Here is a 112924-nt window from a genome sequence, read left to right as displayed (position 1 = left end):
ATCTTTGCCGCGGGTGTAGCGATCGAACAGATCCTTGTAAGCCAGCGGGAAACGCTCTTCGAGATGATCCCACAGCTTACCGGCGATCGTCGCCTGCACGCTCAGATCCCACCAGTGGTTATCAAACGCATAGCGGGCAAGCTGAGCTTTTTCATCGGTGGTGCGGCTGGTCACCAGATTCGCCCACTCGCTGCGCGCGGTGTTGTCCATATTCCAGTACATCAGCTCGCGAACGCGCGCCATTTCTGGCCCCTGGGTCAGCGCCGGATTCGCGTTAGCGGGCGCTTTATCGATGCGGAAGGTGTACTCCTCGCCCAGGCGCTGCGCGGCCGCCATCGGGTAGAACCCGCGCTGCTGCATCAGCGTATGAAGAATTTCTTTGGCCTCGTCATCACGACCGCGCTCCAGCAGCAAATCGGCCTGCCAGTAACGCCATTCATCTTTCTCTTTGGCCTCCATAGGCAACCGGGCGAGCCAGGTATTGAGCCCACAACGGTCGCCCGTACCCAGCGCCATTCGCACGCGGCGCTCCACCAGCGACGTGGAGTTCGAACGCATAATCGCATCGTCTCGCCAGCGCGCCTGCTCGTCGGTCACATCGGTGCCCATCAGTCGCCACGCCACGATATCGCGCAGCTCCTGCGTTTGCTCCTCATTAAGCTGCTGCGCCTGCACCAGCTGCGGGATCATCAGCCGCGCGTTTTCCACATCGTCACGCGCCACGCTGGCAAAAGCCACCGCCGCCATCTGGCGGGTAAAATCGGTCGCGCCCGTACTGCGGGCAAAGGTCAGGACGCTGTTGGGATCGTTTGCCAGCGAGATAACTGCCGTGGAGATCGTCTGGTAATCGGACGGCATCTGCCCCGCCAGCGCAGTCACCAGACGCGTATTACCGGCTTTCATCGCCAGGCGGATACGCTCAAGGTAGGACAGCGGATCCTGCTTGCCGGAAGCTCGCCACGCGCCGAACAGGGAATCACAGGCGTTCGGCTGGTTTTTCCCGGTCAGCCAGAGCTCTTTCGCCCCGGCCCAGGCCTCTTCCTGCTGGCCGGTCGCCCATTTTGCGTAGTAGTAGTTACACTGCGCTTCGGTGGTATTCGGCTTTTCAGGGCTAAACGCCAGCAGTCCGCGCCAGTCTTCGCGTCGCGCCAGTTCGTTCACAAATCGAGACTGGAGATTTCGGGCAGGCGGCAGGGTCGGGTTCGCCTGAATGAAGTTATTCACAGTAACGGTGGGCTGGTTCATGAGATCGTCCGTAATTTGACGATACTCCAGATACGGATACAGCGGATAATCCTTTAGCGTCGGCATCAGCGCCTGCACGGTATCCATCTGCTTGTTGTCCCATGCCTGCTTAATCTGGGCATACCGGCTACGTTGTTCATCCAGTGAATCGGCATGCACCGCCTGGCTTACCGCCATTACGCATACGCTGGCAGCCAGCAGACGCCAGACCACCCGTTTGGCTTTTTCCACAAGCTCTTCCTCATTGTTTTTTCGTCAATTGCAGCGTCTTGCCACGTCAAAGTCTCATTAACTTATGCTAACCAGGCATCCTGCAACGCGCCACGTCATGGACACTTTTTTACCTTTCTTGCGCGTTTTAACACTCCCGACGTTCCTGGCTGGGATTAGGGCGGGAAAAAGGCTACACTTCGAGGCTGAAATTCCTTCTCATTACGATAAAAGAGGCGAAGTCCAACGTGGCTCAATTCGTTTATACCATGCATCGTGTCGGCAAAGTTGTCCCGCCGAAACGTCATATTCTTAAAAATATCTCGCTGAGCTTCTTCCCGGGCGCAAAAATCGGTGTTCTGGGTCTCAACGGTGCCGGTAAGTCCACCCTGCTGCGCATCATGGCCGGCATTGATACAGACATCGAAGGTGAAGCCCGTCCGCAGCCTGGCATCAAGATTGGCTACCTGCCGCAGGAACCTCAGCTGAACCCGGAACACACCGTTCGCGAATCCGTTGAAGAAGCGGTGTCCGAAGTGGTTAACGCTCTGAAAGGTCTGGATGAAGTGTATGCCAAATATGCCGAACCGGATGCGGACTTCGACAAGCTGGCCGCACAGCAGGGCAAGTATGAAGAGATCATCCAGGCGCACGACGGTCACAACCTGAACGTGCAGCTGGAGCGCGCGGCGGATGCCCTGCGTCTGCCGGACTGGGATGCAAAAATCGCGAACCTCTCCGGGGGTGAACGCCGCCGCGTGGCGCTGTGCCGCCTGCTGCTGGAAAAACCAGACATGCTGCTGCTCGACGAACCGACTAACCACCTGGATGCGGAATCCGTGGCGTGGCTGGAGCGCTTCCTGCACGACTTCGAAGGCACCGTTGTGGCGATTACCCACGACCGTTACTTCCTCGACAACGTCGCCGGCTGGATCCTGGAGCTGGACCGCGGTGAAGGCATTCCGTGGGAAGGCAACTACTCCTCCTGGCTGGAGCAGAAAGATCAGCGTCTGGCTCAGGAAGCGTCTCAGGAAGCGGCGCGCCGTAAGTCTATCGAGAAAGAGCTGGAGTGGGTGCGTCAGGGCGCGAAAGGCCGTCAGTCTAAGGGCAAAGCCCGTCTGGCACGCTTCGAAGAGCTGAACAATACCGAATACCAGAAACGTAACGAAACCAACGAACTGTTTATTCCACCTGGAGCGCGTCTGGGGGATAAAGTGGTTGAAGTGACCAACCTGCGTAAGTCCTACGGCGACCGCGTGCTGATCGACGATCTGATCTTCTCCGTACCGAAAGGCGCTATCGTGGGCATCATCGGTCCGAACGGCGCGGGTAAATCGACCCTGTTCCGCATGATGTCCGGTCAGGAACAGCCAGACAGCGGCTCTATCACCCTGGGTGAGACCGTGAAGCTGGCCTCCGTTGACCAGTTCCGCGACGCGATGGATAACAGCAAAACCGTGTGGGAAGAAGTCTCCGGCGGTCTGGATATCATGCGTATCGGCAACACCGAGATGCCAAGCCGCGCCTACGTTGGCCGCTTTAACTTCAAAGGCACCGACCAGGGCAAACGCGTGGGCGAGCTGTCCGGCGGTGAGCGCGGTCGTCTGCACCTGGCGAAGCTGCTGCAGGTGGGCGGTAACGTTCTGCTGCTCGATGAACCAACAAACGACCTGGATATCGAAACCCTGCGCGCGCTGGAAAACGCCCTGCTGGAGTTCCCGGGCTGTGCAATGGTTATCTCGCACGACCGCTGGTTCCTTGACCGTATCGCGACCCACATTCTGGACTACCAGGATGAAGGTAAGGTGGAGTTCTTCGAAGGTAACTTCACCGAATACGAAGAGTACAAGAAACGCACGCTGGGCGCCGACGCGCTGGAGCCGAAGCGTATTAAGTACAAGCGTATTTCTAAGTAAGTGCCCAAAAGCCGGGTGGCGCTCACGCTTACCCGGCCTACGGTTCTGCGCTGTTTGTAGGCCGGGTAAGGCGAAGCCGCCACCCGGCTTTTTTATTTACCCACGTAATACCGCTTCACCTCGTCAAACTGCATCGCAAAGTCGATATAGCTCATCAGCGCGGGTGAGTTGAGCTTACGGCTCGGATAGGCCAGCCACAGGTCGTTTCCTTCAACGTTCCACTCCGGCAGTACCTGCACCAGCGCCCCTTTCTCGACCTTATCTTCCAGCAAAAAAGCCGGAAGGAGCGTAATCCCCGCACCGGCAATCGCACATTCGCGGGCGTATACCAGGTTATCGGTCATGTGCGCGTTATCCGGCAGGTAGCGGTAATCCTCGCTCTCGCTTCGCAGAAGCCACTCCGACCAGGCTCTGTGCGTAATGCTGCGGTGCTCCACCAGCTGACGGGGATGCGTTAGCGGCCCACGGCGCACCAGATAGTCCGGCGAGGCCAGCATGTAGCGCGGGCAGTGCCCGATCATGCGGCCAATCAGGGAGGAGTCCTGCGGCTTGCCGGTACGCAGCGCCACGTCAAAGCCGGCCTCAACCAGATCCACCACGTCATCAGAGATCGACACGTCCAGCGAAACCTCGGGATAGCGAAGCTGGAACTCGGCATTCATATGCGCCAGCAGCGTCGCGCCAATCCCCGCCGGGCAGGTGATGCGCAGCCGCCCGCTGGGGTTTTCGCGCAGGCGCTGGATGGCGTACTCCGCCCGCTCGCTGGCTGCCAGCATTTCGCGACAGTGCACCAGATAGTGCTCGCCCGCAAACGTCAGGTTCAGCCTGCGCGTGGTTCGGTTAAGCAGGCGAATGCCTACCTGCTGCTCCAGCTGGCTAATCCGCTGGCTCACGCTGGATTTTGGCAGCTCCGCCTTCTGGGCTGCCGCGGTAAAGCTGCCCATCTCGGCCACCAGCGCGAATAGCGCCATATCCTGCAGCTGTTTAAACATGATTGTTCATCCTGTACGAACGCTGAGTTCTTGATTGTCCATCTTATCACGCAGATGGCCACTTAATAGACTAGCCTCAACAAAACGCATGCCATTGAGGAGCACACCATGTCAGTTAAAGCCATCGCCGTTAACCCTGAAAATCCCTCTACTTTCATTGAAATCACTCCACCGATGCCGCAGCCCGGCGAGCACGATCTTCTGGTGGAGGTGAAAGCCGTCTCCGTTAACCCGGTCGATACCAAAGCCCACGCGGGCATTGCTAAGAACGGGCTGAACGAGCCGCGTATTCTCGGATGGGATGCCAGCGGGATCGTCAAAGCCGTTGGGGCTGGCGTCACCGGATTCAAACCGGGAGATGAAGTGTGGTACGCAGGCGACATCACCCGTCCGGGCAGCAACACCACACATCAGCTGATCGATGCGCGCATTGTCGGGCACAAACCGTCAAGCCTCGGCTGGGCGGCTGCCGCCGCGCTGCCGTTGACCGCGCTCACCGCGTGGGAAGGCCTGTTTGAACGGCTGAATATTCAGGATGCCGGTACGGACAAAACCCTGCTGATCATCGGCGGTGCGGGCGGGGTGGGATCGCTGGCGATCCCGTTTGCGAAGCACAACAGCAAGGTAAAGGTGATCGCAACCGCGTCCCGAGAAGATTCCGCCCGGTGGTGCCGCGATCGCGGTGCAGATGTGGTGGTGAACTACCGCGATCTGAAAGGCGAACTGGCGAAGCACGGGCTGACCTTTGTGGATTACATTTTCATCCTCAACGACACCGACGGGCACTGGGATGCGGTCAGCGACCTGATTGCACCGCAGGGGCATATCTGTTCTATCGTGGAGAATGAACACCCGCTGAACCAGGACAAGCTGAAGTCCAAATCCGCCGCGCTGCACTGGGAATTTATGTACACCCGCAGCATGTACCAGACCGCTGATATGGCGCGTCAGGGTGAGATCCTCAATGAGGTGGCGAAGCTGGTGGATAACGGCGTGGTGGAAAGCTCACTGAGTGAAACGCTGCACGGGCTGAGTGTGGAGAGCATTACCGAGGCGCACCGTAAGGTGCTGGACGGGCATATGCGCGGAAAAGTGGTGGTGGAGTTCTGAGTGGCTTGATGCCCTCACCCTGGCCCTCTCCCACAGGGAGAGGGCGGTTAACGCTTACCCCTGCTCCCCCATCATCTCCTTCACCAGCTCGACGCAGCGCAGGAAACGGGAGTCGTAGTCCGACTCTTCCACGTGCACAAACTCAACGTTGTTTTCGTTGAGCATCTCCACCAGCATGGACTGGAATTCCCGCCTGTCCACCGAGCTGCCGAGGCTGCGCATGCCGTCGGCCACCCACGGGGTGTTGTTTTCCAGCAGGATCACCAGGTCAAAGCGGTATTCGTCAATCAGCGCCTGCACGAACGGGTGCTCGCGCCCCTCGTACTTTTTGCAGAACGCCTGGGTGGTGACAAAATCGGTATCGATGAACGCCACCTTGTTGGCGTATTTCACCGCGAAATCAATGTACTGAGCGTGACCGAGCGCGATTTTGTCGTAGTCGGAATACTGCAGCGCCATCTCATCGCCGCCCAGATGGGAAAAGACATAGTCGCGGCCATACTCCCACGCGCTGGTGGTGTTGAAGATGTTCGCCAGCTTGTTGACCAGCGTCGATTTACCGCTCGACTCACCGCCCAGGATCGCGACGGTGCGCACAAAGAACGGCTTCACTTCGGTCGGAATGTAATCCCAGTAGCGGAACGGGTTTTCGCGGATCTGCGCCCCGCTGATGTTCATAAAGGTGCGTTTCGGGTCGATCAGCACCGTCTCGATGCCCAGATGCTCGCGGAACTGCGGCGCATCGGACTCTTCAGAGGTGTAGATCCAGTTAGGCGCAATGCCCTTCTCTTCCATAAACGCTTTGATGCCGTTGCTCCACACGTCCCAGCCGTGCGGGTACGGCTCCATACCCTCTTCGTTAAAGGCATGAATGCGAATGTTTTTCTGGTACTTGAAGGTCTGAAGCAGCCAGCGCAGACGGTCCGGCACGGTCGGCTGCTGCGACATGGCGCTGTCTTCAAACAGCTGACGATCGCGGGTTTCGTCGTACCCCATGATGATGTGCAGCTCGTCCACCTGGCTACAGGCGCGCTGGATCAGATAGATATGCCCGGTATGCAGCGGGTAAAACTTGCCAAACACCACGCCGATGTTCTTTTGCATACGCGGGAATTCCAGCCCCAGAAAGCGGTGCAGCGCTTCCAGCTTCTGCGCGCTGGGGCTTTTGATTTTGGCGTTCAGCAGTTGGCTCAGGTAGCCTTTGGTCATGCCGCTGGCGTCTGCCACCTGCTGCAACGTGCAGCCTTTCTGGCGGATAGCGGTCTTGATGTAGTCAAATGATGACATAAATTACGGTGCCTCCTGCAAAATCGAATACGTAATTATAAGTCGTCAAAGACATTTAACGCATCTGCGAGTTTCTTCACGCCAAAGACCTGCATCCCTTCCGGGATTTTTTTCGGCACGTTGGCGGCGGGAACGATAGCCCGACGGAAACCGTGTTTTGCCGCCTCGGAGATACGCTCCTGGCCGCTCGGCACCGGACGGATTTCCCCGGCGAGGCCCACTTCGCCAAAGACGACCAGATCCTGCGGCAGCGGTCTGTCGCGCAGGCTGGAGACCATCGCCAGCAGCAGCGCCAGGTCTGCGCTGGTCTCGGTGACTTTGACGCCGCCGACCACGTTCACGAAGACGTCCTGATCCGCCATCTGCAGCCCGCCGTGACGGTGCAGCACCGCCAGCAGGATTGCCAGGCGGTTCTGTTCCAGACCGACCGCCACGCGCCGCGGGTTGCCCATCATCGAGTGATCCACCAGTGCCTGAATTTCGACGAGCAGCGGGCGCGTCCCTTCCCACAGCACCATCACCGAGCTGCCGGAGGTGATTTCATCTCCCCGGCTCAGGAAGATGGCCGACGGGTTGCTGACTTCGCGCAGCCCCTGTTCGGTCATGGCAAACACGCCCAGTTCGTTAACCGCCCCAAAGCGGTTTTTATGGCTGCGCAGGGTACGGAAGCGAGAGTCTGCGTCGCCGTCGAGCATTACCGAGCAGTCGATACAGTGTTCGAGCACCTTCGGTCCCGCCAGCGAGCCGTCTTTGGTCACGTGACCCACCATCACAATCGCCACGCCGCGCGTTTTGGCAAAGCGCGTCAGGTAGGCCGCGGTTTCACGCACCTGCGCGACGCTGCCCGGCGAGGACTGGATGTCCGCCATGTGCATCACCTGGATGGAGTCGATCACCATCAGCTTCGGCTGCTCTTCTTCGGCGATCATGCAGATCTGCTCGATGCTGGTTTCCGACAGCATATTCAGGTTGCCGGTCGGCAGGCCGAGACGGTGCGCGCGCATTGCCACCTGCTGGAGTGATTCTTCGCCCGTGACGTACAGGGTTTTCATCTGTTCGGCGAGCTTGCAAAGCGTTTGCAGCAGCAGAGTCGATTTACCCGCCCCCGGGTTACCGCCGATCAGGATCGCGCTGCCCGGCACCACGCCGCCGCCGAGCACGCGGTCAAATTCCTTGAAGCCGGTGGAGAAGCGCGGCAGCGCCTCCAGGCTGATGTCTGAAAGTTTTTGTACCTTCGACACGCCTGCATTGCCCGCATAGCCACTCAGGCGTTCATTGCGCGCCACGCTCGGCGAAGCCGCCACACCACGCACTTCGGTGATGGTGTTCCAGGCATGGCAGGCGCTACATTGCCCCTGCCAGCGCGGATAATCCGCACCACATTCATTACAGACAAATGCGCGTTTTGGAGCTTTCGCCACGGTTTACCTCGTTATTTCTCTGCGGCCTGCGAGCCGGGGGGCGCTTACGCTTACCCGGCCTACAAAGCAGACCGTTATTTCTGATTAAGGCTGCCGGAGAGAATGCAGAACACCCCCATCAGGTCAGCGTGACGGATAGTCACTTCCGTCTTTTCATTCACTTTTGGCTTGGCATGGTAGGCAATGCCCAGGCCGGCCGCTTTGATCATCGGCAGGTCGTTCGCGCCGTCACCGATGGCGACGGTCTGGACAACCGGAATTTCATATTTTTCCGCGAGGCGCGTCAGCGTATTGGCTTTGTACTGGGCATCCACAATATCGCCGATCACCTGACCGGTCAGCTTGCCGTCCATGATCTCCAGCTCGTTGGCCACCACCGTGGTCAGATGCAGTTTTTCCCGCAGATAATCCGCGAAGAAGGTGAAGCCACCGGAGGCGATCGCCACCTTCCAGCCGAGGGACTGCAGCTTCAGCACCAGCTGCGTCAGCCCTGGCATCAGGGGCAGTTCATCGCGCACCTGACGCAGAATGTTGGCATCGGCCCCTTTCAGGGTCGCCACGCGCTGTCGTAGGCTGGCGGTGAAATCCAGCTCGCCGCGCATCGCACGCTCGGTTACTTCCGCCACCAGCTCGCCGCTGCCCGCCAGCTTCGCAATTTCGTCGATACACTCGATCTGAATGGCGGTAGAGTCCATGTCCATGACCAGCAGGCCAGGCGTTTTCAGGTGCGGAATTTTACCCAGCGGTGCGACATCCAGCCCGGCGTCATGCGCCAGGCGCGTGGCGCGCTGGGTCAGAGAGCCCGCCAGGCGAATGACCTGGTAGTCTTCCACGCACCAGGCGGCGACGATGACCATCGCGGCCCCCAGTTTGGTTTGATACTGGGTCAGGCGTTGCTTATCCAGACCGCGTCCATACAGCAGCCAGCCGCTACGACCGGCGTGGTAATCCAGAGGCATCACCTCATCGCCACTTAAAGAGAGCGGCAATCCTGGCCATAAAGAGACATCCGTTGGCAGGTCACACCAGGTAATGTTCGGCATTAAAGCTCCTGTAATTTCGTTCGCGCCGGAAGGTTGCAGAGGGAAAATAACGCATGAGGCTACCCTGTAACCATCACTTCTGGCAACATTAAGCCGTAAATTTTCAGCAGGTGGAATATGGCTCGCGCAAAACTGAAATTCCGGCTCCATCGCGCCGTGATTGTCCTTTCCTGTCTCGCACTCTTAGTGGTGCTGATGCAAGGGGCATCGTGGTTTAGCCAGAACCATCAACGGCAACGCAACCCGCAGTTTGAAGAGCTGGCCCGCACGCTGGCACGCCAGGTCACGCTCAACGTCGCGCCGTCCATGCGTAACGAAACGCCTGACGAGAAGCGGATAGGCCAGGTTTTACGCCTGCTCACGGAGAACAGCCGCATTCTTGATGCCGGTGTCTATGATGAGCAAGGCAACCTCATTGCCCGTGCGGGCGAGCACGTCGACGTGCGAGACAGGCTGGCGCTGGACGGCAAAAAAGCCGGCGGCTACTTCAACCAGCAGCTTGTTGAACCTATTCAGGGGAAGAATGGCCCGCTGGGCTATCTGCGCCTCACCCTTGATACCCACACCCTGCCCACTGAAGCCAAACAGGTCGATAATACCACCAATATTCTGCGCCTGATGCTGCTGCTTTCACTCGCCATCGGCGTTGTGCTGGCACGCACTCTGCTTCGGGGCAAGCGCACGCGCTGGCAGCAATCCCCGTTCCTGCTGACCGCCAGCCGGTCAGTCCCCGAAGACGAAGAGAGCGAGAAGAAAGAATAGTGATAAAGTAGGCGGATGATTCGGAAAAGGAACTCTGCCATGTCGACGTTACGCCTGCTTATCTCTGACTCTTACGATCCCTGGTTTAACCTGGCGGTGGAGGAGTGCATCTTCCGCCAGATGCCTGCCACCCAGCGCGTACTGTTTCTCTGGCGCAATGCCGATACGGTGGTTATTGGTCGTGCGCAAAACCCGTGGAAAGAATGCAACACCCGCCGTATGGAAGAGGACAACGTCCGTCTGGCGCGCCGCAGCAGCGGCGGCGGCGCGGTATTCCACGATCTGGGCAATACCTGCTTTACCTTTATGGCGGGCAAACCGGAATACGACAAAACCATCTCAACGTCCATCGTCCTCAACGCGCTCAATTCGCTCGGCGTGACGGCGGAAGCCTCCGGACGTAACGATCTGGTGGTCAAAACGCCCGATGGCGACCGCAAGGTATCCGGCTCTGCCTATCGCGAAACGATGGAACGCGGATTCCACCACGGCACCCTGCTGCTGAACGCCGATCTCAGCCGTCTGGCTAACTACCTTAATCCAGATAAGAAAAAGCTACAGGCTAAGGGCATCACCTCCGTGCGCGGGCGCGTGGCGAATCTGGTGGAACTGCTGCCCGGGATTACTCACGAGCAGATTTGCGATGCGATTCGTGAAGCCTTCTTCGAACATTACGGCGAGCGGGTAGAAGCTGAAGCGATCTCCCCTGACAAAACACCGGACCTGCCCAACTTCGCGGAAACCTTTGCGCGCCAGAGCAGCTGGGAGTGGAACTTCGGTCAGGCCCCTGCCTTTTCCCATCTGCTGGACGAACGGTTTACCTGGGGCGGCGTGGAGCTGCACTTCGACGTGGAGAAAGGCCATATCACCCGCACGCAGGTCTTTACGGATAGTCTCAATCCGGCACCGTTAGAGGCGTTAGCCGCTCGTCTGCAAGGCTGTCTGTATCGGGCGGATATGTTGCAGCAGGAGTGTGATGCGCTGATCGGCGATTTTCCGGAGCAGGAAAAAGAGTTAAGGGATTTGTCAGCATGGGTTGCACAGGCCGTGCGCTAGTAAAAAAGCCCGCTGGCGCTGCGCTTAGCGGGCTTACAAAACCGTAGGCCGGGTCAGGCGAGGCCGCCACCCGGCACAACAGCGCTTACTCTTTATCGCCCAGCAGAACGGATTCCAGCGCGATTTTGATCATGTCGTTGAAGGTGGTCTGACGCTCGGCAGCGGTAGTCTGCTCGTGGGTACGGATATGGTCAGATACGGTGCAGATGGTCAGCGCTTTCGCACCGAATTCAGCCGCTACGCCGTAGATACCGGCCGCTTCCATTTCCACGCCCAGGATGCCGTATTTTTCCATCACGTCGAACATGTCGCCTTCTGGCGAGTAGAACAGATCGGCAGAGAACAGGTTGCCCACGCGCGCGTCAACGCCCAGCGCTTTTGCCGCGTCAACCGCGTTACGCACCATGTCAAAGTCAGCGATGGCTGCAAAGTCATGATCCTTAAAACGGATGCGGTTGACTTTAGAGTCGGTACACGCGCCCATGCCGATCACCACGTCACGCAGCTTAACGTCCATACGCACCGCACCGCAGGAGCCTACGCGGATGATTTTCTTCACACCGAAATCGGTGATCAGCTCTTTGGTGTAGATGGAGCAGGATGGGATACCCATGCCGTGGCCCATAACGGAGATTTTGCGGCCTTTATAAGTACCCGTGAAGCCCAGCATGCCGCGAACGTTGTTCACTTCACGCACGTCTTCCAGGAAGGTTTCTGCAATGTGCTTCGCGCGCAGCGGGTCGCCCGGCATCAATACGACGTCAGCGAAATCACCCATTTCTGCATTAATGTGAGGAGTTGCCATCTTCAGTTCCTTTTAACTTGTTGTTTTTGCCGGGTGGCGGCTACGCCTTACCCGGCCTACAAAACCGTAGGCCCGGTAAGCGAAGCGCCACCGGGCAATGACATCAGAACATGGCCTTGCCATATTCCATGTCAGACGTACCAAAGTATTTCGCCAGGGTCTGGCCAATGTCCGCGAAGGTTTCACGGTGACCCAGCGAACCCGGCTTCACTTTCGGGCCGTACACCAGCACCGGAATGTGCTCACGGGTGTGGTCGGTACCGGTCCAGGTCGGATCGCAGCCGTGGTCCGCGGTCAGGATCAGAATGTCATCTTCACCCACCAGCTCCATCAGCTCCGGCAGGCGGCGGTCGAACAGCTCAAGACCCGCAGCATAACCCGCTACGTCGCGACGGTGACCCCAGGAGGAGTCGAAGTCGACGAAGTTGGTGAAGACAATGGTCTTGTCGCCCGCTTCTTTCATCTCTTTGATGGTGGCATCGAACAGCGCATCGAGTCCGGTCGCTTTGACCTTTTTGGTGATGCCGCAGTTAGCGTAGATATCCGCGATTTTGCCCACGGACACCACGTGGCCGTCTTTCTCATCGACCAGCTTCTGCAGCACGGTTGGCGCCGGCGGCTCAACGGCCAGATCGTGACGGTTACCGGTACGCTGGAAGTTACCCGCTTTGTCGCCGATAAACGGACGCGCGATCACGCGGCCAATGTTGTAGCCGCCTTCGGTCAGCTCTTCACGGGCGATTTCGCACAGCTCGTAGAGTTTATCCAGGCCAAAGGTCTCTTCGTGGCAGGCAATCTGGAACACGGAGTCAGCAGAGGTGTAGAAAATCGGCTTGCCGGTTTTCATGTGCTCTTCGCCGAGCTGGTCCAGAATCACGGTACCGGAGGAGTGGCAGTTGCCGAGGTAGCCCGGCAGGTTGGCACGCTTCACCAGCTTATCGAGCAGCTCCTGCGGGAAGCTGTTCTCGTGATCGGAGAAGTAACCCCAGTCGAACAGCACCGGTACACCGGCGATTTCCCAGTGGCCAGACGGGGTGTCTTTACCGGAGGAGAGCTCGTGCGCCCAGGCATAGGCGCCCACGACTTCCGCATTGCCGTCCATACCGGCTGCGATTTTACCGGTAGAACCTTCATGTGCTTTCACCAGCCCGAGGCGGGTCAGGTTGGGTAGAGTCAGAGGGCCTTTACGACCGTTATCCGCTTCGCCTTTCGCACAGGCTTCCGCGATGTGACCCATGGTATCGGAACCCACGTCACCAAAACGTTCCGCATCTTCGGTTGCGCCGATGCCGAATGAGTCCAGCACCATAATAAATGCACGTTTCATAATTGTTCTCCGTACGTAGTGCTTCAAAAATTATCGATCAGATCAGTATACCGCTATTCGGTGATACGGCGATAGACAGTCGGTGTGGTTTCCGGCGCTTTATTGTCAAGCGTAATAGCCGCCTTCACCGCTTTCGCCGCTTCCTGCCAGCTGGCTTCATCTTTGGCGTGGATCACCGCCAGCGGACGTTGGCCGTCAACGCTGTCGCCCAGACGGGCCATATCGGTGAAGCCGACGCTGTAATCAATGGTATCTGACGCCTGACGACGGCCGCCGCCCATAGACACGACCGCCATACCCAGCGCGCGGGTATCCATTGCCGAGACAAACCCTTCGCTGTCGGCATACACCGCTTTGCTGAGCGTCGCGGTCGGCAGGTACTTCGCATAGTTTTCGACGAAGTCGGTTGGGCCTTTCTGCGCCGCAACCATGCGGCCAAAGATCTCCGCCGCTTTGCCGTTGTCCAGTACCGCCTGTAGCTTCGCGCGGGCGTCGGCGTCGTCTTTGGCAAGCTTGCCGGAGATTAACATCTCCACGCACAGCGCCATGGTGACGTCGAACAGACGCGGGTTGCGGTATTCGCCCGTCAGGAACTGGACGGCTTCACGCACTTCGACGGCGTTACCGGCGCTGGAAGCCAGCACCTGGTTCATGTCGGTGAGCAGTGCGGTAGTGCGCACGCCCGCGCCGTTGGAGACGCCAACGATCGCTTCGGCCAGCGCCTCAGAGAGTTCATAGGTTGGCATAAACGCGCCGCTGCCTACCTTCACGTCCATCACCAGCGCGTCCAGCCCTTCTGCCAGCTTCTTCGCCAGGATAGAGGCGGTGATCAGCGGGATGGAGTCTACGGTCGCGGTAATGTCGCGGGTCGCGTAGAAACGCTTGTCTGCCGGAGCAAGAGAGCTGGTCTGGCCGATAATCGCCACACCAACGTCTTTAATAATGTCGCGGAAGCGGTTGTCATCCGGGAAGATATCGAAGCCCGGAATGGCTTCCAGTTTGTCGAGCGTACCGCCGGTGTGGCCCAGGCCGCGCCCGGAGATCATCGGAACGTAACCGCCGCAGGCGGCCACCATGGGGCCAAGCATCAGGGAGGTCACGTCGCCCACGCCGCCGGTGGAGTGTTTATCCACAATCGGGCCGTTAAGGTTGAGGCTTTTCCAGTCCAGAACGGTTCCTGAATCTCGCATCGCCATGGTCAGCGACACGCGCTCAGGCATCGACATATCGTGGAAGAAAATGGTCATCGCCAGAGCCGCAATCTGCCCTTCTGAGACGGTGTTATCACGAATGCCGTTGATGAAGAAGCGGATCTCTTCGTCGCTTAATGCATGACCATCACGTTTTTTACGAATAATTTCTTGTGCGAGAAACACGGTAACCCCCATGAGGAATCGGGTGAATGGTGGCGGGTACGGTTTACCCGACCACGATCCGGGTAGGCCGGGTAAGCGTAGCGCCACCCGGCAATTCAAACTTAGTAGCTGCTTGCGCTCTTACCGTCGCCGTGACCCAGCGCTTTAAGCAGGCTGGCCAGCAGGCTGGAGGCGCCGAAGCGGTAGTGACGGGAATCGGCCCAGTCGGCGCCAAACAGCTCGTCGGCAATCGCCAGGAACTGCTGCGCGTCTTCCGCGGTACGCACGCCGCCCGCAGGTTTGAAGCCCACGGTTTTGGACACGCCCATGTCGCGGATCACTTCCATCATGATGCGCGCGCTTTCCGGGGTCGCATTTACCGGTACTTTACCGGTAGAGGTTTTAATGAAATCCGCACCGGCTTTGATGGAGATTTCAGAGGCTTTACGAATCAGCGCCTCTTCTTTCAGCTCGCCGGTTTCGATGATCACTTTCAGCAGCACGTTTGCCGCCGCACACGCGTCTTTACAGGCCTTCACCAGGTCAAAACCGACCTGCTCGTTGCCGGCGATCAGCGCGCGGTACGGGAACACCACGTCCACTTCGTCTGCGCCGTAGGCAATCGCCGCGCGGGTTTCTGCCAGCGCAATCTCGATATCATCGTTGCCATGCGGGAAGTTAGTGACGGTTGCAATGCGCACGTCCGGGGTGCCCTGCTCTTTCAGCGTCTTACGGGCAATCGGGATAAAGCGCGGGTAGATACAGACGGCTGCGGTGTTGCCCACCGGCGTTTTCGCCTGATGGCACAGGGCGATGACTTTCTCATTGGTGTCGTCATCGTTCAGGGTAGTCAGGTCCATCAGTTTCAACGCGCGCAGGCTGCTTGCAGTTAAATCGGTCATAACATTCTCCAACGGCAGTGCCGTATAAATTTTACCTTGCGGGTCTGTGAGTATTCTAACATCCACCCGCATCCACACTTCGACATTCATCACAGTTAATGAAAACTGCGTGCAAATTTGCATTACTGTAATGAGATCTTCTTCAAACTTTAGCGCGCATATTGCGGACTAAAGCAGCGATACCCCCTGTCGGATCAAAAGTGCCGACAGGCAGGCTTTCTACAATCCGTTCATCATCCGCAGAACACTCAAGGAAGCGAACATGTCCCACTCCAGCCCCGACGCCCTGCAACAACGTTGCCAGCAGATTGTGACAAGCCCGGTGTTATCCCCGGAACAAAAACGTCATTTTCTGGCGCTGGAAGCGGAAAACAACCTGCCGTATCCGGCACTTCCTGAAGCTGCGCGCGCCGCGCTGGACGAGGGGTTCATCTGCGACATGTTCGAAGGCCATGCGCCTTACAAACCCCGTTACGTTCTGCCGGATTACGCAAAATTTCTGGCTAATGGTTCAGAATGGCTGGAGCTGGAAGGGGCAAAAGATCTCGACGACGCCCTCTCACTGTTAACCATCCTCTACCACCATGTTCCGTCCGTCACATCGATGCCGGTCTATCTCGGTCAGCTTGATGCGCTGCTGCAACCGTATGTTAGAATTCTAACACAAGAAGAAATCAATAGCCGAATAAAACGTTTCTGGCGCTATCTCGACCGTACGTTGCCCGATGCCTTTATGCATGCCAATATCGGGCCGGAAGATACCCCCGTCACGCGCGCCATTCTGCGTGCCGATGCAGAGCTGAAGCAGGTCGCGCCGAACCTGACCTTTATTTATGATCCAGCGATCACCCCGGATGATTTGCTGCTTGAGGTGGCGAAAAACATATGTGAATGCAGTAAACCGCATATTTCTAATGGCCCGGTGAATGATAAAATTTTCACAAAAGGCCATTACGGCGTAGTGAGCTGTTACAACTCCCTGCCTCTGGCAGGCGGTGGCAGCACCCTGGTGCGCCTCAACCTCAAGGCCATCGCCGAACACAGTACGTCAATGGAAGACTTCTTCAGCCGCGCCCTCCCGCATTACTGCCAGCAGCAAATGGCCATCATCGATGCCCGCTGCGATTTCCTGTATCAACAATCCGGCTTCTTTGAGAATAGCTTCCTGGTGAAAGAGGGGCTGATTGATGCCGATCGGTTTGTGCCGATGTTTGGCATGTACGGCCTGGCAGAAGCGGTAAACGTGCTCTGTGAGAAAGCCGGGATGACTGGGCGTTACGGCAAAGACGAGCAGGCCAACGCGCTGGGCTATCGCATCAGCGAACAGCTTGCGGCGTTTGTCGAAAACACGCCGGTGAAACACGGCTGGAAGCAGCGCGCGATGCTGCATGCGCAGTCGGGGATCAGCTCCGATTCGGGCACCACGCCGGGCGCGCGCCTGCCCTACGGCGACGAGCCGGATCCCATCAGCCACCTGCTGGCGGTGGCGCCGCACCACAAGCACTACGCTTCCGGGATCAGCGATATTTTGACGCTGGATGAGACGGTAAAACGTAACCCGCAGGCGGTGGTCCAGCTCTGTCTCGGCGCGTTCAGGGCGGGGATGCGCGAGCTTACCGCCAACGTCGCGGGTAACGATCTGGTGCGCGTTACCGGTTATATGGTGCGGTTGTCGGATCTGGAGAAGTACCGGGAAGCCGGATCGCGCACCAATACCACCTGGCTGGGTGAAGAAGCCGCGCGCAATACCCGTATTCTGGAACGTCAGCCGCGCGTGATAAGCCATGAACAGCAGATGCGCTTTAGTTAGTCAGGTCATCCCTTTTTCCTGCGTGGACGGGCCGGGCAGCCGCCTGGCGCTGTTCCTGCAGGGCTGCAACCTGCGCTGTAAAACCTGCCACAACCCGTGGACGATCGGCCGCTGCAACGACTGCGGGGACTGCGTGCCCCACTGCCCGCACGACGCGCTGACCATACAGGCGGGACGCGTCTGGTGGCAGGAGAGTGACTGCCAGCAGTGCGACACCTGCCTGCACCTGTGCCAGCAGCAGGCAACGCCCATGGCGCACCGCCTGAGCGTGGAGGAGATCCTTTCACAGCTCCGCAAATCCGCACCGTTTATCGAGGGGATCACCGTGAGCGGCGGTGAGGCCACAACGCAATTACCGTTTTTAGTGACGCTGTTCACCGCGATCAAAGCCGATCCCGACCTGAATCATCTGACCTGCCTGGTCGACAGCAACGGTTTGTTAAGCGAAACCGGCTGGCAAAAGCTGCTGCCGGTACTGGATGGCGCGATGCTGGACCTGAAAGCATGGGGGAACGAACACCACCGCTTCCTGACCGGGCGCGAAAACCCGCAGATCAAGCAGAGTATCCGCTGGCTGGCAGATCGTAATCGTTTAACGGAGCTCCGCCTGCTGGTGATTCCGGAACAGTGTGATTATCTGGAACATCTGAAGCCGCTGACGGCGTTTATCCACGGGCTTGGGAATGTGCCGGTCCGCATCAACGCGTTTCATGCGCATGGCGTGTACGGCGAGGCGGCGTCATGGCGCAGCGCCACGCCGGAAGACGTTGAACCGCTGGCGCGGGCGCTGGAAAAACAGAAGATAACGGTGATCCGTCCTGCGCTTTATCTATAGCGTGATGCCAAATACCGAACGCGTATTTTCCAGCAGCGCACCGGCTATGGCCTCTTCAGTCTCTTTTCGCAGTTCGCACAGGGTGGCAAACACGCGCGCCGCCTGTTCCGGACGATTCGGCTGGCCCTGAAAACCGTTCAGCGGCATGTCCGGCGCGTCGGTTTCCAGCAGAAGCGCCGACAGCGGCAGCTGTGCCATCACGTCCCGGGTTTTGCTGGCGCGCGGATAGGTGATGGTGCCCCCAACGCCGATTTTGTACCCCAGCTCGATAAAACGCTGCGCCTGCTGCAGGCTGCCTGAGAAACCATGCACGACGCCCTTACGCGGCAAATCGATACGCTTCAGGTGCATTGCCAGCTTATCGTGTGTGCGTCTTGAATGAAGGATCACCGGCAGATCGTGACGCTTCGCCAGCCTGAGCTGCGCGTCGAGGATCGTCTGCTGGCGCTCAAAATGCGGATGCTCGCGATAAAGATCGAGGCCGATCTCACCGATGGCGACAAGCTTGTCGCCTGCGGTCTGCACTATCTCATCAAGTCGCTCAATGTCCTCATCCCGATGCCGCTCAATCACGATCGGATGCAGGCCGAGCGCCGCATAGAGCGCAGGGTGACGCGTGGAAAGATCCAGCACGCGGGAAAAGTAAGCCGCTTCCACTGAAGGCACAATAATGGCCTGAACGCCTGCCTCGGCCGCTTTCGCAATGCTTTGCTCTTCATCTCCCGTAAACGGCGGGAAATCAAAGTGGCAATGGGTGTCGACAAAGCGGTGCATCACGCCAGATCCTCGTTATCCAGTAAAGCGTCATTCGCCTGCGGAATGTCAACCAGGGGCACCGTCAGGGCGTCGTTGGCGACAACCGCAGGCGGCGTAATAATGCGTTTATGGCGATGAAGCGGCGGCTGCTCTGCCAGCATTTTCCCCACCGTCGCCAGGAAGTAGCGCCCACACAGCCGCCCCGTTTTGTAATCCATACGCAGCGCAGGAACGCGGCTGCCCAGCGCCATGCTCAGCAGCGGCTTAGGCGGATAAATTTCAAAAATACGCAGCTTGCCCGGCGGTTTCTCAATGAAGCGCTGCATCGCGCCGTAGGTGGTTTCATGCTGCTTCGCGATGTTCACCAGCGGCTGCAGGCTGCTGTCGCCCAGCCAGCGCTCCATCCGCTTAAACCACTGCGGGGTGTAATACATTTGCGACGGTACGGTACGGATCACCACAATGGTTTTCGCCCCGCGACGGGCGGCTTCCTGCACCGGCACCGCGTCACTGATCCCCCCGTCCAGATAGCTAATACCGTCCAGCAGGGCACCGGTACGATAAAAGCCGGGGATCGCGCTGGAGGCGCGGATAATGTCCAGCCAGTTCTCTTTCTGAGGCGAAAAATAGCCCGGCGAATAGTCATCGCCCCGGCTGGCACACATCCAGAATTCTTTACCGCTATCAAACAGACGGGCGGCAGTATCCATGGCCAGCGGCATCTGGCTGGAGGTTGACTCCAGCAGCCAGTCGAGATCGATCAGGTTGCCGCCGCGCACAAACCGCACCGGGTTAAAAAATTCTTTCGCCGTGGTGTAGCGCATGATGACCTTTCGCGCGTAGCCGGGCTGGTTACAGACATAGGCAGAGAGGTTCTGCGCCCCGGCAGAGGTGCCGAAGTAAAGGTCAAAGGGGTTGAACTGCGCGCGCATAAATTCGTCCAGCACGCCAGCGGTGAAAATGCCGCGCTGTCCGCCACCCTCGCAGACCAGCGCGAGTTGACCCGCGCGAAACGGTTTTAACGTCAGCGGCGCAATATTGCCGAGCGTAACGGGAATTCGTTGCCCCACCTCTGCTTTCCTGTTTTGATTATTTTATAACACCACAGTAACGCACCCGACCTGTTACGCAAATAAGAAAAAGCCAGTCACAGTGACTGGCTTTATTTTGTTGAAGGAATATTGCGTTTGCTACGGACGTCTACGACCCGTAAACAGGCTGACCAGGAACAGAATAATACCCACAACGAAGACAATTTTAGCTGCCCATGCCGCTGTACCTGCCAGACCACCAAAGCCCAATGCGGCGGCAATTAACGCGATAACCAGAAATATAATGCCCCAACGAAACATAAGCTTCTCCTTTACCATAGTTAATGTCGGCCGCTAAACGTGAGCGCTCAGGTCACTCACCGGCGTTTTTCCAGAGTCGTTCTTATTTCGCCCGCAGGGTTTAGCCAGACGGGCGAATGGTCGAGATTTACTTCGTTTTCAGATCGTTTTTAACGCTTTTCACACCATCAATCGCCTTCGCGATGGACTCGGCACGTTCACTTTGCGCCTGCGAATCTACCGTACCGGAAAGCTGAACCACGCCATCGGTGGTTTCCACTTTCACCTTACGGGACGGCACGATGTCATCTGCTAAAAGTTTAGCTTTGATTTCGCTGGTGGTGGCTGCATCACCGGCATAACCTTTCACCGACGCGTTTTTGCCGTCACGGACGTGCAGCTTATCGCTGACGGAGGCGACGCCTTCGACGCCTTTCGCCACTTTTACCGCCTGTTCAGCCTGAGCCTGGCTTTCAACAAAGCCGCTCAGCGTGACCACTTTCTTGTCGGTCTTAACGGAAATATCGGTGCTCTTGATGGCTTCATCATCCACCAGTGCGGCCTTCACTTTTGCTGTGATAGAGCTGTCATCCATGAAATTGCCGACTTTATTCATAGAGCTATCGATTTTTTGCCCTGCGCTATCGGCCGTGGATTGTGCTTTATCCATGGTGCTGCTTTCCGCCAGGGCGGAGCCGCTCACCAGAACGCTACCCAGTGTTACAGCCAGCAGAGTTTTAGAAATCTTCAGTCTTGTCATATTCATCGATCTATTCCTGTGTTGACCCGTTATTCGGGCTACATACTTCCTTAGTAGTGATATATATTGCGAATAAACACACGGGCAAATTGGATAACCTAAAGCCATGCATTGAACAGTTAATTTATCCACGCCCGGTGTTAAACACTGAGTTAAATATAGATCACTCTCACAGAGCCGCTTTCAGAATTGGGTAAAAAATGGGCGAATAGCGTGAAATTGCGTTGAATTAAGAACATTCCGCAAGGGATTAATAAGACAGGAAATAAAGAAGAGCACGGCGAATGCCGTGCTCTGAGAGGGGATTAGTGCTCGCGGGTTTTACGGAACTGAACGTCCGGATAACGTTCCTGCGTCAGGTTCAGGTTGACCATCGTTGGCGCGATATAGGTCAGGTTATCGCCGCCATCCAGCGCCAGCTGAACTTCATTCTTACGCTTGAATTCTTCGAATTTCTTCACGTCAGGACACTCAACCCAGCGCGCGGTCGCGACGTTCACCGATTCGTAAATCGCTTCTACGTTGTATTCGCTCTTCAGGCGCGCAACGACCACGTCAAACTGCAGCACGCCGACCGCACCCACGATCAGATCGTTGTTCGCAATCGGGCGGAACACCTGCACGGCGCCCTCTTCGGAGAGCTGAACCAGGCCTTTCAGCAGCTGTTTCTGCTTAAGCGGATCGCGCAGACGAATGCGACGGAACAGCTCCGGCGCGAAGTTCGGAATACCGGTGAACTTCATCATTTCGCCCTGCGTGAAGGTATCACCGATCTGAATGGTGCCGTGGTTGTGCAGACCGATGATGTCGCCCGGATAGGCCTCTTCAACGTGGGAACGATCGCCCGCCATAAAGGTCAGCGCATCGGAGATGACAACGTCTTTCCCGATACGCACCTGGCGCAGCTTCATGCCCTTTTCATATTTACCGGACACCACGCGCATAAAGGCCACGCGGTCACGGTGTTTCGGGTCCATGTTGGCCTGAATCTTAAACACGAATCCGGTGAACTTCTCTTCTTTCGCTTCCACTTCACGGGTGTCGGTTTTGCGCGGCATCGGCTGCGGCGCCCACTCCACCAGACCGTCGAGCATGTGGTCAACGCCGAAGTTACCCAGTGCGGTACCGAAGAAGACCGGGGTAATTTCGCCGCTCAGGAACAGCTCTTTGTCGAATTCGTGAGACGCGCCCTTGACCAGCTCCAGCTCGTCGCGCAGCTGCGCGGCCAGCTCTTCGCCGACCGCCGCGTCCAGATCCGGGTTGTCCAGACCTTTCACGATGCGCACTTCCTGAATGGTGTGGCCTTTACCGGTCTGATACAGGTAAGTTTCGTCTTTATAGAGGTGATAAACCCCTTTGAACAGCTTACCGCAGCCAATTGGCCAGGTGATTGGCGCACAGGCGATCTTCAGCTCGTTTTCCACTTCATCCATCAGCTCCATCGGATCGCGGATGTCACGGTCGAGTTTGTTCATAAAGGTGAGGATCGGCGTATCGCGCAGACGGGTGACTTCCATCAGCTTACGGGTACGATCTTCTACACCTTTCGCGGCGTCGATCACCATCAGACAGCAGTCCACCGCCGTCAGGGTACGGTAGGTATCTTCGGAGAAGTCTTCGTGACCTGGGGTGTCCAGCAGGTTCACCAGGCAGTCATGATACGGGAACTGCATCACGGAGGTGGTAATCGAAATACCACGCTGTTTTTCCATCTCCATCCAGTCGGATTTTGCATGCTGGCTGGAGCCACGGCCTTTAACGGTACCCGCAGTCTGAATCGCCTGTCCGAACAGCAACACCTTCTCAGTGATGGTCGTTTTACCGGCATCCGGGTGCGAGATAATGGCAAAAGTGCGGCGCTTGGCCACCTCTTGCAGATAAGGAGACAACGTCATAATTAAATCTTCTTTTATAAGCGCGGCAGCACGCCACGCATCATGGAATACAAAATTGCGGCTATTTTACCCATCAACGGGGGGCAGGCAATCATTGTTTACACAGGAGTTGCTCCAGTTCGTTCAACGACGTCACGGTCCAGGTCGGCTCGATGCCTTCAGGCTTCACGCGGCCATGCGCATTGAGCCAGACGGTCGACAGACCAGCCTTCATGCCGCCCAGAATATCTGACTCTGCGGTATCCCCCACCATCAGGACACGATCGCGGTCGGGATTGCCGGCCTGCGCCAGCGCATAGTCGAAAATTCGCGGATCCGGCTTCGGCACGCCAACCTCTTCCGAGATCACCAGCGCGTCAAAATGATCGCGCAGGCCGGTGCGCTCAAGGCGGATCTGCTGCAGGGCGGTAAAACCGTTGGTGATGATCCCCAGTTTCACCTTACCTTTCAACGCATTCAGCAGAGAAACCGCACCCGGCAGGGGCGCACAAATATCGGCCATAGCGTTGAGGAAAGCCTCGTTCAGCGTTCCCGGACTGACCTTTAAGCGTTCCGCCCAGATGTCAAAGCGCTGGTGCTGAAGCTGTAACGCGGTGATGGCACCGTTCTGGTAATCCACCCACAGCGGTTTGTTGACCGCCTGATAGTCCTGAAAATCTTCAGCGGTGAAGGTTACGCTATAGTCGAGAAACATCCGCTGCAGGCCGCCGAACGAGTCGAACGTAAACAGCGTTTCGTCGGCATCAAAGAAAATCCAGTCCCATTTCATCGTTACAACCTTATTTTTTATTATCCAATCGGCAGAGCCATTATGATGGCGTCTTCACGTCCCTCTGCGGTGGGGTAGTAGTTACGGCGGATTGTCGCCTCGTTAAAGCCTAAGCTTTCATAGAGCGCGATGGCGGCGACATTCGACGCGCGCACCTCCAGCCACAGGGTGAAAACGTCACGGGTTTCGAGCTCACGGATGAGATGCTCAAGCAGTTCTCTTCCCAGCCCGCGGCGCTGAAACGCGGGATCAACCGCGATATTAAACAGCGTCGCTTCATCAAGAACAACCTGCGTGATCGCGAAAGCGGCCATGGTGCCGTCAACGTCCAGGCGGTAGTTCAGATACCGTTCGCCCTGATTGCTGGCGAAGGTTTTTTCGCTCCACGGAAACGCGTGGGCGCGTGTTTCAATCGCGAACGCGGTGGACAGGTCAGGCGTCGTGAGGGAAGAAATCGTGTTCATATTCGCAGATTTGTTGCCATAGCGCGCTGCGCGCTTTTGGGTTGGCTTTCAGTTCGTCCAGCGCTGGCGTGCAGATCTGGCTCCCCTGAAGAGAGATCTCATTTGCCTCTCCGATACGCCAGCTGTTACAGCGGCTATCAGGAGGCAGCATCGCGACACGCTCTGGCGTCAGCGGTAAAACCTGGTCGGCCGTCAGCTTCAGACTGCGAAGGACATCACCGATCAGGGGGTCATTCAGGGCAGGCAGTTCTTCCGCCACCATCACCAGGCGAACGTGCGCCGGTATGGAGATGGCGATTTCGCCCTGCAACGCCGTCGGGCGACGCAAAGCCCACTGGGTGATGCCCAGCTGCTGCAACTGCCAGTCTCGTCGGGATGTCATAGGGAAAACTCCTGTCTCTCAGGCGCGCAAATATAGCAAATGTGTCGAAAGTGCGCCATCTACCTACTATAATCCCCGCCTGAGTTTATTGAGGAACAATTCATGTCTGCATTTACCCCGGCAAGTGAAGTCTTGCTGCGTCACAGTGATGATTTCGAAGAAAGCCGTATTCTGTTTGCCGGAGATATGCAGGATGACCTGCCCGCGCGTTTCGACTGTGCTGAAAGCCGTGCCCACACCCAATACTACCACCACTGGCAGGTGCTGAGCCGCCAGATGGGCGAGCGCGCGCGCTTTAGCCTGGTGGCAGAGCAGAGCGATATCGCCGACTGCGATACGCTGATCTACTACTGGCCGAAGAATAAACCGGAAGCCCAGTTCCAGCTGATGAACCTGCTCTCCCTGCTGCCGGTCGGCTGCGATATTTTCGTGGTCGGTGAAAACCGCAGCGGCGTGCGTAGCGCAGAACAGCTGCTGGAAGGCTACGCGCCGCTGAATAAAGTCGACAGCGCTCGCCGCTGTGGTCTGTACCATGGCCGTCTGGAAAAACAGACAACGTTTGATGCGCAGGCATACTGGGACGAGTACCAGCTTGACGGCCTGACCATCAAAACCCTGCCGGGCGTTTTCAGCCGCGATGCGCTGGATACGGGCAGCAAGCTGCTGCTTTCCACCCTGACGCCGCACACCAAAGGCAAAGTGCTGGACGTGGGCTGCGGCGCGGGCGTGCTCTCTACCGTGCTCGCCAGCCATTCGCCAAAAGTGCGCTTAACCCTGTGTGACGTGAGCGCCCCGGCGGTTGAAGCCAGCCGCGCAACGCTTGCCGCAAACGGCATTGAAGGCGAAGTCATTGCCAGCAACGTCTTCTCCGACATCACCGGTCGCTTCGACATGATCATCTCTAACCCGCCGTTCCACGACGGTATGGAGACCAGCCTGGAAGCGGCACAAGCGTTGATCCGTGGCGCAGTTCGTCACCTCAACAGCGGTGGTGAGCTGCGTATCGTCGCGAACGCCTTCCTGGCATACCCGAAAGTGCTGGATGAAACTTTTGGCTTCCACGAAGTTATCGCCCAGACCGGCCGCTTTAAGGTGTACCGCACCGTGATGACGCGTCAGGCCAAAAAGTAATCGCCTCCCCTGTAGGCCGGATAAGCGAAAGCGCCATCCGGCTATACACGGCGCGTCCATCGGCCATTTTTGCATCAATCAAGGCATCACGCGCACTTTTCTGTTGACGTAAAGCTGAAAACAACTAGAATGCGCCTCCGTGGTTACGATACTTTTACAGTATCGATGGTATGCGAAGGTGGCGGAATTGGTAGACGCGCTAGCTTCAGGTGTTAGTGTCCTTACGGATGTGGGGGTTCGAGTCCCCCCCCTCGCACCATAAATCACGATGATATTGCTCGCACTGGGCGAAGGTGGCGGAATTGGTAGACGCGCTAGCTTCAGGTGTTAGTGTCCTTACGGATGTGGGGGTTCGAGTCCCCCCCCTCGCACCAACGAGGCGATATCAACATAGCAATAAAGAGTAAGATGACTGTGCGAAGGTGGCGGAATTGGTAGACGCGCTAGCTTCAGGTGTTAGTGTCCTTACGGATGTGGGGGTTCGAGTCCCCCCCCTCGCACCAATTATCTTACAACCCCTCTGAATTTCTTCTTTATCCCTGTTATTTCAAACTCATCAGTATCACCAGAATTCCGCTGACCAGCGCGACACAGGATGGCAGTAAAACAAAGTGACGCAGTTGCTTATGCCAGATCATGCCTGACGTGACTAACAGTCCTGACGCGATGATGACTTTCCAGGTATCGAGAGAGAGATCGGCAAACGTCAAACCGCCGAGAATGGCTCCCGGTAGCAGTACCCCCCAACCACTGCCCAGCGCTCTGTTCAACATGCTTTTCCCTCTACCAACGATAATGATAACCAATATCATATAACAAAAATTATCATTTGCCAGCTGAATGAATCAAAATCCATCGACCTTTACCTTTCCCGTAATGACAGGAATTGTCTAAGGTGATAAATTGCGCACCTGTTAACAACGTCTAAAGATTTTCTGATAATTACTCTTTGAGTTTTTTGCATATTTTATTGCGAAATAACACCTATTTATCTGTTTTAATTAAATTTTAATAAAAACACGCGACTATGACATCACAATCCTGGCGGTCTTTGGTTCACAGAAAATATCAATTATCGTTACGTTTATTTTTATTTCTGAACGCAACTTCGGCAGTGTTCTCGGTAACAAATCCGCTCAATTCTGTACGCCTGTTTTCCGCCCCTCTGATTGCTATTTTCGCCATCAGTACTGGCCTGTTCGTCTGGCACTGGAGAAAGCGCGCGCGGAAGATAAATATTCCTGTCGTTTCAGGTATCTTCGGTATTTTGTGGGCCTGGCAAATTGTCTCCAAATTCGCCTTAATTACTCAGGACCATGCGACATATTTGCTAATTGCTCTTTTAACAGTACTTTTTATCGGCACGCTGGCGTTCGCCAGTAATATCAAAGCGTTTACGCTGCATTCATTGCCCACCTTTATTGTCTGCCTGTGGTTAAGCGATCACGATATATGGCTGCGAATGACCTATTCTTTCGCACTTCCTGTGGTGGCAATTGCTATTCATAACATTTTGCAAAGACGCAACGACCGTTTCGCTCAGGAGCTGCTCTCTCGCCTTCTGGAAGAACGAGAAACCCTTACCGACCTCAGCATGATGGACCCGCTTACCGGGCTCTATAATCGTCGCGGTCTGCAAAGCCGTCTGGAGAATCTGCCCACGGTAGAAAATGGCGAACACTTTGTCCTGCTGATGGATATCGACCACTTCAAAGCCTATAACGACCATTACGGCCATATGATGGGCGACCAGGCGCTGAAGCGCGTCTCTGCGGCAATCCGCGACGCCGTGCGTTCTCGCGATATTGTGGCGCGTTTTGGTGGGGAAGAGTTTATGGTGCTGCTGACCAACATTTCACTCGAACACGCTCGCCAGACGGCCGAGCGGATCCGTCAGAAAGTGTATGATTTGAAAATCCCGCATCTGTTTAACGAAAGCGTCGCGACAAACGTCACTATCAGCATTGGCATCGCCATTTTCGAGGATGAAGACGTGGAAGGCGCGCTGGAAAAAGCGGACAAAGCCCTCTATGAAGCAAAGCATATGGGACGCAATAACATTCTGCTAAGCGAAGAGATTCAGACGGCATAACCCTACCGACGAGGTCACCAGGACAAAAGTCTTGCCATTGGTATGAGCAATAGTTAGGATTGGCAATCATTATCATTTAGATTTCTATCTATACTATGGCCACGCATACCGCACACATCGTCGAACCTCTCCTCTGGCGAGCGCCGCTCATCAGTGGGAATGCTTCGCTTGCAGATGCGATACGGGAAAAGATTGCGGAAACGCGTGCCCACCTGCTGGACTTTATCCGGCTTGATGAAGCGCCCCCGTCCCACGCGATGACGCTCTCAGAGTGGCGCCAACCGTCTAAGCTGCAATCACTGCTGGCCACCTATTCCGACCATATTTATCGCAATCAGCCTACCCTTACGCGGGAAAATAAACCCCTGCTCTCCCTCTGGGCGCAGTGGTATATCGGGCTGATGGTGCCTCCGCTCATGCTGGCGCTGTTAACACAGAAGAGCATGCTTGAACTCTCGCCGGATAATTTCCACGTCGAGTTTCACGAAACCGGACGTGCGGCCTGTTTCTGGATTGATCTCCACGAAGACCACAGCGCTGAACGCCTTACTGCTCAGGAACGTATGGAGCGGCTCATCACGCAGGCCCTGATCCCGGTGGTGGAAGCGCTGGAAGCGACGGGAGAGATTAACGGGAAGCTTATCTGGAGCAATACGGGCTATTTAATCCACTGGTATTTAACGGAAATGAAGCCGCTTCTCGGTGATGAGAACGTTGAGGCCCTGCGTCAGTCCTGTTTCTTTGCAAAGCAGCTTTCCGATGGCCGTGACAACCCGCTATTCCGTACCGTCGTGCTCCGTGATGGGCTTCTTGTTCGCCGCACCTGCTGCCAGCGCTATCGCCTGCCGGACGTTAAGCAGTGTGGGGATTGCACGCTCAAGTAGAGCAGTGAATTGCCCGGTGGCGCTTCGCTTACCGGGCCTACAAAAACAAAAACGGCAACCTGAGTTGCCGTTTTGCTTTTACCTAGGCCACCTGCTGATTGTCCTCTTCCGCGCTACGCTGCGCTTCTTCCGCTTCCTGCTCCAGCAGCTGCTTCTCATACACTTTGAAGAACGGGAAGTAGATGATCGCCGATACGCAGGCCAGAACCACAACCAGAATCGCCGCGCGGAAATCCCAGCCCAGGGCCCACGCTGCGCCTATCGGCGCTGGTGCCGTCCAGGGAACCACGGAGATGACGCGCCCAATCAAATCAAACGTCATCGCCGCCCACGCCAGCACGGCGTTAACCATCGGTGCCAGCAGGAACGGGATAAAGAACACCGGGTTCATCACGATTGGCGTACCGAAAATGACCGGCTCGTTGATGTTAAAGAAGCTGGGTACTACGCTCAAACGCCCGATAGAGCGTAAATGCGCTGAACGGCTGCGCAGATAGCAAATCACCAATCCCATCGTGGCGCCCGACCCGCCAATTACGATAAAGAACGTCCAGAACGCCTCCATGAAGATATGCGGCAAAGGCTGACCGGCGGCCAGCGCGGTCTGGTTTGCGCCCAGGTTCGTCAGCCAGAACATCTGCAGCATCCCGGAGACGATGGCGGCACCGTGGATCCCGGCGAACCAGAGCAGATGACCAATCAACACGGCCAGCAGGATCGCAGGCAGGGAATCTGCCGCGGAAACCAGAGGTTTAAAGACCGACATAATGGCCTGCGGGATCAGCATGCCAAACTGTGACTGAATCACCAGGCTCAGAGGATAGAGGGTCAACACCACCACCAGCACCGGGATCAGCAGATCAAAAGAGTTTTTGATCATCGGCGGGACCTGCTCCGGCAGACGAATGCCGATGTTATGCGCTTTGAGGAAACGCATCATCTCAACGCAATAAATCGCCACCAGAATCGCGGTAAAAATGCCCGTTCCCCCCAGACTGTCGACAGGGAGCGTGCCTTTGGTTTTCGGTGCCGCGACCAGCAGAAACGCCATCAGCGACAGCATGGCGCACATAAAGGGGTCCAGCTGATGAGATTTGACGTAGTGTTTGCCAAGGTTATAGGCAATGGCGGCACAGATATAAATGGACATGATGCCCATCGTCATATCAAACGGCGTCAGGATTTGGCCTTCAAACTGCTTCGCCATATCCAGCCAGGCGCGGGCGAAACCCCAGGTGGTATCAGGCGAAAAAGGTGGGTAAGCAAAGACTAACAAAAACGAACCCACAATCATAAACGGCATCGCGGAGATGAACCCGTCACGAATCGCCATAACGTGACGCTGGGAAGAGATCCGCCCGGCTATCGGGCTGACGTAATTTTCGACGAAACGGAATATCAGATTAAACGCAGCATGGTTGGCAGACATGGCAGATCTCCTGTCAGACGTTTGTTACGGGCACATACGCGCCGCACGTTGTTCCATACATCAGCTTCACAACCTTGCTGGCTTGCCAACCAGCGGTACTGCTCAGACGAAATGGTTTCATATTTGGCTCTTATTATTGGATACAGGGGACGTTACGTACTCAGTATTAATCTACGCTCCGCGCTCTGCAACCGGTTACTGTAACCGGTTTCTGTGATTGTGAAGAGGATCCAGAAATCAGCCGTTTGGGGTATTTGTTACTTAAGAGATATTTACAGAGCATAAATTCTTATGACAGATTACGCAGGATATTTGTCAGGAGGAAACAATGAGTTTGCAGTCTGTACAGCAGTTTTTTGCCGACAACGCGCCGGATATAGACGTTATTGAGCTTAGTCAAAGTACTGCTACCGTTGCGTTGGCTGCAGCCGCCCATCGTGTCGAGCCGGGACAAATCGCCAAGACCCTGTCACTCAAGGTTAAAAATGAGGTGATCCTGGTGGTGGCGAAAGGCGACGCGCGTCTGGATAACAAAAAGCTCAAAGACACCTTCGGTGCGAAAGCGCGCATGCTCAGCAGTGATGAAGTGGTGACCATTACCGGTCATCCCGTTGGCGGTGTATGCCCGTTCGGACTGGAAAACCCGCTCGCGGTATATTGCGATATCTCTTTGAAGCAGTACGCCGAAGTGCTGCCCGCCGCAGGCGCAATTCACAGCGCTGTGCGCATTTCACCTGACAGAATGGCAGAACTGACTTCCGCAAAATGGGTGGATGTCTGTATCTGATTGACGCGCCAGAGTGTATCTGGCGCGCAAAAGACGGGTTATAAAAATGTGGGCGTGAGGAGAGCCAAACATTGCGGCTCTCTTGCAGGAAGATGCGTAATAATATCCGCCGCATCGAGCAACCCTACGTCTGAATTCACACCCAGTTTCACCATCGCATTAAACTTATGTGCCCGAATGGTCTTAATATTCCGTTCAAGCTGTGCCGCGATTTCAGGGATGGAATACCCGCAGGACATATAACGCAATATTGCCCGTTCTGTGGGGCTTAGCATCCTGTTCTGACTCCGGTACCAGTGATTCAGCATATTGTCATTGATGCGCAGCGTTTCGCTGAGCAACTCCACGAGTTCCTTCTGCAGATGCTCAAGCGTCACCGATTTACTGACTACTCCGTGCAGGCGCGATGGCGAAAGATGGCTAATTAGCCGTGCTTCCATCTCGTCAGAAACCAAAATGATGCGCTGGATATGACCGTGCGTAAACGCCAGATCCCGCAGGTGCGCCAGGCAGTTACGGCGCTCCTCTCGCGCATCGGAAAGGGAGTAGATCAGCGAGAAAAAATTAACGTGATGAAGTGCATTCTTAAAACTGTCAAATTCACTAAACAGGTGTAGCTGATAATGGCTCAGGCCGGGCATCGCAAAAAGATGCTGTAGCCCGACGGCACTCATCGCGCAATTTTCGATGATGGCGATATGTCTTGTTGAATCGGTTTTTTCCATTCCTCGAACTCTCCATAGGCTGATAGCAAACTCAGCTCTCTCATTCCCTGTGTACTGTTGATCCAGGCATACATATCCGCATTACTTCGTAATGACAGCCGTCGCATCGCACTGTTTTTCTGCGCACTGATGGTTTTATTGCTCTTCTTGAGCAATGTGGCGATTTGGTTAATCCCCCATCCTTTCCCTAACAGACGCAGGACCTTACGTTCGGAGTGCGTGAGCGCGATAACGTGTTCATTTTCATTCTCCGTACTCTGAGGTTCCGGAGTTAATAACGTCTGGCTAATCCGCTCTGCCCGCTCGCTACCGGCCCGAATAGCGTTAACCACGCCTTCAATAGGCTCCATGTCAGAAAGCAATGTGCTTTCCGGGCGCATAAGTAACTCAACCGCAATAGGGTAAAGCGGCCGCGAGACTAAAAAGATCCAGTGAATATCCCGGTATTGATTTAATAAACCGTAATACTCTTCAAGCGCCCCCCGAGGGTTTCTGTATTCGCCTGAAATATCGGCAATAATGACGTCCGCGCGGCGCAACTGGAGCAGCGTTAATTCCTGCAATGAGCGGCAATAGCTCAATTCAAATTCGGGGAAATGACGTGCCATCAGGCCCCCTAACCCGTTTTGCATCACGGGCATCCGGCTAATGACAACGCCATGCTTACCATGCAATGACAACATAGACCCTCCGTGTCCATTTTTCATTTGATGAGTAAAGTTAAAACGCATCAACGTATGAGTATTTTCGTCCCTGAGTGTAAGACTGGTTAATACAAGCAGAAGATGAGATGTATGCTTAGTTTAAGAAATGCCTAAACAGCAGTAATATCTCACAAAGCGAAACAAAAATTAATTGTGGAGACATTAAAATAACGACAATATAAAATTAGAATAACTAAATACAAATATTTTATATTTTGGTATTTATAATTCACGGTATTGATAAATTAATCCATTCCCCCTTCCACGACACGGACTGCAACTGTTTGCACAAACCTTGATCTGGCCCACAGCAAGAGGGACTGCACTCTGTGCTAAAAGTACCCACTATGGGTTAACAGATAGCTATCCATCTTTTTCCAGGACAATACATGCAGGCAGAGCGGTCAACGCAGCGTGCAATCACGCGGCTATGTATTCAGTGCGGTCTTTTTCTGCTCCAGCACGGCGCGGAAAGCGCGCTGGTTGAGGAGCTTTCCACCCGGCTGGGGCTGGCGCTAGGGATGGACAGCGTCGAAAGCGCAATCTCATCCAACGCCATTGTGCTGACCACAATCAAGGACGGTCAGTGCCTGACCTCCACGCGCAAAAACCATGACCGCGGCATCAACATGCACGTCGTGACCGAAGTGCAGCACATTGTCATCCTTGCAGAACATAAGCTTCTCGATCTCAGTGACATTGAAAAACGGTTCAACCAGATCAAGCCATTACGTTATCCGCGCTGGCTCGTCGTGGTGATGGTAGGGCTCTCGTGCGCCTGCTTTTGTAAGCTCAACAAAGGCGGCTGGGACGGTGCAATCATCACCTTTTTCGCCAGCAGTATCGCCATGTATGTTCGCCAGCTGCTGACGCATCGGCAGCTGCATCCGCAAATTAACTTCTGCATTACCGCATTTGTCGCCACTACGGTTTCCGGTCTGCTGCTGCGCCTGCCGCAGTTTGCCAACACGCCGACCGTTGCCATGGCCGCCAGCGTGCTTCTGCTGGTCCCGGGCTTTCCGTTGATCAACGCTGTCGCCGACATGTTTAAAGGTCACATCAATACCGGCCTGGCTCGCTGGGCTATCGCCAGCCTGCTGACGCTGGCGACCTGCATCGGCGTGGTCATGGCCATGACACTTTGGGGGTTACGCGGATGGGCGTGATCGATTTTCTGCTGGCGCTGGCGCAGGACATGCTTCTGGCCGCCATTCCAGCCGTCGGCTTCGCGATGGTATTTAACGTACCGCAACGCGCGCTGCCGTGGTGTGCGCTGCTGGGCGCGATTGGCCATGGCTCGCGAATGGTGATGATGACGGCGGGTTTTAACATCGAATGGTCAACATTTATGGCCTCCATGCTGGTCGGCAGTATCGGCATCCAGTGGTCGCGCTGGTATCTGGCGCATCCCAAAGTATTCACCGTTGCGGCCGTGATCCCCATGTTTCCGGGGATATCGGCCTATACCGCGATGATTTCCGCGGTGAAAATCAGCCATTTCGGCTATACCGAGCCTCAGATGATCCTTCTTCTCAGCAACTTTCTTAAGGCCTCGTCCATCGTCGGCGCGCTCTCCATCGGGCTGTCGATCCCCGGCCTGTGGCTGTACCGTAAACGCCCACGCGTTTGATATTTGTGTTATTTCGCTGCCGTGGAGATAATCCGTCTGGTCCGTTTGGTGAAAATAAGGAAAGGATGTGGCTAACCCTGGCAGCGAACACCCCGAGCACAGTGAAGAATCCAGCCTGAAAGAGAAAATCTTTCAGAGCGCCATCGCGCTTTTTGCCGAGTATGGATTGAACGGTGCACGGATGGAGCAGATCGCAGAGAAAGCGGGCACCACCAAACGCATGGTGGTTTACCATTTCAAGAATAAAGAGAACCTCTATCTCCTCGTACTTGAACATGTTTACACCCAGATTCGCGCCAGCGAAAAAGCGCTAAGCCTGACGGGAATGCCCCCGGTCGAAGCGCTGGTCAATCTGGTTGAAGCCACCTTTGACTATCATGCCGACCACCCTGACTACATCCGGATTATCTGCATGGAAAACATGCAGCGCGGCCGCTTTATGCAGCAGTCGAGCTATCTCCGCCAGGTCAACCGCAGCGCGCTCGACCTGCTGGAGGAGATCCTGCGCCGGGGGAAAGAAAAACAGCTCTTCAGTAAGACGGTTGACGCCCGCGATCTTCATCGTCTGATAAGCAGCTTCAGCTTTCACTACGTTGCCAACAGCTACACCTTTACGCTGCTGTTTGAAGAAGGCGCAGACGAGCAGGCGCAGCGCCAGCACTACCGTAAAATGGCCGTTCAGGTGGCGCTCCGTTACACCTGCCCATAAAATTGCTTGCAATTAAATCGTACACTATCTATATTCATATCATGAACGCGAAAACGAACGATGCAACCGCTGCGCTCAAGCTGGATAACCAGCTCTGCTTTGCCCTCTATTCGGCAAACCTGGCGCTTAACAAGCTGTACCGGCAGCTGCTGGCACCGCTGAACCTGACCTACCCGCAATATCTGGTGATGCTGGTGCTGTGGGAGCAGGATGATATGACGGTGTCGGACATCGGTGAACGGCTGTTCCTTGACTCTGCGACCCTGACGCCGCTGTTGAAACGTCTGGAAAGCGCCGGGCTCATCAACCGCCACCGTTCGCGCAAAGACGAACGTCAGGTCGCCGTCACCCTGAGTGAAGCGGGACATGAACTCCAGCAGCAGGCATTGGGTATCCCCCATGCGGTGGGTTGCGCAGCGCAGTGTGATACAGACACCTTGTTGGCACTCAAACAGCAGCTCGAACTTTTGCGACAACAGCTACACCGCGCGTAACGCTATACTTTACGCGTCATTATTTACCTATATATATCGCACGCTATTTAATAGCACGCATTAAAACAAAATGAGGAACCTGCCATGTCTTTAGAAAAAGTTGTTTATACCGCCAAAGCAAAAGCCACCGGTGGCCGTGACGGTCGTGCCACCTCCTCCGATGGCGTACTGGACGTCAAACTGGGTGTGCCAAAAGAGATGGGCGGCATGGGGGGAGACGTGACCAACCCTGAGCAGCTGTTTGCCGCGGGCTACTCTGCCTGCTTCCTGGGCGCGATGAAGTTCGTGGCGGCACGCGACAAATTTACCCTGCCAAAAGATGCCTTTATTGAAGGCGAAGTGGGTATTGGCCCGCTGCCTACCGGTTTTGGTATCGAAGCAAAACTGAACATCCACGTTGAAGGTATGGATCCTGCGGAAGCTAAAAAGCTGGTCGATGCGGCACACATTGTTTGCCCGTATTCTAACGCGACCCGCGGCAACATCGACGTCACGCTGAACATCATTGCGTGATAACTGCCTGATGGCGCTGCGCTTATTCGGCCTACGACTGTAGCCCCGGTAAGCGCAGCGCCACCGGGGAAATCCCCTCCTTTCCTTTCCCCTCTCTGTGCTACCATAAGCCCATATCACGCCCGTAGTAATCAGTAGAGTAAGCGTTATGTCCTCCAGAATTCTGACCACCAGCATTGCTGGTATTGATGCCTTTATGCGCGACCCACGCGGTGTGTTGACCCACGCCGAAGGCGGCACGGTTGCGGTTTTTGCCGACAACGCGCCAGCGTTTTACGCAATCACACCGGAACGTCTGGCACAGCTTCTGGAGATCGAAGCGCAATTGGCACGCCCGGCAAGCGATGTCACGCTGGATACCCAGTTCTTTGATGAACCGGTTAACGTTCCCGTGACCGTTCCGATGGGTAAATTTGCCCTCTATGCGGGCTGGCAGCCGGATGCAGATTTTCAGCGGCAGGCCGCGCTGTGGGGCATTGCGTTAACCCAACCCGCCACAGCGGAAGAGCTTGCCGCGTTTACCGCCTGGTGGCAGGCGGAGGGTAAAGTGTTCACCCATATTCAGTGGCAGCAAAAGCTCGCGCGTCATCTCCAGATTACCCGCGCCGGCAACAACGGCCAGCCAAAACGTGATATCAATGCCTTTTCAGAACCGGATAAACAGATCCCCAGCGGATTCCGAGGTGCGAAATGAAGAACGTCGGCGACCTGATGAAACGTCTGCAAAAAATGATGCCTGCCAACGTGAAGCCTGCTTTCACCACCGGTGAAGAGCTGCTGGCGTGGCAAAAAGAGCAAGGCAAGATCCGCGCCGCCGCGCTCGCCCGCGAAAATCGGGCGATGAAAATGCAGCGCACCTTTAACCGTTCCGGTATTCGTCCCCTGCACCAGAACTGCTCGTTCGATAACTATAAAATTGAGACCACCGGGCAGATGAACGCGCTCGCTGCCGCGCGTCAGTACGTGGATGAATTCGACGGCAATATCGCCAGCTTCATCTTTAGCGGCAAGCCGGGCACCGGCAAAAACCACCTTGCTGCCGCCATCTGCAACGAGCTGCTTCTGCGCGGTAAATCGGTCCTCATCATCACCGTGGCCGATATCATGTCCGCGATGAAAGACACCTTCAGCAACCGTGAAACCAGCGAAGAACAGCTGCTTAACGATCTGAGTAACGTCGACCTGCTGGTCATCGATGAGATTGGCGTTCAGACGGAATCCCGCTATGAAAAAGTGATCATCAACCAGATTGTCGATCGCCGCTCCTCGTCCAAACGCCCCACCGGCATGCTGACAAACCACAACATCGACGAGATGACCCGCCTGCTGGGGGAACGCGTCATGGACCGCATGAAGCTGGGTAACAGCCTGTATGTCATCTTCGACTGGGACAGTTACCGCAGCCGCGTTACCGGCAAAGAGTATTAAGACAGTTCCAGGAATCGCCGACAGGTCGCAGGTATATACTGGAACCCCTTCGGCCCAAAACGGACCTTTTTGAGAGAGCCATGATGAAAAAACAGATTCTAATCAGCACCTTTTTAGGCGCGCTGCTGGTAACCGGCGCAGCGCAGGCGGCGTCCTGGCAGGAGTCCCTGTCAAGCGCAGCAAATGAGCTGACCAAAGAGAGCAGCAGCACGCAGGGCGGACTCTCCGCCTCTTCCCTCACCAGCCTGCTGGGCAACAGTTCCCAGAGCCTGAGCGCGGGGACGATGAACAACGCGGCGGGGATTCTGGAATATTGCGCGAAGCAAAAGCTGGCCTCCGTGACCGACGCGCAAAATGTAAAAAACCAGGTGCTGGGTAAACTGGGTCTGGATACTCAGGAGCAAAAAGCGGACACCAACTACATGGACGGCATTCAGGGCCTGCTTAACGCGCAGAACGGTCAGCAGCTTAACCTGAGCACCCTCGGCAACTCTTCTCTGGCCAAACAGGTGAAAACCAAAGCCTGCGATCTGGTGCTGAAACAAGGCGTTAATTTCATCTCCTGATCCACCCCATTTTCTGCCACAACACGCCGCGTTTAGTGCGATAGTCTTGCAGCGCGGCGCTAAATGAGCGTTTTTCCTGCCTGCCACCGTCTCAGCGTCCGTTTGTCAGGATGTGCACATCTTCATAAAAACGATTTTCTAAACCAAATCCTAACAACAGCACACTTTCGTGACACTAAAATTGCAGCTTAACGACATCGCAATTACATTGTATCACCCAAAAAATAAACAGTTAGCCAGCGAAGCACCTGGCGTCATGAGGATATGCTGTTGTCAGAATTCTTGTCTCTTATCCTTTTTCTGGCTTCTGTCGGCGTTTACGCCTGGAAAGCCGGCCGTCACACCTGGTGGTTTATCGCCACGCTGGTGGTGCTCGGCATTTTTATTATTTTAAACATTACCTTATACGCCAGCGATTACTTTACCGGTGACGGTATTAACGATGCGGTGCTCTACACCCTGACGAACAGCCTGACGGGCGCAGGTGTGGGTAAGTACATACTTCCGGGGCTCGGCCTTATCGTCGCGCTGGTGATGATTTTTGGCGCGCTGGCCTGGGTGCTGCGTCGCCGTCGCCATCATCCACACCATCATGGCTACAGCCTGCTGGCGTTATTCCTGGCGCTGGCCTCCGTCGACGCCAGCCCGGCGTTCCATCAGATCACCGAACTGGTGAAATCCCAGTCGCGCGACGGCGATCCGGATTTCGCGGCTTACTACAAAGAGCCGTCGAAAACGATCGCTAACCCGACGCTCAATCTGGTCTATATCTACGGTGAAAGTCTGGAGCGCACGTACTTTGATAACGATGCCTTCCCGGACCTGACGCCAGATCTGGGTGCGCTGAAAAATGAAGGTCTCGATTTCAGCCACACTATGCAGCTGCCCGGTACGGATTACACGATTGCCGGGATGGTTGCCTCCCAGTGTGGTATCCCGCTGTTCGCGCCTTTTGAAGGTAACGCCTCAGCCTCCATGTCGACCTTCTTCCCGCAGAATATTTGCCTCGGCGATATCCTGAAAAACTCCGGCTACGAAAACTATTTTATGCAGGGAGCAAACCTGCGCTTCGCCGGAAAAGATGTGTTCCTGAAATCCCACGGTTTTGACCACCTGTACGGCTCAGAAGAGTTAAAAACGACGGTTGCCGATCCAAGCTACCGCAACGACTGGGGCTTCTATGACGATACGGTACTCGACGAAACCTGGAAGAAATTCGAGGAGCTGTCCCGCGCGGGCAAGCGTTTCTCTCTCTTTGCGCTGACGGTGGACACCCACCATCCGGACGGGTTTGTCTCGCGCACCTGCAAGCGCAAAAGCTATGAGATTGATGGCAAAAACAACAAATCGTTCAGCGCCGTCACCTGCAGTCAGGAGCACATCGCCGCACTGGTCGAGAAAATCAAAGCCTCGCCCTGGTTTAAAAATACCGTCATCGTCGTCTCATCTGACCATCTGGCGATGAAAAACAGCGCGTGGGATCAGCTCAACAAGCAGGATCGCAGCAACCTGTTCTTCGTCCTGCGCGGCGACAAGCCGCAGCAGGAGGAGATCGCCACCAAACGCAACTCCATGGATAACGGCGCCACCGTGCTGGACATTCTGGGCGGCGACAACTTTATTGGCCTGGGCCGCAGCACGCTGTCGGGGCAATCCCTGTCGGAAGTGTTCCTCAACATGAAGGAAAAAATTCTCGCCTGGAAGCCAGACATCATCCGCCTGTGGAATTTCCCGAAAGAGATGAAAGACTTCACCGTCGATCGGGATAAAAACACCATTGCCTTCTCGGGCAGCAACTTCCGTCTGCCGCTGCTGCTGCGCGTATCGGAAGGACGCGTTGAGCCGCTGCCGGAAAGCGAGTATTCCGCGCCGCTGCGCTACCAGCTGGCCGATTTTGCGCCACGCGATAACTTCGTCTGGGTCGACCGGTGCTACAAAATGGGCCAGCTCTGGTCGCAGCCGCTGGCGCTCTCGACCGACTGGTGCGTCTCGCAGGGCCAGCTTGGCGGAGAGCAAACCGTGCAGCACGTGGATAAGGCGCAGTGGAAGGGCAAAACCGCCTTTAAAGATACGGTGATAGATACCGCGCGCTATCAGCGTAACGTCGACATGCTGAAAATCGTCGACAACGATATTCGCTACAAAGCGGACAGCTTTATCTTTAACGTGGCCGGCGCGCCGGAGGAAGTGAAACAGTTTAGCGGCATCTCGCGGCCGGAGTCCTGGGGACGCTGGTCCAACGCGCAGCTGGGCAATGAGGTGAAAATTGAGTACACCCATCCCCTGCCGGAACAATTTGATCTGGTGATCACCGCCAGGGCCTATGGGCCTAATGCTAACAAGCCCGTACCCGTGCGCGTGGGCGATCGGGAGCAGACGTTAACGCTTGGAAACGACGTGAGCACACAAACGCTGCATTTTGAGAATCCTTCGCGCAGCAATACCCTGGTGATTGTACCGCCGGACCCGCAGTCCACGAATGAGGGAAATATCCTTGGGCATTCGCCGCGCGAGATCGGAATTGGCATGGTCGAAATCAAAATCATCAGCAAAGCGGGTTAATGCGCGTCGCGCCCGGCGTTCTGCCGGGCGCTTATGAAAATAAATAATCCTTTATAAATCTCATAAAATAGATAAAAACACTTTATATAAGCCATTTTTATCTATAAATATCCTGTCAAAACCAAATATATAAAATGTGCAGCTCCTGAAATCACCACGGAGCGTTACGCACTTTTATCATGCTAACCGGCCTTAAGTTCGAATCCATCCGGGCACTGCGCAGTGAAAATGTGATTGCTTGGGAGGTATTGTCCACGGCAAAGCCCCACGTCAATCTTGAAGATTACTTTGGCTCGATGACCGCGACGCAGCGTAAAGCGCACTTCTTTGCGCAGCTTCGTCACGCCATGTTTTGCAAGGATGGCGACAAGTATTACCTCAATGCGACATCGGATTTACTGCTGGACACGGACTTCCTCGACAGGCTCAAAGAAGAAACACCCTGCCCGGAGAGACTTGCTATCGAGGTCACCGATCTCCATTCGATGGTACAACTCGACGATACGCAAAGCCGGGCGCTGCGGAAATGCATCGCAACGCTCCATCAGTGGGGGATAGAAGTGTGGGCAGACGATGTTTGCGAAGACCTTCTTCCCGAACTTCTGACCAGCCAGATCCGCTTCTGCGGCATCAAAATTGACAAACATACCTTCTGGAACGGACGGACCGAGCAGGCGAAGTTTCTGCATCTCACCCGCCAGTGCAAGCGCGTCGCCAGCAAGGTGCTGATCGAAGGCATTGAAACCGCAGGTGATTTCGCACTGGCCCGCGCCAGCGCGGCCGATTACGGCCAGGGCTATCTGTGGGGCAGAAAATGACCCCTCTCATTCCGAATGCTGGCGATATGGTCATCGTTCTGCGCGGCAATGCCTGTTTATGGCCTTGCCCCACTTGTTGCTGCCACAACCTGGCGGCATTCCATCAAAAACGCTGCCTGCTGGACGCTCAGTCATTCGCTTTGTAATTGCACTGTTACTCACGTCAGGAAATAAGATCATGAAAATTATTCCCACCGTTGTATGTTGTTCCGTTCTCCTGCTTCCTGCTGCTGCGATCGCCGCAGACAGCACCGCAAGCGCGACGATGCACGTATCACTTGAGGTCGTGAAGTCGTGCACCCTCAAAGCCAACGACCTCAACTTCTCGCGTCACGGCTCCGATGAGTCGAGCGAAATCCAGGCCAAAACGCAGGTCGATATCGTCTGCACCAACGGCACGCCGTTCACTCTGACCGCCACCAGCAACGACGGCGAAAATGGAACCTTCTGGCTGAAGCCGGAAAACGGCGACACGGGCGCGCAGAAGATTGCGTGGAAACTCTTTGCTGACGAAGGCAAACAGACGCAAATCACCGGCACGAATGGCCTGGACGATACCGGCAACGGCGCGGAACAGGAAGAAACGCTGTATGGCGTGATTGACGCCGGGGCGCTGACAACCGCCCAGGCAGGTACCTACAGCGACGATATCACGTTAAAACTGGAGTACTGATCGTGCGTCGCTATCTTTCCTGCTTCATTCTGTGGCTCATGATGCTGGCGCTGCTGTCACGCTACGCGCTGGCCGCCACGCTTCAGGTGGCCCCGGTAACGCTCGATCTGCAGAGCGACCAGCGGGCAGCGGCTATCTATCTCACTAACAGTGGGAAAGCGGCCATCCATGCGCAGATTCGGGTGTACGAATGGACGCAAAAAAACGGTAAAGATGTTCTGGTGGCCACCGGGGAGGTGGTCAGCAGCCCGGCGATGACATCTCTGGCGCCGGGCCAGCAGCAGCTGGTGCGTATTATCGTCATGCAGCCCGGCATCCGTGCACAGGAGCAAAGTTACCGGCTGGTTATCGACGAACTGCCGGACGCCACGTCCCGTGCCGCCAATCCCACCGCGGTGCACTTCCTGCTGCGCTACTCGATTCCGGTGTTTATTGCCGGGAACCAGAGCGCGCCCGTCAGCCACGATGCCCTGAGCTGTGAGCAGTCTGAAATACCGGCCACCCTTCGCTGCTTTAATGCCGGAAACCGCCACATCCGTCTCAGCCACCTTGAGGCCCTGACGGTCGATGGGCAGGTTGTCGGGTCGATTAAAGGCCTGGCGGGCTATGTGCTCCCGGGACAAACCGCCCTTTTGCCGCTTAAACACGCTTCACGTCACGCGCTCAGCACGCTGCGCGTCTATCTCAATGATGACCACCATGCCAGCCAGATACCCCTGCGCCCGCTCGCTTCTCGCGCTCCTGTTTTGGCTACCGCTCATGCTGTCAGCCCGGACTGAACCCGCAGACACCGTACAATGGCTGGCCATTACCGTGAACCACGCCCCGCGAGGCGAGCTCTGGGCCTGCCGGGTGGTGGATAATGCGTTATGGATAAGCCGCAGCGACATGAAAAAGCTGGGGCTTCACGCCCCGGACGATCGCGCCGAATGGGTTGAGCTGACGTCCCTGCCGGGCCTGAAGGTTAATCTCGACGTGCTGTCCCAGCAGGTGTCGATTACCGCAGAGGCTGACGCACTCGAGGGCCAGCAGCATCTCACCGCCTCAAAGCCCGCGCCGATGTATCGCTACCCTGATGCGCAACCCGTCAGCGCCTATACGCTCGGATACGCGCTCTACGCCAGCGATGCGCAGGGGAAGCGCCAGCTCAACGCCCAGACCATGCTGACCGCATCCGGAGGATTACCCGGAACGTTCAGCAGCAGTTTCTCAAGCCATGCCGGGGAGGAAAACAGCGCCGGTCGACCGACCCACACGCGTCTCGAAACCCGCTGGCAGTGGGACAACACCGACTCGCTGACCACGCTGGCGCTGGGCGACAGCATCACCACCGGCGCCCGCTGGAGCCGACAGGTGCGCTTTGGCGGGCTGCACTGGGCACGTAATTTTGAGCTCAATCCGCAACTCAATACTGAACCGCGCAGCCGCTACAGCGACACGGCCGTACTGCCTTCCACGGTCGATTTGTATATCGACGGCCTTAAGCAGAGCAGCCAGCGCGTCACGCCGGGTGACTTTCTGCTGGATACCCTGCCCTCCTTCACCGGAAGCGGGCAGGCGGAGGTGGTGATTACCGATATCAACGGCCAGCGTCGCACCGTACAGCTCGATCTCTACGGCGCGCCGGGCATGCTGGCGGAAGGGCTCAGCAGCGGTTCGCTGGACATCGGCTGGATGCGGGAAAACTACGCCCTGCACTCCGACGACTATGCCGCCTCGCCGCTGCTGGACGCGGGCTGGCGCTATGGGGTGAATAATCACCTGACGCTGGCACTGCATACGGAGCAGCAGCGCAGGCTGCACAACGTGGGCACGGGCGCAGACTGGCTGGTCTCTCCCGCCGTAGGGGTGGTCAGCCAGCACGTTGCCGTGAGCGACAGCCCTTACGGTCAGGGCGTTCAGTGGGGCCTCGGCTGGCAGTGGAACGGCAGAGGAACGGGCATTTCTGCCAGCACCGTCCGCACCGAGGCGGATTTCGCCGACAACGCCCGCATGAGCGGTGCCGCCCCCGTCAGACGCAGCGACAGCGTTTGGGTAAGCCAGTCCGTCCCCCACTTCGGCACCGTGGGCGCGGGCTGGGTACAGCAGAACATTCAGGGCAGCGCGCAGCGCTACCTCAATGCCTCGTGGTCGGTGTCGCTGCCGGCACACATCTCCACCACGCTGAGCTATACCCGCTCGTTTACGGATGCGTCGAGTCAGGTTCAGCTACTGCTTTCCGTCCCAGTGGGTCGCGAGGACACGCTCTCCGTTCAGGCCAGCCGGGATAAACCACGCATGGATTACCGCCACCAGCCGGACGATGAGGCCGGCGGCTGGTCATGGGAACTGGGCCAGGGCTTTGGCGAACGACGTGAAAGATATGCAGACGCAGGCTATCTGGGCCGCGCGGGCGAATGGCACGTTGGGCTGCAGCAAGATGCCAGCCAGCGCAACCAGTACGCCTCAGCCGAAGGGAGCCTGACGCTGCTCGACGGCAGCCTGCACGCGCTGCGCTACATCCAGCAGGGCATGGCGCTGGTCTCCACGCACGGTATTGGGCACGTACCGGTGATGCTGGAAAACCGCCCGGCCGGTGAAACGGATGAGGACGGTTATCTCCTGCTGACCGACCTGCCGCGCTACCACAACAGCAAAGTCAGCATTAACCCGCTCGATCTGCCCGCCGATGTGATCGCCCCCGTCACCGACATGCATGCCAGGCCGGGCAACAACAGCGCGGTCAAAGTCGATTTTAACGTCCATCACGCCGTCACGGTTCAGGCCCGGCTGGTCGACAGCCGCCGCAGGCCGCTCCCGCTGGGCAGCGTCGTGTCAGCGCCGCAGGGTGCCACCATCGTGGGCCGCGATGGCTTTATCTGGCTTGAAGATCCGCCTCTGCCGGGTGAACTGGTGGTGAAGACCGGTGAGGGAGAGTGCCGGGTCGCGCTTCCGGCGCCCCGTACCGCGTCATCTATACAGAATATGGGAGAACAACTGTGTCATTAAGAGCGCCGTTATTATTGCTGCTCGTCCTGTCCGTAAAGGCGATGGCGGCAGCCTGCTGGATAACCTCCATGCCCGCCATTAACTTTGGCAACGTCGTGGCGGGCAATACCACCTCCGTCAACACCGAGGTCAAGTTTAGCTGCCAGGCCGACAACGAGGGCAGGACGGAATATCTCAACGTCTGCCTGAGCAGCGTAGACGCCCCGCCCTTTGAGATGATCTCGCCGGGGGACCAGGAGGGAAAACAGTACACCCTCCTCTTCCGCCTGCTGAACGGCGCAGCACGCTCTCAGGAGCTGGGGCCTGCCAGCAGCGGGAACCTGATTCAGCAGACTCTGGCCGCGCAAAGCAATGCCAACGTCAGCGGTACCTTTCCGCTTATCGCTACCATTCCGGCAGGGCAAAGCCAGCTTCCGGCCTACCACTATTACAACTACAACATGAATCTGCGCATCGCCTGGCACAGCGCCCTGCGTCAGGATGCCCTGCAAAACTGCTCGGACGGTTCCGCAGAGGGGGAGCAAGTGCAGGGCGGCACCAGCGCGCAGGCCGAAATCAGCCAGGGATGCTACATCGAGCGCGTGACGCCCCTTAACTTCGGCACCCTGACCAGCACCGCGACCCTGCGTCCGACGCGTTCCACCGCCACCCTGACCACGCGCTGTCCGGCCGGAACCGCGTTCACCCTTGCCATGGGCAAAGGCAACCATGCCAGCGGTAACCAGCGGCAGCTCTGCAACAGCGAGGGCCAGTGCCTGCACTACGGGCTCTGGCAGGATGAGGCGGCCACGCAACGCTGGGGAGATCAAAGCAGCGGCGATGCGCTGCAGGTCACCAATCCCGCTGGCGGCACCCAGAACTACACCGTTTACGGCGAGGTCCCGGCACAGCCGCTAACCGGTACCGGGGAATTTATTGATGACGTGATTATCACGCTGACTTATTAAACCACCCAAAATCCTGTCTGGATCAATGTTATCGGTAACAGTGGCGTTAAAATAGCCAGCAATGCAGCCCGGAAGGCGTAGACCTTCTCTTTTTATTTTTTATCTCTGTTTTTATTACAACAACTTATGAAATACCTGCTTGCTGACGCCATCGTCTATAACGACGAGGACGGTTCTGTTTCTCTTATCAATGCGCCGGATGAGGATGCGCAGCTCCTCACCTGTACGGCCAATACCATCATGAAGCTGCTGGTTCAGCATCATGGGAACGTGGTTGAACGGGAAACCTTTCTCCAGGAAGTCTGGGATCGGCGAGGGCTTCAGGGGTCTAACAACTCCTTAAACCAGTACATCAGCATTCTGCGCAAGATGCTGGCGGCCCTGCTTCCCGACGCGCTGCTTATCGTTACCGTACCGAAAACGGGCTTTATGCTCAGCGCGGACGTTACGGTCACTCCGCTGGAGGAGGCTCCACCGACCGCCGAAACGGCGAAACCTGCATGGCGCGTTCGCCCTGAATGGCTGTTCTGCGGCGCGCTCACGCTGGTCGTCGTTGCGCTATGCCTCTGGATCGTGCTGATCAAGCCAGAAAATTCACAAAGGGAGATCCATCTGCTGACGCATATCGGCACCTGCCCGGTCTATACCTTTACGCCGCTGGCGGACGTATTTCACGGGAAGGCAATAGCGCTGGCGCAAACGCTTCAGAAGGACGGCCATCTTCCGTGCCTGAAAAATTCAATTTTCTACATGCACATTCAGAGAACGCTTTTCTACGGCCACGAAGGGCGGCTGGTGCTCTCCCAATGTTCCCTCACGCAGGGTAAAGCCAGCGCCTGTCGTACGCTTTACTATTACGAGTGGTGATGATGAGACACAAAAAAGTTTGGCTAACCCTGATCCTCAACCTGCTGCTGCTGGGCACCGTGCTGGCGTGGTACTTTCACACGCCCCCGCTGTCGGTGGCCTGCGACGGAAACCTGACCTTTTCCGACCGGCGCGACAACCACGATTTCACCTTTGACGGTGAGATCATTATGCGTTTTCATCCCGACAAAACCGGGTACATCACGGTTAACGGCAGCGTGGTAAATGCCCCACGCAGCTGGGAGGTTTCTCGCCAGGAGATGTTTAAATGGCGTCACGTGGAGGGCGAACTGTATGAGATCGCTATTCAAAAAGTGGAGCGTTTTAGCCATGACGCCATGCCGCCCGGGGTCTTTGAAAAATACGTTGCCGGCCTGACGCTGGGCAATAAAAGGCTTCTGACGATCGAGCGCACGCCGGAAGACGCGCTGGTGATCAGCAATTTCTATTCGCCGGTGCTGATCTGCTCGGAATAATGTCGACGGGTCAGGCTATACTTGCCGCCATGACTCTTCGCATTCGCCCCACCACCCTCAACGACATTGCCGCCCTGCCCGCCATTGAACGCGCGGCGGCCGGGCGCTTCCGTGACTTCCCGGCACTCGCCTGGCTTGCCGACGGCGAGGTCATTTCCGCTGAGCAACACCTCGACTATGTCGAACGCGGGTTAAGCTGGCTGGCGCTGGCAAACGACCAGCCCGTCGGGTTTATCCTTGCCGAAGCCCATCCGTCTTCACTGTTTATTGTCGAACTCTCGGTTGATCTGGACTGGCAGGGAACAGGGATCGGCAGGCAGCTCATCGCCTGCGTGGCAGACCATGCCCGTAACAGGGGGATGACCGCGCTGACGTTGACGACGTTCAGGGACGTACCGTGGAATGCGCCGTTCTATGCCCGGCTGGGGTTTGAAAAAATGACGACCCTGACGCCTGAACTGCGTCAGAAAAGGGAAGAAGAGACGGCGCACGGTTTCGCATATGAAACGCGCTGCGCCATGCGCCTGCCTCTATAATACCGCCCGGTGGCGCTGCGCTTACCGGGCCTACAAAACCCTGAACAGTAGGCCGGGTAAGGCGTAGCCGCCACCCGGCAAAAGCCACAAACCTTAGGCCGGGTAAGGCGCAGCCGCCACCCGGCACAACCACGAACCGTAGGCCGGGTAAGGCGTAGCCGCCACCCGGCACAACATACGGCGTTAGAACGTTTCCCAGTTATCACCAGCATCAGCGGTAACCGTTTTACGCGCCATCGCCGGTGCTGCAACGGTTTTCGCAGAAGCGAACTCACGCGCTTTCATCTGCTCCTGCTGAATGCGGAACACCGCCACGGCCTGCGTCAGACGGCTTGCCTGTTCTTCCAGTGCGGCTGCCGCTGCGGCAGACTCTTCCACCAGCGAGGCGTTCTGCTGGGTCACGCGATCCATCTCTGCCACCGCCAGACCGACCTGGTCGATACCGCGGCTCTGCTCGTCAGACGCAGAGGCGATTTCACCCATGATGTCCGTGACGCGGGTAACCGCATTCACGATCTCACCCATGGTTTCACCGGCGCTTTCGACCAGCGTTGAACCCACTTCCACGCGACCCACGGAGTCTTCGATCAGGCTCTTGATCTCGCGTGCCGCCTGGGCGCTGCGCTGGGCCAGGTTACGCACTTCACCTGCCACCACCGCAAAACCACGGCCCTGCTCGCCCGCACGCGCCGCTTCTACCGCCGCGTTCAGTGCCAGGATGTTGGTCTGGAAAGCAATGCCGTCGATCACGCTGATAATGTCGGCAATTTTCTGCGAACTGCCCGCGATATCGCGCATGGTCTGCACCACGTTGTCCACCACTTTGCCGCCTTTCTGCGCGGTTTCAGAGGCGCTCAGCGCAAGATGGCTCGCCTGACGGGCGTTCTCGGCGTTCTGCTTAACGGTCGCCGTCAGCTGCTCCATGCTGGCAGCGGTCTCTTCCAGGGAAGCGGCCTGCTGTTCAGTACGGGAGGAGAGGTCGTTGTTGCCCATCGCGATTTCACTCGCGCCGCTGTAGATCGCATTCGCGCCGTTACGCACGTCGCCAACGGTACGCACCAGTTCGCCCTGCATATGACGCAGCGAGTCGGCCAGTTCACCCATCTCGTTGGTGCCCTGAACCTCAATGCGCTTCACCAGATCGCCGCTGGCGATATGGCGAATGTTGTCGATCAGACGATTCAGCGGGGAGATCAGCGTCTGCTTGATGTTGAGCCAGACGGCCACAATCACCACCAGCACGGCAATCAGGACGCTAATCAGCACCCAGATAGCCTGGCTGTAGGAGCTGTTGCTGTCTTCGACCGCCATCTGGTACAGCTTGTCGTTCTGCTGCAGGTAGCTCACGTACTGCTTCTCAAAACCGTCCTGGTAACTCTGGGTTGGCTGGTCGAAGAAGGCGTTGATTTTGCCCGCGCCCAGCAGCTGGATCAGCTCCGCCAGCGCGCCGTGGTAAATATCATAGTTACGCTTGATCTCCATGGCATCCGCATCGCTTTGACGCGGATCGCGCGGCAGGGCTTCGTAGGCAGCCCAGTTTTTTTCCGCCTGCTTCAGAGACGCAGACGCGATTTGCATCAAATCGTTCACGGTCGCGCCGCTACCGATATTGCTCTGATCCATCATGTAGCGGATACCCGCGCGGTTCAGGGTATTACGGGTTTGCAGCAACGCAACCCAGCTGCCGTTCAGCGTGGACTGTTGCTGGCGAATGGTTTGCAGGACGGTGAAATTCTCTTTGTCATTCTTCAGAGCATTAAAGAAAAGACCACCGGATGTGAGTTGTAGAAGGCCAAATATCGCTAAAACCAGCATTAAGCTGGTGACAATCTTGATACGGTTTAACATGTTTTCTCTTTCCTCAGACAGATACAGAATTTTCGGCCTGGAAAGGGAAAACTTTACGAAATTCATCCTGAAATTTGTGGTTTTTACTCTTCTTCCCGCGCTGCGTTATGTCGGTTTCCGAGTTCAATAAACTCTTCCAGCAGCGCGGTCAGCTGTTTCATCTTCTCCGGCGTATATTCCGCCTCAATCTGCTGATACGCCTCCTCCACCTGCGCCTGGGCGTGCTCATACAGCGCATTGCCCTCTTTGGTCAGCGAGACGTACAGCTTGCGCTGGTCGTTCAACGGCTTTAAGCGCAGCACCAGACCGTCGCGCTCCATGCGCGTCAGAATGCCGGTCAGGCTCGGGCGCAAAATACAGGTGCGAAACGCCAGATCGTGAAAATCCATCGACGGATGTTCAGCCAGCACGCGCACGATGCGCCACTGCTGCTCGGTGAGGTTATGCCGCTTCACGATCGGACGGAAGTAGGACATCGCCGCTTCCCGCGCCTGCAGCAGCGCGATGGTTAATGAATCATGCATAGCCTCTCCCCTTCACATCATTAACACGTAAACAATTCATATAAGATGCTTTTATAAACAACACGTTTTCCGTCAAAAAGTCTAACAGAAACCCACTAAGTTTATTAACCATCTGATTTTAATATCAATAAAAACCAATATGTAAATTTATTGTTATTCGTATCACAAATCTTTCACTTCTGATTGCGAAATAATCAGCAAAAGCATAAAACCAGATCATTAACATATTAATGAAATCCAAACCGGACCTCCGGCCTGAGGAGTATGTGAATGAAAGGTACCGTCTTTGCCGTCGCCCTCAACCATCAGAGCCAGCGCGAAGCCTGGCGAGAGGCGTTTGAAAAAGCCCCCTACAACACGCCGCCGAAAACGGCGGTGTGGTTTATCAAACCGCATAACACCGTGATCCGTGCAGGCGAGCCCATTCCGTTCCCGCAGGGGGAAACGGTGCTGAGCGGCGCCACGGTAGCGCTGGTGGTCGGTAAAACCGCCAGCAAGGTACGCGTGGAGGACGCCGCGGCGTACATCGCCGGATATGCGCTGGCCAACGAGGTGAGCCTGCCGGAAGAGAGCTTCTACCGTCCGGCCATCAAGGCCAAATGCCGCGACGGATTCTGCCCGCTCGGCGAACCGGTCGCCATTGATAACGTGGATAGCCTGACCATCATCACCGAGATCAACGGCCGCGAAGCGGACCACTGGAACACCGCCGATCTGCAGCGTAACGCTGCCGAACTGCTGAGCGCCCTGAGCGAGTTCGCCACCCTTAATCCCGGCGATGCGATATTGATCGGTACCCCGCAAAGCCGCGTTGAGATCCGCCCGGGCGATCGCGTGCGTATTCTGGCGGAAGGATTTCCACCGCTGGAAAACCCGGTGGTGGACGAGCGCGACGTCACTATTGCGCACAGCACGCCGCCGCACGCCACGCTGTTTGCCCTCGGCCTGAACTATGCCGATCACGCCAGCGAGCTGGACTTCAAGCCGCCCACCGAGCCGCTGGTCTTTATCAAAGCGCCTAACACCTTCAACGGCGACAACCAGACCTCGGTGCGCCCGAACAACGTCGAGTACATGCACTATGAAGCGGAGCTGGTAGTGGTCATCGGTAAAACCGCCCGCAAGGTGAGCGAAGCCGAGGCGATGGACTATGTTGCGGGCTATACGGTCTGCAACGACTACGCCATTCGTGACTATCTCGAAAACTACTACCGCCCGAACCTGCGGGTGAAAAGCCGCGACGGGCTGACCCCCATTTCCCCCAACATCGTGCCAAAAGAAGCCATTCCCGACCCGCACAACCTCGCCCTGCGCACCTTCGTCAACGGCGAGCTGCGCCAGGAAGGCACCACGGCGGATCTGATCTTCAGCATCCCGTACCTGATCGCCTACCTGAGCGACTTTATGACCCTGCAGCCGGGCGACATGATCGCCACCGGCACGCCGAAGGGGCTGTCCGACGTGGTGCCGGGCGATGAAGTGGTGGTGGAAGTGGAGGGCGTGGGGCGCCTGGTGAACCGAATTGTGAGTGAGGAGACGGCAAAATGAAAAAGATTAACCACTGGATAAACGGTAAAAACGTCGCGGGAAGCGAGTACTTCCACACCACCAACCCGGCCTCCGGCGAGGTGCTGGCAGAAGTGGCCGCCGGCGGCGAGGCCGAAATCCATCAGGCCGTTGCCGCCGCCAAAGAGGCGTTCCCGAAGTGGGCTAACCTGCCGATGAAGGAGCGCGCGCGCCTGATGCGTCGCCTGGGTGATCTGATCGACCAGAACGTGCCCGAGATCGCCGCCATGGAAACCGCCGACACCGGCCTGCCGATCCACCAGACCAAAAACGTGCTGATCCCCCGCGCCTCGCACAACTTCGAATTCTTCGCCGAGGTGTGCCAGCAGATGAACGGCAAGACCTACCCGGTCGACGACAAGATGCTCAACTACACCCTGGTGCAGCCGGTGGGCGTCTGCGCGCTGGTGTCGCCGTGGAACGTGCCGTTTATGACCGCCACCTGGAAGGTCGCACCCTGTCTGGCCTTAGGCAATACCGCGGTGCTGAAGATGTCCGAGCTCTCCCCGCTGACCGCCGACCGTCTGGGCGAACTGGCCCTCGAAGCGGGTATTCCGGCGGGCGTGCTCAACGTGGTGCAGGGCTACGGCGCGACGGCAGGCGATGCGCTGGTGCGGCATCACGACGTGCGCGCGGTCTCCTTCACCGGCGGCACCGCCACCGGGCGCAACATCATGAAAAACGCCGGGCTGAAGAAGTACTCCATGGAGCTGGGCGGCAAATCCCCGGTGCTGATTTTTGAAGACGCGGATATCGAGCGCGCGCTGGACGCCGCCCTGTTCACCATCTTCTCCATCAACGGCGAGCGCTGCACCGCGGGCTCGCGCATCTTTATCCAGCAGAGCATCTACCCGGAATTCGTCAAGCGCTTTGCCGAGCGCGCCAACCGCCTGCGCGTGGGCGACCCGACCGATCCGAACACCCAGATTGGCGCGCTCATCAGCCAGCAGCACTGGGAAAAAGTCTCCGGCTATATCCGCCTCGGCATCGAGGAAGGCGCAACCCTGCTGGCGGGCGGCCCGGACAAACCGACCGATCTGCCTGCGCACCTGAAGGGCGGCAACTTCCTGCGCCCGACCGTGCTGGCGGATGTTGATAACCGCATGCGCGTGGCGCAGGAGGAGATCTTCGGGCCGGTGGCCTGCCTGCTGCCGTTCAAGGACGAAGCGGAAGGGCTGCGCCTGGCCAACGACGTGGAGTACGGCCTGGCGTCGTATATCTGGACCCAGGACGTCAGCAAAGTGCTGCGTCTGGCGCGCAGCATTGAAGCCGGTATGGTGTTCGTCAACACCCAGAACGTGCGCGACCTGCGCCAGCCGTTTGGCGGCGTGAAGGCCTCCGGCACCGGCCGCGAGGGGGGCGAGTACAGCTTCGAGGTATTCGCGGAGATGAAGAACGTCTGCATCTCCATGGGCGACCATCCGATTCCAAAGTGGGGGATCTGAAAATGGGCAAATTAGCGTTAGCGGCAAAAATCACCCACGTGCCGTCGATGTATCTCTCCGAACTGCCGGGCAAAAACCACGGCTGCCGCCAGGGCGCCATCGATGGGCATAAAGAAATTAGCAAGCGCTGCCGGGAGCTGGGCGTCGACACCATTATCGTCTTCGACACCCACTGGCTGGTGAACAGCGCGTATCACATCAACTGTGCGGACCATTTTTCGGGCGTCTACACCAGCAACGAGCTGCCGCACTTTATCCGCGACATGACCTACGACTACGACGGCAACCCGGAACTCGGCCAGCTGATTGCCGACGAAGCGGTGAAGCTGGGCGTGCGCGCCAAAGCGCACAACATTCCGAGCCTCAAGCTTGAGTACGGCACGCTGGTGCCAATGCGCTACATGAACGCGGATAAGCACTTCAAAGTGGTCTCCATCTCGGCGTTCTGCACGGTTCACGACTTCGCCGACAGCCGCAGGCTGGGCGAGGCCATCGTCAGCGCCATCGAAAAATATGACGGCACCGTGGCGGTGCTCGCCAGCGGCTCGCTGTCGCACCGCTTTATCGACGACCAGCGCGCGGAAGAAGGGATGAACAGCTACACCCGGGAGTTCGACCGCCAGATGGACGAGCGCGTGGTGAAGCTGTGGCGCGAGGGTCAGTTCAAAGAATTCTGCAGCATGCTGCCGGAGTACGCCGACTACTGCTACGGCGAGGGCAACATGCACGACACGGTGATGCTGCTGGGGATGCTCGGCTGGGACAAATACGACGGCAAGGTGGAGTTTCTCACCGAGCTGTTCGCCAGCTCCGGCACCGGCCAGGTCAACGCCGTTTTCCCCCTGCCCGCATAAGGAGCCACCATGCCGCACTTTATTGCTGAATGTACCGACAACATCCGCGAGCAGGCCGACCTGCCGGGGCTGTTCGCCAAAGTGAACGAGGCGCTCGCCGCCACGGGCATCTTCCCTATCGGCGGTATCCGCAGCCGCGCCCACTGGCTGGACACCTGGCAGATGGCCGACGGCAAGCACGATTACGCCTTTGTCCATATGACGCTGAAGATTGGCGCGGGGCGCAGTCTGGAGAGCCGGGAAGAGGTCGGTGAAATGCTGTTTGCGCTGATTAAAACGCACTTCGCGGCGCTGATGGCGAGCCGCTATCTGGCGCTGTCGTTTGAGCTGGACGAACTGCACCCAACGCTCAATTACAAACAAAACAACGTGCACGCGTTGTTTAAATAGACATCTTTTCCGCCCGGTGGCGCTTCGCTTAACGGACCTACAACGGCTCGAACGTAGGCCGGGTAAGCGCAGCGCCACCCGGCAACAGCCGCATAAAGGATACGCCATGCTCGATAAACACACCCATACCCTGATCGCCCATCGTCTGCATCAGGCGGAGCAGTCCCGGGAGCAGATCCGCCAGATCTCCCTCGACTACCCGACGATCACTATCGACGACGCCTACGCCGTCCAGCGCGAATGGGTCAGCCTGAAGATCGCCGAAGGCCGCGTGCTGAAGGGCCACAAGATCGGCCTGACGTCCAAAGCGATGCAGGCCAGCTCGCAGATTAGCGAGCCGGACTACGGCGCGCTGCTGGACGACATGTTCTTCCACGACGGCAGCGACATTCCCGTGGATCGCTTTATCGTCCCGCGCATTGAAGTGGAGCTGGCGTTCGTGCTGGCAAAACCGCTGCGCGGCCCGAACTGCACGATCTTCGACGTCTATAACGCCACGGACTACGTGATCCCCGCGCTGGAGCTGATCGACGCCCGCTGCCACAACGTCGACCCGGACACCCAGCGCCCGCGCAAGGTGTTCGACACCATCTCCGATAACGCCGCCAACGCGGGCGTGATCCTCGGCGGCCGTCCGATTAAGCCCGACGAGCTGGACCTGCGCTGGATCTCCGCCCTGCTCTACCGCAACGGCGTGATCGAAGAGACCGGCGTGGCCGCAGGCGTCCTTAACCACCCGGCCAACGGCGTGGCGTGGCTGGCCAACAAGCTTGCGCCGTACGACGTGCAGCTTGAGCCTGGCCAGATCGTTCTCGGCGGCTCGTTTACCCGCCCGGTGCCCGCCAGCAGAGGCGACACCTTCCACGTCGACTACGGCAACATGGGCTCCATCAGCTGCCGCTTTGTCTAGGAGATAACCATGCAAAACGCATTCAAAGCGGCGCTGCAGGCGGGCCGTCCGCAAATTGGGCTATGGCTGGGGCTGACCAGCAGCTACAGCGCGGAGCTGCTGGCCGGAGCAGGCTTCGACTGGCTGCTGATCGACGGCGAGCACGCGCCGAACAGCGTGCAGACCGTCCTGACCCAGCTGCAGGCCATCGCCCCTTATCCCAGCCAGCCGGTGGTCCGCCCGGCGTGGAACGACCCGGTGCAGATCAAACAGCTGCTGGACGTGGGCGCACAAACTCTGCTGGTGCCGATGGTGCAAAACGCCGACGAAGCACGGCAGGCGGTACGTGCCACCCGCTACCCGCCCGCGGGCATTCGCGGCGTCGGCAGCGCCCTGGCGCGCGCCTCGCGCTGGAACCGCATTCCGGATTACCTGCAGCAGGCCAACGACGCCATGTGCGTGCTGGTGCAGATCGAAACCCGCGAGGCGCTGAAAAACCTGCCGCAGATCCTGGACGTGGAAGGCGTCGACGGCGTGTTTATCGGCCCGGCGGATCTCAGCGCCGACATGGGCTTTGCCGGCAATCCTCAGCACCCGGAGGTGCAGGCCGCCATTGAACAGGCGATCGCACAGATACGCGCTGCGGGTAAAGCCCCCGGCATCCTGATGGCGAACGAGCCGCTGGCAAAACGCTATCTTGAACTCGGCGCGCGGTTTGTCGCCGTCGGGGTCGACACGACCCTGCTCGCCCGCGGCGCGGAAGCGCTGGCGGCACGCTTTATCGAAAAACCGGTTACTTCAGTTAATAACAATAAATCCGTCTACTAAACGTAAGATCTGGAGCGCACCATGACGACCTCTACCCTGCAAACCCATGATAATAAAGCTGTTGAACACCGCGTCATTCACAAGCTGTTCCGACGCCTGATCGTCTTTCTCTTTATCCTGTTTGTCTTCTCGTTCCTCGATCGCATTAACATCGGCTTCGCCGGGCTGACGATGGGCAAAGATCTTGGCCTCACCTCAACCATGTTTGGCCTGGCCGCGACGCTCTTTTACGTCACCTACGTGCTGTGCGGGATCCCGAGCAACATCATGCTGGCGAAGATCGGCGCGCGCCGCTGGATCGCCGGGATCATGGTAGTGTGGGGTATTGCCTCCACCTGCACCATGTTCGCCACCAGCCCCGAAACCCTCTACGTCCTGCGCATGCTGGTGGGCATTGCCGAAGCCGGCTTCCTGCCGGGGATTCTGGTCTACCTCACCTGGTGGTTCCCGGCCTATCACCGCGCCCGCGCCAACGCGCTGTTTATGATTGCCATGCCGGTCACCATGATGCTCGGCTCAATCCTCTCCGGGTACATTCTGGCGATGGACGGGCTGTGGAACCTCAAGGGCTGGCAGTGGCTGTTCCTGCTGGAGGGTCTGCCGTCGGTGGTGCTCGGCGTGGTGACCTGGTTTTACCTCAACGACACCCCGGATCAGGCCACGTGGCTGGATGAGGACGAAAAGCGGGCGCTCAAAACGTTGATCGCCCGCGAGCAGGAGGTCGCGATTGCCCAATCCGTCACGCCGCGTTCGACGCTGCGCGAGGTGCTGACCCCGGCGGTACTGCTCTACACGCTGGCCTACTTCTGCCTGACCAATACGCTGAGCGCGATCAACATCTGGACGCCGCAGATCCTGCAAAGCTTCAACACCGGCAGCAGCAACATCGTCATCGGCCTGCTGGCGGCGATCCCGCAGTTCTGCACCATCCTCGGGATGATCTGGTGGAGCCGCCGTTCCGACAGGCTGAAAGAGCGAAAAAAGCACACCATCCTGCCGTACCTGTTCGCCGCGGCGGGATGGATGCTGGCCTCCGCGACCGATCACAGCCTGATCCAGCTGCTTGGCATCATCATGGCCTCAACCGGATCGTTTACCGCCATGGCGATATTCTGGACCACGCCGGATCGGGTGATTAGCCTGCAGTCCCGCGCGGTGGCGCTGGCGGTGATCAACGCCATCGGCAACGTCGGCTCCGCCGTTAGCCCATTGCTGATTGGGATCCTGCGCGACGCGACCGGCAGCTTCAGCTCGGGACTGTGGTTCGTGGCGGGTCTGCTGGTGGTCGGCGCGCTGGTGCTGACGCGCATTCCGATGACGCAGCGGGATCAACAGAGGAACGATCATGTGCCAGAGCCCTATCGCCAACATTGATATCAGCAAGGAGTACGACGAAAGCCTGGGCACCGACGATGTGCACTACCAGTCGTTCGCCCGCATGGCGGCCTTTTTTGGCCGCGACATGCAGGCGCATCGTCACGACCAGTACTTTCAGATGCACTTTCTCGATACCGGGCAGATTGAGCTCCAGCTCGACGATCACCGCTATTCGGTGCAGGCCCCGCTGTTCGTCCTCACCCCGCCGTCGGTGCCGCACGCGTTTATCACCGAATCCGACAGCGACGGACACGTGCTGACGGTGCGCGAGGATCTGATCTGGCCGCTGCTGGAGGTGCTCTACCCCGGCACGCGGGAGGCGTTTGGCCTGCCGGGGATCTGCCTTTCGCTTGCCGACAGGCCGGACGAGCTGGCGGCGCTGAAGCACTACTGGCAGCTGATTGCCCGGGAATCCACGGAGCAGCTGCCCGGGCGCGAGCATACGCTGGTCCTGCTGGCCCAGGCGGTGTTTACCCTGCTGCTGCGCAACGCTAAGCTCGACGACCACGCGTCAGGCGGCATGCGCGGCGAGCTGAAGCTGTTCCAGCGGTTTACCCAGCTGATCGACACCCACTACCACCAGCACTGGACGGTGCCGGAATACGCCAGCGAGCTGCACCTGACCGAATCCCGCCTGACCGATATCTGTCGCCGCTTCGCCAACCGCCCGCCAAAACGGCTGATCTTCGACCGCCAGCTGCGCGAGGCCCGACGCCTGCTGCTCTTCTCCGACAGCACCGTCAGCGAGATTGCCTGGCAGCTGGGGTTCAAAGATCCGGCCTATTTCGCCCGCTTTTTTAATCGCTTAGTGGGGTGCTCGCCGAGCGCATACCGGGCCCAGAAAGTACCGGTTTCCTGAAGGCATCACGGTTCGTAGGGCGGGTAAGCGCAGCGCCACCCGCCGAAAAGCCGCACAGATCACAAAACCACAACCCACCCGAAAAGTACCCGTCGTTGTCCCAATCGTCCCTTCACGTTACGCCCCTCTCAGGCTTCAATTAAACAACAAAAACAAAACATAAATTTAACAACACAATTCCGATACGAGGTCCCTATGAAGCCTGAAGAGTTCCGCGCAGACGCCAAACGCCCGTTAACCGGTGAAGAGTATTTAAAAAGCCTGCAGGACGGGCGTGAGATTTACATCTACGGCGAGCGCGTCAAAGACGTCACCACCCATCCGGCGTTTCGCAATGCGGCAGCCTCCATCGCGCAGATGTACGACGCGCTGCACAAGCCGGACATGCAGGACACGCTGTGCTGGGGCACCGACACCGGCAGCGGCGGCTATACCCATAAGTTCTTCCGCGTGGCGAAAAGCGCCGACGACCTGCGCCAGCAGCGCGACGCCATCGCCGAGTGGTCGCGCCTGAGCTACGGCTGGATGGGCCGCACGCCGGACTACAAAGCCGCGTTCGGCTGCGCGCTGGGCGCCAACCCGGCCTTCTACGGCCAGTTCGAGCAGAACGCCCGCAACTGGTACACCCGCATTCAGGAAACCGGCCTGTACTTCAACCACGCCATCGTCAACCCGCCGATCGACCGCCACAAGCCGGCGGACGAGGTGAAAGACGTCTACATCAAGCTGGAGAAAGAGACCGACGCCGGGATTATCGTCAGCGGCGCGAAAGTGGTGGCCACCAACTCCGCCCTGACCCACTACAACATGATCGGCTTCGGCTCCGCGCAGGTGATGGGCGAAAACCCGGACTTCGCGCTGATGTTCGTCGCGCCGATGGACGCCGAGGGCGTGAAGCTGATCTCCCGCGCCTCCTACGAGATGGTGGCAGGCGCAACCGGCTCCCCGTACGACTACCCGCTCTCCAGCCGCTTTGACGAAAACGACGCGATCCTGGTAATGGATCACGTGCTTATCCCGTGGGAAAACGTGCTGATCTACCGCGATTTCGACCGCTGCCGCCGCTGGACGATGGAAGGCGGTTTCGCCCGCATGTACCCGCTGCAGGCCTGCGTGCGCCTGGCGGTGAAGCTCGACTTCATCACCGCCCTGCTGAAGAAATCCCTGGAGTGCACCGGCACCCTGGAGTTCCGCGGCGTGCAGGCGGATCTCGGCGAAGTGGTGGCCTGGCGCAACATGTTCTGGGCGCTGAGCGACTCCATGTGCTCCGAAGCCACGCCGTGGGTCAACGGTGCGTATCTGCCGGATCACGCGGCGTTGCAGACCTACCGCGTGATGGCCCCGATGGCCTACGCCAAGATCAAGAACATCATCGAGCGTAACGTCACCTCCGGGCTGATCTACCTGCCGTCCAGCGCGCGGGACCTGAACAACCCGCAGATCGACCAGTATCTGGCGAAATACGTGCGCGGCTCCAACGGCATGGACCACGTCGAACGCATCAAGATTTTGAAGCTGATGTGGGACGCCATCGGCAGCGAGTTTGGCGGCCGTCACGAGCTGTACGAAATTAACTACTCCGGCAGTCAGGATGAAATTCGCCTGCAGTGTCTGCGCCAGGCGCAGAGCTCCGGCAATATGGACAAGATGATGGCGATGGTCGACCGCTGTATGTCCGAATACGACCAACACGGCTGGACGGTGCCACACCTGCACAATAACAGCGATATCAACATGCTGGACAAGCTGCTGAAATAGCGCAGCGGGAGGTTGCAATGCATTCAGATGAACAACGCCTGCGTTTTCGCGACGCAATGAGTAGCCTGTCGGCGGCGGTTAACGTGGTCACCACCGAGGGCGAGGCGGGCCGCTGCGGCATCACCGCCACCGCCGTCTGCTCGGTCACGGACACCCCGCCGTCGGTCATGGTGTGCATCAACGCCAACAGCGCCATGAACCCGGTATTCCAGGGCAACGGCAGGCTGTGCGTTAACGTGCTGAACCACGAGCAGGAGATCATGGCGCGCCATTTCGCCGGGATGACCGGTATGGCGATGGAAGAGCGCTTTGCCCTCTCCTGCTGGCAGAAAGGGCCGCTGGCGCAGCCGGTACTCAAGGGCGCGCTGGCCAGCCTTGAAGGCGAAATAAGCCAGGTGCAAACCATCGGCACGCATCTGGTTTATCTGGTTGAAATTAAAAACATCATTCTGAGTGACGCGGGCCACGGCCTGATCTACTTCAGACGCCGCTTCCACCCGGTCATGCTGGAGACGGAAGTCGCCGTGTGATCCCCCCTCGCGCTGGCCTTTTTTCCGGCCAGCGCCGCTTTCTGCAAAAACTCCTAAGGTTTCCGCTAAATCACGCCGTTATATACCCATAAGAGAAATTTTCTGTGCCTGAATACTGACGCCGCCTGTCAGTGCACCCGCATCATTCAGCGCATACCTATATATACAGGATGACCTTATGGCTAAAACGACGCGGAGCCGCTCGGCTGAACGTCTGGTCGATATTCTCCTTGAGCTACATTTAAACGGTGTGGTAAACCGCGGTGCGCTAATGGAGAAATTTAAAATTACCGAACGCACCGTCTACCGGGATTTAAATGCCCTCTCGCCCATTGTTGAACATACCGGTAACGGTCTATATCGGCTGATTCATTCCGCACAATCGCCGGGTGGGCAAGGATTACATCACACTCTGGCTAACTTTCTGAATGCCGACAGCTTTTTCCCTGAAAGAAATATGGAATTCTGGCAAAAGCTTGAAACGCGCGTAGACGAAAACCATATTCTTATTCTTGGCAATGAAGCGGAACATACGGTAGAACGCGATATTCGCCGTCATTTAACGAAAATCGAGAAATCGATTAAAAACCATAATGTTTGCCAGATCGTTTATAAGGGTAAAACCCGCCTGATTAATCCCTATAAACTCATTAACAAAAAAAATATATGGTATTTACAAGCCACCGAAAATAGCCGGCTGAAATCCTTCTCATTGAGCCAGATTAGCTGGTTTGATATTCAGAAAACGACCTTCACTCCCGAAGAAAATGTTCTTGAGCTGCTGGAGAAAAGCCTCGATCCCTGGGTGTCCGAAGATACTTTCGCGGTGAAAATATTCATCAAAGATAATATTTCACATTACTTCCTGCGCCGGGATCTTCTGCCGGAACAGGAGCTGCTGGAGGAGCAGCAGGACGGCGTCACGCTGCGCTGCCAGGCGGCCCACGAGAACCAGATCCTGCCGCTGCTGTTCTACTGGCTCCCCCATATTCAGATCCTGGAACCGAGCTGGCTGAAGGAGAAACTCATCAGGACGCTGGAGAGCTATCTGGCCGTGGAGCGCAACCCGAATAATCAAGTGATCTCAATCACATAATTTCGCCCTCCGGCGGCGCGCCGAAACCGCTCGTCGCCGCCTTTGACCGCTCACCCGGCACTTTCAACCACTCATTCATTTACCGTCCTTTACGCGCGCGGGGATCTGGCACGATCGCTCCAGCATTAATCAATACCTCCTCACAACGAACCCTGACCCTTTTTTCTTTACATAAAAAACCAGGTCTTACTATGGATATTAAAAAACTACTGAAGCACGTGCCCTGGGCCTTACTCGGGATCCTCGGTGCTTTCTGTCTGGCGGTTGTCGCATTACGCCGGGGCGAACACGTCAGCGCCCTGTGGATCGTGGTCGCGTCGGTTTCCGTCTACCTTGTGGCTTATCGCTACTACAGCTTATACATCGCGCAGAAGGTCATGAAGCTCGACCCGACGCGTGCCACCCCGGCGGTCATTAACAATGACGGCCTGAACTACGTGCCTACCAACCGCTACGTGCTGTTTGGTCACCACTTTGCCGCCATCGCAGGCGCTGGCCCGCTGGTCGGCCCGGTACTGGCCGCGCAGATGGGCTACCTTCCGGGTACGCTCTGGCTGTTGGCGGGCGTGGTGCTGGCGGGGGCGGTGCAGGACTTTATGGTGCTGTTTATCTCCTCGCGCCGTAACGGTTCGTCGCTGGGTGAGATGATCAAAGAAGAGATGGGCCGCGTGCCGGGCACCATCGCCCTCTTTGGCTGCTTCCTGATCATGATCATCATCCTCGCGGTGCTGGCGCTGATCGTGGTGAAAGCGCTGGCCGAAAGTCCGTGGGGCGTCTTCACCGTCTGCTCTACCGTACCGATTGCGCTGTTCATGGGCATCTACATGCGCTTCCTGCGCCCTGGCAGCGTTGGCGAGGTATCGGTGATCGGTATCGTGCTGCTGGTCGCCTCCATCTACTTCGGCGGCGTGATTGCGCACGACCCGTACTGGGGCCCGGCGCTGACCTTTAAAGACACCACCATCACCTTCGCGCTGATCGGTTACGCATTCGTTTCTGCCCTGCTGCCGGTGTGGCTGATTCTGGCTCCGCGCGACTACCTGGCGACCTTCCTGAAAATCGGCGTGATCGTCGGGCTGGCCATCGGGATTGTGATCATCAACCCTGAGCTGAAAATGCCGGCGGTAACCCAGTACATTGACGGTACCGGACCGCTGTGGAAAGGCGCCCTGTTCCCGTTCCTGTTTATCACTATCGCCTGCGGTGCCGTGTCTGGCTTCCACGCGCTGATCTCCTCCGGCACCACGCCGAAGCTGATGGCCAATGAAACCGACGCGCGCTTCATCGGTTACGGCGCAATGCTCATGGAGTCCTTCGTGGCGATCATGGCGCTGGTTGCGGCGTCGATTATTGAGCCTGGCCTGTACTTCGCGATGAACACGCCACCGGCGGGTCTGGGCATCACCATGCCTAACCTGCATGAGATGGGCGGCGAAAATACCGCGCTGATCATGGCCCAGCTGAAAGAGGCCAGCGCACACGCGGCGGCGACCGTCAGCTCCTGGGGCTTTGTGATTTCGCCTGAGCAGATCATGCAGACCGCGAAAGACATCGGCGAACCGTCCGTGCTGAACCGCGCAGGTGGTGCGCCGACGCTGGCGGTAGGTATCGCACACGTGTTCCACAAAGTGCTGCCGTGGGCGGACATGGGCTTCTGGTACCACTTCGGTATTCTGTTCGAAGCGCTGTTCATCCTCACCGCGCTGGATGCCGGTACCCGTGCGGGCCGCTTCATGCTGCAGGATCTGCTGGGTAACTTCGTGCCGTTCCTGAAGAAAACCGACTCTCTGGTGGCGGGCGTACTCGGCACCGCGGGCTGCGTAGGCCTGTGGGGTTACCTGCTGTATCAGGGCGTGGTTGACCCACTCGGCGGCGTGAAAAGCCTGTGGCCGCTGTTCGGTATCTCTAACCAGATGCTGGCGGCCGTGGCCCTGGTGCTGGGTACCGTGGTCCTCGTGAAGATGAAACGTACCAAATACATCTGGGTTACCGTGGTGCCTGCGCTGTGGCTGCTGCTCTGCACCACCTGGGCGCTGGGTCTGAAGCTGTTCAGCACCAACCCGCAGCTGGAAGGCTTCTTCTTCATGGCTAACCAGTACAAAGAGAAGATTGCCGCAGGTGGCGCGGATTTAACCGCGCAGCAGATTGCCAACATGAACCATATCGTGGTGAACAACTACACCAACGCGGGTCTGAGCATTCTGTTCCTGGTGGTGGTGTACAGCATCATCTTCTACGGCATCAAAACCTGGATGAAAGTGCGCAACATCGATGGCCGCACGGATAAAGAAACCCCGTACGTGCCGGTACCGGAAGGCGGCGTGAAGACCTCTTCACACCACTAAAACAATGGCGGGCGGCGCTGCGCTGACCCGCCCTACAACGGTGCTGTAGGCCCGGATCGCTGCGCGCCACCGGGCTTTTTCTTATCAGGACACGTTATGTTTGGTAACTTAGGCGAAGCAAAAAAATACCTCGGTCAGGCGGCGAAAATGCTGATTGGCATCCCGGACTATGACAACTACGTTGAGCACATGAAGACCAACCATCCGGATAAGCCGTACATGACCTACACCGAATTCTTCCGCGAGCGCCAGGAAGCGCGCTACGGCGGAAGTGGAGAAGGCGGCGTCCGCTGCTGCTAAAGGAGAGACCATGACCCCGATTGCCGTTACCCTGCTGACCGGTTTCCTCGGCGCCGGTAAAACCACCCTGCTGCGCCACATCCTGAACGAGCAGCACGGCTTCAAAATCGCCGTCATCGAAAACGAATTTGGCGAAGTCTCCGTAGACGACCAGCTGATTGGCGATCGCGCCACGCAGATCAAAACCCTGACTAACGGCTGCATCTGCTGCACCCGCTCTAATGAATTAGAAGACGCCCTGCTTGACCTGCTCGACAGCCGCGATCGCGGGGAAATCGACTTTGACCGCCTGGTGATCGAGTGCACCGGCATGGCCGACCCCGGCCCGATCATTCAGACCTTTTTCTCGCACGAGATCCTTTGCCAGCGCTACCTGCTGGACGGCGTCATTGCCCTGGTCGATGCGGTCCACGCCGACGATCAGATGAACCAGTTCACCATCGCCCAGTCTCAGGTGGGCTACGCCGACCGCATCCTGCTGACCAAAACCGACGTGGCGGGCGAAAGCGTTAAGCTTCGCGAGCGCCTGACGCGCATCAACTCCCGCGCGCCGATTTACACGGTGACGCACGGCGATATCGACCTGTCTCAGCTGTTCAACACCAGCGGCTTTATGCTGGAAGAGAACGTCACCACAAAACCGCGCTTCCACTTTATGTCCGACAAGCAAAACGACGTGGCGTCGATTGTGGTGGAGCTGGATTATCCGGTGGACATCAGCGAGGTCTCCCGCGTAATGGAGAAGCTGCTGCTGTCGTTTGCCGACAGGCTGCTGCGCTATAAAGGGATGCTGTGGATTGACGGCGAGCCGAACCGCCTGCTGTTCCAGGGCGTGCAGCGCCTGTACAGCGCCGACTGGGACCGACCGTGGGGCGATGAAGCGCCGCACAGCGTGATGGTGTTTATTGGTATCCAGCTGCCGGAGGAGGAAATTCGGGCGGCGTTTGCGGGTCTGAAGAAATAGCCTCCCCGCTTAACTATGCGCTCCGAACAATCCCCTCTCCCCTGTGGGGAGAGGGGTGAGCGGTAAACTTATTTCACCGCCTCCGGCAGCGTCACAATCCACAGCTCGCTGTCGGACTCCGGCTTCTTCAGCGGCTTCACGCTGAGCGTGGTTTCCACCGGTTTATCCTCCAGCGTCAGCTTGCCTTCCGCGTTCACCCGGTAATCCTTAAGCTTCTTGCCCTCGACCGGGTTTTGCATCGCGACCTTCACGCCAAAATCGTTATCGTTCGCCACCGCAAGCGTTTTGCTGTCGATCAGCGCCAGTCCTTCAGCCTTCTCCTGCTGCCAGCCCAGCGCGCGGAGATCGACCACCTGCGTTTTTGCCGCAAGGGTAATGCCGCGCTGCGCCAGGGTTTTCTCATCATCAAACTCCGGGTACTCGCCCGGCTTGTCGAAGGCGGAAAGATCGCTCGCCTTGCTGAGATCCACCTTGTAAATCAGGTTGCGCATCCCGTCGTTTTTATCGCTTCCCTGCTCAATCAGCAGGATGTGCTGATTATCGAGCGCCACGATGTCGCCGATTTTGGCATCGCTGTTTTTGTCGTAGGCCGCGCTGTCGATAGGGTAACCGTACATCGCGGTTTTGCCGGTCGCCGGGTCGAAGCTCACCAGACGGGTGAACAGCGCCTGCTTTTTGCTCTTCCCGTCGATGTCCAGCGTGCTTTGCACGGCGGCGATAATCCGTCCGTCCGGCATCCGGGTCAGGCCTTCAAAGCCCCGGTTGGGCTGGCGCCATTTGATGATGTTTGGCAGACCGCCCGCGATAGATTTTTCCCCTTCCGCGGCCTGCGGCCCGTGGATCGCGAGGATCTTGCCTTTGCTGTCGACGTTAATCAGGAACGGGCCGTACTCGTCGCACAGCCAGTAGCCGCCTTTGCCGTCAGGCGTGATGCCTTCCGTATCCAGTCCGCGGTTATCACCTTTCAGGACCTTGAGGGTGTCGCTGAACGCCACTTCATTGGTGGAGCCAATCACGCCGCTTTGCAGCGGCAGACCGTTAATCTCGCCTTTATCGTCATGCAGCGGGCGGGCATCAACCGCCTCCGCTTTGCCGTTCTGGACGCGGATGGTCATCAGGAGCGGCGCGAAATCCGGCGTAACAAAGATTTTGGCTTCGTTTTTACCCATTTTTGGCGCATCGGCGTTGGGACCGCGATCGGTCACGGTCGCAAACGTCAGGGCATCGCCCTGCTTGCCCGTAAACAGCAGGCCAGAACCAATCCCCACCGGGAGCCCGTTCGGGAACGCATCGGCAAACGCGCCGCTGTATTTCACATGGAAGCCGTCAGGGAAGCTGACGATATAGCGCTCAGCGGTAGGCTGCGCAGCCAGGCCAGAGAAAGAGAGCGCACAACCGATAAGCACAGGAATAATTTTTCTTTTCATATTGTTAGTGTCCAGTGAGTGAAGCCAACAACGTAAAGAATAAACGTGTCAGAAAAATGACATAGAAAGGTAACCGGCGTGCGCGGGTGAACGTATATTCATTGCCCTGAAATGTAAGGTTGTGTTGTATTATGTGACATCTGAAATACTTCTGGAAATTATTAGAAACCCAATTAATTCACCTCTAATCACTATCCCTTCCTCGTTCAGTTTATGTTTAGTCAAAAAATTAAACGGTGCCTAAACGTCCGAACATCACGCGTTGACACCTCGACAATCAAACATCGATGCAACATTTCGAATAAAAAAGTTAACAATATCAGCATAAAACAGCGACCTTCATCACATTTTCAGTCATAAACATCGCTTGTTAAGGTGCCCCCAGATGAATTTAATGACGAGGCATAAAACATGAAAAAACTGAATATCCTTCTTCTTTCTGCTCTGACCGCCCTCTCGGGTTCCGCTCTGGCAATGGGCGGCAGCATTGAGCAGGGTAAAAACTTTACCAACCTCAACCTCGAGATGGGGAAATCCTCATCCGGCCTGTATGCCGAAAGCAACTGGCTTAAAAACACCGATGACGGTACCCAGACCGGCGGCGTGGGCGCAGGCTACAACCTGGAAGTGGGCCCGGTAATGCTGAATGCAGGTGCCAAAGCCATTTACATCGGCCCGAAGAAAGGCGATAACGGCGTGGCGTTCCCGATCGGCGGCGGTGTGAACGTTGCCCTGACCGACAGCATCCACGTGTACGGTGAAGGCTACGTGGCGCCAGAAGGGCTGAACAACAGCGTGAAAAACTACGTGGAAGCCAACGGCGGCGTAAGCTGGACGCCAATTACGCCTGTGACCCTGAAAGTGGGTTACCGCCACGTGAGCGTTGATGGCAAGGACGGCCGCCCTGGCCACACGCTGATTGACGGCGCATATGTAGGCGGTGGAGTCACCTTCTGATGAAACACCGCATGACCGCGCTTTGCGTTCTGAGCCTCACGCTGATGCTCACCGGCTGCGTCCAGTACAAATGGGTGAAACCGGGCGTCAGCGATGCGGAAATGAATAAAAAGCTCACGGAATGCGAAGCGCAGGCGCTGATCGATCTTCCCCCGGATAACGTGGTGACCGGTTCGAGCTCGGAAAAAACGGACAAATCGAAAAAGAAAAAGGATATTTCCACGAGCTACACGGTTGAAGACGCGAATGAATATCGCCGGGATACGCTGGTTGACAGCTGCATGTTCAAAAGCGGCTGGGACAAGATCGAAGTGCAATAACTCCATAAAAAAACCTGCCGGCTGGCAGGTTTTTTTTATGGCCTCTTACTGACGCACCACCACCAGCTTCTGGTTCACAAACTCTTTGATCCCCAGATCCGACAGCTCGCGTCCGTAACCGGAGCGCTTCACGCCGCCGAACGGCAGCTCTGGCGCGGTATCGGTGAGCCAGTTGATATACACCATCCCGGTCTCAATCCGCGACGCCATCTTCTTCGCGCGCTCGATATTCTGGCTGAATACCGCCCCACCCAGGCCGTAGTGTGAGTCGTTCGCCAGCGCGACCGCCTCGTCGTCGTTTTTTACCACGTACATCTGCGCCACCGGGCCGAAGAACTCTTCAAAGTACGCCGGGTTGTCGCGCGAGATATTCGTCAGGATCGTCGGTTCGAAGAAGCTCCCCTCACGCTGCACCGGCTTGCCGCCATAGTGCAGCGTCGCGCCGTTTTTCACCGCCTCGTTGACCTGTTTGGTCAGCGTTTCCAGCGCATCTTTCGACGACAGCGGCCCCAGCGTGGTGCTTTCGTCGAGCGGATCGCCAATCTTCACCTGCTTAAACGCCTCGGTGAATTTGCTCAGGAAGGCGTCGGCGATCTTTTCATGCAGGATAAAGCGCTTCGCCGCGGTACAGACCTGCCCGGCGTTGTTGAGCCGCGCATTCACGCCAATCCTGACGGCTTTGTCCAGGTCCGCATCGTCCAGCACCACGAACACGTCGTTACCGCCCAGTTCAAGGGTGGATTTCTTGATGTGCTTCGCCGCCTGCGCGGCCACCACGCTGCCGGCTTTTTCAGAGCCGGTCAGCGCTGCACCCTGCACGCGATCGTCAGCAATGATGTTCGCCACCTGCTCGGACGAAATAAACAGGTTGGTCCACGCCCCTTCCGGCGCCCCCGCCTCACGCACCAGGTGGGCAAAGGTCTCGGCGCAGTGCGGCACGATGCTGGCATGCTTGGCGATAACGGGGTTACCCGCCGCCAGGTTTGGCGCCAGAACGCGCATCAGCTGGTAATACGGGAAGTTCCACGGCTCAACGGCCATCAGCACGCCGATGGGGTGATGTTCCACCCACGCTTCCCCAAGTTCGGATTGATACTTCACCGGGGCCAGGAACTGCTTCGCGTTGTCGGCGTAGTAGCGGGCGATCTGCGCGCACAGCTTCACTTCGCCACGGCTCTGTTCGATGAGCTTACCCATCTCCTGACTGGCAATTTTCGCCAGCTCCTCGGTGCGCTCGTCGATCAGATCGGCAAGCTTATGCAGCACCGGCAGGCGCTGGCTGATGTCGCCTTTCGCCCAGTCCGAATGGTAAAGCGCATCGGCCGCCTTCAGCGCCGCTTCGATATCCGCGTCGGTATGCGAGGGGTATTCTTTGATGAGCTGGTTAGTGGCAGGATTTACTGTCTGATAAGCCATGTCGAATCTCCTTGTTTTACCGCTTAGGGTATTAAGGGTAGTCAACATGACTGGCCGTGGACGTAAAGTTGGGTATATCCGGAAGGTTCTTAATGAAGCGCTGCCAGACGGTTCGCTGACGTGGTATAAAAAACGTCCAGAAGGAGTTCATATGACCGATACCCGACACATCCGGCAGACTTTTCACCGCGCCTCAGGCCTTGAGCTGCGCAGCACGTGGCAGAGCACGCAGGCGTACAAACGCCACAGTCACCCTCAGCTCTCTATCGGCGCGATTATGGAAGGCCAGACCTGCTGCATTTGTCATGACAAAGAATACATCCTTAACCCCGGGGACCTCATTGTGATCCCGGCCTCTGCGCCGCACAGCTGCAACCCCGTCGCCGGGCAACCGCGCAGCTACCATATGCTCTATATCGACACCGATATTCCTCTGGCGTTACAGGTGATTCGCGACCCTGCGCTCTTTAAGCGCTACCTGGATATTGTTGAGATGATGTCGCCTGTATCCGTGGACACGCTGCTTTCAGCCCTGCCCCGCCGCCTAGAAAACGCAGATGCGCTTCGCTCAACCAGCCAGCACGTGCGGCAGGCGTTTCTTGCCGACCTGGCCGCACCGCCTTCGCTTGACGAACTTGCCCAACGATTCTCGCTGCGCAAGGAGACGCTGATCCGCACCTTCCGGCAGGACACCGGCCTGACGCCGGGCAGCTTCCTCAACATCTCCCGCGTGGAGTTCGCCAAAGCGCGACTGCGTGCCGGGGACGACATCGCCGACGTTGGCTACCAGAGCGGGTTTGCCGACCAGAGCCATTTTCATAAGACCTTCGTCAGCTATACCGCCGCCACGCCGCGCCAGTACGCGACGGGCCGATCAATATCTGACAATAAATAACGTTGGCATCACCGTAGCCTGACCTCAGATTGTTAACCGAGGCTGCTATGGAACTGTTCTTCCCTTCCGCTTTTCTCGCCCTGGCGCTGGCGCATTTTGTCGCCCTGTTAAGCCCGGGGCCGGACTTCTTCCTGCTGGTGGGCTACGCGGCGCGCTACCGACTGCGCGGCAGCGCCGGATTGTGCGTCGGCATCGCCGCGGGTAACGCGCTTTATATTGTTCTGGTGATTATCGGCTGGAGCGCGCTACGGCAGTTTGCGTGGCTGTTTACGCTGATAGAGCTTTGCGGGGCGCTGTACCTGCTGTGGATCGGCTCGCATCTGGTGCGCAGCCAACCGCAGGCGATGAGGCTGAATGAAACCCATCAGCGCTGCCCCTCGCTGCGCAAGCAGATCATGCTGGGGCTCGGCTCGGCGCTGCTTAATCCGAAGAACGCGCTGTTCTATCTGGCCCTGATGACGGCGCTACTGGGACCGGATGTGACGCTGCTTCAGCAGGCAACGTGCGGCGTCTGGATGGTGATGGTGGTGCTGGCGTGGGATCTGGCGCTGGTATCGCTGATGGGGCTATCGTCGGTGCAACAGAAGCTCAGCCGTGCGCTGTGGCTGATAGAGCGCACGGCGGGGGTGGTGCTGATGGGGTTTGGCGGGTGGGTGCTGTGGCGGGTGATATGAAAGAATCTTATCAGCCGTTTTCTATGCCCCTAACCGATAATCCCAGTCATCCATGTGAATAACGTTACCGTCACGGTAATGCCAGGTTATCTTTTCATAACGAAGCAAAACAAGCTCAAGATGCCCCTGTTTTTCATGGTAAGTCTCTTTCACGTCATGCATTAATGAAAACACCGTGACGACCTTCACCGCTTCCAGCGTTATCGTGAAATAGATGTCTTCCTGACCGGCATCATTGATTCTGTACAGGTCGATAGTCGCTTTTCTGAACGTACCGCCCGTGCTGAGTGCTTTATAGAGAAAAACGCTGGAGGCATCTATTTCTTTCTCAATCAGAAAGGGACGATGCTGGCGTTTGCTCAATGCTCTGCCATTATGCAGGTCAGAATTATAGCTTACGTTATGATAGAGCCCTAAAACCTCAATCTGGTTTTCACGACCATTAACTTTCACGCTGCCTTTTATGTTATTACCTGCATCGTCAGTTAATGACATATATCCCGGAATGGCCATTTACATATCCTTATCGAATGGAACAGAGTGTTCAACAGTTGATATCATAACGGCGAGACATCTTTTACCCGGCGGGCTTTTTATTTTGAACATCTCCCTGATTGAATCCACAAAAAGCTTATTACTTTCTGCCTCTGTTTCGGGGAAATTATCAAACGAGCAAATTTGTTCAATAGTGAGTAATGGTTTATCGTCTTTTAAGATTGCTAAGACACCTTGAGGATTATGTGGGATAGCTTCAGAAAGCGCTGCTTTTAAGTCTTCAGCCGTACTGGCGTCCACGCCCGGCTCAAGCGCACTCGCGACAGCTAACCATTTCTGATTTCCTTTGCTAATCTCTGGGATAACATGATTCCACCATTCCGACTCATCGCTATCATTAGCATATAATTGTGCAACAACATGCCTGGCGCCTTTGCCGTTTATCATCTGCAAGATCTGTTCAGGAGTGTGGTTTTTGGCAAATAACCCCATCGGTAAGCACAAGAAGAATAGCGCAATAATATACTTCATTATCGCACCACCAGTATTGTATCACCCGAATCATAAATCATATGACGTTTGTCCTGGCCGTTCATAATGATGCAACCAGCTGATGCTGATCCTGGTGGCTGACCTTTTTTATCGCCATGAATTTGAAAATGATCCCTACCAAAGGTATTGGTCCCGGCTATAGGCTCAAGAATAATGGCCTCTGCACTTTTATGATTATTCCACCCGGCGATAAAATAAATACCTCATGGAATAGGCCCTCTGTTTCGTTGACTTTCACACTCTGGCTTATCTTTCGATTCACCCGCACCGCTGTAGCAGTTAGCAACAAACTCACCATTATGGCTCAATACCCCCGTCGAAACTTTATACTCCCATGTCATCAATACCGTCTCCTTTCATAAATAGTCCTTTATCTTATGGCTAATAAGAGCGTTAAAATGACAACGATGGTCACAAAACATGACGTCCGAAAATAAATAAGCACAAAAAATATAGAAAAATTAATAATAGATAATTTTGATGTATATAATTTTTATATAAAAGCCGTGTGTTCAGGCAGAGATTGCGTCTACCCTTTCACCAGTTTTGCACTTTTGGTTCACTTGCCTCTATCCTTAACCCATGGAAAAAATAGCTGAACTCAAACGCGCCAAGCTGCTGGCGCTGTCGCTGCTGCTGGTTGCCGCCGCGGCCTTTATCACCACCCTGTTCCTGCCGCAGACCTTCTGGGTGCGCGGCGTCAAGGCCATTGCCGAGGCGGCGATGGTCGGCGCGCTGGCGGACTGGTTTGCGGTGGTCGCGCTTTTCCGCCGGGTGCCCATTCCCTTTATCTCGCGCCATACGGCGATCATCCCGCGCAATAAAGACCGGATTGGCGACAATCTCGGCCAGTTCGTGCAGGAGAAGTTTCTGGATACCCAGTCGCTGGTGGCGTTGATCCGCCGCTATGAGCCCGCACAGATGATTGGCGCCTGGTTCAGCAAGCCCGACAACGCCCAGCGCGTCGGGCTGCATCTGATGCAGGTGATGAGCGGTTTTCTCGAACTCACCGACGACGGGCGCATTCAGCGCCTGCTCAAACGCGCGGTACATAAGGCCATCGACAAGGTCGACTTCACCGAAACCAGCGCCGTGATGCTGGAGAGCATGACCAAAAACAACCGCCACCAGGTGCTGCTGGACGCCATCATCAACCGGTTGATTACCCTGATTCAGCGGGAAAGCACGCGAGAGTTTATCTCTGACCAGATCGTCCACTGGCTGAAGACCGAACACCCGCGCAAGGCGATGGTGCTGCCCACCGAGTGGCTGGGCGATCAAAGCGCGGAGATGGTATCGAACGCGGTCAACACGCTGCTGGACGATATCAGCCACGACCGCACGCACCAGATCCGCCAGGCGTTTGACCGCGCCACGCTGAAGCTTATCGACAACCTGAAAAACGATCCGGAGATGGCGGCAAAAGCCGACAACATTAAGCACTACCTGAAAAACGACGAGGCGTTTAACCGCTATCTGGGGGAGATGTGGGCCGACCTGCGCCAGTGGCTGAAGGCAGATATGCAGAGTGAGGACTCGCGCGTGAAGCAGCGCATCGCCAACGCCGGGCTGTGGTTTGGCGAAACGCTGACAAACGACGCCAGCCTGCGGGCATCTCTGAACGAGCATCTGGAGCAGGCGGCGCACCGCGTCGCGCCGGATTTTGCCGCGTTCCTGACGCGCCACATCAGCGACACGGTCAAAAGCTGGGACGCCAAAGACATGTCCCGCCAGATTGAACTGAACATTGGCAAGGATCTGCAGTTTATCCGCGTCAACGGTACGCTGGTGGGCGGGACGATTGGCCTGATCCTGTTTTTACTCTCGCAGCTGCCTGCCGTGCTGGGACATTAATCTACTTTGGGCGGCGCGATGACGTAGCGCGTCGCCTCGAAGCGGTTGAGGATCAGGTGCACCAGAAAGACCATCGTCAGCGTCGCCACCAGCGAAAAGGTAACGGAGGTGATGCGGTACAGATCGCTGAACACCAGGTCAGTGTCCGGGTGCATGTTCTGCCCGAACATTATCCCGATGGTGGTGATGCTGGAGAAGCCTACGCCCGCCCCGACCTTCTCCATCACGTGGAGTCGCGCGCCAAACGCCAGCCCAAGGCCGATCAGCGGCATCATCAACAGCATATGACTGCTGTGATCGTAGAGGATCAGCTGCACCACCAGAATATAGAGGCAGCCCAGCACCACGCCGACCACGCGCCAGATGGAGCTCATCACCGCGCCGCGATAGTGCATCGGGAACAGGATCAAAATCCCTGCCATCAGCGCCGAAAGCGAATCGCTTAAGTCGCTAATCTGAAACACCACGAAAATCAGCGTCGCCACGGTGCCGGATAGCAGCGACTCGTGGCGCACGCGGGCGTCGTCTTTCTCAATCAGCGGCGGCGGCTTGCGCGGCTCCACGTCCGGCAGCAGGTAGTTCATCAGCGCGCTCAGGCACACCGCCATCACGCTCGCTTCGATGTTAGAGAATAAAAGCGTGTGCCAGTTGGTGGTGGGGTAGCTCATAAAGTTGAGCATCACGCTCTGGCAAACCACGCCCATCGAGCCGAACAGGAACAGCGGCCCCTTACTCATAAAGCGAAAACGCATCACGTACAGGGCAAACACCACCAGCGTCATGATGACCGGCCACTGCGACAGATAGCCGATAATCAACACCATTTCGACGCAGTTCAGCGAGGCGCTGAAGATAAACTGCTTCGCCACGTGGCGATTAAACACTGGTACCAGAGACAGCAGCATGATCGGGTAGACCACAAAAAACACGCCGTAGCTGGTGTTGTAGAAACTCGAAATGCTGAGCGCAATCATCCCGGCAAAGACGATACGCAGGGTCTGGCGAAAGTCGTTTGCCGTATAGACGATGTTGCCGTGCGGGGTAAATACCCGTGCCAGGGTGCTAATAGACATAGTGAAGCAGGCTCACCAGATGGATTTGCATCCCGGAGAAGAATCGCGCAAACGGCCCTTCGCTGTTGTAGAGCTGCACGGTGGCGCGCGCGCCGGTCGGCAGCGGCTTCGGTAAGGCTTCGTCCAGCGCTACGTGAATGCGCATACGCTGGGCATCACGCACCCAGCGGTTGGAGGTTTCCGGTTCAGAAAGTTGACCGTTTACGGCCTCCTGTCCGGCGAGGATCCCCGCGTCGCTGCTGGTAACGTGGGCACGGAAAACGTGCCCCGGGAAGGCGTCAAACACCACGGCAGCGTCGGTCCCCTGATGGGTATGACGCAGGCTCTTCTCGCGGAAATCCGCCACGATATCGATCCGGGTGTTCACCAGCGCCAGCGCAGCCGAACCGGATGAGGCGTAAAAACCGGGGCTTAATTGCAGGTTACTGACCGTGCCGTCCGCCTCGGCGTAGACCTTCGTCCAGCCAAGATTCAGCTCCGCTTCATCCAGCGCGTTACGGTATTTTTGCAGCGTCACGTTACGGTGCTCATCCCGCTCGCCGCGCTGAATGCGCAGGTTATGAATATTCGCCTGGATCGAGCTGACGGACTGCTCGCTGCTCTGCCAGGTGGTACGGACCTTATCCAGATCCGCCTGCGATACGTTCTGCAAGGTGCTCAGTTTCTGGTAGCGGTCGAATGTCACTTTGTCGTTACGCGCGGTCAGCACGGCGGTTTTCAGGCTGGCCTGCGCTGCGGCAATCTGCGCATCCAGCTGATCGTTAGACAGACGCGCCTGTTCCAGCGCGATCTGCGCCGCCTCGACCTTATTGCGAAACGGCGTGGCGTCGAGCTCAAACAGCAGATCGCCTTTCTTAACCTGGCTATTGTTATGGACATGTACCGCCGCCACATACCCGGAGACGCGGGCAGACACCGGGGTCACCACGCGCATCACGGTGGAGTCCGGCGTCAGCGGGATCCAGATATCCGCGACGATAAAGTAAACAAACATCAGCAGGAAAGAGGCAATACTCACCCTTACCCAGCGGGCAAACTTTTGTTCAGGAGTCATTATTTTTCGGTCTTATTATCTTCTTCGCGGATTGTCCGCAAATTGCAGGCGATTTGATTGAGAGTAGCGCTGAAAATATCGATATGTTCCGGCGCGATGTTTTGCGATACGCGCGCCTGGAACGTCTCAATCACCTGAGAGAGCCTTTCAAGAATGGCTTTTCCCTCAGGCGTCAGCGTCAGCAGCCGGATACGCTTGTCATACGGCGAGACGGTGCGCAGCAGGTAGCCCTGCTTTTCCAGCTGTGTCAGCGTGCGCATTAGGGGAGGCAGTTCAATGCCCTGCACTTCCGCCAGCTCGCTGACCGAGACGTTATCCCCGAGTTGATGAAGCTGCATCATCACCGTCCAGCTCGACTGGGTTAACCCGGTGTCGAGAATGGCGTCGTCGATGACTGCGCGCCACTGACGCACGATCATCGCCATCCGCATGCCCATCGGCCTACGGCTAAACAGATCTTCTTCACTCATGGGGAGCCCTCTCGTAGTACGCCATCACGATAATAGTTATCAGGATAAGTATCAAGAAACGAGAAGTTAAAGCGCAGGAATTGCGAAACGATGTTCTCCCTCTCCCTGTGGGAGAGGGTCGGGGTGAGGGCATCAGCCCGCAGCGGCGTTTAGCGGCTAAAATGCTTCCTGACGGCACTTTTCCCCGAAGCCGTCACCACCACCTCCCGATAACCCGCCACCCGCTGGATCCAGCCTTTGCTTTCCATGTGGATAAGCAGCGCAGCGCCCGCCTCACCGCCAAGATGAAACCGCCGCTCGCTCCAGTCCAGGCAGGCGCAGCAGGCCTTCCGACGCGGATGAGCGCTTAACGGAATACCGAGTGCCAGGAACTGCTCCCGACCATACAGGGTCAATGCGGAACCGTCAGCCTCCAGCCAGCCTTCCGCCTGCATGAAATCATAGATCTGCACCGCCACCGCGCCTGCGAGATGGTCGTAGCAGGTCCGGGCTTCACGCATGGCTTTCGGCGCGCTGGTTTCCGGCGGGGTAATGCGGCTCCACGAAAGCCCCATCATCTGTTCCACCAGCGCCGCCACGTCGTGCCCGGCAAGACGATAATAACGATGCCGCCCTTGCGACAGGCAGGTAATTAGCTGCCCTTCAACCAGCCGGGCAAGATGCCCGCTGGCGGTCGACGGCGCAACGTCTGCCGCCGCACTCAGTTCAGTGGCCGTCCACGCACGCCCGTCCATTAGCGCACAAAGCATCTTCACGCGCGACGGATCGGCCATTGCAGCCGCCACCGCGGCAATCGCCTTTTCCAGCATCGCGCTGTTATCAGAGGGTAAGCTCGTCTTTAACATTCGTCGCCCAGGGTGTGGTGATCTCAGCGGCCAGCTTATCATCATCCGTCAGCAGAATAAGGTGATTCGCATGGTCACTGTACTGAGTCAGGATAGACACGCCGCGTGCCGCCAGCGCCGCCGCTATCTCGCCCAGCTCGCCAGGACGCTCCTGCTTAAGCTTTCTGATCACCGGCTTTCGCAGCGCCTGCACGGTAAACCCGGCGTCGAGCAGCACACGGCGGGCTTTTTCCCCGTCCTCCACCAGGAAATGGGCATCGGTACCGAATACGCCGCCACCCTCAAGCCCCACGCCGTTGCGCCCCAACAGCTGTCCAAAGCGCGCCAGCTCGCCGGGCCCGTCGCGGAAAATCACGTGAACGTCATACATCCGCGTGCCCTCCGGTTTCGGAACTGTATTCCCGCACCAGCTGCGCCACGCGAATACGGTAGAAAGAGAAAATCGACGCCCGTCCTTCGGCCTGCGCCGCCTGATGGAAGACGTTCTGCTTCCAGCGGCGGACGGCCTCTTCATCCCGCCACCAGGAAAGGGAGAGGATTTTGCCGTCGGTCGTCAGGCTCTGGAACCGTTCGATATCGATAAAGCCGTCGATGTCGGCCAGCAAAGGCTTAAGCTCTGCGGCAAGTTGGAGGTAGCGCGCCTGATGGGCAGGCGCGGCTTTGGCTTCGAAAAGGACTGCGATCATGATGGTCTCTCCGCTGTGATATTGAGGAGAGAATGCAGGATGGAAAAGCACAATGCTTCGGTAAAGAGCGAAGCTTTAGCCCAGAACCGACCTCGGCTCCATAAACGCGCGGATCCCCCACTCGCCCATCTCGCGCCCCACGCCGGAGTGCTTAAACCCGCCAAACGGCGCTTTCGGTTCATGAGCCAGGGTGTTCACCAGCACGCGACCGGAAACAATCTGCTGTGCCACGCGTCGCGCGCGGTCCACATCGCCGCCCAGCACCATCGCGCTCAGGCCGTACTCGGTATCGTTGGCAATGGCAATCGCCTCCGCCTCGTCCTGATAAGGGATTACGCACAGCACCGGGCCGAAAATCTCGTCGCGGGCAATGGTCATCCGATTGTTCACGCCGGCAAACAGCGTCGGACGCACAAACCAGCCGTCCCGCGTGCCTTCCGGTCGCCCTTCGCCGCCCGCCAGCAGGCGCGCCCCTTCTTCGATTCCTTTGCGGATATAGCCCTGCACCCGCAGCCACTGCTTTTCGCTGACCATCGGGCCGACGTCTGTCGTGCTGTTGCGCGGGTCGCCGGATTTCATCGCCGCCACGGCCTGCGCCAGCGCGGTTTCGATCTCCGCTTTGCGCGAGTAAGGCACCAGAATGCGCGTCCCGACCACGCACGCCTGCCCGCTGTTCATAAACCCGGCCTGGATCACCAGCGGGATCGCCTGCGCCAGATCCACATCATCCAGCAGGATCGTCGGTGATTTACCGCCCAACTCCAGCGTCACGCGCTTAAAGCTTTCCGCCGCGTTGCGCAGGATCGCCTTGCCGGTATTCGTGGAACCGGTGAACGAGATTTTCGCGACGTCCGGATGGCGGCTGATTGTGTCACCGACCGTCTCACCCCGTCCGGTGACGATGTTAAACACGCCCGGCGGTAGCGCAGCGTCGCGCAGCGCTTCGGTGACAATCTGCGTTTGCAGTGCGCTCATTTCACTCGGCTTGATGACCGCCGTGCAGCCCGCCGCCAGCGCGGCCGCCAGTTTGCCGCAGATAAACCCCGCATCGCTGTTCCACGGCGTAATCAGCCCGGCCACGCCGAGCGGCGTCATCTGCACCGTTGCGGCACCTGCGGAGGTGACAAACTCAAATGCCTCCAGCGCCTCGATGGCCTGAGCAATCACCTCTGCCGGATAGCTTGCCATCCACGCCGAGCGCGAGGCGGGCGCGCCGTACTCTTCAATGACCGCTTCCAGCAGAGCGTCGTGACGAGCGGCCACGGCGGCGTGCATGCGCTTCAGCGCGGCGATGCGTTCCTGCTTTGTGGTCTGCGACCACGCCGGAAATGCCGCTTTCGCCGCCGCGATAGCGCGTTCAGCGTCAACCTCATCCGCCAGGCGAACCTGGCCGATGACCTGCGCCGTCGCCGGATTGTACAAATCAAACCGTTCGGTACCGTGCGGGGTAACAAACTCGCCGTTAATAAAGATCTGTTCGATGGTGTGCATATAAACCTCCTCAGGCTGTGTGAGCCCAGTCTGTCACGGCTTCTCCGTTGCGATAATCCACGCTATGCTGCAAGGGTTGTTTCGATTTTCAGGATAATCTATGCATCGTTCAGGTCTGACAGAGCTGGAAGTGGTGATGGCGGTGGTGCGGCGCGGCAGCTTTCGCGGCGCGGCGCAGGAACTGGGGATGTCCGCCACGGCGGTCAGCAACGCCATCGCCGGGCTGGAGAGCCGCCTTGAGACGCGGCTTTTCAACCGCACCACCCGCAGCGTGGCGCTCACCGACGCCGGACAGCGCTACGTGGCGCGTATCGGCCCGGCGCTACAGGAGATCCGCCTCGCCGGGGAGGAGATCCACAGCGACTCCGGGGAACCCGCCGGAACGCTGCGCCTCAACGTGCCGAACCATATCGGCACCCTGTTTCTGGACCAGCTGCTGATCGATTTCATGATCCGCTACCCGAAAATGCGCGTGGAAACGGTGAGCGAAGCGAGGATGATCGACATCGTCGCCGAAGGCTATGACGCGGGGATCCGCCTCGAAGAGTCCGTTCCGCAGGACATGATCGCCGTGCCGCTGACCGGTGAGATCCGCCAGCTCGTCACCGCCACGCCGGACTATTTCGCCCGTCACGGCACACCCGAGACGCCGGACGATCTGCTTTCACACCAGGGGATCGGCATGCGTATGGCCCACGGCGGGATCTACCGCTGGGAGCTGGCCCGTCGGGGTGAAACGTACGCGCTTGCCGTGCCGCCGCGCTTTGCGACGTCCGATCTTTTTGCCTCGATCCGCGCCGTAAAAGCGGGGTTAGGGGTGGGATTTTTACCGGAACTCTATATTCAGGACGAGCTGAAAAGCGGGGAGCTGGTGAGCGTCTTAAGCGACTGGGCGCAGCCGTTTGCCGGGCTGCGCCTGTACTACCCGGGCCATCGCCACGTCCCGCCGGGACTGCGGGCGCTGGTGGCGATGATCCGCGAGCGCGGAATTATTCCAGGTTAGCCTTATTCAGCCCGTACGCCGCGTCCAGCGAACCGGGCGCCATGCGGGAGGTGATCCCCAGACGGTTCCAGGCGTTGATCGCCACGATGGCGAAGTTCAGCTCTGAAATCTCCACGTCCGAGAAGTGCTCCGCCACGCTGCGGTAGAGCGCATCGCTCACGCCGTGAACGCCAATCTGGGTCAGCGCTTCGGTGAACGCCAGCGCGGCTTTTTCACGGGCGCTGAACAGCGGGGACTCGCGCCAGGCCGCCAGATGGTACAGGCGCAGCTCGCGCTCGCCGGCGATTTTCGCCTCTTTTGAGTGCATATCCAGACAGAACGTACAGCCGTTCAGCTGCGACACGCGAATGTCGATCAGGTGCTTCAGCGCCGGATCGATGGAGGATTTTGCCACCTCCATGCTCAGGGCAGACAGCGCGTTGGCGAGGGCAGGTGTAGCTTTATGGTGGTTAACGCGAGTGCTCATGGTCTTTCCTCTTTTTGTGCGGCATGTGTCATGCGATGAGGCAAATCTACGCCGTTCATGACATAGTAAAAAGATACAAAAAGCGTGAAACGAGGTAGGACATGAAGCCGGGCTATCACGAGATTTATTCCCGCTATCGCGACAACATCATGCGCGGCGTGCTGAAGCCGGGCGACAGGGTACCTGCCATCCGCCTGCTGGCGGAAGAGCTGAAGGTGGCGCGCAAAACCGTCGAGACGGCGTATGCCATTCTGACGGGCGAAGGGTATCTGGTGAGCCAGGGCGCGCGCGGGACGCGGGTGAATCCGGATCTTCTGCTGCCCGCGCAAAACGCCCCCACAGAACAAGCGACCGGCACGCTGCCGGCGTCGTTGATTAGCCAACGCGAACGAGCCGGTTTTCTGCGCCCCGGCATTCCCGCGCTCGACAGCTTCCCCTATAAAAAATGGCTGCTGCTGGCGGGCCAGGCGACGCGCGCCATGCGTCAGGATGAAATGCTCAACCCGCCCGTTCTGGGCTGGTATCCGCTGCGCGAGGCGATAGCCCGCTATCTCAATATCTCGCGCGGGTTATCCTGCACTGCGGAACAGGTAATGATCACCAGCGGCTACAGCGGCAGCCTGCGCCTGATCCTCGACACGCTCGCCAGCCGCAGCGATAAGGTGGTATTTGAGGATCCAGGCTACTTTATGGGCCAGCAGTTGCTCAAGCGCATTGTGCCCCGCCTGCACACCGTGCCGGTCGATCGCGCAGGGATGGATACGGACTACCTGCTGCGTAATCACCACGATGCCCGCTTCGCCATCGTTACTCCGTCGCACCAGAGCCCGCTGGCGGTGACGCTCTCCCTGCCGCGCAAGCAGCAGTTGCTCGACTGGGCGTCACAAAACGAGGCGTGGATTATCGAAGATGATTATGACGGCGAATTTCACTACACCCGCAAAGTGCTGCCGTCGCTGAAAAGCCTCGACCAGCATGACAGGGTGATCTTTATGGGCACCTTCAGCAAAACCATCATGCCATCGCTGCGCATGGGGTACGTGGTGATGCCCGCCAGCACCGTCGGCGCGTTTACCGACAGCGCGGACATCCTCACCAGCGGCCAGCCGGTGCTGACGCAAAAGATCCTCACCGCGTTTCTCAACGAAGGGCATTTTTTCCGTCATCTGAAAAAGATGCGCGCGCTCTATCAGACCCGCCGCGACTGGATGATTGCCGCCCTGCGTGAGGTCTATGGCGATCTGTTTTTCACCGAGCAAAACGACGGCGGGATGCATATTGTCGCGTTCCTCGCAAAGGGAAGCGCTGACCGGGAGATCGCCCGCTGCTGGCAGGAACAGCAATTGCAGGTCAATGCGCTTTCGGCGTGGTATCACGGATCAGGAAAACGCTACGGGCTGGTGATGGGCTATAACAACGTGCGGTCGTATCAGGAGGCGCTGGATTTGCTGGAAATGCCGAAACGGCAGACGCTAGAACTGTTGAGCTGAAAACCACCGGGTGGCGGCTGCGCCTTCCCCGGCCTACGGTCTCCTGTAGGCCCGGTAAGCGTAGCGCCACCAGGCAACCCTATGCTCACACATCATATCGCGATAACCCGACGTCCTTGAGCTGCTCGTCGCTCATCTGGCTCAGAATACGGCGGGTACGGTTGATGCGATACCAGTTACGCAGCGTTTTCGCTACCCAGACAAACGCGATAAACGGACGTTTTGAACGATTCTCGTAGAATTCCATGATGCTCTCCTCGCTGTGCCAGTGGGGTTATCATCCTGGAAATCGACCTGCGCAATACAGATGCAAAAACAACTTTTTTTTAACATACAGATCCGCTAAAACGGTATCTGCATGCCGTTTTTTGCGGCAATCTGTACTGGTTTAATAATCTGTATGGTGAAAATAAAGGATACAGCATGACGCGCTATCAACATCTGGCCAACCTCCTGGCGGAACGCATTGAACAAGGGCTGTATCGCAGCGGCGAACGTCTGCCGTCGGTACGCACGCTGAGCCAGGAGCACGGCGTGAGCATCAGCACCATACAGCAGGCCTACCAGATCCTCGAAAACCTCCAGCTGATCACGCCTCAGCCGCGCTCCGGCTATTTCGTCTCGAAACGCAAAGCCCAGCCGCCCGTCCCGGCGATGACCCGTCCGGTACAGCGCCCGGTGGACGTTACCCAGTGGGATGAGGTGATGATGCTGCTGGACGCCCGCGCCGACAAAGAGATGATCTCTTTTGGCGGCGGCTCGCCGGATATTAACCAGCCGAGCCTGAAGCCCCTGTGGCGCGAGATGAGCCGCATCGCGCAGCATAACCCCGGCGAGATGCTGAGCTATGACGTGCTCGACGGGCGCCTGGAGCTGCGCGAGCAAATCGCCCGCCTGATGCTGGACGGCGGCTCCACCGTCGCGGCAAACGACATTGTGATCACCAACGGCTGCCACGGCGCGCTGTCGATCGCCCTGCTCTCGGTGTGCAAACCGGGGGATATCGTGGCGGTGGAATCACCGTCGTTTCACGGCACCATGCAGATGCTGCGCGGGTTTGACATCAAGGCGATTGAAATTCCCACCGACTCTGAAACCGGGATCAGCATCGAAGCGTTGGAGCTGGCGCTGGAGCAGTGGCCGATCAAGGCGGTGATCCTGGTGCCCAACTGCAATAACCCGCTCGGGTTTATCATGCCGGAGGCGCGGAAAAAGCAGGTGTTGGCCCTCGCCCAGCGGCACGATATCGTGATTGTCGAGGATGATATTTACGGCGAGCTGGCGGCGGAGTACCCACGCCCGCGCACCATTCATTCCATGGATATCGACGGCCGCGTGATCCTCTGCAGCTCGTTTACCAAAACCGTGGCGCCGGGCCTGCGCGTCGGCTGGATTGTGCCGGGACGCTACTACGACCGGGTGATGCACATGAAGTACGCCGCGGGCGGGTTTAACGTGCCGGGCACGCAGATGGCGGTGGCGGCGTTTATCCGCGACGGCCATTACCATCGCCACGTGCGGCGTATGCGCCAGATTTATCAGCAGAATATGGAGACCTACACCTGCTGGGTGCGGCAGTATTTTCCGGCAGAGATATGCGTCACCCGCCCGCAGGGCAGCTTCCTGCTGTGGGTTGAGCTGCCGGAGACGGTCGATATGGTGTGCGTCAGCAAGCAGCTGTGCCGGCTGAAGATCCAGGCCGCGGCCGGGTCGCTGTTTTCCGCCTCCGGGAAGTACCGCAACTGCCTGCGGATCAACGTGGCGCTGCCGCCAACGGAGAAACATCGCGAGGCGTTGAAGAAGATGGGTGAAGCGATTGTGATTGCGATGGAGGAGGGCTAGTGCGGCCTGATGCCCTCACCCCAGTCCTCTCCAACGGTTCAGTAAGTCCCTATAGCGGGCTGGTTTAGATGCCATTACTCAACCAGCCGCTGAGTTACAGAGCGCTGCCCTGCTCCTGACGTGACGGCGCGTGCGTCAGGAACTGCACCTCAACGCGGCGATTACGCTCATCGCTGGGTGAAATCCCTTTTAGCGGCTGAGAGTCGCCAAAACCGGCCACAATCACACGATGCGATTGCTGATCGTTGAGGTTCGCAATTAACAATTTACGTGCTTCACGGGCTCTGGCAGCCGAGAGCGTGTAGTTATCGTCATACACGGTACAGAACCTGGTGTAATCGACCACAGGGTTATTCACGTTGATGTTATCCGTATGCCCCTCAACAAAAACCTGAGTGTTCGTCGAACCGCTCACGAACGCCTGAATCCGTGGTGCCAGACGAGCAAGTGCATCTCTTGCCTGATCGGTGATACAGGCACTACCGCGGGCGAAGATTTTATCCCGCAGCGTAATTTTTCCGCTGGCTATATCAAACCCCACCAGCGCAGCATCTCCCTGATCCACCATCTCCTGCTGCATGCTGTGCATCATGGCATTCAGTTTCTGTTGAGCGGCTGCCTGGCCGCTGTTTTTCTCCTGCTCGCGTTTTACGTCAGCCACTTTGTTTTGCAGTACCGATAACACCAGCATCAGCATCACCACGGCCATGACCCCTGCCATTAGATCGGAAATAGAAATCCACTCATTCGGTTTATCTTTCATCGGCAATATCAGACCTCAACACGTTCGGCGACAAGCTGTTGAGCCGGGAGCAACTTATCGATGCGGGTGCACAATGCAGACACCTGAGTGGTGATCTGCTTAACGGTTTCCGGCAATGCACCAAGCTGATCGAAGGCCTCGTTAAAGCGCGTGATGTAGTGCTCCATCTTACGGTTGCCTTCGGAAACGGCGGCCAGACCGAGAGCGATCTCCTTCGTGACGCGCTGAATATAGTTTGTCATAGAGGTGACTTGTTCATTCAGCGTCAGGCTGGTTTCGGAGAATTCATCCATCGCCTGACGTTGAATTTTCGCCGCGGCTTCGGTTCTCTCTTTCACCGTGGTCATGGTTGAATCGATCTGCGAAGACATGTTGTTAACCGACTCGCTGATCTGCGAAGTGGCGGATTCCAGCTGGTTGGCCATCTGCGTCATGTTGCCGCGGAAAGACGCATCCATGCTGGCGATAGCACCGTTAAGGGAGGTTTCTATCTGGCCCATTGTCGTACTGAGCTGATGAGTAGACTCCGCCAGCTTATCGCTCATCTGCTGCACGTTGCGAGTGAAGTCGGCATTCATCTCATTCACTACCTGCGACAGCTCTTGCTTAATGCCGGTCATGACCTCACTAAGTTCGGCACCCAGCGCGGTAACCACTTTTTCCAGGCTCATCGCCGAGCCAGAGACTTGCTGCGAAGCATCACTCATAGTAGTCGCCGCCTGCTGCAGTGCTACCAGGTTCTCTTCACTTTTACGGGTGTAAGTTTCCAGCAGATTGCGCGACTGATTATTAATATCTGCGATCTCTTTTAACGCCGCCAGATGGTATTGATGACGCTGCGCTTCCTGCTCTTCACTGCGTTTTGCCTGCTGACTGAACTCCTCGCGCAACGCGACAGTTTGCAGCGCCATCGCCTCCACCAGACGCTCGGTAGCCGCGTTACGTCCAGCTTCACGCTGCTGCTGCCTGGAAGCATTTTCCTCCGCCTGCAGGGCATATTCTTCGGTCAGGGAGTGCTGCAGTTTGGCCATACACCAGTTGAGACGGCGCTCTTCATAGCCATTTTTCGACTCCCAGATTTTGAGGGCGATAAAGGCAATAATCCCCCAGGTTGAGGTTTTGAATTTCGTGCCCAGGCCCTGCATCATCTCCATCAGGTCGCGCATGGAGGAGTCCATTGCACCAATGCTGTTTCCCGCGTTATGCAAAATGCCGGAAGCTTTATCGAGCGCCAGCCCCAGCCCAAGAAAGGTTCCCAACAGACCAAGGATCAACAGCATACCCGGCATAATGGCGGCTATTTTCTCAGCTTTGGTCGCCAGTGATTGGCTCAGCTCAGCGGCCGATCCCATTTCTGCACTCACCCCCGGCTGAGCAGCCTGTAATCCACTTTGCTCCCAGGCATGCTGCCAGCGCGCTTCCTGCGCATTGCGCCTGACGGAGAGCCAGGTGTAGATTACTGCCAGCAGCATTACGCCGAAAAAGCCCATCTGCAGCGCATCAAAGCCTGGGATCAAAAAGTGGCCAATTTCAGTCAGCAGATTCATGCAACCACCTCGACGAGCAGACCCGCTTCAGTACGTTTCTGGCAATCGGCAGCAAAGATGTTGGCGAAATCGGTAATTAAGCTCTGTTCCTGCTGGGAAAGAGAAGACCAGGCGCGATCGTTTTGCGAGCAGTCGATCAGCAGTGCACCCACAATCGCCCCCTGATCGAGCAGATACGCTTTGCCTTCCGCAATCAGCTGCTGTTCTTCTTTTTCGAGCATCTGCAGAAAGCCTTCCGCCGCGTTGACGTAGCTATGGCGCGCCAGTAGATCGTCGCCTAGTTGTTCCAGATCGGCCGTATCACGCGGCAGGGTGATTTTAAGATCGTTCAGCACGCCCACTTCACCCGGTTCAAGTTCTTCGTATTTTAGCGCGCGCACCAGACGGTTATGCAGCAAACGATCTTTCGAAAGCGCGCTGTTTTTCTTCTCCCACTCCTCTTCCAGAAGCTGACGGCTTTTCTCCCATGCAATAATCATCTCTTCGAAGACAAACGGGATAATCGGCTTGCCGAATAGTCTCTGAGTGAGGTTATCCAGACGCAGAGTATCGGCATCGCTAAACTCTGCCTCCTGCTGGATCAGCGCGTTCGCGGCATAAACCATAAAGTGCATATCCGCATCGACATCACTGATGGACTTCACGGCCTGCATACGGGTTTCATAGAAGGCGAGCAGCTTTTGCACTGCACGCAGGCGCAGGAAATACTCGAAGTCCTGCAGCGTATCTCGCTTCACGGCGATATCCACTTCTGCTTTTGCGATAAGATAGCTGTTCACCAGTGCGAAAGCCGACACAGCCTCTTTCTCCTCACCACTCAACTCACCTCCCGCTTCAGCCATAGCCTGAGCATGATGGCGAGCCTCTTCAAGCTCCTGCTCCTCCATTTGTTTCTGGTGGGCGTTTTTACACCAGTTAATGACCCACTCCAGGGCTTTCTGCAGCTTTTTTACCAGCGGCTGTTTATCAAGTTTTTCCAGCCATGCCAGCGCGCGATCCAGCCCTGCCAGCGCGCTCTTTACCCATGGCAATGTGATAAAACCGCCTAGCATCTGAAGAATTTTACGTCCCGTGCCGATATGCGGCTTAATGCGTTGCCACATCTGGCTGACTTTACCAACAAAGCCTTCCGCTTTTTCTGCCATGAAACCGATCGCTTTTCCGGCAATTTCTTTTGCTTTGCTGACGACGGATGAAGCGACATCTCGTACGTACGAGACTGCAGAGCAAATACGACTCCATAAACCCATGATTCAACCCTTAGCTCAAACCGAGCATTTTTTTTGCTGTGTTAATGTGTGGTGGAACGAAAGAGGCCGCGTTCGATATCGCGTCGTAAGCATCACGAATTTGCGCAAGTGCACTTTCAAGATGCTTAAGCGTAAGTTTTTGTTCTGATTCCAGTACGGCTTTAGGTAGCGCCAGGCGCATGGCATTGCGGATATCTCGGCCAGAGAGCCCTTCGGAGAGAGACACGGCGCTTTCCAGCATCGTTTCCCGTGCATCGGCAAGCGGAATAGCGCGCACGAGCAATTTTTCCCAGATGCGAAAACGCTCCTGGCTGCCGGGTAACGTAAAACCAACATGGTGAGAGATACGGCTGAGGAATGCGCTGTCGTAGTTTTTGACGAAGTTGGTAGCAAAGATGACGATACCGGTATGCTTTTCCAGCTCAATCAATAAGGTGGAACGCATCGCGTTTACTTCATTATCAATGCCCTGAGTAACAGATGAGAGACGTTTACCCAAAAGGGTGTCTGCTTCATCAAAGAACAACACGGCCTCTTCCTCCGTGGCCTGACGGAAAAGAGCAGCGATATTTTTCGCGGTTTCACCCATAAATTTGCTTTCGAGATCGGCAATACTGACAACCATAATCTTGCGCTTAAGCGAACCTGCCAGCGCCTCTGCCGTCAGGGTTTTGCCGGTTCCTGGTGGGCCAAAAAAATTCAGCACGATCCCGTTCCCCATAGGGTCGACCGCTGCGAATTCCCATTCCACGTAAATTTTATGGAAGTGGTCAATTTTGGCTCTGGCTTCATCAAGCTGGGCAATGACCTGCGTCGTCAGCGCCACATCGTTTTCTAGCGTAAAACGGGGAATAACCGCTGATGCAAACGCCTTATTTTCTTCACCGGCTGCTTTCTCCAGGCCCTGCGTAAATTGCGGTCGAATTCGTCCCAGAGACATGTATTACCTCATTATGGGCTGTAGGAAATTTGAATTAAGTTGCTGGTGCAATATTGGTTAACGGCAGGAGCGTCGAAAACTCCAATGATATTTCCTACCGTTTCGAGCAGACCTACCAATATTGGTCAGTGAAGAGAAAATAGAGGATGGGACTGACAAAATGTGTCAGAAAAAAATATGCTTCAAGAAATAAGAAGAATACCTGGAAAAAGTTCCAGGCATCATCATGATTACGCTTTTAGAGGAAGGGGGGCGATGGAAACCAGCTCCTGGAGCAGTAGCGCGTTATCTTCCGATTTAAATAACAGACGCAAATCTTCCTGCTTACGGGTAAAGGCAAGCGACTGTGGCTCAACGCGACCGCTGATGCTCTCCTTAACTTTGCTATTACACCACTGGCGATAATGTTCCAGCGTGGCAGCATAGCGGCGTGAGTTTTCGCGCATCAGGTGCTCTGCCAGCCTGAATTTTCCGTAGCGATCGCAAAGTTGGCTCTCGATGTAGATCGCTTTTGGCACCAGATCGAGCATGAGAGTAATGAAATCCAGAACCTGTTCTAAATGCCTGTCGCTGAGTTTATCGGCAAAGGAGAGCAAGTTATCAATAAACGAGAGAACCTCGTTGCGTTCATTGCCCATTCGGACAATGAGGTGTGCCGCAACGTCATGCGTCTCATCCACCAGCGTGCGATCCAGCAACATAACGCGAGCAGACTCTACGACGCCAAAGTAGCGAGACAGTTTATCCATGTAGAAAATAACATTCTGCGCGTGCACATCTTCGGAGATCAGATCCATGCTCTGCTGCAGTTGATCAATTTTTTTCGACAAATACATGGTTTGTACCACCATTGCCCCCACGATGATCCCCGTGGAGACGCCGACTGCAGCCAGCTGAACGGTCTGTGCCATTTGTATAAGTTGTTTGATGTCGCCAATCGAGGCCGTTTCCAGCACCACCTCTTTTAGCGGAAGGTGTTGAGCGATCCCGCTTTTACCGGACATGGCGTGCCAGTACGCTACCCCATCACGAATAATGACGTGCCCGGTTTCCAGCGCGCTTTGAACCTCTTTGTACACATTCACCCAGTCGATAGTAAGCAACGTTTCCTTCATCAAAAGAAATCTCCACCTTTGTTTAGCATTTGCTGGCGCATGGCAGCAATTTGCACCACGGCAGGCAGCGTAACGCGAAACGCCGGGCCGCTGATGGCCGGGATAGTCAGTAACGCCGTAATGGCCATGCCGATCGGACCGGCAAAAATCCCAATCGCGCGTACCAGTCCCGCATTGGCGGCCAGCGCCAACCCCCTGCCCAGCACCGCTTTCGCTACGGCATTCGCTACGATCATCGCCACCTGGTAGGACATAAATCCGCCCATACGGATTGCGGTGATGATTGCCGTCAGTGCCGCACCACTAGCAAGATTCCCGTCAATTTTGAGTTCGCGACGGATGTTGCGGCGCTCTTCCTCATTCATTTTATCCCAGGAGTCAGTGAATAATTTTGCGAGAAGGGCCTGCTCAATATCGACAGTATCCGCAGAGAAATCGGTTTTAACGGAGAGTTTCTTGCATACGTCCGTCAGGATTTCTTTATAAAGCACGCCGTTACCACGGAAGAGGTTAACAAAGGTATCGCCACCGAAATGTTGTAGCTCCGCCCCGATGAGTTGCCAAACCTGCTTATAGTTTTTACCTGCATCCTGAAATGCTTTCTCACCCGTTAAGGACTCAGTGTAACGCGTCGACCCGTCTTTATCCGTGGTGAGATAGTTAACCAATACTTCCAGCATCTCGTTGTCTGAGTAGCGAAGTAGCTCCAGGTCTTGATCTGTTCTGTATTTTCCCATTATCTCTTACCAGCCGAAGGCTATTTTCAGTTTTAATTGCGTAATTATTAAGGGTGCCTGATAGGTGTTAACGGCATTTGCAGAAAAAACTGCAATGAAAACCCTTCTCTTTTTAGGTAGTACAAGAATAACCGCAGGTAATGACAGAACATGTCAGCGGAAAGCAGAAAAAACGGCCTTAACCCGAAAGCTAAGGCCGTATTGACGGTAAACGTCACTACTCGTCGAAGTACCAGTATCCCTGGTTAATCAGCCCGGTGAGCTCCTCGACAAACGCCGGGTTTTTCAGCGCATCGCCCAGCTCGGCCTGGCCGAGTTCGGTGTAGCGGCACAGCGCATCCGCCGCCTTCGCGTCTACCGTCTCCAGCTGTTCGCTGTTGATGAAGAAGCTGCCGTTAACGTTCAGCACGCGCAGGCCGCTCAGGCGAGACAGCGTTTCGCCGCCCTGCAGCGCGTCCAGCACCTCTTCCGGCGCGTACGGCGGCTCGGCGGCGGCAATATCCAGCTCGTGACGCGGCGTGGAGACAAAGCTGCCAAACCATTTTGTGAAATCGTCCGGCTTGCCGATCATGTCGATCATCATCTGACGAATGCGATCGAGCTCGTACTGCTCCACGCGGCCCGGGTGTTCGCGACAGGTCAGATCCGGATCGCTGTAGTGCTCGCCGCCCAGATCGTTTTCCAGCGCGTAGTCGGCGAAGCTGCTGATCAGATCGCGGCCGTTCGGCCCGCGGAAGCCGACGGAGTAGTTAAGCGCCGTTTCCTGGGTAAAGCCGTCGTGCGGGAATCCAGGCGGGATGTAGAGGATATCGCCCGGAGCCAGATCTTCGTCAATAATCGGCTCGAACGGATCCACATGCAGCAGCGCCGGATGCGGGCAGAACTGACGCATCGGCAGCTTGTCGCCCACGCGCCAGCGGCGGCTGCCCATCCCCTGAATGATAAACACGTCGTACTGATCGATATGCGGGCCCACGCCGCCGCCCGGCACGGAGAAGGAGATCATCAGATCGTCCAGACGCCAGTCCGGCAGAACGCGGAACGGACGCACCAGCTCCGCGGCGGGCATATGCCAGTGGTTCACCGCCTGCGCCAGCAGCGACCAGCCGGTTTCGCCCAGATCGTCGAAGTGCTCAAACGGACCATTGCTGGCCTGCCATTTACCGTTGAAATGGCTCACCAGACGGCTATCGACCTCCGGCTCCATCGCCAGCCCTGCCAGCTCGTCCGGGGTAATCGGATCGACAAAATTCGGGAAGGCATTTTTCAGCACAACGGGTTGTTTTTGCCAGTATTTCTCAAGAAACTCCGGCCAGTTCAGGTTCAGTTGATACGCCATGGGTAGCACCAGTGAGAGGGGAAACAGGCGCGATTATAGGCAAGAAGGCAGAGGGGGAACTTGTCATGGGTCAAACGAGGGCGTGTAGGTCGGGTAAGGCTAGCCGCCACCCGACACGTACACGGCGGTAAAAACTTAGTCCAGCTTCAGCTCGTCATAATGGGTGATCAGCTTGCCCACGATGCCGTAGTCCAGCGCTTCCGCCGGGGACATCCAGAAGTTGCGGTCGGTGTCTTTTTTCACTTTTTCCAGCGGCTGGCCGGTAGCGTCAGCGATCAGCTTGTTCACGCGATCCAGCATGCGGATGATCTCGCGCGCTTCGATCTCAATATCCGTCGCCTGACCGCGCACGCCGCCCAGCGGCTGGTGGATCATAAAGCGGGTATTTGGCAGCGAGTAGCGGTGCTCTTTTTTCGCGGCCAGGAAGATGGTGATCCCGGCGCTCGCCACCCAGCCGGTGCCGATCACGTGCACTTCCGGGCGAATGAATTTGATGAAGTCGTGGATGGTGTCGCCCGCTTCCACATGGCCGCCCTGGCTGTTGATGTACAGCTTGATCGGATCGTTGCTGACGCTTTGCAGCAGGATCATCTGGGTGATCACTTTCTGCGCCAGCTCCTGGTTGATCTCACCGGAGATCACAATCGAACGGGACTCCAGCAGTTTTTGCTGCAGAGCGCCCGCGCCGTTTGACCCTTCCGCTTTATCCTTGTCGCTTTCTTTCAGTGTGTAGTGCATTGTCTTTTCCTCAGCTTGTCGCGCTCAAAACCAGAGTGTAGCCTGTTTTACCGGTGAAAGTCCTCACCGACACATCACGAGGGAACTTATGCATATTGCCCATGTTGCACTCTGGACCCGCAGCCTGAACGCCCAGGTTCAGTTCTGGGAAACGGTTTTTAATGGCCGCAGTAACGAACGCTACGTCAGTAAAAATCGTCCGGGGTTTGAATCACACTTTATTACGCTGGATGACGGTCCGACCATCGAGCTCATGACGCTGCCGGAGCTGCCCGACGCCCCGCTGCACCCGGAGTTTATCGGCTGGGCGCATATCGCCATCAACGTCGGCAGCAAGGCAAAAGTGGACAGCATGGCCGAGCGAGCCCAGGCCAACGGCACGCTGCTCAGCGCTCCGCGCCTGACCGGAGATGGCTTTTATGAGGCGGTGATCGCGGACCCGGACGGCAACCGCATTGAGCTTGTCGGTGCATAAAAACAGCGTTTCGTTCCTTCACCGCCCCCGCCCCGGCTCGCTATACTTCATACGGTTATCATATTGTTAAATGATAATGATAGTTAATGTGTTAAGATGAAAGGCAGCATAAACAGTCTCTTACGTCGCCGTAGTGACTGTTTGCATCCTCGACATGTCAATCAGCACCGGGGCGGTGAATGGAACACATTGTGTATGTGGTAGATGACGATGACGCCGTCAGACAGTCCGTGATCGGGCTGCTGGACTCGGCAGGCCTGAACGCCATCGGCTTTTCATCGGCAGAAGCGTTTCTGCAATACCGCTTTGAGGATCTGCCGTCGTGCGTGATCCTCGATATGCAAATGCCCGCCATTTCGGGTTTTGAGGTAGCAGACGCCCTCAAGGAAAGCGGGCGCGAAATCCCGATTATTTTCCTCACCGGCCACGGCACAATCCCGATGTCGGTGCGCGCCATCAAAGGCGGCGCGTACGAATTCCTCACCAAGCCCGTCGAATCTAACGCGCTGATAGACGCCATCGAATCTGCACTGCAGCTGGCGGAAAACAACGCCGAGCGCAATAAAGAGCACTACGCCCTGAAGCAGCGCCACATGTCCCTTACGCCGCGCGAGCATGAGGTGCTGACGCTGGCGATAAGCGGCATGCTGAACAAGCAAATTGCCGCCGAGCTGGGCGTCAGCGAGATCACGGTGAAGGTGCACCGCCGCCGCGTGATGGAGAAAATGCAGGTGCGCTCCGTGGCCGAGCTGGTCAGGGCCGTTGAGCGCCTGACCAAAAGCCAGCCCGCGGAGTAACGTTTACGCTTCCTGCGCGGCCAGCGGCAGCGCGAAGGCAAATACCGTGCCGTGCGGCTCCCGGCGGCGCGCGCTCAGCTTCCCGCAGTGGCGCTCGATAATGCTGGCGCTGATGGTCAGCCCCATCCCCATTCCCTGCGGCTTGGTGGAATAGAACGAGTCAAAAATCTGCTCCAGCCGCTCGGGCTCAATGCCGCTGCCAGTGTCGGCGATCTCAACGATCACCTTCCCGTCCGCGTTGCTGGTGCTGAGGGTGATGGTGCTGGCACGCTCCTTCACCTCGGCCATCGCCTCAACCGCGTTCATCACCAGATTCAACAGCACCTGCTGGATCTGCACGCTATCGCCGGTGATAAAGCTGTCGCTGGCGTTCAACAGATAATCAACGCTTATGTGTCGCTGCTCCAGCTCGCTGCGCGAAAGCGTGATGATATGGTGGATCAGGGAGTGCATGTCGATGCGCGAGAAGGTGGGATCCTGCTTGCGCGTCAGGGACTGAATGCTGCGAATGATCTCCCCCGCCCGCGCGCCTTCGGCGGCGATCTCCTCCAGCCCTTCCCGCACTTTATCCAGCCGGGCGGGCTCGCGGCTGAGCCAGCGCAGGCTCGCTCCGGCGTTCGAGACGATCGACATCAGCGGCTGGTTGATCTCATGGGCGATGGAGGAGGTCAGCTGTCCGACGGTGGTGGCCCGGGACACCCGCGCCAGATCCGCCTGCGCCACCCGCATGGCATCCTCCGCGGCGCGCTGGCTGGTGATATCGGTGATGATGCCGTAATACTCGTTCACCTCGCTGCCCACGCCCACCGGATCGCCAATGCCGAGGATGTAGCGCGTTGAGCCGTCGGGACGCTTAACGCGAAACTCCGCGCGCATCGAGAGCCCGTCGCGCACGCTTTGGGTAACAATGGCGCTGATGCGGGCGTAATCGTCCTCATGGACGAAGGTCAAAAACTCCGCCATGGAGATCGTCTTTTGCTGCTCGGGCAGGCCGAGAATGCGGGCGTACTCGTCCGAGACAAACATCAGATCCTGCTCCAGCTCCCAGCGCCAGCTGCCGGTGTGGCTGATCTGCTCGCCCAGCATCAGCGAGGTCTGGCTGGCGCGCAGCTCTTTCTCCACCCGGCGGCGCTGGATGTTCTCCGCCAGCAGCTCGGCGTACAGCCGCGCCGTCTCCAGGGAGACCGCCGCCTGCGCGCCCAGCAGGCTGACCACGCGCGAGTGTTCGGCGGTAAACACTTCCGGCATCAGGCGGTTTTCCAGGTACAGCACGCCCACCAGCCGCGCCTGTTTGAACATCGGGACGCACATCACCGCCGCCCCCGAGGTCACCAGATAGGGGTCCTGGCTGAAGGGGTGAAACTCCTCCGGCCTGCCGGTGCGGATCTCCTGCCCGGTGCGGATCACCGCCGCGAGCACCGACAGCGGCAGGTCGGTCGCCGTCGGCACGTCTTTCAGGATCCGCACCCGCACGCCGTCGGTGCTGGTCCAGGCGCTGGCCTCGATCTCCGGAATGAGACTATCGCTCACGCGAAGCAGCAGGCCGCGCTGCGCCCCGGCGCGTTCGAGGAGGATCGTCATCAGGTTTTCGATTAAGCGCTCAAGGTTGATCTCTTCCGACAGCGCGCGGGAGGCTTTGATCACGCTCTGCAGATCGCGGATGGTCTCGTTCTGGGCGAACGCCACCGTGTCATAGGCGCTGGTCTGCCCGGAGGCCAGCAGGTGCGGGAAATCCTGCTCCAGCTGGCGCACCTTGGCCTGCGCGCCCGCCCGGCCCCAGGCGGCAATTGCGCCGCGGAAGTGTGCATCCGAGGCGGTTGGGTAGCCGCAGGCCAGCGCAAAGCGGCCCGCCAGCTCGTGGGCCAGGGCATTAATCGGATTAAACCCGCCCTCGCGGGAGAGCCGGACCGCCTTCTCATACTGCTCAAGCGCGATGCTGTTCATCCCGTCAAGACGCACGATTTCGGCGTAGATCAGCGCCTCTTTATCCGCGAACGTGCCGGGATTAATGCGCGCCCAGAGGGCGATTTTGTCATAGTGGGCGTGAATGCTGCGGCGGTGGTTCGCCGAGAAGGTCTCCGGCGTCAGCTGACGCGAAAGCGCCAGCGCGCTGTAGAGATGGTAATCCAGCAGATGGATGTGCCCCGGCGCGGACCACGCGTACCACCCCGCCATCTCGAGATCCGCCTGCGCGTCGGCGTACTCGCCGCAGGTAAAGTGCGCCATGCCGCGATAGAGCCAGTACCAGAACAGCATGGTGGAGGTCTGCTCCGGCGACGCGGGAAGCAGCGCCTCGGGCAAGACCTGCGACGCGGTCCAGGTGCCGATGACCGGCGTGCGCAGGAACTCAACGTAGCCGCGCTGCACCATCAAAATGCTTTCCACGTCCTGGAAGTGGGTTTTCCGCACGAACGCCAGGCCGCGATCGATGCTGGTCAGCACCCCGTCCAGGTGATCGCCCCGCGAGAGGAAATTAATGACCTGGTGGCAGGCCGCAAAGCAGGCCATCGTCATATCCCCGTGGGTGACCGCCGCGCTGAAGCAGGCTTTCGCGCACTCGATGGTGAACGACAAAGGCTGGGTCCAGACGCTGAGCTGGTCGAGCGGCAGCAGGGTCTTGGCTTCAAAGGCATCGTAGCCGTGGCGGGTCACCAGCTCGCGGGCCAGCGTGCCGTACTGAAACCCGAGGCGATACTCGGCGTAGCGGTGGCCCATCAGCACGCCAAACCAGGCCATCGCCGTGGTGGAGGCGCCGGTGATGCCGTGGTCGAGGGTCAGGTGCATCATGCGGCAGAGCAGTAAGAAATGCAGGCGCGGGCAGATGAAGCTGGCGCAAATGCTGGCGCTGTAGAGCAGGTTCATCACCGCTTCCGTTTCCGGGTTCTCCATCCGCGAGAGCGGGGCAAAGAGATGTTGCGGCGCGTCATTTGCGCGGTTGCAAAAGCGTTCCCAGGCCTCGTCGCAGTCGGCATCTTCCGGATAGCGGCCAATCTGGATGCCAAACACCCCCAGCCAGCAGAGCGCCGCCTCCAGCGCCAGACGGCTATCCGACTGGCGAATGTACACTTCCACCAGCAGATTGGCCGCCAGCGCTTTTTCGGTCAGCCCGCCGGGGCAGCCGAGAATGGCGTCACACAGTTCGCGGGTGCGCTCCAGGTGCCCCAGCGCAAACTCGCAGCCCGCTTCTTCGATATCGAGCATAAAGTCCGACACCGTCCCGGCGTTGCCCAGCGCTCTGGCGGTCTGGATATAGCTCAGCGCCGAAAGATAATCTCCCGAACGCTTCGCGCGTCGCGCGGCCAGCAGGCTCAGCTCACGGAACCGCTGGCGCTGCGGGGCGGGCTGGATGCTGTCCAGCGCGGCCGTGACGTGATGTACGGCGCGGAACAGCAGCTCATTCCCCGCCGCCTGGCGCGCGGCGTCGGCCAGCAGGCTGGCGGTGGTCAGGTGAAGATGGCTTTTCTCATGCCGATCCAGCAGCGCAACGGCAGCCTCCTGCACCCGGTCGTGGGTGAAGGAGTACGCTTTCTCCGTCAGCACGATAAGCTGCGCCATCACCGCCGGGTGCAGCGCATAGCGCATTTCCGCCATCGACATGCCGACCACGCGGCACATCATCTCCATCTCGCCCGTGCCGCCGAGACAGGCGATGCTGCCCAGCAGGCGGCGCGTCTCGTCGGGCAGCTCTTCGAGCTGCTCCAGCACCAGGGTGACCACGTTTTCGGTGTAATGCCGGGCGCGGATCGCCTGCAGATCGTAATGCCACTTGTCCTGGTATTTGTTGTGCATCACCAGCCCGTCGTCGACGATGCGGCGGAAAAATTCATGCACAAAAAGCGGGTTGCCGCCCGTCTTCTCGTGGATCAGGGTGGCAAGGTCGGTCGTCGCCGCGCTGCGGGTGCGAAACACCGTTGCCAGCCAGCGCGCCACGGCTTTAACCGAGAGGGCCTGCGGGACAATCTCGCTCGCGTGCTGTGCCGCCTCCGGCAGGCTCGCCAGCTGCTGTTGCAGCGTGGGGTCGGACAACGAGCCGATATCGCGGTGAGCGACAACCACCAGCAGCGGGATGGCGCCGCAGTTCACCAGCAGCGCGTTGAGCGTTTGCAGGCTGGCGGCATCGCTCCACTGAAGATCGTCCAGCACCAGCACCAGCGGGCAGCCCTGCGAGGCAAAGGTTTTCACCAGCGCCAGCACCATATGGCTGAAGCGCGCCCGGGCATCAATAGAAAACGTATCCGCCGAGAAGCGCGGCTTGCTCTCAAGCAGCAGGCCCAGCTCGGGCACCAGGCTGACGGCCAGTTCTTCATAGCCTTCAAGGGCGCGCGAGAGGCGGATTTTCCACTTCGCCACCTCGTCTGCCGGCAGCCCCAGCAGGTGCAGCGTCAGGGTGCGGAACGCGGAGCTTAATACGCCGTAGGGCAGCGACGGTGAAAACTGATCGACTTTGCCCACCGCCAGCAGCACCGCGCGCTGCTGCAGCGTTTTAAGCGCCGTCGCAATGATCGAGGATTTGCCGATCCCCGACGGCCCGCCGATGGTCACCAGCTCCGGCACGCGGTTCTGCCCCACCCGCTCAAACGCGGCAATGACGTCGTTCGCCTGCGGATGGGTCGCGAACAGGGAGTCCGCCAGATGGATCGCCGGGGTACGGTCCTGCTGGCCGGGGGTAAAGGCGACGATGTCGCCCTCGCAGGTCAGCGTCGCCTGGCAGCGGCGGAGGTCGGCAATCAGCCCGTCGACCGTCTGGTAGCGGTTATCGGGGTGCTTTTCCAGCAGCTTCAGGATGATGGTCGACAGCATCCCCGGCACGTCCGGGCGTATCGCGTCCGGGGCCAGCGGCGCCGAGGCGATGTGGTAATGCGCCCAGTTGGTCTGGTCGTCCTCTCCCAGCTCAAACGGCAGGCGGCCAGTCAGGAGTTCATACAGCACCATGCCGAGGCTGTAGAGATCGCTGCGGTTATCCACGGGACGCTGGGTGCGGGAGGTGTGTTCCGGCGACATCCAGGCAGGCGTACCGCCTGAAACCGCAAGCCGGGTCTGGGAGAAAGCATCGGAGAGCGTGCAGGAGAGGCCAAAGCTGCCCAGACGGCAGGTGGCATCGTGCTGAACAAAAATGCTGCCGGGCTTGATATCGCCGTGGATCAGGTTTTGCAGATGCATCTGGCGCAGAGGGACGCAGATCTGGATCGCCAGCTCGATAAAGCGCGCGATCCCCGAGATCGCCCTGCCCGCGCGCCGCGCCAGCAGCTCAAAGGAAAACGGGGCGTACACCAGCGCGAAGCGTCCCCGGTACTGGGTGGAGGCGACGGCGCGAATGGCCCAGCTGTCCTGCAGCATATCGCGCAGCGCAAACTCGTTTTTGAGCAGCCGGGTGGCCCGCTCTTCCTCTTCGTCGCTGACCGCGGTGGCGATAATGAACGAGCCGCCGGAATGAGGATGTCGCGCGTGCATCCAGGCGATTCCGCCCTCCTGCGCCAGCACGGTAAAAATCACATCCTCTTTAAGGACAAAAACCCGCCCCTGGTGAAGATTCCCCTGGGCGGGCCAGAATGCAGGCTGCTCGTTTTCGTTCATCCGCGATCCTTATTGTCGGCGGGCCAGCTCCCGCTGGATATGATCCAGCAGAATATCGATGTTAATGGGCTTACGCAAAAAAGCAGCGGCGCCCAGACCGAGAGCGTACCGCTGCATATTTTCATCAGCATGACCGGAGATAAAGAGCACGGGCGGCGGCGGTACGGCCAGCAGCCGCAGCTTGTCAAACAGCTCAAGGCCGCTCATGCCCCGCAGCTTGATATCGGTGATCACCAGCGCCGCGCCGGACAGGGCGAGCGGATGGCTCAGAAATACCTCTGCCGAATCAAACGTATCGGTCGAATAGCCTTCCGACTCCAGGAGATTACTCAACCCGCTGCGGACGGAACGTTCGTCATCAATGATGGCAATGCGCCACGGCAGCGTCATGCTGTTATTCCTCTAACCAGTCATTTAACGTCGCGAGTATCCTTCGCGGGCGCAGGGGGCGCCGTGCCGCTGATTTTCGGTACGCATTCGTGACGAAACCAGGCGAGGGTAAGCGGTTCGCGACTCAGTAAACGCCGTCCCACCGGGATGAGCTGTTCACCCACCAGCATGCCAAACAGGCCAAGCAGGGCGACAACCGGCGGCGCCGGGGAATGGACGTCGAGCAGAGCGTAAATTACCCCAGCACCCACGCCGCACACCAGCGAAATTATCCATGCTTTCATGATGACGCTCCCGTCTGCGATGCTGCCTGCGGAACGGTCACCTGAGGCGGCGGCGCGCCGTCGCGGGATAAGAGATGGCGTGTCGCCTGTTCACCCGCCAGCATCCCCAGCAGGCCAATCAGCGCCAGCGCGGGCGGCGCGGGGGAGCGCACCTTCAGCACGGCATACATCAGGCCAATCAACACGCCTGCCGCAAGGGATATCAGCCCAGTACTCATCGTGAACTCCAGAGAAAGAGGCAGCGGCGAGCCGGATGAGGGACCAGCCCGCCGACGGGACTTAGCGAGCCGGAACCGGCGCTAAGGTGCGGTGCTCGCTCTTCTGGCGAGACGGCGCTTTGTGCACCATGGTGTAGGCGTAATCCACGCCCATGCCGTACGCGCCGGAGTGCTCGCGCACGATGTCCATCACCGCGGTGTAGGTCTCTTTACGCGCCCAGTCGCGCTGCCACTCCAGCATCACCTGCTGCCAGGTCACCGGGATCACGCCCGCCTGGATCATGCGCTGCATCGCGTAGTCGTGGGCTTCTTTGGAGGTGCCGCCGGACGCGTCCGCCACCATATAAATTTCGTAGTCGCCTTCCAGCATCGCGCACAGGGCAAAGCTGTTGTTGCACACTTCGGTCCACAGACCGGCAACCACCACCTTCTTCTTGCCGTTGGCCTTCAGCGCGTCGCGCACCTTCTGGTCGTCCCAGGAGTTCATGGAGGTACGCTCCAGAATGTCCTGGCCCGGGAACACGTCCAGCAGCTCCGGATAGGTATTGCCGGAGAAGCTTTCGGTCTCTACGGTGGTGATGATGGTCGGGATGTTGAACACCTTAGCCGCTTTCGCCAGCGCCACGGTGTTGTTTTTCAGCACCTGGCGGTCAATCGACTGCACGCCAAACGCCATCTGAGGCTGGTGATCGATAAAGATAATCTGACAGTTCGCAGGGGTTAACACTTCGAGCTTTGAAGAGGTCATAGCATTTTCCAGTGGTTAAGAGTAGAAATCACCGCGAGTGCCACGGCGATAAAGTCACCTTCATCCTGCGGTTTTCCCTCTCCGCGCGTAATTATCTCTTCGTATAGTTAACCTTAGGTATAGTTATACTTTGGTATACCTATCCTATTGTATAACTGGATCTTTTCCGAAACCGGTTCCCATAATCCTGACCATTCCCCTCTCAGTCAGGAGCAGTTATGGTTACCCTCGGTAAAGCCGATCTCATTCTGGTTAACGGCCAGTTTCACACCGTCGATCGCGAAAACCCCGTCGCGGAAGCCGTTGCCGTGCGCGACGGAAAATTTCTGGAAGTGGGTACCGTCGCCGAGGTGATGCAGCACCACGGCGACGGCACCAAAGTGGTCGACTTAAAAGGCCACACCGCCATCCCCGGCCTGAACGACTCGCACCTGCACCTGATCCGCGGCGGGCTGAACTACAACCTCGAGCTGCGCTGGGAAGGCGTGCCGTCCCTGGCCGACGCCCTGCGGATGCTGAAAGAGCAGGCGCTGCGCACCCCGTCGCCGCAGTGGGTGCGCGTGGTGGGCGGCTGGACCGAGTTCCAGTTTGCCGAGCGCCGCATGCCGACCCTGGACGAGATCAACGACGCCGCGCCGGATACCCCGGTCTTCATCCTGCACCTCTACGACCGCGCCCTGCTCAACCGCGCCGCGCTGAAGGTGGTCGGCTACACCAAAGACACGCCAAACCCGCCGGGCGGCGAGATCCAGCGCGACGCCAACGGCAACCCGACCGGGATGCTGATCGCCCGTCCGAACGCCATGATCCTCTACGCCACGCTGGCCAAAGGGCCGAAGCTGCCGCTGGAGCAGCAGGTTAACTCCACCCGCCAGTTCATGCGCGAGCTCAACCGCCTGGGGCTGACCAGCGCCATCGACGCGGGCGGCGGCTTCCAGAACTACCCGGAAGATTACGAGGTGATCGCCGAGCTGCACGCGAAAAAGCAGATGACCATCCGCATCGCCTACAACCTCTTTACCCAGCGTCCGGGCCACGAGCTGGAAGACTTTGAAAAATGGACCGACATGCTCACGCCGGGCCAGGGCAGCGACTTCTTCCGCCACAACGGCGCGGGCGAGATGCTGGTCTTCTCCGCCGCCGATTTTGAAGACTTCCTCGAACCGCGCCCGGATCTCGCGCCGGGCATGGAGGACGAACTGGAGCGCGTGGTGCGCCATCTGGTGGAGCACCGCTGGCCGTTCCGCCTGCACGCCACCTATAACGAATCCATCAGCCGCATGCTGGACGTCTTCGAGAAGGTGAACCGCGACATTCCGTTCAACGGCCTGCACTGGTTCTTCGACCATGCGGAAACCGTCACCCAGGCCAACATCGACCGCATCAAAGCGCTCGGCGGCGGCATTGCCGTGCAGCACCGCATGGCCTTCCAGGGCGAATACTTCGCCGAGCGCTACGGCATCGAAGCCACCCGCCACACGCCGCCGGTGGCGAAAATGCTCGAGACCGGCGTGCCGGTGGGCTTAGGGACGGACGCCACCCGCGTAGCGAGCTACAACCCGTGGACCGCGCTCTACTGGCTGGTCTCCGGCCGCACCGTCGGCGGGATGCAGATGTACGATCACAGCGCCCGCCTGGACCGCGATACCGCCCTGATGCTCTGGACCCAGGGCAGCGCGTGGTTCTCCAGCGAGCAGAACCAGAAGGGGCAGATCAAGGTCGGCCAGCTTGCCGATATGGCCGTGCTCAGCAAAGACTACTTCCGCGTGCCGGAAGAGGAGATCAAGGGCATCGAATCCGTTCTCACGGTGGTCAACGGCGATATCGTTTACGCCGCAGGCAGCTTTGGCCCGCTCGCGCCGCCGGCCATCCCGGTCCTGCCCGAGTGGTCCCCGGTGGTGAAGGTGCCGGGCCACTACCGCAGCGCGCCGCCGCAGGCCGCCCGCGTGGGCATGAGTGTGGCTCACCACTGCAGCGGCCCGTGCGGGGTTCACAGCCATCAGCACGATTTCGCCCGCACGTCAGCGATGCCGGTGTCCGACGATAACGCTTTCTGGGGGGCGCTGGGCTGCAGCTGCTTTGCATTCTGATGAAAAACACCACTATGCCGCCCCGGGTCGACCTGGGGCTGTTCTTCCTGCGCCTGACCGGCAGCCTGCTGCTGCTGTACGTCCACGGCCTGCCGAAGGTGCTGCACTTCAGCGAAGAGCTGACGCGCATTGAAGATCCGTTCGGCTTCGGGCCTTACGCCAGCCTGATCCCGGCGATTGTCGCCGAGGTGGTTTGCCCGCTGTTGATCATTGCGGGCGTCTACACCCGCCTGGCGTGCCTGCCGATCATCGCCGTGCTGCTGGTGGCGATGCTGGCGGTCCACCCGAACTGGTCGATTGCCGAAGGGCAGTTTGGCTGGCTGCTGCTGATTATCTTCACCACCCTTGCCCTCACCGGGCCGGGCCAGTGGCGGCTGCAGCGTAGGGCAGCGGAGAGGTTCGCATGACCCAGGTTAACGACGTTCGCGACGCACACGTCGAGACGACGCCCGCACCGACGGTTTCGCCGTGGCAGCCGCTGAGCCAGCCGGTGTTCCGCATGCTGTGGATCGCCACGGTGGTCTCTAACGTCGGCTCATGGATGAGCGACGTCGGCATCAACTGGAGCATGCTGACCCTGAGCGCCGATCCGCTGGATATCGCGCTGGTGCAGGCGGCCAGCAGCCTGCCGATGTTCCTCTTCGCCCTGCCGTCCGGGGTGATGGCGGACATCGTTGACCGACGTAAATACCTGCTTTTCTCCCAGCTGTGGGTGTTCATCGCCGCCGCCGGGCTGACGGCGCTCTCCTTCACCGGACACGTCACCCCGACCGTGCTGCTGGTGGCGACGTTTCTGCTGAGCGTGGGCGCGGCGATGAGCTCGCCGCCGTTCCAGGCCGTGGTGCCCGATCTGGTGAGCAAGCCGGAGCTGGGCGCCGCCGTGGCGCTGAACTCGCTCGGGGTGAACATCAGCCGGGCGATTGGCCCCGCGCTGGGGGGTTTCCTGCTGTCGCTCGCCGGGCCGTGGATGGTGTTTGCCCTGAACGCGCTCTCCGTGGTCGGCGTGGCGTGGGTGCTGTGGCGCTGGCGTCCGGCCCCGTCCATTCAGCGTCTGCCGCCGGAGCACTTCTTCTCGGCGGTGCGCACCGGCATCCGCTACGTGCACGCCGCCCCGGTGCTGCGCAACGTGCTGGTGCGCACCGTGGCGTTCTTCGTTTTCGGCAGCGCGGGCTGGGCGCTACTGCCGCTGGTGGCGCGCCGCGAGCTGGGCCTGGGCCCGGCGGGCTACGGCGTGATGCTGGCGTGCATTGGCCTGGGCGCCATTGCCGGGGCGATCCTGCTGCCGCGCCTGCGCCAGCGGCTGAACGCCGACCGCCTGATGGTGGCCTCCAGCCTGGTCTTTGCCCTCACCATGCTGGCGCTGGCGTTCGTGCGCCACGTCTGGCTGCTGAACCTGTTTGAGTTTTTCACCGGCTTCGCGTGGATTGCGGTGCTCTCGACGCTGAACCTCGGCGCCCAGCGCAGCGCCGCCCGCTGGGTGAAGGCCCGCGCGCTCGCGGTCTACCTGACGGTGTTCTTCGGCTCGATGACCACGGGCAGCGCCATCTGGGGGCAGATCGCGTCGCAGTTCGGCACCCCGACCGCGCTGGTGGTCGCCACGCTGGGGATGGTGCTGGCAAGCGCCACCGTGTTCCGCTGGAAGCTGGAGAAAAACCCGGAATTAAACCTCGACCTTAGCGGCCAGCCGCTGGACGGCGTGGAGATCGACCTGCCGAACGAGCGCGGCCCGGTGCTGGTCTCGCATGAGTACATCATTGACCCGCACAACGCGAAAGCGTTTTTGCAGGCGGTCCACGAGCTGCGCCGGGTGCGACGCCGCGCCGGGGCGATGAGCTGGGCGGTGTACGAGGATATCGAGCGCCCCGGCCTGTTTATCGAGACCTTCCTGATGGGCTCGTGGATTGAGCATCTGCGCCAACAGGAGCGCCACACCATGAATGACCTCCTGCTGCAGAGCCGCGTTCTGGCTTTTCATCAGGGCACAACATCACCGGCTATTCGCTACCTGGTCGCGCCGGTATAACCCTAACCATCACCTGTACAGGAACACACTATGGCAACGTTTAAGGCAAAAGACGGCACGCAGATTTACTACAAAGACTGCGGCGCGGGCAAACCGGTTCTCTTCAGCCACGGCTGGCCGCTGGACGGCGACATGTGGGACAGCCAGCTGAACTACCTGGCCGAGCGCGGCTTCCGCGCCATCGCCTTTGACCGCCGCGGCTTTGGCCGCTCGGATCAGCCGTGGAACGGCTACGACTACGACACCTTTGCGTCCGACATCAACGACCTGATTACCACTCTGGATCTGCAGGTCGTGACGCTGGTGGGCTTCTCCATGGGCGGCGGCGACGTGACCCGCTACATCAACAACTACGGCAGCGCGCGCGTGGCCGGTCTGGCGCTGCTGGGCGCGGTCACGCCGATCTTTGGTAAATCCGACACCTTCCCGCAGGGTGTGGATCAGAGCGTGTTCGACGGCATTCGCGACGGACTGCGCAAAGATCGCGCCCAGTTCATCAGCGACTTCGCCACCCCGTTCTACGGCACCAACGCCGGACAGACCGTTTCCGCCGGAGCCCTGACCCAGACGCTGAACATCGCCCTGCTGGCCTCCCTGAAGGGTACCATCGACTGCGTGACCGCCTTCGGCGAAACCGACTTCCGCCCGGATATGGCGAAAATCGATGTGCCGACGCTGGTGATCCACGGCAGCAACGACCAGATCGTGCCGTTTGAAAGCACCGGCAAGCTGGCGGCAGAGATGATCAAAAACGCCACGCTGAAGGTGTACGACAACGCGCCGCACGGCTTCGCGCTGACCCACCAGGACCAGCTCAACGAAGATCTGCTGGCGTTTGTGAAGTCGCTTTAACTCTTTAAATGCGAAGCCTGATGGCGCTTCGCTTATCAGGCCTACAAGGGCTGGTCCTGTAGGCCGGGTAAGGCGCAGCCGCCGCCCGGCGCTTTCGCAGACGCGTTCCGCTCCGCCAGCAACCGACAAACCTCCGCATGCTTCTCCTCGGTAAAGGTAAAGCGCGACATAAAGCCCATGCGGATCAGCGACCCTATCGCCGGCAGCAGGCAAATCCCGAAGAACAGCCCCGACAGCACGCTCTCGCTCTGGATTTGCGCCTGCGGCACGTAGCCAATCATTGTCAGAAACACCCCGATTAGCCCGCCGCCCACCGCCACCGACATCTTGCCGGTAAAGGTCTGCCCGGAGAAGGTGATCGCCGCGCAGCGCTTGTGAGTGTGGTACTCCGCGTACTCGATGGTGTCGGCAATCATCGACGAGGTGAGGATGTTGGTCATCATCACGAACAGCGTGCTCAGGCCGAGGAGAATAAACAGCATCGTCACCTGCTGATACCCGACAAACCACATCACCACGCGCACCGCCACGTCCAGCCCGCAGAGGATCATAAACAGCTTTCGCTTCTGCATCCGGCGCGTCAGCATCGGGGCAACCAGGCACAGCACCGCCGCGACAATCCCCATCACGCCAATCGCCATCTGCAGGCTGCCGTCGCCCAGATTGTTGATAAAGAAGTAGATATACAGCCCGCCCGCCACGTTGTGGAACACGCAGAAAAAGAACGACAGCAGGACGATAAACAGCGGCTTGTTCTGGCGCAGGTTGTGGAAGGTGTCGCGGATGGTCACCTTTTCCGGACTCGGCGGCACGCGCTCTTTGATCTGCATAAAGCCATTGAGCATCAGCGGCAGGCCCACCAGCATCATCACCAGCGCCGCCATAAAGTAGCCTTTGTCATTGCTGTACTGGGCGAAATAGGCCGCCAGCTTCGGGAAGAAGATGTTGGCGCAGGCAATCCCGGCGTTCACCCCGAGCATCGCCGCCGTCACCGCGCGGGTGCGCTGCCCGGAGTCGTTGGTCATCACCGACGACATCGACCAGAACGGGATATCGGAGATGGCGTACAGCGTCCCCCACAGGATGTAGGTCACCCCGGCGTAGAGGATTTTGGTGGTCATGTCCGCTTCGATTTTATAGAACGACAGCAGCGTGACGCCGGTAATCAGCAGCGGCGCAATCAGTAAAAAGTGGCGAAACTTGCCGAACCGGCTGTTAATGGTGTCCATAATGCTGGCAAACAGCGGATCGTGAACCGCGTCCCACGCGCGGGCAATCAGGAAGATGGTACTGGCCGCCAGCGCCGAGATCCCCAGCACGTCGGTGTAAAAATAGTTAATAAACGAACCCACTAAACCAAAGCTAAAACACTGACCTAAACCATAGCCAAAATAAGACCACAGCTCGCGAGACGGTATTTTCATTGTCATTGCCATTGTTATATGCCTGCCTGGTTGCCCGGCGGTCGGCCGCCGGGTCGATATTATTAGCCCTTAACTTTCGGGGCGATCTTGCGCAGCTGCTGCATCAGGGCGATTTCACGGCGCGAGAACGGAATGCCGTTCTCCTCAAACACGTCGTGGAACCAGAGACGGCAGTAGTCCGTGGACTCCTTCATCACCACCGGCCACGGCAGCCACGTCTGGGTTTTGCCGCGCACCAGCCCCCACTGGTACGGCGCGACCTTCGCCGCGTACATCAGCGGGAGCTGCTCTTCGATGGTGCTGCCCACGTGGCGCGCCAGCCATTCGGTGCAGAACAGCGGACGGCCAAGCTGTTGCAGCTGCTGAATAATCGCCGTCATGCGCCCCGTGTGGGTGTAGGCGTGGAAGCTCACCACGTCCGAGAGCGCCAGCGCGGTCTGGTCCAGCGGATGCTGGAAGAACGTCTCGCCCTCCTCTTCCGGCGGCAGGCGCCACGCGCAGACGGTGAGCGGCTGGGTTGGGTCTTCTTCGCGCCCCCACTGGAATGCGAGCTTCATCAACTCGTGCGCGCAGGTCTCCAGCTTCGCGTCGTACTGCACCTCCTGCGTGCCCGTCGCGAAAATGCCGCGGTTGCCCGGCTCGTTGTAGAGATCCCACAACAGCACGCGCCTGTCGTCGCGGAACTGGCGCACAACGTCGCGGATATAGCGCTCAATGTCTGCCCAGCAGTCCGGATCGCACACCTTGTCACGCCCCGGACTCGCCGCCGCCTGGCTGTTGTGCTTGCCCGGCACCGGCGGCTTTTGCGGGCCGAGGTACGGCTCGTCGCCGGAGAAGCCGCAGTCGTCCATCAGGGTCAGCATGGTGCTGAAGCCGTGACTGTCGGCAATCGTCAAAAAGCGGTCGATGCGCGCCATCAGCCCGTCGCGGTCATGCTCCCAGACGATAAACGGCAGGTTGATGCGCAGGGTGTTATAGCCCGCCTCCGCCGCCCAGCCCAGCTCGCGCTCGATGGTTTCGGCATCGAAGGTCTCTGCCTGCCAGATATCGGTCCAGTTCACCGCCGTCGACGGCAGATAGTTAAACCCGCACAGCCAGCCTTTTTGCTGATACCACGCCTGTGCCTGCTCCCTGCTCCACTGCTCTTTCATTACGCGTCCTCTTACTGATAATATTTAGCTAATAAATATTAGCTGCGGGATAAATGCGCAAATCACGGCGTTGAGAAAAGCGATGCCCCTCACAAAGTTCACGCTTCGATGAATGAGAAACGTGATCGACGGCGCTAAAGCGTGCGGTTAGGGTATGATGCGAATTCGCGAAAGGGAGAGGACGGATGAAGCGAAAAACGAAAGTGACGATGAACGATATTGCGCGAGCGGCAGGGGTGTCGCAGGCGACGGTATCGCTGGTGCTCAACCAGTCCCGCAACATCAAGCTCAGCGACGACACTCGCCAGCGGGTGATTAATGTGGCTACCGAGCTCGGCTACGACCGCCTCCCCGCCGTTCACGCTCCGCGCAACCAGGAGGAGATCGCCCTGCTGGTGAGCTCCATGCAGAGCTTCGACCCGTTTATCGACGCCATCAGCCAGGCGCGGGAGGCCGCGTGGCGCAATGAGACGTTGCTGACCGTCTACGACTACGGCGACGACATCGAGCTGGCGCTGAACATCATCCGCCAGCTGGAGAAGCGCAACTGCATCGGGATTGTCCTCGCCTCACCGGTCACCACGCTGGTGGACATGACGGCGTTTCAGGACTGCACCCGCATCCCTCTGGTGCTGCTCAACCAGCGCGACCCCGGCTCGCCGCTGCTGCCGTCGTTTATCCCGGACGACTACGCCAACGCCTTCCAGGTCACTAAACACCTCATCGCCTGCGGGGCGACGCGCATCGCTCACATCACCGGCGAGAGCTGGATGGAAGCCTCCCGCCAGCGTCTGGCGGGCTATCAGGCGGCGCTGCAGCAGGCCGGACTCGCGTGCGACGATAATCTGGTGCGCCAGACCAACTGGCAGTTCAGCGAGTCCTTTACCGCAACCACCTCCCTGCTGGAACTGGTCGAGCGCCCGGACGCCATCTTCTGCGCCAGCGACTGGCTGGCGATTGGCTGCTATCAGGCGCTGGCGATGAACGGCGTGCGCATCCCGCAGGACATGCTGCTGGCGGGCTACGACGACCAGAAGATTTCCGAGCAGCTCACCCCGCCGCTGACCAGTATCCAGTTGCCCTACAGCGAGCTGGGACGGCTGGCGGTGGAGTACCTGTGCAATCAGGAAGATGCCGCCACGCACGTGACGCTGGCGGGCAGGCTGAAGGTGCGCGCCTCAAGCCTAGTCTGAGGTAAACACCATGCCCGCGTAGGGCTTCTCGCGACACGCCGCCAGCCGCGCGGCGAGGCTGCCCACGTGCAGCTCCAGCTTGTGCCCGTCCGGATCGAGAAAATAGAACGACGCCCCCTCGCTTTTGTTCTGCTTCCAGACGGTGACGCCCGCCTGCTCAAGCCTGTGCGAGAACGGTTCAAAATCCTCTTCCACCACGGTAAACGCGTAGTGGGTGTAGTCGCTCTCCTGCGGCGGCACGTACTGGCGCGCCTCGTCGTACGACAGGCAGACCCACAGATCGCCGCAGGTGAGATAGGCCCCGGTATTCCAGCGGGCGTGCAGGGTCAGCCCCAGCAGCTCGTGCCAGAAGGTAACGCTTTTTTGCAGGTCGCTGACCGCGAGGGTCAGGTGGTTGAGAGATTGCAGCATGACGTGCCCTTTTGTTTTTCGCGCCGGACGTGGTACGGTAAAGAGATGAACATAAACCACGCCGTGCTCACCGTAAACCGCTGGTGGCTGCCTTCTTAAAGGCGGCACGGAGTAGTTTTTCCCATTTTCAGATAGCCGCCGAAAGGCGGCTTTCACATTTCTAAGACCCCTTTCGGCAACTGCACATTAAGGAGTCATTATGAACGCACCCACCATCCTCACCGGCGATCGCCCAACCGGCCCGCTGCACCTCGGCCACTTCGTCGGATCGCTGCGCCAGCGCGTGGCGCTCCAGCACACGCACAACCAGTTTGTGCTGATTGCTGACCTTCAGGGGCTAACCGACAACGGCAGCAACCCGCAGAAGATCCGCGACAACATCCCCGAAGTGCTGGCCGACTACCTCGCCGCGGGCATCGACCCGAACCTGACCACCATCTGCCTGCAGTCCGCCCTGCCCGCCCTCGCCGAGCTGACGATGCTGTATATGAACATCGTCACCGTCGCCCGCGTGGAGCGTAACCCGACGGTGAAAAACGAGATTGCACAGAAGGGCTTCGCCCGCTCGCTGCCGGTTGGGTTTATGGCCTACCCCATCAGCCAGGCGGCGGACATCACCGCGTTCAAGGCCGAGTGCGTGCCCGTCGGCGACGACCAGCTGCCGATGATTGAGCAGACCAACGAGATTGTGCACAAGATGAACAGCCTGCTGCCCGCCCCGGTGCTGCGCCACTGTAAGGCGATGCTAAGCGACACCAGCCGCCTGCCCGGCATCGACGGCAGCGCCAAGATGTCGAAATCGCTGGGCAACACGCTGCACCTTTCGGCCAGTGAAGAGACCATTCACCGTGCGGTCAGCGCCATGTACACCGACCCGAACCACCTGAAGGTGAGCGACCCGGGGCAGATTGAGGGGAACGTGGTGTTTACGTACCTCGACGCGTTTCATCCGGACAAGGAGAAAGTGGCGGCGATGAAGGCGCACTATCAGTTAGGCGGGCTTGGGGACCGGGTTTGCAAGAACGAGCTGGAGGGGTGTTTGCAGGAGCTGATTGCGCCGATGCGGGAGCGGAGGGCGATGTATATGCAGGATAAGGGAGAACTGATGGCGATGCTGAAGCGCGGAACGGAACGGGCGCAGGGGGTGACGCAGGAGACGTTGAGGGAGGTGAAGGTGGGGCTGGGGGTGCCGGTGTTTTGAAAAAACGTCATGCAGCGTATGTATTCAAATATTACATGCGCTGCATAATATTATTTATCGGCAATTCAACGAATATTACATTTATAATTAACAGGAACCATTACTATCCCTTCTTTAAAAGATGACCAATATCAATCTGGATATTTATTTCGGATTTTAGCCCGACTTATTAACCACTTTATGTATATTCGCCTTACAGTCTAAAACCTAGCATTGCTGCATTTACTCTTCTGCCCCTACAAGGAATTGTCATGCAGCTTTATACCAATGAATTTACCGCTGAATTAAAAGCGGAAATAGATCGTTCGCCTTTTTCCGATGAACAACTGGCCGCCATGCCTGAGGACGCGTGCGCCATTATTGCTGAACAAGAAGCCTTTCATCGACAACATCCCGTCACCGCCATCTGGCGGATCGCCACGGCTGGCAGCCAGACCCGAATGGGCGGCATGGTACTTCCCGTCGATCGTGAAGCCACAATGCTCATGGACGATGGGAGTTACACCAGCCTGATTGTCGAAGGAGACTGTGTGGCCTATCCGGATGGAACGCTCGCCACGATTATGACCTCAGCTGGCGAAGCGTTTTCCTGGAGACGTCAGGGCGTTGCGCTGGTTGGCAGCCTGCTTGATAACGATGACGAGATTATCAGCACACCGCTCGGCAGTACTTATCTGGTCACCCGCGAAGGTATTCCACCTCATGAGGACTTCTTAACCTGGCCCGGAGAATAGGACATGGGCTACCGTTCCGATAACCATGGACGCGGTCAGGCGCTGCACGGCGACAGAACAACCACCGGCGCAATATGCTGCACAACTCTGCCCAACTGCACCGAGCACGGTCGCGGCATCGTTCGTGTTGGCGATAAAACCACGGCATGCCCTAAATGCGGCAAACAGGGCGTGATTGCCAACGGTGAGCCACGCGTCAACTGGATGGGGCAAGCCTCAGCCGTCGATGGTTCTGTCGTCATTTGTGGATGCCCTCGCGGAACCAACCGCGTGATTGCCCCATCGGGAGAGTGGCTCGGATCCGGTCCCTCTCCTGAACAGATCGCACAGGAAAAGCATCAGGCCATGCTCGCAGTGCGCCAAAAAGAGCAAGAGGCCGAAGCGCTGCGGCGAACAGAAGAACGCGATCGCAATCGGGTCTTTGCGAAATCCTGCCTGCGTGGTGAAGGATGTAACGATGCGGGTAACCGGGAGACCCCGTAGCAGCCAGTCACTCTGACTTTTTTACGTCAGTACCTCATAGTGTGAAAACTAACAGACAGTAATGACATCCAGCACAGACTTAGCCCTCTTCTGATATTTCTTAACTGACCTGCCATTCACATCCAACCACACTGCTCGTACCGGGACGGCTGACCCCTGCGTGTCGTCTGGCGGTAAGGAACAATACTATGTACACCAAATCCTTTCTCGCTCTCGACGGTAACGGTGGTCTGAACGATGCACGTAAGGAGCCAGAATCTGGAGCTGCATATCATGCGGCTCTGGACTCATCCTTTAGGTGGGCTCACAGCATGAAGTGCCGTGGTTTGAGCACGACAAGCAAGCAGCTTTGAACTACGCATACCGGTGACCTGCCCCCACGATTAGATACAACACTCAGTTAGTAACGTCGGAATCTTCATTCTCAGAATGACCCTTTCTCCAGCCCGCTGCAAATTCAGACGGTGTCTGA

The 112924-nt window shown here is 57.9% G+C and carries 110 protein-coding genes, 3 tRNA genes and 1 pseudogene (1 of these 114 cut by a window edge); 62 read left to right on the top strand and 52 right to left on the bottom strand.

Features of this window, described 5'->3' with window-relative positions:
* Nucleotides 1–1476, bottom strand: partial view of a murein transglycosylase gene (sltY, locus tag ACOTXI_RS10125; RefSeq protein WP_058654232.1) — the 5' portion only. Its footprint begins 462 nt before the window's first position; the window shows 1476 of its 1938 coding nt (coding positions 1–1476); it begins with the start codon at nucleotides 1474–1476; the stop codon falls past the left edge of the window.
* A gap of 227 nt (nucleotides 1477–1703) precedes the next feature.
* Here sltY and ettA point away from each other — a divergent pair, with 227 nt between their 5' ends.
* A complete protein-coding gene (ettA, locus tag ACOTXI_RS10120; RefSeq protein ID WP_103786776.1) occupies nucleotides 1704–3371 on the top strand; it encodes an energy-dependent translational throttle protein EttA in 1668 nt (555 codons plus the stop codon).
* A gap of 92 nt (nucleotides 3372–3463) precedes the next feature.
* Here the strand turns inward: ettA and ACOTXI_RS10115 are convergent, their stop codons facing one another.
* On the bottom strand, nucleotides 3464–4363 hold the full coding sequence (locus ACOTXI_RS10115) for a LysR family transcriptional regulator (RefSeq protein ID WP_045335628.1): 900 nt from the start codon (nucleotides 4361–4363) through the stop codon (nucleotides 3464–3466).
* 108 nt (nucleotides 4364–4471) lie between these two features.
* Between ACOTXI_RS10115 and ACOTXI_RS10110 the strand changes: the two genes are divergently transcribed.
* Nucleotides 4472–5473 (top strand): zinc-binding alcohol dehydrogenase family protein, encoded by a 1002-nt coding sequence (locus ACOTXI_RS10110; RefSeq protein WP_058654233.1) that lies wholly within the window; start codon nucleotides 4472–4474, stop codon nucleotides 5471–5473.
* A gap of 54 nt (nucleotides 5474–5527) precedes the next feature.
* Here the strand turns inward: ACOTXI_RS10110 and nadR are convergent, their stop codons facing one another.
* From nadR to serB, 3 genes are all read right to left on the bottom strand, one after another.
* Nucleotides 5528–6760 carry a multifunctional transcriptional regulator/nicotinamide-nucleotide adenylyltransferase/ribosylnicotinamide kinase NadR gene (nadR, locus tag ACOTXI_RS10105; RefSeq protein WP_006810194.1) on the bottom strand — a complete coding sequence of 411 codons (1233 nt, stop codon included), beginning with the start codon at nucleotides 6758–6760 and terminating at the stop codon, nucleotides 5528–5530.
* A 35-nt stretch (nucleotides 6761–6795) separates the two neighbouring features.
* Nucleotides 6796–8181: a DNA repair protein RadA gene (gene radA, locus ACOTXI_RS10100; RefSeq protein ID WP_003856523.1), complete on the bottom strand. Its 1386-nt coding sequence runs from the start codon at nucleotides 8179–8181 to the stop codon at nucleotides 6796–6798.
* A gap of 74 nt (nucleotides 8182–8255) precedes the next feature.
* A complete protein-coding gene (gene serB, locus ACOTXI_RS10095; RefSeq protein WP_021240580.1) occupies nucleotides 8256–9224 on the bottom strand; it encodes a phosphoserine phosphatase in 969 nt (322 codons plus the stop codon).
* Nucleotides 9225–9341: 117 nt separating this feature from the next.
* On the opposite strand from serB, the gene ACOTXI_RS10090 reads away from it, so the two are divergent.
* Together ACOTXI_RS10090 and lplA are read left to right on the top strand one after the other, a co-directional pair.
* Nucleotides 9342–9986: a YtjB family periplasmic protein gene (locus ACOTXI_RS10090; protein ID WP_008502067.1), complete on the top strand. Its 645-nt coding sequence runs from the start codon at nucleotides 9342–9344 to the stop codon at nucleotides 9984–9986.
* A gap of 39 nt (nucleotides 9987–10025) precedes the next feature.
* A complete protein-coding gene (gene lplA, locus ACOTXI_RS10085; protein WP_058654234.1) occupies nucleotides 10026–11042 on the top strand; it encodes a lipoate--protein ligase LplA in 1017 nt (338 codons plus the stop codon).
* An 85-nt stretch (nucleotides 11043–11127) separates the two neighbouring features.
* On the opposite strand, the gene deoD is transcribed toward lplA, so the two are convergent.
* From deoD to deoC, 4 genes are all read right to left on the bottom strand, one after another.
* A complete protein-coding gene (deoD, locus tag ACOTXI_RS10080) occupies nucleotides 11128–11847 on the bottom strand; it encodes a purine-nucleoside phosphorylase (RefSeq protein WP_003856538.1) in 720 nt (239 codons plus the stop codon).
* Between the two features lie 103 nt (nucleotides 11848–11950).
* Nucleotides 11951–13174 (bottom strand): phosphopentomutase, encoded by a 1224-nt coding sequence (deoB, locus tag ACOTXI_RS10075; RefSeq protein ID WP_014882457.1) that lies wholly within the window; start codon nucleotides 13172–13174, stop codon nucleotides 11951–11953.
* 53 nt (nucleotides 13175–13227) lie between these two features.
* The gene (gene deoA, locus ACOTXI_RS10070; RefSeq protein ID WP_032635526.1) at nucleotides 13228–14550 is read right to left on the bottom strand and encodes a thymidine phosphorylase; all 1323 of its coding nucleotides are present in this window, start codon (nucleotides 14548–14550) and stop codon (nucleotides 13228–13230) included.
* A gap of 101 nt (nucleotides 14551–14651) precedes the next feature.
* The gene (deoC, locus tag ACOTXI_RS10065) at nucleotides 14652–15431 is read right to left on the bottom strand and encodes a deoxyribose-phosphate aldolase (protein ID WP_003856543.1); all 780 of its coding nucleotides are present in this window, start codon (nucleotides 15429–15431) and stop codon (nucleotides 14652–14654) included.
* A gap of 262 nt (nucleotides 15432–15693) precedes the next feature.
* Between deoC and ACOTXI_RS10060 the strand changes: the two genes are divergently transcribed.
* Both ACOTXI_RS10060 and ACOTXI_RS10055 read left to right on the top strand, forming a co-directional pair.
* A complete protein-coding gene (locus ACOTXI_RS10060) occupies nucleotides 15694–17241 on the top strand; it encodes a YjjI family glycine radical enzyme (RefSeq protein ID WP_421633871.1) in 1548 nt (515 codons plus the stop codon).
* Nucleotides 17216–18076 carry a YjjW family glycine radical enzyme activase gene (locus ACOTXI_RS10055; protein ID WP_058654235.1) on the top strand — a complete coding sequence of 287 codons (861 nt, stop codon included), beginning with the start codon at nucleotides 17216–17218 and terminating at the stop codon, nucleotides 18074–18076. The genes ACOTXI_RS10060 and ACOTXI_RS10055 overlap by 26 nt, the downstream gene beginning before the upstream one ends.
* Here ACOTXI_RS10055 and ACOTXI_RS10050 read toward each other — a convergent pair.
* From ACOTXI_RS10050 to ACOTXI_RS10015, 8 genes are all read right to left on the bottom strand, one after another.
* The gene (locus tag ACOTXI_RS10050) at nucleotides 18071–18853 is read right to left on the bottom strand and encodes a TatD family hydrolase (protein ID WP_072205866.1); all 783 of its coding nucleotides are present in this window, start codon (nucleotides 18851–18853) and stop codon (nucleotides 18071–18073) included. The two genes, ACOTXI_RS10055 and ACOTXI_RS10050, sit on opposite strands and share 6 nt — an antisense overlap.
* On the bottom strand, nucleotides 18850–19902 hold the full coding sequence (locus ACOTXI_RS10045; RefSeq protein WP_058654236.1) for a patatin-like phospholipase family protein: 1053 nt from the start codon (nucleotides 19900–19902) through the stop codon (nucleotides 18850–18852). The genes ACOTXI_RS10050 and ACOTXI_RS10045 overlap by 4 nt, the downstream gene beginning before the upstream one ends.
* Before the next feature lie 120 nt (nucleotides 19903–20022).
* Nucleotides 20023–20184 (bottom strand): DUF1328 domain-containing protein, encoded by a 162-nt coding sequence (locus tag ACOTXI_RS10040; protein ID WP_003856556.1) that lies wholly within the window; start codon nucleotides 20182–20184, stop codon nucleotides 20023–20025.
* Nucleotides 20185–20311: 127 nt separating this feature from the next.
* Nucleotides 20312–20929, bottom strand: a complete 618-nt coding sequence (gene osmY / locus ACOTXI_RS10035) for a molecular chaperone OsmY (RefSeq protein WP_008502075.1) — start codon at nucleotides 20927–20929, stop codon at nucleotides 20312–20314.
* 299 nt (nucleotides 20930–21228) lie between these two features.
* Nucleotides 21229–22818, bottom strand: coding sequence for a peptide chain release factor 3 (gene prfC / locus ACOTXI_RS10030; protein ID WP_058654237.1), 1590 nt, complete (start codon nucleotides 22816–22818; stop codon nucleotides 21229–21231).
* 91 nt (nucleotides 22819–22909) lie between these two features.
* Nucleotides 22910–23587 (bottom strand): pyrimidine 5'-nucleotidase, encoded by a 678-nt coding sequence (gene yjjG, locus ACOTXI_RS10025; RefSeq protein WP_047746202.1) that lies wholly within the window; start codon nucleotides 23585–23587, stop codon nucleotides 22910–22912.
* 20 nt (nucleotides 23588–23607) lie between these two features.
* Nucleotides 23608–24051, bottom strand: a complete 444-nt coding sequence (gene rimI, locus ACOTXI_RS10020) for a ribosomal protein S18-alanine N-acetyltransferase (protein WP_008502078.1) — start codon at nucleotides 24049–24051, stop codon at nucleotides 23608–23610.
* Nucleotides 24020–24433, bottom strand: a complete 414-nt coding sequence (locus ACOTXI_RS10015) for a DNA polymerase III subunit psi (RefSeq protein ID WP_021240586.1) — start codon at nucleotides 24431–24433, stop codon at nucleotides 24020–24022. Before ACOTXI_RS10015 ends, rimI begins: the two co-directional genes overlap by 32 nt.
* A 102-nt stretch (nucleotides 24434–24535) precedes the next feature.
* Between ACOTXI_RS10015 and rsmC the strand changes: the two genes are divergently transcribed.
* The 4 genes from rsmC to ACOTXI_RS09995 all read left to right on the top strand — a co-directional run bounded on the left by rsmC (nucleotide 24536) and on the right by ACOTXI_RS09995 (nucleotide 26067).
* Nucleotides 24536–25564 (top strand): 16S rRNA (guanine(1207)-N(2))-methyltransferase RsmC, encoded by a 1029-nt coding sequence (gene rsmC, locus ACOTXI_RS10010; RefSeq protein ID WP_008502080.1) that lies wholly within the window; start codon nucleotides 24536–24538, stop codon nucleotides 25562–25564.
* 172 nt (nucleotides 25565–25736) lie between these two features.
* A tRNA-Leu gene (locus ACOTXI_RS10005) sits at nucleotides 25737–25823 on the top strand.
* Between the two features lie 28 nt (nucleotides 25824–25851).
* A tRNA-Leu gene (locus ACOTXI_RS10000) sits at nucleotides 25852–25938 on the top strand.
* A gap of 42 nt (nucleotides 25939–25980) precedes the next feature.
* A tRNA-Leu gene (locus ACOTXI_RS09995) sits at nucleotides 25981–26067 on the top strand.
* Between the two features lie 39 nt (nucleotides 26068–26106).
* On the opposite strand, the gene ACOTXI_RS09990 is transcribed toward ACOTXI_RS09995, so the two are convergent.
* On the bottom strand, nucleotides 26107–26376 hold the full coding sequence (locus ACOTXI_RS09990) for a DUF1435 domain-containing protein (protein ID WP_072205867.1): 270 nt from the start codon (nucleotides 26374–26376) through the stop codon (nucleotides 26107–26109).
* Between the two features lie 215 nt (nucleotides 26377–26591).
* On the opposite strand from ACOTXI_RS09990, the gene ACOTXI_RS09985 reads away from it, so the two are divergent.
* Together ACOTXI_RS09985 and fhuF are read left to right on the top strand one after the other, a co-directional pair.
* Nucleotides 26592–27656 (top strand): GGDEF domain-containing protein, encoded by a 1065-nt coding sequence (locus ACOTXI_RS09985; RefSeq protein ID WP_008502082.1) that lies wholly within the window; start codon nucleotides 26592–26594, stop codon nucleotides 27654–27656.
* A gap of 95 nt (nucleotides 27657–27751) precedes the next feature.
* Nucleotides 27752–28540 (top strand): siderophore-iron reductase FhuF, encoded by a 789-nt coding sequence (gene fhuF / locus ACOTXI_RS09980; protein WP_058654238.1) that lies wholly within the window; start codon nucleotides 27752–27754, stop codon nucleotides 28538–28540.
* Between the two features lie 82 nt (nucleotides 28541–28622).
* Here the strand turns inward: fhuF and ACOTXI_RS09975 are convergent, their stop codons facing one another.
* Nucleotides 28623–29969 carry a PTS sugar transporter subunit IIC gene (locus ACOTXI_RS09975; protein WP_032675905.1) on the bottom strand — a complete coding sequence of 449 codons (1347 nt, stop codon included), beginning with the start codon at nucleotides 29967–29969 and terminating at the stop codon, nucleotides 28623–28625.
* A gap of 328 nt (nucleotides 29970–30297) precedes the next feature.
* On the opposite strand from ACOTXI_RS09975, the gene ACOTXI_RS09970 reads away from it, so the two are divergent.
* Nucleotides 30298–30756, top strand: coding sequence for a YbaK/EbsC family protein (locus tag ACOTXI_RS09970; RefSeq protein ID WP_008502085.1), 459 nt, complete (start codon nucleotides 30298–30300; stop codon nucleotides 30754–30756).
* Between the two features lie 38 nt (nucleotides 30757–30794).
* Here ACOTXI_RS09970 and bglJ read toward each other — a convergent pair whose 3' ends face one another.
* Together bglJ and ACOTXI_RS09960 are read right to left on the bottom strand one after the other, a co-directional pair.
* A complete protein-coding gene (bglJ, locus tag ACOTXI_RS09965; RefSeq protein WP_032622978.1) occupies nucleotides 30795–31430 on the bottom strand; it encodes a DNA-binding transcriptional activator BglJ in 636 nt (211 codons plus the stop codon).
* Nucleotides 31427–32164: a helix-turn-helix transcriptional regulator gene (locus tag ACOTXI_RS09960; protein WP_008502087.1), complete on the bottom strand. Its 738-nt coding sequence runs from the start codon at nucleotides 32162–32164 to the stop codon at nucleotides 31427–31429. The genes bglJ and ACOTXI_RS09960 overlap by 4 nt, the downstream gene beginning before the upstream one ends.
* A 410-nt stretch (nucleotides 32165–32574) precedes the next feature.
* On the opposite strand from ACOTXI_RS09960, the gene ACOTXI_RS09955 reads away from it, so the two are divergent.
* From ACOTXI_RS09955 to ACOTXI_RS09875, 17 genes are all read left to right on the top strand, one after another.
* The gene (locus ACOTXI_RS09955; protein ID WP_021240591.1) at nucleotides 32575–33351 is read left to right on the top strand and encodes a threonine/serine ThrE exporter family protein; all 777 of its coding nucleotides are present in this window, start codon (nucleotides 32575–32577) and stop codon (nucleotides 33349–33351) included.
* The gene (locus ACOTXI_RS09950) at nucleotides 33342–33815 is read left to right on the top strand and encodes a threonine/serine exporter (RefSeq protein WP_020885295.1); all 474 of its coding nucleotides are present in this window, start codon (nucleotides 33342–33344) and stop codon (nucleotides 33813–33815) included. The genes ACOTXI_RS09955 and ACOTXI_RS09950 overlap by 10 nt, the downstream gene beginning before the upstream one ends.
* 67 nt (nucleotides 33816–33882) lie before the next feature.
* Complete coding sequence (locus ACOTXI_RS09945; protein ID WP_058654239.1) at nucleotides 33883–34524, top strand: TetR family transcriptional regulator; 642 nt, start codon at nucleotides 33883–33885, stop codon at nucleotides 34522–34524.
* Between the two features lie 41 nt (nucleotides 34525–34565).
* Complete coding sequence (locus tag ACOTXI_RS09940; RefSeq protein ID WP_025912127.1) at nucleotides 34566–35018, top strand: MarR family winged helix-turn-helix transcriptional regulator; 453 nt, start codon at nucleotides 34566–34568, stop codon at nucleotides 35016–35018.
* Nucleotides 35019–35102: 84 nt separating this feature from the next.
* A complete protein-coding gene (locus ACOTXI_RS09935) occupies nucleotides 35103–35531 on the top strand; it encodes an organic hydroperoxide resistance protein (RefSeq protein ID WP_008502092.1) in 429 nt (142 codons plus the stop codon).
* A 148-nt stretch (nucleotides 35532–35679) separates the two neighbouring features.
* The gene (dnaT, locus tag ACOTXI_RS09930) at nucleotides 35680–36225 is read left to right on the top strand and encodes a primosomal protein DnaT (RefSeq protein ID WP_021240595.1); all 546 of its coding nucleotides are present in this window, start codon (nucleotides 35680–35682) and stop codon (nucleotides 36223–36225) included.
* Nucleotides 36222–36959 (top strand): DNA replication protein DnaC, encoded by a 738-nt coding sequence (gene dnaC / locus ACOTXI_RS09925; protein ID WP_008502094.1) that lies wholly within the window; start codon nucleotides 36222–36224, stop codon nucleotides 36957–36959. The genes dnaT and dnaC overlap by 4 nt, the downstream gene beginning before the upstream one ends.
* 83 nt (nucleotides 36960–37042) lie before the next feature.
* Nucleotides 37043–37525, top strand: coding sequence for a DUF2501 domain-containing protein (locus ACOTXI_RS09920; RefSeq protein WP_021240596.1), 483 nt, complete (start codon nucleotides 37043–37045; stop codon nucleotides 37523–37525).
* Between the two features lie 270 nt (nucleotides 37526–37795).
* Nucleotides 37796–40087, top strand: coding sequence for a phosphatidylglycerol--membrane-oligosaccharide glycerophosphotransferase (opgB, locus tag ACOTXI_RS09915; RefSeq protein ID WP_032676075.1), 2292 nt, complete (start codon nucleotides 37796–37798; stop codon nucleotides 40085–40087).
* A gap of 179 nt (nucleotides 40088–40266) precedes the next feature.
* Complete coding sequence (locus ACOTXI_RS09910; RefSeq protein WP_058654240.1) at nucleotides 40267–40905, top strand: EAL domain-containing protein; 639 nt, start codon at nucleotides 40267–40269, stop codon at nucleotides 40903–40905.
* Nucleotides 40906–41083: 178 nt separating this feature from the next.
* The gene (locus ACOTXI_RS09905) at nucleotides 41084–41578 is read left to right on the top strand and encodes a Csu type fimbrial protein (RefSeq protein ID WP_023293340.1); all 495 of its coding nucleotides are present in this window, start codon (nucleotides 41084–41086) and stop codon (nucleotides 41576–41578) included.
* A 2-nt stretch (nucleotides 41579–41580) separates the two neighbouring features.
* Complete coding sequence (locus tag ACOTXI_RS09900; RefSeq protein WP_039265282.1) at nucleotides 41581–42357, top strand: fimbrial biogenesis chaperone; 777 nt, start codon at nucleotides 41581–41583, stop codon at nucleotides 42355–42357.
* Nucleotides 42338–44566 (top strand): fimbria/pilus outer membrane usher protein, encoded by a 2229-nt coding sequence (locus tag ACOTXI_RS09895; RefSeq protein ID WP_058654241.1) that lies wholly within the window; start codon nucleotides 42338–42340, stop codon nucleotides 44564–44566. Before ACOTXI_RS09900 ends, ACOTXI_RS09895 begins: the two co-directional genes overlap by 20 nt.
* A complete protein-coding gene (locus ACOTXI_RS09890; protein ID WP_008502101.1) occupies nucleotides 44557–45513 on the top strand; it encodes a Csu type fimbrial protein in 957 nt (318 codons plus the stop codon). The genes ACOTXI_RS09895 and ACOTXI_RS09890 overlap by 10 nt, the downstream gene beginning before the upstream one ends.
* Nucleotides 45514–45639: 126 nt before the next feature.
* The gene (locus tag ACOTXI_RS09885) at nucleotides 45640–46380 is read left to right on the top strand and encodes a winged helix-turn-helix domain-containing protein (protein WP_008502102.1); all 741 of its coding nucleotides are present in this window, start codon (nucleotides 45640–45642) and stop codon (nucleotides 46378–46380) included.
* 2 nt (nucleotides 46381–46382) lie between these two features.
* Entirely contained in the window at nucleotides 46383–46856 is a 474-nt protein-coding gene (locus ACOTXI_RS09880) for a hypothetical protein (protein ID WP_025912120.1), read from the top strand.
* Nucleotides 46857–46885: 29 nt separating this feature from the next.
* Nucleotides 46886–47392 (top strand): GNAT family N-acetyltransferase, encoded by a 507-nt coding sequence (locus ACOTXI_RS09875; RefSeq protein ID WP_058654242.1) that lies wholly within the window; start codon nucleotides 46886–46888, stop codon nucleotides 47390–47392.
* Between the two features lie 183 nt (nucleotides 47393–47575).
* On the opposite strand, the gene tsr is transcribed toward ACOTXI_RS09875, so the two are convergent.
* Together tsr and hpaR are read right to left on the bottom strand one after the other, a co-directional pair.
* On the bottom strand, nucleotides 47576–49240 hold the full coding sequence (gene tsr / locus ACOTXI_RS09870) for a methyl-accepting chemotaxis protein (protein WP_032654994.1): 1665 nt from the start codon (nucleotides 49238–49240) through the stop codon (nucleotides 47576–47578).
* 83 nt (nucleotides 49241–49323) lie between these two features.
* A complete protein-coding gene (gene hpaR, locus ACOTXI_RS09865) occupies nucleotides 49324–49764 on the bottom strand; it encodes a homoprotocatechuate degradation operon regulator HpaR (protein ID WP_008502106.1) in 441 nt (146 codons plus the stop codon).
* Between the two features lie 270 nt (nucleotides 49765–50034).
* Between hpaR and hpaG the strand changes: the two genes are divergently transcribed.
* From hpaG to yjiA, 14 genes are all read left to right on the top strand, one after another.
* Nucleotides 50035–51312: a 4-hydroxyphenylacetate degradation bifunctional isomerase/decarboxylase gene (hpaG, locus tag ACOTXI_RS09860; protein WP_058654243.1), complete on the top strand. Its 1278-nt coding sequence runs from the start codon at nucleotides 50035–50037 to the stop codon at nucleotides 51310–51312.
* Nucleotides 51309–52775, top strand: coding sequence for a 5-carboxymethyl-2-hydroxymuconate semialdehyde dehydrogenase (gene hpaE / locus ACOTXI_RS09855; protein ID WP_058654244.1), 1467 nt, complete (start codon nucleotides 51309–51311; stop codon nucleotides 52773–52775). Before hpaG ends, hpaE begins: the two co-directional genes overlap by 4 nt.
* 2 nt (nucleotides 52776–52777) lie before the next feature.
* Nucleotides 52778–53629 carry a 3,4-dihydroxyphenylacetate 2,3-dioxygenase gene (gene hpaD / locus ACOTXI_RS09850; RefSeq protein WP_014830538.1) on the top strand — a complete coding sequence of 284 codons (852 nt, stop codon included), beginning with the start codon at nucleotides 52778–52780 and terminating at the stop codon, nucleotides 53627–53629.
* A 9-nt stretch (nucleotides 53630–53638) separates the two neighbouring features.
* The gene (locus tag ACOTXI_RS09845; RefSeq protein ID WP_008502110.1) at nucleotides 53639–54019 is read left to right on the top strand and encodes a 5-carboxymethyl-2-hydroxymuconate Delta-isomerase; all 381 of its coding nucleotides are present in this window, start codon (nucleotides 53639–53641) and stop codon (nucleotides 54017–54019) included.
* A gap of 106 nt (nucleotides 54020–54125) precedes the next feature.
* Nucleotides 54126–54929: a 2-oxo-hept-4-ene-1,7-dioate hydratase gene (gene hpaH, locus ACOTXI_RS09840; protein ID WP_021240607.1), complete on the top strand. Its 804-nt coding sequence runs from the start codon at nucleotides 54126–54128 to the stop codon at nucleotides 54927–54929.
* A gap of 9 nt (nucleotides 54930–54938) precedes the next feature.
* Nucleotides 54939–55736, top strand: a complete 798-nt coding sequence (gene hpaI / locus ACOTXI_RS09835; protein ID WP_058654245.1) for a 4-hydroxy-2-oxoheptanedioate aldolase — start codon at nucleotides 54939–54941, stop codon at nucleotides 55734–55736.
* Nucleotides 55737–55757: 21 nt separating this feature from the next.
* A complete protein-coding gene (gene hpaX, locus ACOTXI_RS09830) occupies nucleotides 55758–57110 on the top strand; it encodes a 4-hydroxyphenylacetate permease (protein WP_058654246.1) in 1353 nt (450 codons plus the stop codon).
* Nucleotides 57082–57972 carry a 4-hydroxyphenylacetate catabolism regulatory protein HpaA gene (gene hpaA, locus ACOTXI_RS09825; protein ID WP_008501306.1) on the top strand — a complete coding sequence of 297 codons (891 nt, stop codon included), beginning with the start codon at nucleotides 57082–57084 and terminating at the stop codon, nucleotides 57970–57972. The genes hpaX and hpaA overlap by 29 nt, the downstream gene beginning before the upstream one ends.
* Before the next feature lie 195 nt (nucleotides 57973–58167).
* The gene (gene hpaB, locus ACOTXI_RS09820; protein WP_008501307.1) at nucleotides 58168–59730 is read left to right on the top strand and encodes a 4-hydroxyphenylacetate 3-monooxygenase, oxygenase component; all 1563 of its coding nucleotides are present in this window, start codon (nucleotides 58168–58170) and stop codon (nucleotides 59728–59730) included.
* Nucleotides 59731–59747: 17 nt separating this feature from the next.
* Nucleotides 59748–60260, top strand: coding sequence for a 4-hydroxyphenylacetate 3-monooxygenase reductase subunit (locus tag ACOTXI_RS09815; protein ID WP_008501308.1), 513 nt, complete (start codon nucleotides 59748–59750; stop codon nucleotides 60258–60260).
* 178 nt (nucleotides 60261–60438) lie between these two features.
* Nucleotides 60439–61356, top strand: coding sequence for a helix-turn-helix transcriptional regulator (locus tag ACOTXI_RS09810; RefSeq protein ID WP_008501309.1), 918 nt, complete (start codon nucleotides 60439–60441; stop codon nucleotides 61354–61356).
* A gap of 191 nt (nucleotides 61357–61547) precedes the next feature.
* Complete coding sequence (locus ACOTXI_RS09805) at nucleotides 61548–63701, top strand: carbon starvation CstA family protein (protein WP_058654247.1); 2154 nt, start codon at nucleotides 61548–61550, stop codon at nucleotides 63699–63701.
* Nucleotides 63702–63797: 96 nt separating this feature from the next.
* A complete protein-coding gene (locus ACOTXI_RS09800) occupies nucleotides 63798–64001 on the top strand; it encodes a YbdD/YjiX family protein (RefSeq protein ID WP_003856610.1) in 204 nt (67 codons plus the stop codon).
* Between the two features lie 10 nt (nucleotides 64002–64011).
* Nucleotides 64012–64965: a GTPase gene (gene yjiA, locus ACOTXI_RS09795; RefSeq protein WP_087855168.1), complete on the top strand. Its 954-nt coding sequence runs from the start codon at nucleotides 64012–64014 to the stop codon at nucleotides 64963–64965.
* A gap of 68 nt (nucleotides 64966–65033) precedes the next feature.
* Here yjiA and ACOTXI_RS09790 read toward each other — a convergent pair whose 3' ends face one another.
* A complete protein-coding gene (locus ACOTXI_RS09790) occupies nucleotides 65034–66392 on the bottom strand; it encodes an esterase-like activity of phytase family protein (protein ID WP_058654249.1) in 1359 nt (452 codons plus the stop codon).
* 411 nt (nucleotides 66393–66803) lie between these two features.
* Here ACOTXI_RS09790 and ACOTXI_RS09785 point away from each other — a divergent pair, with 411 nt between their 5' ends.
* Nucleotides 66804–67349, top strand: coding sequence for a YfaZ family outer membrane protein (locus ACOTXI_RS09785; RefSeq protein WP_008501313.1), 546 nt, complete (start codon nucleotides 66804–66806; stop codon nucleotides 67347–67349).
* A complete protein-coding gene (locus ACOTXI_RS09780) occupies nucleotides 67349–67669 on the top strand; it encodes a hypothetical protein (RefSeq protein ID WP_008501314.1) in 321 nt (106 codons plus the stop codon). The genes ACOTXI_RS09785 and ACOTXI_RS09780 overlap by 1 nt, the downstream gene beginning before the upstream one ends.
* Nucleotides 67670–67714: 45 nt before the next feature.
* On the opposite strand, the gene ACOTXI_RS09775 is transcribed toward ACOTXI_RS09780, so the two are convergent.
* Nucleotides 67715–69085: an NAD-dependent succinate-semialdehyde dehydrogenase gene (locus tag ACOTXI_RS09775; RefSeq protein ID WP_058654250.1), complete on the bottom strand. Its 1371-nt coding sequence runs from the start codon at nucleotides 69083–69085 to the stop codon at nucleotides 67715–67717.
* Between the two features lie 151 nt (nucleotides 69086–69236).
* On the opposite strand from ACOTXI_RS09775, the gene ACOTXI_RS09770 reads away from it, so the two are divergent.
* Nucleotides 69237–69980, top strand: coding sequence for a helix-turn-helix domain-containing protein (locus ACOTXI_RS09770; RefSeq protein ID WP_058654251.1), 744 nt, complete (start codon nucleotides 69237–69239; stop codon nucleotides 69978–69980).
* A 47-nt stretch (nucleotides 69981–70027) separates the two neighbouring features.
* On the top strand, nucleotides 70028–70654 hold the full coding sequence (locus ACOTXI_RS09765; RefSeq protein ID WP_058654252.1) for a LysE family translocator: 627 nt from the start codon (nucleotides 70028–70030) through the stop codon (nucleotides 70652–70654).
* 21 nt (nucleotides 70655–70675) lie between these two features.
* On the opposite strand, the gene tssD is transcribed toward ACOTXI_RS09765, so the two are convergent.
* Entirely contained in the window at nucleotides 70676–71167 is a 492-nt protein-coding gene (gene tssD, locus ACOTXI_RS09760; protein WP_008501319.1) for a type VI secretion system tube protein TssD, read from the bottom strand.
* A complete protein-coding gene (locus ACOTXI_RS09755; protein ID WP_421633870.1) occupies nucleotides 71168–71680 on the bottom strand; it encodes a hypothetical protein in 513 nt (170 codons plus the stop codon).
* A gap of 603 nt (nucleotides 71681–72283) precedes the next feature.
* Between ACOTXI_RS09755 and ACOTXI_RS09750 the strand changes: the two genes are divergently transcribed.
* Nucleotides 72284–73555, top strand: coding sequence for a DUF445 domain-containing protein (locus tag ACOTXI_RS09750; RefSeq protein ID WP_058654253.1), 1272 nt, complete (start codon nucleotides 72284–72286; stop codon nucleotides 73553–73555).
* Here ACOTXI_RS09750 and ACOTXI_RS09745 read toward each other — a convergent pair.
* From ACOTXI_RS09745 to ACOTXI_RS09715, 7 genes are all read right to left on the bottom strand, one after another.
* A complete protein-coding gene (locus ACOTXI_RS09745; RefSeq protein ID WP_058654254.1) occupies nucleotides 73552–74628 on the bottom strand; it encodes a DUF2955 domain-containing protein in 1077 nt (358 codons plus the stop codon). The genes ACOTXI_RS09750 and ACOTXI_RS09745 overlap by 4 nt on opposite strands.
* The gene (locus tag ACOTXI_RS09740; protein ID WP_086527941.1) at nucleotides 74618–75685 is read right to left on the bottom strand and encodes an HlyD family secretion protein; all 1068 of its coding nucleotides are present in this window, start codon (nucleotides 75683–75685) and stop codon (nucleotides 74618–74620) included. The genes ACOTXI_RS09745 and ACOTXI_RS09740 overlap by 11 nt, the downstream gene beginning before the upstream one ends.
* Nucleotides 75682–76152: a MarR family winged helix-turn-helix transcriptional regulator gene (locus ACOTXI_RS09735; protein ID WP_003863089.1), complete on the bottom strand. Its 471-nt coding sequence runs from the start codon at nucleotides 76150–76152 to the stop codon at nucleotides 75682–75684. The genes ACOTXI_RS09740 and ACOTXI_RS09735 overlap by 4 nt, the downstream gene beginning before the upstream one ends.
* 149 nt (nucleotides 76153–76301) lie before the next feature.
* Nucleotides 76302–76997, bottom strand: a complete 696-nt coding sequence (locus ACOTXI_RS09730; RefSeq protein ID WP_032608444.1) for an ArsR/SmtB family transcription factor — start codon at nucleotides 76995–76997, stop codon at nucleotides 76302–76304.
* Complete coding sequence (locus tag ACOTXI_RS09725; RefSeq protein WP_022650340.1) at nucleotides 76972–77367, bottom strand: amino acid-binding ACT protein; 396 nt, start codon at nucleotides 77365–77367, stop codon at nucleotides 76972–76974. The genes ACOTXI_RS09730 and ACOTXI_RS09725 overlap by 26 nt, the downstream gene beginning before the upstream one ends.
* A complete protein-coding gene (locus tag ACOTXI_RS09720) occupies nucleotides 77360–77683 on the bottom strand; it encodes an antibiotic biosynthesis monooxygenase family protein (protein WP_003863082.1) in 324 nt (107 codons plus the stop codon). Before ACOTXI_RS09720 ends, ACOTXI_RS09725 begins: the two co-directional genes overlap by 8 nt.
* Nucleotides 77684–77758: 75 nt before the next feature.
* Nucleotides 77759–79174 carry an aldehyde dehydrogenase family protein gene (locus ACOTXI_RS09715; protein ID WP_058654255.1) on the bottom strand — a complete coding sequence of 472 codons (1416 nt, stop codon included), beginning with the start codon at nucleotides 79172–79174 and terminating at the stop codon, nucleotides 77759–77761.
* Between the two features lie 100 nt (nucleotides 79175–79274).
* On the opposite strand from ACOTXI_RS09715, the gene ACOTXI_RS09710 reads away from it, so the two are divergent.
* Nucleotides 79275–80177, top strand: a complete 903-nt coding sequence (locus tag ACOTXI_RS09710) for a LysR family transcriptional regulator (RefSeq protein WP_103786779.1) — start codon at nucleotides 79275–79277, stop codon at nucleotides 80175–80177.
* Here ACOTXI_RS09710 and ACOTXI_RS09705 read toward each other — a convergent pair.
* Complete coding sequence (locus tag ACOTXI_RS09705) at nucleotides 80164–80643, bottom strand: carboxymuconolactone decarboxylase family protein (protein WP_058654257.1); 480 nt, start codon at nucleotides 80641–80643, stop codon at nucleotides 80164–80166. The genes ACOTXI_RS09710 and ACOTXI_RS09705 overlap by 14 nt on opposite strands.
* A gap of 101 nt (nucleotides 80644–80744) precedes the next feature.
* Here ACOTXI_RS09705 and ACOTXI_RS09700 point away from each other — a divergent pair, with 101 nt between their 5' ends.
* Nucleotides 80745–82133, top strand: coding sequence for a PLP-dependent aminotransferase family protein (locus tag ACOTXI_RS09700; protein ID WP_058654258.1), 1389 nt, complete (start codon nucleotides 80745–80747; stop codon nucleotides 82131–82133).
* Between the two features lie 85 nt (nucleotides 82134–82218).
* Here ACOTXI_RS09700 and ACOTXI_RS09695 read toward each other — a convergent pair whose 3' ends face one another.
* Entirely contained in the window at nucleotides 82219–82380 is a 162-nt protein-coding gene (locus ACOTXI_RS09695) for a DUF1127 domain-containing protein (RefSeq protein ID WP_003863073.1), read from the bottom strand.
* Between the two features lie 176 nt (nucleotides 82381–82556).
* Between ACOTXI_RS09695 and ACOTXI_RS09690 the strand changes: the two genes are divergently transcribed.
* Nucleotides 82557–83975, top strand: a complete 1419-nt coding sequence (locus tag ACOTXI_RS09690) for a PLP-dependent aminotransferase family protein (RefSeq protein WP_058654259.1) — start codon at nucleotides 82557–82559, stop codon at nucleotides 83973–83975.
* 94 nt (nucleotides 83976–84069) lie between these two features.
* On the opposite strand, the gene ACOTXI_RS09685 is transcribed toward ACOTXI_RS09690, so the two are convergent.
* The 8 genes and pseudogenes from ACOTXI_RS09685 to ACOTXI_RS09650 all read right to left on the bottom strand — a co-directional run.
* Nucleotides 84070–84738 (bottom strand): OmpA/MotB family protein, encoded by a 669-nt coding sequence (locus ACOTXI_RS09685; RefSeq protein ID WP_058654310.1) that lies wholly within the window; start codon nucleotides 84736–84738, stop codon nucleotides 84070–84072.
* Nucleotides 84739–84746: 8 nt separating this feature from the next.
* Nucleotides 84747–86285: a hypothetical protein gene (locus tag ACOTXI_RS09680; protein WP_008501336.1), complete on the bottom strand. Its 1539-nt coding sequence runs from the start codon at nucleotides 86283–86285 to the stop codon at nucleotides 84747–84749.
* Nucleotides 86282–87535 carry a hypothetical protein gene (locus ACOTXI_RS09675; RefSeq protein WP_045409336.1) on the bottom strand — a complete coding sequence of 418 codons (1254 nt, stop codon included), beginning with the start codon at nucleotides 87533–87535 and terminating at the stop codon, nucleotides 86282–86284. Before ACOTXI_RS09675 ends, ACOTXI_RS09680 begins: the two co-directional genes overlap by 4 nt.
* Nucleotides 87536–87545: 10 nt before the next feature.
* A complete protein-coding gene (locus ACOTXI_RS09670; protein WP_008501338.1) occupies nucleotides 87546–88475 on the bottom strand; it encodes an ATP-binding protein in 930 nt (309 codons plus the stop codon).
* A gap of 230 nt (nucleotides 88476–88705) precedes the next feature.
* A complete protein-coding gene (locus ACOTXI_RS09665) occupies nucleotides 88706–89590 on the bottom strand; it encodes a hypothetical protein (RefSeq protein WP_008501339.1) in 885 nt (294 codons plus the stop codon).
* Nucleotides 89590–90327, bottom strand: a complete 738-nt coding sequence (locus ACOTXI_RS09660) for a DUF3944 domain-containing protein (RefSeq protein WP_008501340.1) — start codon at nucleotides 90325–90327, stop codon at nucleotides 89590–89592. The genes ACOTXI_RS09665 and ACOTXI_RS09660 overlap by 1 nt, the downstream gene beginning before the upstream one ends.
* A 217-nt stretch (nucleotides 90328–90544) precedes the next feature.
* On the bottom strand, nucleotides 90545–91666 hold the full coding sequence (locus tag ACOTXI_RS09655; protein ID WP_058654260.1) for a cupin domain-containing protein: 1122 nt from the start codon (nucleotides 91664–91666) through the stop codon (nucleotides 90545–90547).
* A gap of 135 nt (nucleotides 91667–91801) precedes the next feature.
* Nucleotides 91802–92410 (bottom strand): annotated as a pseudogene (locus ACOTXI_RS09650) (ATP-dependent Clp protease proteolytic subunit); the annotation flags it as partial.
* Nucleotides 92411–92492: 82 nt separating this feature from the next.
* Here ACOTXI_RS09650 and ACOTXI_RS09645 point away from each other — a divergent pair.
* Entirely contained in the window at nucleotides 92493–92879 is a 387-nt protein-coding gene (locus tag ACOTXI_RS09645; RefSeq protein ID WP_023293372.1) for a VOC family protein, read from the top strand.
* 179 nt (nucleotides 92880–93058) lie between these two features.
* Nucleotides 93059–93676 carry a response regulator transcription factor gene (locus ACOTXI_RS09640; protein ID WP_021240632.1) on the top strand — a complete coding sequence of 206 codons (618 nt, stop codon included), beginning with the start codon at nucleotides 93059–93061 and terminating at the stop codon, nucleotides 93674–93676.
* Between the two features lie 3 nt (nucleotides 93677–93679).
* Here ACOTXI_RS09640 and ACOTXI_RS09635 read toward each other — a convergent pair whose 3' ends face one another.
* From ACOTXI_RS09635 to ACOTXI_RS09615, 5 genes are all read right to left on the bottom strand, one after another.
* Nucleotides 93680–99250, bottom strand: coding sequence for a trifunctional serine/threonine-protein kinase/ATP-binding protein/sensor histidine kinase (locus ACOTXI_RS09635; protein WP_421633869.1), 5571 nt, complete (start codon nucleotides 99248–99250; stop codon nucleotides 93680–93682).
* A 9-nt stretch (nucleotides 99251–99259) separates the two neighbouring features.
* Nucleotides 99260–99640, bottom strand: coding sequence for a response regulator transcription factor (locus ACOTXI_RS09630; protein WP_008501346.1), 381 nt, complete (start codon nucleotides 99638–99640; stop codon nucleotides 99260–99262).
* Nucleotides 99641–99660: 20 nt separating this feature from the next.
* The gene (locus ACOTXI_RS09625; protein WP_008501347.1) at nucleotides 99661–99924 is read right to left on the bottom strand and encodes a XapX domain-containing protein; all 264 of its coding nucleotides are present in this window, start codon (nucleotides 99922–99924) and stop codon (nucleotides 99661–99663) included.
* Nucleotides 99921–100142: a DUF1427 family protein gene (locus tag ACOTXI_RS09620; protein WP_024909508.1), complete on the bottom strand. Its 222-nt coding sequence runs from the start codon at nucleotides 100140–100142 to the stop codon at nucleotides 99921–99923. Before ACOTXI_RS09620 ends, ACOTXI_RS09625 begins: the two co-directional genes overlap by 4 nt.
* Before the next feature lie 61 nt (nucleotides 100143–100203).
* Complete coding sequence (locus ACOTXI_RS09615; protein ID WP_008501349.1) at nucleotides 100204–100890, bottom strand: hydrolase; 687 nt, start codon at nucleotides 100888–100890, stop codon at nucleotides 100204–100206.
* A gap of 218 nt (nucleotides 100891–101108) precedes the next feature.
* Between ACOTXI_RS09615 and ACOTXI_RS09610 the strand changes: the two genes are divergently transcribed.
* The 4 genes from ACOTXI_RS09610 to ACOTXI_RS09595 are packed head-to-tail and all read left to right on the top strand — an operon-like array spanning nucleotide 101109 to nucleotide 105855.
* Nucleotides 101109–102980, top strand: coding sequence for an amidohydrolase (locus ACOTXI_RS09610; protein ID WP_058654262.1), 1872 nt, complete (start codon nucleotides 101109–101111; stop codon nucleotides 102978–102980).
* Entirely contained in the window at nucleotides 102980–103387 is a 408-nt protein-coding gene (locus ACOTXI_RS09605) for a DoxX family protein (RefSeq protein ID WP_058654263.1), read from the top strand. The genes ACOTXI_RS09610 and ACOTXI_RS09605 overlap by 1 nt, the downstream gene beginning before the upstream one ends.
* Entirely contained in the window at nucleotides 103384–105003 is a 1620-nt protein-coding gene (locus ACOTXI_RS09600) for an MFS transporter (protein ID WP_058654264.1), read from the top strand. The genes ACOTXI_RS09605 and ACOTXI_RS09600 overlap by 4 nt, the downstream gene beginning before the upstream one ends.
* A 30-nt stretch (nucleotides 105004–105033) precedes the next feature.
* Nucleotides 105034–105855, top strand: coding sequence for an alpha/beta fold hydrolase (locus ACOTXI_RS09595; RefSeq protein WP_058654265.1), 822 nt, complete (start codon nucleotides 105034–105036; stop codon nucleotides 105853–105855).
* A 41-nt stretch (nucleotides 105856–105896) separates the two neighbouring features.
* On the opposite strand, the gene ACOTXI_RS09590 is transcribed toward ACOTXI_RS09595, so the two are convergent.
* The gene (locus tag ACOTXI_RS09590; protein WP_058654266.1) at nucleotides 105897–107291 is read right to left on the bottom strand and encodes an MFS transporter; all 1395 of its coding nucleotides are present in this window, start codon (nucleotides 107289–107291) and stop codon (nucleotides 105897–105899) included.
* Between the two features lie 50 nt (nucleotides 107292–107341).
* Nucleotides 107342–108430 carry a cellulase family glycosylhydrolase gene (locus ACOTXI_RS09585; protein WP_058654267.1) on the bottom strand — a complete coding sequence of 363 codons (1089 nt, stop codon included), beginning with the start codon at nucleotides 108428–108430 and terminating at the stop codon, nucleotides 107342–107344.
* Nucleotides 108431–108615: 185 nt separating this feature from the next.
* Between ACOTXI_RS09585 and ACOTXI_RS09580 the strand changes: the two genes are divergently transcribed.
* Nucleotides 108616–109623: a LacI family DNA-binding transcriptional regulator gene (locus tag ACOTXI_RS09580; protein ID WP_058654268.1), complete on the top strand. Its 1008-nt coding sequence runs from the start codon at nucleotides 108616–108618 to the stop codon at nucleotides 109621–109623.
* Here the strand turns inward: ACOTXI_RS09580 and fosA are convergent.
* A complete protein-coding gene (gene fosA / locus ACOTXI_RS09575; RefSeq protein WP_058654269.1) occupies nucleotides 109615–110034 on the bottom strand; it encodes a FosA/FosA2 family fosfomycin resistance glutathione transferase in 420 nt (139 codons plus the stop codon). The genes ACOTXI_RS09580 and fosA overlap by 9 nt on opposite strands.
* Nucleotides 110035–110233: 199 nt before the next feature.
* On the opposite strand from fosA, the gene trpS reads away from it, so the two are divergent.
* The 3 genes from trpS (at nucleotide 110234) to ACOTXI_RS09560 (ending at nucleotide 112452) form a co-directional block, all read left to right on the top strand.
* Entirely contained in the window at nucleotides 110234–111235 is a 1002-nt protein-coding gene (trpS, locus tag ACOTXI_RS09570) for a tryptophan--tRNA ligase (RefSeq protein ID WP_039023963.1), read from the top strand.
* A 251-nt stretch (nucleotides 111236–111486) separates the two neighbouring features.
* Complete coding sequence (locus ACOTXI_RS09565; protein ID WP_039023964.1) at nucleotides 111487–111969, top strand: hypothetical protein; 483 nt, start codon at nucleotides 111487–111489, stop codon at nucleotides 111967–111969.
* Between the two features lie 3 nt (nucleotides 111970–111972).
* Complete coding sequence (locus tag ACOTXI_RS09560; RefSeq protein ID WP_058654270.1) at nucleotides 111973–112452, top strand: PAAR domain-containing protein; 480 nt, start codon at nucleotides 111973–111975, stop codon at nucleotides 112450–112452.
* Nucleotides 112453–112924 lie beyond the last annotated feature (472 nt).

Source organism: Enterobacter cloacae complex sp. BZL2005 (assembly GCF_049238885.1).
In the GTDB taxonomy this organism is placed as follows: domain Bacteria; phylum Pseudomonadota; class Gammaproteobacteria; order Enterobacterales; family Enterobacteriaceae; genus Enterobacter; species Enterobacter roggenkampii.
Note: the sequence above shows the minus strand (reverse complement) of the source record. Positions and strands in the feature narration are given on the sequence as shown.

Coding starts and splice junctions, on each gene's coding strand:
- ACOTXI_RS09630 (WP_008501346.1), bottom strand. CDS start 99,640: ATGACGCTGCCGTGGCGCATTGCCATCATTGATGACGAACGTTCCGTC.
- yjiA (WP_087855168.1), top strand. CDS start 64,012: ATGACCCCGATTGCCGTTACCCTGCTGACCGGTTTCCTCGGCGCCGGT.
- hpaE (WP_058654244.1), top strand. CDS start 51,309: ATGAAAAAGATTAACCACTGGATAAACGGTAAAAACGTCGCGGGAAGC.
- ACOTXI_RS09670 (WP_008501338.1), bottom strand. CDS start 88,475: ATGTCTCTGGGACGAATTCGACCGCAATTTACGCAGGGCCTGGAGAAA.
- ACOTXI_RS09780 (WP_008501314.1), top strand. CDS start 67,349: ATGAAACACCGCATGACCGCGCTTTGCGTTCTGAGCCTCACGCTGATG.
- ACOTXI_RS09595 (WP_058654265.1), top strand. CDS start 105,034: ATGGCAACGTTTAAGGCAAAAGACGGCACGCAGATTTACTACAAAGAC.
- ACOTXI_RS09585 (WP_058654267.1), bottom strand. CDS start 108,430: ATGAAAGAGCAGTGGAGCAGGGAGCAGGCACAGGCGTGGTATCAGCAA.
- dnaT (WP_021240595.1), top strand. CDS start 35,680: ATGTCCTCCAGAATTCTGACCACCAGCATTGCTGGTATTGATGCCTTT.
- ACOTXI_RS09580 (WP_058654268.1), top strand. CDS start 108,616: ATGAAGCGAAAAACGAAAGTGACGATGAACGATATTGCGCGAGCGGCA.
- ACOTXI_RS09785 (WP_008501313.1), top strand. CDS start 66,804: ATGAAAAAACTGAATATCCTTCTTCTTTCTGCTCTGACCGCCCTCTCG.
- ACOTXI_RS09745 (WP_058654254.1), bottom strand. CDS start 74,628: ATGTCTATTAGCACCCTGGCACGGGTATTTACCCCGCACGGCAACATC.
- ACOTXI_RS09735 (WP_003863089.1), bottom strand. CDS start 76,152: ATGAGTGAAGAAGATCTGTTTAGCCGTAGGCCGATGGGCATGCGGATG.
- ACOTXI_RS09605 (WP_058654263.1), top strand. CDS start 102,980: ATGAAAAACACCACTATGCCGCCCCGGGTCGACCTGGGGCTGTTCTTC.
- ACOTXI_RS09775 (WP_058654250.1), bottom strand. CDS start 69,085: ATGGCTTATCAGACAGTAAATCCTGCCACTAACCAGCTCATCAAAGAA.
- dnaC (WP_008502094.1), top strand. CDS start 36,222: ATGAAGAACGTCGGCGACCTGATGAAACGTCTGCAAAAAATGATGCCT.
- ACOTXI_RS09720 (WP_003863082.1), bottom strand. CDS start 77,683: ATGATCGCAGTCCTTTTCGAAGCCAAAGCCGCGCCTGCCCATCAGGCG.
- ACOTXI_RS09590 (WP_058654266.1), bottom strand. CDS start 107,291: ATGGCAATGACAATGAAAATACCGTCTCGCGAGCTGTGGTCTTATTTT.
- ACOTXI_RS09565 (WP_039023964.1), top strand. CDS start 111,487: ATGCAGCTTTATACCAATGAATTTACCGCTGAATTAAAAGCGGAAATA.
- hpaR (WP_008502106.1), bottom strand. CDS start 49,764: ATGCATGATTCATTAACCATCGCGCTGCTGCAGGCGCGGGAAGCGGCG.
- ACOTXI_RS09680 (WP_008501336.1), bottom strand. CDS start 86,285: ATGAATCTGCTGACTGAAATTGGCCACTTTTTGATCCCAGGCTTTGAT.
- ACOTXI_RS09815 (WP_008501308.1), top strand. CDS start 59,748: ATGCATTCAGATGAACAACGCCTGCGTTTTCGCGACGCAATGAGTAGC.
- hpaD (WP_014830538.1), top strand. CDS start 52,778: ATGGGCAAATTAGCGTTAGCGGCAAAAATCACCCACGTGCCGTCGATG.
- ACOTXI_RS10055 (WP_058654235.1), top strand. CDS start 17,216: ATGAACAGCAGATGCGCTTTAGTTAGTCAGGTCATCCCTTTTTCCTGC.
- rimI (WP_008502078.1), bottom strand. CDS start 24,051: ATGAACACGATTTCTTCCCTCACGACGCCTGACCTGTCCACCGCGTTC.
- ACOTXI_RS10015 (WP_021240586.1), bottom strand. CDS start 24,433: ATGACATCCCGACGAGACTGGCAGTTGCAGCAGCTGGGCATCACCCAG.
- ACOTXI_RS10090 (WP_008502067.1), top strand. CDS start 9,342: ATGGCTCGCGCAAAACTGAAATTCCGGCTCCATCGCGCCGTGATTGTC.
- ACOTXI_RS09710 (WP_103786779.1), top strand. CDS start 79,275: ATGCATCGTTCAGGTCTGACAGAGCTGGAAGTGGTGATGGCGGTGGTG.
- serB (WP_021240580.1), bottom strand. CDS start 9,224: ATGCCGAACATTACCTGGTGTGACCTGCCAACGGATGTCTCTTTATGG.
- ACOTXI_RS09645 (WP_023293372.1), top strand. CDS start 92,493: ATGCATATTGCCCATGTTGCACTCTGGACCCGCAGCCTGAACGCCCAG.
- ACOTXI_RS09800 (WP_003856610.1), top strand. CDS start 63,798: ATGTTTGGTAACTTAGGCGAAGCAAAAAAATACCTCGGTCAGGCGGCG.
- ACOTXI_RS09920 (WP_021240596.1), top strand. CDS start 37,043: ATGAAAAAACAGATTCTAATCAGCACCTTTTTAGGCGCGCTGCTGGTA.
- ACOTXI_RS10115 (WP_045335628.1), bottom strand. CDS start 4,363: ATGTTTAAACAGCTGCAGGATATGGCGCTATTCGCGCTGGTGGCCGAG.
- ACOTXI_RS10040 (WP_003856556.1), bottom strand. CDS start 20,184: ATGTTTCGTTGGGGCATTATATTTCTGGTTATCGCGTTAATTGCCGCC.
- hpaX (WP_058654246.1), top strand. CDS start 55,758: ATGACGACCTCTACCCTGCAAACCCATGATAATAAAGCTGTTGAACAC.
- rsmC (WP_008502080.1), top strand. CDS start 24,536: ATGTCTGCATTTACCCCGGCAAGTGAAGTCTTGCTGCGTCACAGTGAT.
- ACOTXI_RS09695 (WP_003863073.1), bottom strand. CDS start 82,380: ATGGAATTCTACGAGAATCGTTCAAAACGTCCGTTTATCGCGTTTGTC.
- ACOTXI_RS09955 (WP_021240591.1), top strand. CDS start 32,575: ATGCAGGCAGAGCGGTCAACGCAGCGTGCAATCACGCGGCTATGTATT.
- trpS (WP_039023963.1), top strand. CDS start 110,234: ATGAACGCACCCACCATCCTCACCGGCGATCGCCCAACCGGCCCGCTG.
- ACOTXI_RS09885 (WP_008502102.1), top strand. CDS start 45,640: ATGAAATACCTGCTTGCTGACGCCATCGTCTATAACGACGAGGACGGT.
- ACOTXI_RS09845 (WP_008502110.1), top strand. CDS start 53,639: ATGCCGCACTTTATTGCTGAATGTACCGACAACATCCGCGAGCAGGCC.
- ACOTXI_RS09975 (WP_032675905.1), bottom strand. CDS start 29,969: ATGTCTGCCAACCATGCTGCGTTTAATCTGATATTCCGTTTCGTCGAA.
- ACOTXI_RS09715 (WP_058654255.1), bottom strand. CDS start 79,174: ATGCACACCATCGAACAGATCTTTATTAACGGCGAGTTTGTTACCCCG.
- ACOTXI_RS09620 (WP_024909508.1), bottom strand. CDS start 100,142: ATGAGTACTGGGCTGATATCCCTTGCGGCAGGCGTGTTGATTGGCCTG.
- ACOTXI_RS09705 (WP_058654257.1), bottom strand. CDS start 80,643: ATGAGCACTCGCGTTAACCACCATAAAGCTACACCTGCCCTCGCCAAC.
- ACOTXI_RS09675 (WP_045409336.1), bottom strand. CDS start 87,535: ATGGGTTTATGGAGTCGTATTTGCTCTGCAGTCTCGTACGTACGAGAT.
- tsr (WP_032654994.1), bottom strand. CDS start 49,240: ATGTTAAACCGTATCAAGATTGTCACCAGCTTAATGCTGGTTTTAGCG.
- tssD (WP_008501319.1), bottom strand. CDS start 71,167: ATGGCCATTCCGGGATATATGTCATTAACTGACGATGCAGGTAATAAC.
- ACOTXI_RS09770 (WP_058654251.1), top strand. CDS start 69,237: ATGACCGATACCCGACACATCCGGCAGACTTTTCACCGCGCCTCAGGC.
- hpaA (WP_008501306.1), top strand. CDS start 57,082: ATGTGCCAGAGCCCTATCGCCAACATTGATATCAGCAAGGAGTACGAC.
- ACOTXI_RS09730 (WP_032608444.1), bottom strand. CDS start 76,997: ATGTTAAAGACGAGCTTACCCTCTGATAACAGCGCGATGCTGGAAAAG.
- ACOTXI_RS09810 (WP_008501309.1), top strand. CDS start 60,439: ATGGCTAAAACGACGCGGAGCCGCTCGGCTGAACGTCTGGTCGATATT.
- deoD (WP_003856538.1), bottom strand. CDS start 11,847: ATGGCAACTCCTCACATTAATGCAGAAATGGGTGATTTCGCTGACGTC.
- ACOTXI_RS09600 (WP_058654264.1), top strand. CDS start 103,384: ATGACCCAGGTTAACGACGTTCGCGACGCACACGTCGAGACGACGCCC.
- ACOTXI_RS09935 (WP_008502092.1), top strand. CDS start 35,103: ATGTCTTTAGAAAAAGTTGTTTATACCGCCAAAGCAAAAGCCACCGGT.
- ACOTXI_RS09665 (WP_008501339.1), bottom strand. CDS start 89,590: ATGAAGGAAACGTTGCTTACTATCGACTGGGTGAATGTGTACAAAGAG.
- ACOTXI_RS09640 (WP_021240632.1), top strand. CDS start 93,059: ATGGAACACATTGTGTATGTGGTAGATGACGATGACGCCGTCAGACAG.
- ACOTXI_RS09685 (WP_058654310.1), bottom strand. CDS start 84,738: ATGAAAGATAAACCGAATGAGTGGATTTCTATTTCCGATCTAATGGCA.
- ACOTXI_RS09905 (WP_023293340.1), top strand. CDS start 41,084: ATGAAAATTATTCCCACCGTTGTATGTTGTTCCGTTCTCCTGCTTCCT.
- ACOTXI_RS09875 (WP_058654242.1), top strand. CDS start 46,886: ATGACTCTTCGCATTCGCCCCACCACCCTCAACGACATTGCCGCCCTG.
- ACOTXI_RS09950 (WP_020885295.1), top strand. CDS start 33,342: ATGGGCGTGATCGATTTTCTGCTGGCGCTGGCGCAGGACATGCTTCTG.
- ACOTXI_RS09895 (WP_058654241.1), top strand. CDS start 42,338: ATGCTGTCAGCCCGGACTGAACCCGCAGACACCGTACAATGGCTGGCC.
- ACOTXI_RS09880 (WP_025912120.1), top strand. CDS start 46,383: ATGAGACACAAAAAAGTTTGGCTAACCCTGATCCTCAACCTGCTGCTG.
- ACOTXI_RS09700 (WP_058654258.1), top strand. CDS start 80,745: ATGAAGCCGGGCTATCACGAGATTTATTCCCGCTATCGCGACAACATC.
- deoB (WP_014882457.1), bottom strand. CDS start 13,174: ATGAAACGTGCATTTATTATGGTGCTGGACTCATTCGGCATCGGCGCA.
- ACOTXI_RS09660 (WP_008501340.1), bottom strand. CDS start 90,327: ATGGGAAAATACAGAACAGATCAAGACCTGGAGCTACTTCGCTACTCA.
- ACOTXI_RS09765 (WP_058654252.1), top strand. CDS start 70,028: ATGGAACTGTTCTTCCCTTCCGCTTTTCTCGCCCTGGCGCTGGCGCAT.
- ACOTXI_RS10110 (WP_058654233.1), top strand. CDS start 4,472: ATGTCAGTTAAAGCCATCGCCGTTAACCCTGAAAATCCCTCTACTTTC.
- hpaG (WP_058654243.1), top strand. CDS start 50,035: ATGAAAGGTACCGTCTTTGCCGTCGCCCTCAACCATCAGAGCCAGCGC.
- ACOTXI_RS09610 (WP_058654262.1), top strand. CDS start 101,109: ATGGTTACCCTCGGTAAAGCCGATCTCATTCTGGTTAACGGCCAGTTT.
- fhuF (WP_058654238.1), top strand. CDS start 27,752: ATGGCCACGCATACCGCACACATCGTCGAACCTCTCCTCTGGCGAGCG.
- ACOTXI_RS09750 (WP_058654253.1), top strand. CDS start 72,284: ATGGAAAAAATAGCTGAACTCAAACGCGCCAAGCTGCTGGCGCTGTCG.
- yjjG (WP_047746202.1), bottom strand. CDS start 23,587: ATGAAATGGGACTGGATTTTCTTTGATGCCGACGAAACGCTGTTTACG.
- lplA (WP_058654234.1), top strand. CDS start 10,026: ATGTCGACGTTACGCCTGCTTATCTCTGACTCTTACGATCCCTGGTTT.
- ACOTXI_RS09560 (WP_058654270.1), top strand. CDS start 111,973: ATGGGCTACCGTTCCGATAACCATGGACGCGGTCAGGCGCTGCACGGC.
- ACOTXI_RS09655 (WP_058654260.1), bottom strand. CDS start 91,666: ATGGCGTATCAACTGAACCTGAACTGGCCGGAGTTTCTTGAGAAATAC.
- ACOTXI_RS09940 (WP_025912127.1), top strand. CDS start 34,566: ATGAACGCGAAAACGAACGATGCAACCGCTGCGCTCAAGCTGGATAAC.
- prfC (WP_058654237.1), bottom strand. CDS start 22,818: ATGACGTTGTCTCCTTATCTGCAAGAGGTGGCCAAGCGCCGCACTTTT.
- hpaH (WP_021240607.1), top strand. CDS start 54,126: ATGCTCGATAAACACACCCATACCCTGATCGCCCATCGTCTGCATCAG.
- ACOTXI_RS09625 (WP_008501347.1), bottom strand. CDS start 99,924: ATGAAAGCATGGATAATTTCGCTGGTGTGCGGCGTGGGTGCTGGGGTA.
- ACOTXI_RS09805 (WP_058654247.1), top strand. CDS start 61,548: ATGGATATTAAAAAACTACTGAAGCACGTGCCCTGGGCCTTACTCGGG.
- ACOTXI_RS09790 (WP_058654249.1), bottom strand. CDS start 66,392: ATGAAAAGAAAAATTATTCCTGTGCTTATCGGTTGTGCGCTCTCTTTC.
- ACOTXI_RS09690 (WP_058654259.1), top strand. CDS start 82,557: ATGACGCGCTATCAACATCTGGCCAACCTCCTGGCGGAACGCATTGAA.
- ACOTXI_RS09910 (WP_058654240.1), top strand. CDS start 40,267: ATGCTAACCGGCCTTAAGTTCGAATCCATCCGGGCACTGCGCAGTGAA.
- deoC (WP_003856543.1), bottom strand. CDS start 15,431: ATGACCGATTTAACTGCAAGCAGCCTGCGCGCGTTGAAACTGATGGAC.
- hpaI (WP_058654245.1), top strand. CDS start 54,939: ATGCAAAACGCATTCAAAGCGGCGCTGCAGGCGGGCCGTCCGCAAATT.
- ACOTXI_RS09970 (WP_008502085.1), top strand. CDS start 30,298: ATGAGTTTGCAGTCTGTACAGCAGTTTTTTGCCGACAACGCGCCGGAT.
- ACOTXI_RS10060 (WP_421633871.1), top strand. CDS start 15,694: ATGTCCCACTCCAGCCCCGACGCCCTGCAACAACGTTGCCAGCAGATT.
- osmY (WP_008502075.1), bottom strand. CDS start 20,929: ATGAATATGACAAGACTGAAGATTTCTAAAACTCTGCTGGCTGTAACA.
- ACOTXI_RS09725 (WP_022650340.1), bottom strand. CDS start 77,367: ATGTATGACGTTCACGTGATTTTCCGCGACGGGCCCGGCGAGCTGGCG.
- bglJ (WP_032622978.1), bottom strand. CDS start 31,430: ATGAGTGCCGTCGGGCTACAGCATCTTTTTGCGATGCCCGGCCTGAGC.
- hpaB (WP_008501307.1), top strand. CDS start 58,168: ATGAAGCCTGAAGAGTTCCGCGCAGACGCCAAACGCCCGTTAACCGGT.
- nadR (WP_006810194.1), bottom strand. CDS start 6,760: ATGTCATCATTTGACTACATCAAGACCGCTATCCGCCAGAAAGGCTGC.
- ACOTXI_RS09635 (WP_421633869.1), bottom strand. CDS start 99,250: ATGAACGAAAACGAGCAGCCTGCATTCTGGCCCGCCCAGGGGAATCTT.
- ACOTXI_RS09990 (WP_072205867.1), bottom strand. CDS start 26,376: ATGATATTGGTTATCATTATCGTTGGTAGAGGGAAAAGCATGTTGAAC.
- ACOTXI_RS09755 (WP_421633870.1), bottom strand. CDS start 71,680: ATGAAGTATATTATTGCGCTATTCTTCTTGTGCTTACCGATGGGGTTA.
- ACOTXI_RS09615 (WP_008501349.1), bottom strand. CDS start 100,890: ATGACCTCTTCAAAGCTCGAAGTGTTAACCCCTGCGAACTGTCAGATT.
- ACOTXI_RS09985 (WP_008502082.1), top strand. CDS start 26,592: ATGACATCACAATCCTGGCGGTCTTTGGTTCACAGAAAATATCAATTA.
- fosA (WP_058654269.1), bottom strand. CDS start 110,034: ATGCTGCAATCTCTCAACCACCTGACCCTCGCGGTCAGCGACCTGCAA.
- ACOTXI_RS09960 (WP_008502087.1), bottom strand. CDS start 32,164: ATGTTGTCATTGCATGGTAAGCATGGCGTTGTCATTAGCCGGATGCCC.